93 protein-coding genes, 1 riboswitch and 1 other annotated feature are annotated in these 114,053 nt (G+C 27.1%); of the genes, 74 read left to right on the top strand and 19 right to left on the bottom strand.

The window, feature by feature from the left end; genetic code table 11:
• Positions 1 to 10 precede the first annotated feature (10 nt).
• The 5 genes from BN8917_RS12315 to panD all read left to right on the top strand — a co-directional run bounded on the left by BN8917_RS12315 (position 11) and on the right by panD (position 16,380).
• Complete coding sequence (locus tag BN8917_RS12315; protein ID WP_265327640.1) at positions 11 to 13,000, top strand: non-ribosomal peptide synthetase; 12,990 nt, start codon at positions 11 to 13, stop codon at positions 12,998 to 13,000.
• A gap of 166 nt (positions 13,001 to 13,166) precedes the next feature.
• Entirely contained in the window at positions 13,167 to 14,360 is a 1,194-nt protein-coding gene (locus BN8917_RS12310; RefSeq protein WP_066874815.1) for a hypothetical protein, read from the top strand.
• A 128-nt stretch (positions 14,361 to 14,488) separates the two neighbouring features.
• Positions 14,489 to 15,193, top strand: a complete 705-nt coding sequence (locus BN8917_RS14205) for a 4'-phosphopantetheinyl transferase family protein (RefSeq protein ID WP_066874814.1) — start codon at positions 14,489 to 14,491, stop codon at positions 15,191 to 15,193.
• A 9-nt stretch (positions 15,194 to 15,202) separates the two neighbouring features.
• Positions 15,203 to 15,895, top strand: coding sequence for a thioesterase II family protein (locus tag BN8917_RS14200; protein WP_066874813.1), 693 nt, complete (start codon positions 15,203 to 15,205; stop codon positions 15,893 to 15,895).
• A 98-nt stretch (positions 15,896 to 15,993) separates the two neighbouring features.
• Positions 15,994 to 16,380 carry an aspartate 1-decarboxylase gene (gene panD / locus BN8917_RS12295; protein ID WP_066874812.1) on the top strand — a complete coding sequence of 129 codons (387 nt, stop codon included), beginning with the start codon at positions 15,994 to 15,996 and terminating at the stop codon, positions 16,378 to 16,380.
• Positions 16,381 to 16,690: 310 nt separating this feature from the next.
• On the opposite strand, the gene BN8917_RS12290 is transcribed toward panD, so the two are convergent.
• On the bottom strand, positions 16,691 to 17,266 hold the full coding sequence (locus tag BN8917_RS12290) for a hypothetical protein (RefSeq protein WP_066874811.1): 576 nt from the start codon (positions 17,264 to 17,266) through the stop codon (positions 16,691 to 16,693).
• A 190-nt stretch (positions 17,267 to 17,456) separates the two neighbouring features.
• Between BN8917_RS12290 and BN8917_RS12285 the strand changes: the two genes are divergently transcribed.
• From BN8917_RS12285 to BN8917_RS12260, 6 genes are all read left to right on the top strand, one after another.
• Positions 17,457 to 18,008, top strand: coding sequence for a sigma-70 family RNA polymerase sigma factor (locus BN8917_RS12285; protein ID WP_235830010.1), 552 nt, complete (start codon positions 17,457 to 17,459; stop codon positions 18,006 to 18,008).
• Positions 18,001 to 19,023 (top strand): DUF4179 domain-containing protein, encoded by a 1,023-nt coding sequence (locus BN8917_RS12280; protein WP_066874809.1) that lies wholly within the window; start codon positions 18,001 to 18,003, stop codon positions 19,021 to 19,023. The genes BN8917_RS12285 and BN8917_RS12280 overlap by 8 nt, the downstream gene beginning before the upstream one ends.
• Before the next feature lie 156 nt (positions 19,024 to 19,179).
• On the top strand, positions 19,180 to 19,584 hold the full coding sequence (locus BN8917_RS12275; protein ID WP_066874806.1) for a hypothetical protein: 405 nt from the start codon (positions 19,180 to 19,182) through the stop codon (positions 19,582 to 19,584).
• 59 nt (positions 19,585 to 19,643) lie between these two features.
• Entirely contained in the window at positions 19,644 to 20,729 is a 1,086-nt protein-coding gene (locus BN8917_RS12270) for an ABC transporter permease (RefSeq protein ID WP_066874804.1), read from the top strand.
• 5 nt (positions 20,730 to 20,734) lie between these two features.
• Complete coding sequence (locus BN8917_RS12265) at positions 20,735 to 21,910, top strand: hypothetical protein (protein ID WP_066874801.1); 1,176 nt, start codon at positions 20,735 to 20,737, stop codon at positions 21,908 to 21,910.
• Positions 21,910 to 22,599, top strand: coding sequence for an ABC transporter ATP-binding protein (locus BN8917_RS12260; protein WP_066874797.1), 690 nt, complete (start codon positions 21,910 to 21,912; stop codon positions 22,597 to 22,599). Before BN8917_RS12265 ends, BN8917_RS12260 begins: the two co-directional genes overlap by 1 nt.
• A 95-nt stretch (positions 22,600 to 22,694) precedes the next feature.
• Here the strand turns inward: BN8917_RS12260 and BN8917_RS12255 are convergent, their stop codons facing one another.
• Positions 22,695 to 23,000, bottom strand: coding sequence for a hypothetical protein (locus BN8917_RS12255; protein WP_066874796.1), 306 nt, complete (start codon positions 22,998 to 23,000; stop codon positions 22,695 to 22,697).
• 469 nt (positions 23,001 to 23,469) lie between these two features.
• Between BN8917_RS12255 and BN8917_RS12250 the strand changes: the two genes are divergently transcribed.
• From BN8917_RS12250 to nadC, 5 genes are all read left to right on the top strand, one after another.
• Entirely contained in the window at positions 23,470 to 24,324 is an 855-nt protein-coding gene (locus BN8917_RS12250; protein ID WP_066874794.1) for a transporter substrate-binding domain-containing protein, read from the top strand.
• 79 nt (positions 24,325 to 24,403) lie between these two features.
• Positions 24,404 to 25,069 (top strand): amino acid ABC transporter permease, encoded by a 666-nt coding sequence (locus tag BN8917_RS12245; protein ID WP_066874792.1) that lies wholly within the window; start codon positions 24,404 to 24,406, stop codon positions 25,067 to 25,069.
• Positions 25,056 to 25,778 carry an amino acid ABC transporter ATP-binding protein gene (locus BN8917_RS12240; RefSeq protein ID WP_066874790.1) on the top strand — a complete coding sequence of 241 codons (723 nt, stop codon included), beginning with the start codon at positions 25,056 to 25,058 and terminating at the stop codon, positions 25,776 to 25,778. Before BN8917_RS12245 ends, BN8917_RS12240 begins: the two co-directional genes overlap by 14 nt.
• An 84-nt stretch (positions 25,779 to 25,862) precedes the next feature.
• On the top strand, positions 25,863 to 27,137 hold the full coding sequence (locus BN8917_RS12235; protein ID WP_066874789.1) for an L-aspartate oxidase: 1,275 nt from the start codon (positions 25,863 to 25,865) through the stop codon (positions 27,135 to 27,137).
• Positions 27,121 to 27,966: a carboxylating nicotinate-nucleotide diphosphorylase gene (nadC, locus tag BN8917_RS12230; RefSeq protein ID WP_066874787.1), complete on the top strand. Its 846-nt coding sequence runs from the start codon at positions 27,121 to 27,123 to the stop codon at positions 27,964 to 27,966. The genes BN8917_RS12235 and nadC overlap by 17 nt, the downstream gene beginning before the upstream one ends.
• Positions 27,967 to 28,028: 62 nt before the next feature.
• Here the strand turns inward: nadC and BN8917_RS12225 are convergent, their stop codons facing one another.
• Positions 28,029 to 29,207: a cation diffusion facilitator family transporter gene (locus tag BN8917_RS12225; protein WP_066874785.1), complete on the bottom strand. Its 1,179-nt coding sequence runs from the start codon at positions 29,205 to 29,207 to the stop codon at positions 28,029 to 28,031.
• Between the two features lie 218 nt (positions 29,208 to 29,425).
• Here BN8917_RS12225 and BN8917_RS12220 point away from each other — a divergent pair, with 218 nt between their 5' ends.
• The 3 genes from BN8917_RS12220 to BN8917_RS12210 all read left to right on the top strand — a co-directional run bounded on the left by BN8917_RS12220 (position 29,426) and on the right by BN8917_RS12210 (position 35,381).
• Complete coding sequence (locus tag BN8917_RS12220; protein ID WP_066874784.1) at positions 29,426 to 32,314, top strand: N-acetylmuramoyl-L-alanine amidase; 2,889 nt, start codon at positions 29,426 to 29,428, stop codon at positions 32,312 to 32,314.
• 19 nt (positions 32,315 to 32,333) lie between these two features.
• Positions 32,334 to 33,875, top strand: a complete 1,542-nt coding sequence (locus tag BN8917_RS12215) for an SH3 domain-containing protein (RefSeq protein ID WP_066874783.1) — start codon at positions 32,334 to 32,336, stop codon at positions 33,873 to 33,875.
• Between the two features lie 210 nt (positions 33,876 to 34,085).
• Positions 34,086 to 35,381: a M18 family aminopeptidase gene (locus BN8917_RS12210; RefSeq protein WP_066874781.1), complete on the top strand. Its 1,296-nt coding sequence runs from the start codon at positions 34,086 to 34,088 to the stop codon at positions 35,379 to 35,381.
• 59 nt (positions 35,382 to 35,440) lie between these two features.
• Here BN8917_RS12210 and BN8917_RS12205 read toward each other — a convergent pair whose 3' ends face one another.
• The gene (locus tag BN8917_RS12205; RefSeq protein WP_235830009.1) at positions 35,441 to 35,644 is read right to left on the bottom strand and encodes a hypothetical protein; all 204 of its coding nucleotides are present in this window, start codon (positions 35,642 to 35,644) and stop codon (positions 35,441 to 35,443) included.
• Positions 35,645 to 35,831: 187 nt separating this feature from the next.
• Between BN8917_RS12205 and BN8917_RS12200 the strand changes: the two genes are divergently transcribed.
• Positions 35,832 to 36,812 (top strand): LCP family protein, encoded by a 981-nt coding sequence (locus BN8917_RS12200; protein WP_321220964.1) that lies wholly within the window; start codon positions 35,832 to 35,834, stop codon positions 36,810 to 36,812.
• Between the two features lie 67 nt (positions 36,813 to 36,879).
• Positions 36,880 to 37,707 carry a Cof-type HAD-IIB family hydrolase gene (locus BN8917_RS12195; RefSeq protein ID WP_066874777.1) on the top strand — a complete coding sequence of 276 codons (828 nt, stop codon included), beginning with the start codon at positions 36,880 to 36,882 and terminating at the stop codon, positions 37,705 to 37,707.
• A 45-nt stretch (positions 37,708 to 37,752) separates the two neighbouring features.
• Here BN8917_RS12195 and BN8917_RS12190 read toward each other — a convergent pair whose 3' ends face one another.
• Complete coding sequence (locus BN8917_RS12190; RefSeq protein WP_066874775.1) at positions 37,753 to 39,345, bottom strand: peptide chain release factor 3; 1,593 nt, start codon at positions 39,343 to 39,345, stop codon at positions 37,753 to 37,755.
• A gap of 156 nt (positions 39,346 to 39,501) precedes the next feature.
• Positions 39,502 to 40,110 (bottom strand): AAA family ATPase, encoded by a 609-nt coding sequence (locus BN8917_RS12185; protein ID WP_066874773.1) that lies wholly within the window; start codon positions 40,108 to 40,110, stop codon positions 39,502 to 39,504.
• A gap of 381 nt (positions 40,111 to 40,491) precedes the next feature.
• Between BN8917_RS12185 and BN8917_RS12180 the strand changes: the two genes are divergently transcribed.
• From BN8917_RS12180 to yidA, 14 genes are all read left to right on the top strand, one after another.
• Entirely contained in the window at positions 40,492 to 41,148 is a 657-nt protein-coding gene (locus BN8917_RS12180) for a sugar transferase (RefSeq protein WP_066874771.1), read from the top strand.
• A gap of 9 nt (positions 41,149 to 41,157) precedes the next feature.
• Complete coding sequence (gene cps2T, locus BN8917_RS12175) at positions 41,158 to 42,312, top strand: beta 1-4 rhamnosyltransferase Cps2T (protein ID WP_066874769.1); 1,155 nt, start codon at positions 41,158 to 41,160, stop codon at positions 42,310 to 42,312.
• 10 nt (positions 42,313 to 42,322) lie between these two features.
• Entirely contained in the window at positions 42,323 to 43,699 is a 1,377-nt protein-coding gene (locus BN8917_RS12170) for a glycosyltransferase (RefSeq protein ID WP_066874767.1), read from the top strand.
• 8 nt (positions 43,700 to 43,707) lie between these two features.
• Positions 43,708 to 44,802: a glycosyltransferase family 4 protein gene (locus tag BN8917_RS12165; RefSeq protein ID WP_066874765.1), complete on the top strand. Its 1,095-nt coding sequence runs from the start codon at positions 43,708 to 43,710 to the stop codon at positions 44,800 to 44,802.
• 217 nt (positions 44,803 to 45,019) lie between these two features.
• The gene (locus BN8917_RS12160; protein ID WP_207644771.1) at positions 45,020 to 46,108 is read left to right on the top strand and encodes a hypothetical protein; all 1,089 of its coding nucleotides are present in this window, start codon (positions 45,020 to 45,022) and stop codon (positions 46,106 to 46,108) included.
• Positions 46,074 to 46,982: a glycosyltransferase family 2 protein gene (locus BN8917_RS12155; protein ID WP_066874761.1), complete on the top strand. Its 909-nt coding sequence runs from the start codon at positions 46,074 to 46,076 to the stop codon at positions 46,980 to 46,982. Before BN8917_RS12160 ends, BN8917_RS12155 begins: the two co-directional genes overlap by 35 nt.
• A 24-nt stretch (positions 46,983 to 47,006) precedes the next feature.
• A complete protein-coding gene (gene rfbA / locus BN8917_RS12150; RefSeq protein WP_066874758.1) occupies positions 47,007 to 47,900 on the top strand; it encodes a glucose-1-phosphate thymidylyltransferase RfbA in 894 nt (297 codons plus the stop codon).
• Positions 47,901 to 47,917: 17 nt separating this feature from the next.
• Positions 47,918 to 48,484 (top strand): dTDP-4-dehydrorhamnose 3,5-epimerase, encoded by a 567-nt coding sequence (rfbC, locus tag BN8917_RS12145; protein ID WP_066874757.1) that lies wholly within the window; start codon positions 47,918 to 47,920, stop codon positions 48,482 to 48,484.
• Positions 48,485 to 48,526: 42 nt separating this feature from the next.
• Entirely contained in the window at positions 48,527 to 49,411 is an 885-nt protein-coding gene (gene rfbD, locus BN8917_RS12140) for a dTDP-4-dehydrorhamnose reductase (RefSeq protein WP_066874755.1), read from the top strand.
• A 14-nt stretch (positions 49,412 to 49,425) separates the two neighbouring features.
• Positions 49,426 to 50,475: a dTDP-glucose 4,6-dehydratase gene (gene rfbB / locus BN8917_RS12135; RefSeq protein ID WP_066874753.1), complete on the top strand. Its 1,050-nt coding sequence runs from the start codon at positions 49,426 to 49,428 to the stop codon at positions 50,473 to 50,475.
• Positions 50,476 to 50,579: 104 nt separating this feature from the next.
• Positions 50,580 to 51,878, top strand: a complete 1,299-nt coding sequence (locus BN8917_RS12130) for a lipopolysaccharide biosynthesis protein (protein ID WP_066874752.1) — start codon at positions 50,580 to 50,582, stop codon at positions 51,876 to 51,878.
• A 57-nt stretch (positions 51,879 to 51,935) separates the two neighbouring features.
• Positions 51,936 to 54,683, top strand: coding sequence for an Ig-like domain-containing protein (locus BN8917_RS12125; RefSeq protein WP_066874747.1), 2,748 nt, complete (start codon positions 51,936 to 51,938; stop codon positions 54,681 to 54,683).
• 342 nt (positions 54,684 to 55,025) lie between these two features.
• A complete protein-coding gene (locus tag BN8917_RS12120; protein WP_066874744.1) occupies positions 55,026 to 55,859 on the top strand; it encodes a transglutaminase-like domain-containing protein in 834 nt (277 codons plus the stop codon).
• A 125-nt stretch (positions 55,860 to 55,984) separates the two neighbouring features.
• A complete protein-coding gene (gene yidA, locus BN8917_RS12115) occupies positions 55,985 to 56,791 on the top strand; it encodes a sugar-phosphatase (protein ID WP_066874742.1) in 807 nt (268 codons plus the stop codon).
• Between the two features lie 45 nt (positions 56,792 to 56,836).
• Here the strand turns inward: yidA and brnQ are convergent, their stop codons facing one another.
• On the bottom strand, positions 56,837 to 58,126 hold the full coding sequence (gene brnQ / locus BN8917_RS12110) for a branched-chain amino acid transport system II carrier protein (protein WP_066874741.1): 1,290 nt from the start codon (positions 58,124 to 58,126) through the stop codon (positions 56,837 to 56,839).
• Between the two features lie 356 nt (positions 58,127 to 58,482).
• Between brnQ and trpS the strand changes: the two genes are divergently transcribed.
• The 8 genes from trpS to pstB (BN8917_RS12070) all read left to right on the top strand — a co-directional run bounded on the left by trpS (position 58,483) and on the right by pstB (BN8917_RS12070) (position 66,192).
• Complete coding sequence (trpS, locus tag BN8917_RS12105; RefSeq protein ID WP_066874740.1) at positions 58,483 to 59,490, top strand: tryptophan--tRNA ligase; 1,008 nt, start codon at positions 58,483 to 58,485, stop codon at positions 59,488 to 59,490.
• A 147-nt stretch (positions 59,491 to 59,637) separates the two neighbouring features.
• Complete coding sequence (locus tag BN8917_RS12100; protein WP_066874739.1) at positions 59,638 to 60,333, top strand: response regulator transcription factor; 696 nt, start codon at positions 59,638 to 59,640, stop codon at positions 60,331 to 60,333.
• A gap of 95 nt (positions 60,334 to 60,428) precedes the next feature.
• Positions 60,429 to 60,522: riboswitch (TPP riboswitch) on the top strand.
• Positions 60,523 to 60,695: 173 nt separating this feature from the next.
• A complete protein-coding gene (gene thiT, locus BN8917_RS12095; protein ID WP_066874737.1) occupies positions 60,696 to 61,292 on the top strand; it encodes an energy-coupled thiamine transporter ThiT in 597 nt (198 codons plus the stop codon).
• Between the two features lie 267 nt (positions 61,293 to 61,559).
• On the top strand, positions 61,560 to 62,495 hold the full coding sequence (locus BN8917_RS12090) for a PstS family phosphate ABC transporter substrate-binding protein (RefSeq protein ID WP_066874735.1): 936 nt from the start codon (positions 61,560 to 61,562) through the stop codon (positions 62,493 to 62,495).
• Positions 62,496 to 62,833: 338 nt separating this feature from the next.
• Positions 62,834 to 63,706, top strand: a complete 873-nt coding sequence (pstC, locus tag BN8917_RS12085; RefSeq protein WP_066874733.1) for a phosphate ABC transporter permease subunit PstC — start codon at positions 62,834 to 62,836, stop codon at positions 63,704 to 63,706.
• 1 nt (position 63,707) lies between these two features.
• Positions 63,708 to 64,625, top strand: a complete 918-nt coding sequence (gene pstA / locus BN8917_RS12080) for a phosphate ABC transporter permease PstA (protein ID WP_084748638.1) — start codon at positions 63,708 to 63,710, stop codon at positions 64,623 to 64,625.
• A 12-nt stretch (positions 64,626 to 64,637) separates the two neighbouring features.
• Complete coding sequence (pstB, locus tag BN8917_RS12075; RefSeq protein WP_066874728.1) at positions 64,638 to 65,393, top strand: phosphate ABC transporter ATP-binding protein PstB; 756 nt, start codon at positions 64,638 to 64,640, stop codon at positions 65,391 to 65,393.
• A gap of 25 nt (positions 65,394 to 65,418) precedes the next feature.
• Entirely contained in the window at positions 65,419 to 66,192 is a 774-nt protein-coding gene (pstB, locus tag BN8917_RS12070; RefSeq protein ID WP_066874727.1) for a phosphate ABC transporter ATP-binding protein PstB, read from the top strand.
• Between the two features lie 84 nt (positions 66,193 to 66,276).
• Here the strand turns inward: pstB (BN8917_RS12070) and BN8917_RS12065 are convergent, their stop codons facing one another.
• The 6 genes from BN8917_RS12065 to BN8917_RS12040 all read right to left on the bottom strand — a co-directional run bounded on the left by BN8917_RS12065 (position 66,277) and on the right by BN8917_RS12040 (position 72,922).
• A complete protein-coding gene (locus BN8917_RS12065; RefSeq protein WP_066874726.1) occupies positions 66,277 to 66,693 on the bottom strand; it encodes a flavodoxin in 417 nt (138 codons plus the stop codon).
• 177 nt (positions 66,694 to 66,870) lie between these two features.
• A complete protein-coding gene (locus BN8917_RS12060; RefSeq protein WP_066874724.1) occupies positions 66,871 to 67,389 on the bottom strand; it encodes a DUF3284 domain-containing protein in 519 nt (172 codons plus the stop codon).
• A gap of 161 nt (positions 67,390 to 67,550) precedes the next feature.
• Entirely contained in the window at positions 67,551 to 68,981 is a 1,431-nt protein-coding gene (locus BN8917_RS12055; RefSeq protein WP_084748637.1) for a PTS sugar transporter subunit IIC, read from the bottom strand.
• A gap of 135 nt (positions 68,982 to 69,116) precedes the next feature.
• Positions 69,117 to 69,416, bottom strand: coding sequence for a PTS sugar transporter subunit IIB (locus BN8917_RS12050; RefSeq protein WP_066874720.1), 300 nt, complete (start codon positions 69,414 to 69,416; stop codon positions 69,117 to 69,119).
• A 121-nt stretch (positions 69,417 to 69,537) separates the two neighbouring features.
• Positions 69,538 to 69,873, bottom strand: coding sequence for a PTS sugar transporter subunit IIB (locus tag BN8917_RS12045; protein ID WP_084748635.1), 336 nt, complete (start codon positions 69,871 to 69,873; stop codon positions 69,538 to 69,540).
• Positions 69,874 to 70,195: 322 nt separating this feature from the next.
• The gene (locus BN8917_RS12040; RefSeq protein ID WP_066874719.1) at positions 70,196 to 72,922 is read right to left on the bottom strand and encodes a sigma-54-dependent transcriptional regulator; all 2,727 of its coding nucleotides are present in this window, start codon (positions 72,920 to 72,922) and stop codon (positions 70,196 to 70,198) included.
• Positions 72,923 to 73,338: 416 nt separating this feature from the next.
• On the opposite strand from BN8917_RS12040, the gene BN8917_RS12035 reads away from it, so the two are divergent.
• From BN8917_RS12035 to BN8917_RS12015, 5 genes are all read left to right on the top strand, one after another.
• Positions 73,339 to 73,644: a hypothetical protein gene (locus BN8917_RS12035; RefSeq protein ID WP_066874718.1), complete on the top strand. Its 306-nt coding sequence runs from the start codon at positions 73,339 to 73,341 to the stop codon at positions 73,642 to 73,644.
• Between the two features lie 81 nt (positions 73,645 to 73,725).
• The gene (locus tag BN8917_RS12030) at positions 73,726 to 74,010 is read left to right on the top strand and encodes a hypothetical protein (RefSeq protein ID WP_066874717.1); all 285 of its coding nucleotides are present in this window, start codon (positions 73,726 to 73,728) and stop codon (positions 74,008 to 74,010) included.
• A gap of 222 nt (positions 74,011 to 74,232) precedes the next feature.
• Positions 74,233 to 74,424: a spore coat associated protein CotJA gene (locus BN8917_RS12025; protein WP_066874715.1), complete on the top strand. Its 192-nt coding sequence runs from the start codon at positions 74,233 to 74,235 to the stop codon at positions 74,422 to 74,424.
• 15 nt (positions 74,425 to 74,439) lie between these two features.
• Complete coding sequence (locus tag BN8917_RS12020; RefSeq protein ID WP_066874714.1) at positions 74,440 to 74,688, top strand: spore coat protein CotJB; 249 nt, start codon at positions 74,440 to 74,442, stop codon at positions 74,686 to 74,688.
• A gap of 12 nt (positions 74,689 to 74,700) precedes the next feature.
• Positions 74,701 to 75,264 carry a manganese catalase family protein gene (locus BN8917_RS12015; protein WP_066874713.1) on the top strand — a complete coding sequence of 188 codons (564 nt, stop codon included), beginning with the start codon at positions 74,701 to 74,703 and terminating at the stop codon, positions 75,262 to 75,264.
• A gap of 47 nt (positions 75,265 to 75,311) precedes the next feature.
• Here BN8917_RS12015 and BN8917_RS12010 read toward each other — a convergent pair whose 3' ends face one another.
• Together BN8917_RS12010 and BN8917_RS12005 are read right to left on the bottom strand one after the other, a co-directional pair.
• Positions 75,312 to 76,967 carry a glutamine--tRNA ligase/YqeY domain fusion protein gene (locus BN8917_RS12010; RefSeq protein ID WP_066874712.1) on the bottom strand — a complete coding sequence of 552 codons (1,656 nt, stop codon included), beginning with the start codon at positions 76,965 to 76,967 and terminating at the stop codon, positions 75,312 to 75,314.
• Positions 76,968 to 77,081: 114 nt separating this feature from the next.
• Positions 77,082 to 78,176, bottom strand: coding sequence for a GerAB/ArcD/ProY family transporter (locus BN8917_RS12005; RefSeq protein ID WP_066874711.1), 1,095 nt, complete (start codon positions 78,174 to 78,176; stop codon positions 77,082 to 77,084).
• Between the two features lie 127 nt (positions 78,177 to 78,303).
• On the opposite strand from BN8917_RS12005, the gene BN8917_RS12000 reads away from it, so the two are divergent.
• From BN8917_RS12000 to BN8917_RS11960, 9 genes are all read left to right on the top strand, one after another.
• Positions 78,304 to 79,713 carry a spore germination protein gene (locus tag BN8917_RS12000; protein ID WP_066874710.1) on the top strand — a complete coding sequence of 470 codons (1,410 nt, stop codon included), beginning with the start codon at positions 78,304 to 78,306 and terminating at the stop codon, positions 79,711 to 79,713.
• On the top strand, positions 79,691 to 80,812 hold the full coding sequence (locus tag BN8917_RS11995) for a Ger(x)C family spore germination protein (protein WP_066874708.1): 1,122 nt from the start codon (positions 79,691 to 79,693) through the stop codon (positions 80,810 to 80,812). Before BN8917_RS12000 ends, BN8917_RS11995 begins: the two co-directional genes overlap by 23 nt.
• Positions 80,813 to 80,888: 76 nt before the next feature.
• Positions 80,889 to 81,977, top strand: coding sequence for a sensor domain-containing diguanylate cyclase (locus BN8917_RS11990; protein ID WP_066874707.1), 1,089 nt, complete (start codon positions 80,889 to 80,891; stop codon positions 81,975 to 81,977).
• Between the two features lie 406 nt (positions 81,978 to 82,383).
• The gene (locus BN8917_RS11985) at positions 82,384 to 82,800 is read left to right on the top strand and encodes a hypothetical protein (protein ID WP_066874706.1); all 417 of its coding nucleotides are present in this window, start codon (positions 82,384 to 82,386) and stop codon (positions 82,798 to 82,800) included.
• Between the two features lie 189 nt (positions 82,801 to 82,989).
• Complete coding sequence (tyrS, locus tag BN8917_RS11980; protein WP_066874705.1) at positions 82,990 to 84,210, top strand: tyrosine--tRNA ligase; 1,221 nt, start codon at positions 82,990 to 82,992, stop codon at positions 84,208 to 84,210.
• Positions 84,211 to 84,339: 129 nt separating this feature from the next.
• The gene (gene fliK / locus BN8917_RS11975; RefSeq protein ID WP_066874704.1) at positions 84,340 to 86,016 is read left to right on the top strand and encodes a flagellar hook-length control protein FliK; all 1,677 of its coding nucleotides are present in this window, start codon (positions 84,340 to 84,342) and stop codon (positions 86,014 to 86,016) included.
• A 9-nt stretch (positions 86,017 to 86,025) separates the two neighbouring features.
• Positions 86,026 to 86,283 carry an EscU/YscU/HrcU family type III secretion system export apparatus switch protein gene (locus BN8917_RS11970; protein WP_066874703.1) on the top strand — a complete coding sequence of 86 codons (258 nt, stop codon included), beginning with the start codon at positions 86,026 to 86,028 and terminating at the stop codon, positions 86,281 to 86,283.
• A gap of 19 nt (positions 86,284 to 86,302) precedes the next feature.
• Complete coding sequence (locus BN8917_RS11965) at positions 86,303 to 86,995, top strand: metallophosphoesterase (protein WP_066874702.1); 693 nt, start codon at positions 86,303 to 86,305, stop codon at positions 86,993 to 86,995.
• Positions 86,996 to 87,109: 114 nt separating this feature from the next.
• Complete coding sequence (locus tag BN8917_RS11960; protein WP_066874701.1) at positions 87,110 to 87,898, top strand: GTP diphosphokinase; 789 nt, start codon at positions 87,110 to 87,112, stop codon at positions 87,896 to 87,898.
• A 36-nt stretch (positions 87,899 to 87,934) separates the two neighbouring features.
• Here the strand turns inward: BN8917_RS11960 and BN8917_RS11955 are convergent, their stop codons facing one another.
• Positions 87,935 to 88,258: a HesB-like protein gene (locus tag BN8917_RS11955; protein ID WP_066874700.1), complete on the bottom strand. Its 324-nt coding sequence runs from the start codon at positions 88,256 to 88,258 to the stop codon at positions 87,935 to 87,937.
• 261 nt (positions 88,259 to 88,519) lie between these two features.
• Here BN8917_RS11955 and BN8917_RS11950 point away from each other — a divergent pair, with 261 nt between their 5' ends.
• The 3 genes from BN8917_RS11950 to BN8917_RS11940 all read left to right on the top strand — a co-directional run bounded on the left by BN8917_RS11950 (position 88,520) and on the right by BN8917_RS11940 (position 91,774).
• Positions 88,520 to 88,978 (top strand): hypothetical protein, encoded by a 459-nt coding sequence (locus BN8917_RS11950; protein ID WP_141668665.1) that lies wholly within the window; start codon positions 88,520 to 88,522, stop codon positions 88,976 to 88,978.
• A 138-nt stretch (positions 88,979 to 89,116) separates the two neighbouring features.
• Entirely contained in the window at positions 89,117 to 89,854 is a 738-nt protein-coding gene (locus BN8917_RS11945; RefSeq protein ID WP_066874697.1) for a hypothetical protein, read from the top strand.
• Between the two features lie 312 nt (positions 89,855 to 90,166).
• Positions 90,167 to 91,774 (top strand): SulP family inorganic anion transporter, encoded by a 1,608-nt coding sequence (locus BN8917_RS11940; protein WP_066874696.1) that lies wholly within the window; start codon positions 90,167 to 90,169, stop codon positions 91,772 to 91,774.
• 164 nt (positions 91,775 to 91,938) lie between these two features.
• On the opposite strand, the gene leuS is transcribed toward BN8917_RS11940, so the two are convergent.
• Positions 91,939 to 94,389: a leucine--tRNA ligase gene (gene leuS / locus BN8917_RS11935; RefSeq protein WP_066874695.1), complete on the bottom strand. Its 2,451-nt coding sequence runs from the start codon at positions 94,387 to 94,389 to the stop codon at positions 91,939 to 91,941.
• Positions 94,390 to 94,470: 81 nt separating this feature from the next.
• Positions 94,471 to 94,673: a binding site (T-box leader), on the bottom strand.
• A gap of 574 nt (positions 94,674 to 95,247) precedes the next feature.
• Here leuS and aroF point away from each other — a divergent pair.
• Genes aroF through BN8917_RS11885 form a run of 10 tightly spaced genes read left to right on the top strand, consistent with a single transcriptional unit; the run spans position 95,248 to position 104,411 of the window.
• Entirely contained in the window at positions 95,248 to 96,261 is a 1,014-nt protein-coding gene (gene aroF / locus BN8917_RS11930; protein WP_066874694.1) for a 3-deoxy-7-phosphoheptulonate synthase, read from the top strand.
• Positions 96,261 to 97,310: a 3-dehydroquinate synthase gene (gene aroB, locus BN8917_RS11925; protein ID WP_066874693.1), complete on the top strand. Its 1,050-nt coding sequence runs from the start codon at positions 96,261 to 96,263 to the stop codon at positions 97,308 to 97,310. The genes aroF and aroB overlap by 1 nt, the downstream gene beginning before the upstream one ends.
• 11 nt (positions 97,311 to 97,321) lie before the next feature.
• Positions 97,322 to 98,614, top strand: coding sequence for a 3-phosphoshikimate 1-carboxyvinyltransferase (gene aroA, locus BN8917_RS11920; RefSeq protein ID WP_066874692.1), 1,293 nt, complete (start codon positions 97,322 to 97,324; stop codon positions 98,612 to 98,614).
• Positions 98,592 to 99,671: a chorismate synthase gene (gene aroC / locus BN8917_RS11915; protein WP_066874691.1), complete on the top strand. Its 1,080-nt coding sequence runs from the start codon at positions 98,592 to 98,594 to the stop codon at positions 99,669 to 99,671. Before aroA ends, aroC begins: the two co-directional genes overlap by 23 nt.
• A 52-nt stretch (positions 99,672 to 99,723) precedes the next feature.
• Positions 99,724 to 100,839, top strand: a complete 1,116-nt coding sequence (pheA, locus tag BN8917_RS11910) for a prephenate dehydratase (RefSeq protein WP_066874689.1) — start codon at positions 99,724 to 99,726, stop codon at positions 100,837 to 100,839.
• A 20-nt stretch (positions 100,840 to 100,859) separates the two neighbouring features.
• Entirely contained in the window at positions 100,860 to 101,678 is an 819-nt protein-coding gene (aroE, locus tag BN8917_RS11905) for a shikimate dehydrogenase (RefSeq protein ID WP_066874687.1), read from the top strand.
• Positions 101,679 to 101,692: 14 nt separating this feature from the next.
• On the top strand, positions 101,693 to 102,193 hold the full coding sequence (locus tag BN8917_RS11900) for a shikimate kinase (RefSeq protein WP_066874685.1): 501 nt from the start codon (positions 101,693 to 101,695) through the stop codon (positions 102,191 to 102,193).
• 21 nt (positions 102,194 to 102,214) lie between these two features.
• Positions 102,215 to 102,655, top strand: a complete 441-nt coding sequence (aroQ, locus tag BN8917_RS11895) for a type II 3-dehydroquinate dehydratase (protein ID WP_066874683.1) — start codon at positions 102,215 to 102,217, stop codon at positions 102,653 to 102,655.
• A gap of 25 nt (positions 102,656 to 102,680) precedes the next feature.
• Positions 102,681 to 103,523, top strand: coding sequence for a prephenate dehydrogenase (locus tag BN8917_RS11890; protein ID WP_066874681.1), 843 nt, complete (start codon positions 102,681 to 102,683; stop codon positions 103,521 to 103,523).
• A gap of 33 nt (positions 103,524 to 103,556) precedes the next feature.
• Positions 103,557 to 104,411 (top strand): DegV family protein, encoded by an 855-nt coding sequence (locus tag BN8917_RS11885; protein WP_066874679.1) that lies wholly within the window; start codon positions 103,557 to 103,559, stop codon positions 104,409 to 104,411.
• A gap of 88 nt (positions 104,412 to 104,499) precedes the next feature.
• Here BN8917_RS11885 and BN8917_RS11880 read toward each other — a convergent pair whose 3' ends face one another.
• Positions 104,500 to 105,459 carry a ribonuclease Z gene (locus BN8917_RS11880; RefSeq protein ID WP_066874677.1) on the bottom strand — a complete coding sequence of 320 codons (960 nt, stop codon included), beginning with the start codon at positions 105,457 to 105,459 and terminating at the stop codon, positions 104,500 to 104,502.
• A gap of 116 nt (positions 105,460 to 105,575) precedes the next feature.
• Here BN8917_RS11880 and BN8917_RS11875 point away from each other — a divergent pair, with 116 nt between their 5' ends.
• Positions 105,576 to 105,995: a hypothetical protein gene (locus BN8917_RS11875; RefSeq protein WP_066874675.1), complete on the top strand. Its 420-nt coding sequence runs from the start codon at positions 105,576 to 105,578 to the stop codon at positions 105,993 to 105,995.
• Between the two features lie 67 nt (positions 105,996 to 106,062).
• Here BN8917_RS11875 and BN8917_RS11870 read toward each other — a convergent pair whose 3' ends face one another.
• A complete protein-coding gene (locus BN8917_RS11870; protein WP_066874673.1) occupies positions 106,063 to 106,626 on the bottom strand; it encodes a class IV adenylate cyclase in 564 nt (187 codons plus the stop codon).
• A gap of 271 nt (positions 106,627 to 106,897) precedes the next feature.
• Here BN8917_RS11870 and BN8917_RS11865 point away from each other — a divergent pair, with 271 nt between their 5' ends.
• The 3 genes from BN8917_RS11865 to BN8917_RS14425 form a co-directional block, all read left to right on the top strand.
• Complete coding sequence (locus tag BN8917_RS11865; RefSeq protein ID WP_066874671.1) at positions 106,898 to 107,560, top strand: NAD(P)H-dependent oxidoreductase; 663 nt, start codon at positions 106,898 to 106,900, stop codon at positions 107,558 to 107,560.
• Positions 107,561 to 107,599: 39 nt separating this feature from the next.
• Entirely contained in the window at positions 107,600 to 108,271 is a 672-nt protein-coding gene (locus tag BN8917_RS11860; RefSeq protein ID WP_066874670.1) for an NAD(P)H-dependent oxidoreductase, read from the top strand.
• 185 nt (positions 108,272 to 108,456) lie between these two features.
• Positions 108,457 to 114,053: hypothetical protein (locus BN8917_RS14425; protein ID WP_159426744.1), on the top strand; the 5,597-nt coding region annotated here is incomplete at its 3' end.

Below are 114,053 nucleotides of genomic sequence, written 5' to 3'. Positions count from 1 at the left end.
TAAAAATGAAATTAAAACAGTATTTTTACCAACAGCTTATTTTAAATTATTACAATCAGAAAGAAATTATATAGAAACTATTATTAAAAATACTAATCATATAGTGGTTGCAGGAGAGCAGTTAACTTTGACTTTAGAAACACAAAATCTTATAGCGGAAAATAAAGTGAAACTTCATAATCATTATGGTCCTTCTGAAACTCATGTTGTAACTACTTTAACTATAGACTCTAAGAATAATATAAAGGGAATTCCGACTATAGGAACTCCAATTGCTAATAATAAAATATTTATTTTAGATAAAATGATGAATAAAGTTCCAATTAATGTACAGGGAGAAATGTATATTTCAGGTGACTCTGTAGCAAGAGGATATTTAAATAGGGAGGAACTTACAAAGGAACGATTTATAGAAAATCCATTTGGAGAAGGAAAACTTTATAAAACTGGAGATTTAGCAAGATGGCTTTCAGATGGAAATATTGAATATTTAGGAAGAGCAGATCAACAAATTAAAATAAGAGGTTTTAGAATAGAGCTTGGAGAAATTACAAATGCAATTTGTAAAATTAATTATGTAAAAGATGCTGCCGTTATAAATAAGAAGGATAGAAATGGTGAAGAGGCTATTTATGCTTATATAGTTTCAGAAAAAACTGTAGATATTAAGGATATTAAAAAAGAACTTAAAAGAGAGCTTCCAGAATATATGGTTCCTGCTTATATGATGGAGATAGATAGTTTACCTCTTAATAGAAATGGAAAGTTAGATAAAAGAGCACTTCCAGATATAGTTGAGGATAATAATAGAGAATATATAGTTCCAAGAACAGAAATGGAAAAAATGGTTGTTTCAATTTTTGAAGAGATTATTGGAATAAAAGAAATAAGTGTAGATGCTAATTTCTTTGAAATAGGAGGACATTCATTAAGAGCTACAAGAGTTGTTAATAGAATCGAGGCTGAAACTTCAGTAAGAGTTCCTATTAAAGTGATTTTCTCAGAAAAAACAGCAGAAGGAATAGCTAAATATATAGAGAATATTGGTAGTGAACAGGGAGGCTATATAAATAGAGCAGAGAAAAAAGAATATTATTTAATGTCTTCTATACAAAAGAGAGTTTATTTAATTTGGAAGATGGATAAAGAAAGTACTGCGTATAATATGCCAATGGCCTATAAATTAGAGGGCAAGGTAAATGAAGCTGCAGTAAAAGAGGCGTTAGAAAAACTTATTAAACGTCATGAAATTTTAAGAACTTCCTTTGCTATGAAGGATGAAGAGTTTATACAAAAAGTTAATGAAAAAGTAGAAATTGATTATAGTTATGAGGAAAATGAAAATCAAATTTTAAAAGTTTTAGAGAGTTTTACAAAAGCATTTGATTTAGATAATGGAAACTTGTTAAGAATGAAACTTGTAAAAAATAAAGAGGATTATTATCTACTTATAGATATGCATCATATAGTCAGTGATGGTATGAGTATGGGGATTTTTATCAATGAGTTTTCAAAGCTTTATAATGGAGAAAATCTTCAAGAGCTTAAATTACAATATAAAGACTATAGTGAGTGGATGAATAAACGTGATTTAAATGAGCAAAAGGAATATTGGGTAAGTAAATTTGTAGAAGAGGTTCCTGTAATTAATTTACCTTATGATTATAATAGGCCATCAGAGCAAAGTTATGAAGGTGAAGTAGAAACTATAGTTCTATCAAAAGATATAAAAAAGGGAATAGAAGACTTATGTAAGCAAACAGGAGCAACTGAATATATGATTCTTTTAGCTTCATATATGATAACTTTAAATAAATATACAGCTCAAGAGGATATTGTAGTTGGAACTCCTATTTCAGGTAGAACAAATAGAGATATGGAATCTATGATGGGGATGTTTGTAAATACATTAGCCATGAGAGAAAAGCCAGAAGGAAATAAAAGGATTATTGATTTTATTTATGAATTGAAAGAAAGTTGTCTTAAGGCTTATGAAAATCAAGAATATCCTTTTGAAGAGTTAGTAGAAGCAGTAAAGGTTAGGAGAGACTTATCTAGAAATCCATTATTTGATGTAATGTTCAACCTACAAAATAACGAAGTGGTTAACCTTGATATGAATCAGCTAGAGATAAGTCAAGTATGGGGAAATCATAAGGTATCAAAATTTGATTTAAGTGTTATTGTTGAAAATAGTACAGATGTTTATTATGTAGGAGCAGAATATTGTAGAGCGTTATTCAAAAAGGAAACTATAGAAAGATTCTTAGTTCACTTTAAAGAGGTTATCTCTAATATAATAAGTAAACCAGAAGGTCTTATTGGTGAAATTAATATTTTAACTAATGAGGAGGAATTAACTTTAGATAAGTTTAATGATACTTTCTTAGATTTTGATAAAGAAAAAACCATAGTTGATATTTTTGAAGAAAAAGTTAAAGAGCAGGGAGATGGAATTGCAGTAAGTTTCAAAAATAATGAGTTAACTTATAAGGAACTTAATGAAAAAGCAAACTCTTTAGCTAGTATATTAAGAGAGAAAGCAGTAACAGTAGATTCTATTGTAGCTATAAAAGTAGACCGTTCTATAGAAATGATAATTTCTATAATAGCTATTTTAAAAGCAGGTGGAGCATATTTACCAATTGATGAAACATGGCCAAAGGGAAGAATAGAGTATATTTTAAAGAATAGTAATAGTAGGTTATTACTAACTAAAGGTGAAGAAAAAGAAGAGTTAGAATTTGATGGTGAGATTATAGATCTATCTGAAAATAGCTTATATAACAAAAAAATAGAAAATTTAGAGAAGATAAATAGGAAAGATGATTTAGCTTATGTTATTTATACGTCAGGAACAACAGGAAATCCTAAAGGGGTAATGGTTAAGCACTCAAATCTTCATAACTTTATAGCTTCATTAAGAGATATTTTCAACAGTGGTTTTGGAAGAGAAGATAAGGTTCTTTCATTAACAAACTATGTATTTGATGTAAGTGTTTGTGAGTTCTTTATAGCATTAACTTCAGGTGCTACCTTAGTAATCAATGACAAGCATAAAACCTTTGATGTAGTGGAGATAGCAAAATTAATAGTAGAGAAAGATATAACATTTACCTATATTCCACCATCATTGTTGAAATATGTTTATGAAGAACTAAAGAAAATTGAAAAAGATATTAGATTGAATAAAATGCTTGTAGGAGTTGAAGCTATAAGAGGAAAAATTTTATCAGACTTTTGTAGCTTAAATAGAAATTTAGAAATAGTAAATGGATATGGTCCTACTGAGGCAACGATTTGTTCAACTTTCTATAAGGTTACTGGTAAGGAAGATTATAATAAAGCAGTTCCAATAGGTAAAGGACTTAGAAATACTAAAATTTACATTTTAGATAAAAAGCTTAATAAGGTTCCAGTTGCTATAGTAGGAGAATTAGCTGTAAGTGGCGATTCTGTAGCTAGAGGCTATTTAAATAATCAGGAATTGACAAAGGAGAAATTTATAGAAAATCCATTTGAAAAGGGACAAGTTATTTATAAAACAGGAGATTTAGCAAGGTGGCTACCAGATGGAAATATAGAATTCTTAGGTAGAATAGATAATCAAGTTAAAATAAAAGGTTTTAGAATAGAACTTGGAGAAATTGAAAGTAATTTAATGAAGATAGAGGGAATAAAAGAAGCTAGAGTACTAGATGTAAATAAAGATAATATAAAATATTTAGTAGCTTATTATATAGGAGACATTAAATATAGTCAAAAAGAATTAAAGAAAAAACTTAAAGCATTCCTTCCAAGCTATATGATACCATCTTCATTCTTAGAGTTAGATAAAATTCCACTAACAGCAAATGGAAAGTTAGATAAAAATAAACTATCTGAAATTTCTTTAAAGTTAGATAGTGAAATAGAATATGAAAGACCTAGAACAGAAGTTGAAAAATCTTTAGTAAGTATATGGAAAAATGTTTTAGCTGTAGATAGAGTGGGTATCAATGATGATTTCTTTAGTTTAGGTGGAGATTCTATAAAATCGATTCAAGTAATTTCAAGAGCTAAGAACTATGGATATTATTTTGGAGTTAAAGATTTATTTAATAACCCAACAATTAAAGAATTAAGCAAAAATATAAAAGAAAAAGTTTTAAAAGTCAGTCAAGAGGAAGTAACAGGAGATGTAGAGTTAACACCTATACAAAAATGGTTCTTTGAAATGAATTTCAAAGAAAATTATCATTGGAATCAAGCAATGATGATATTTAGTAAAGAGGGATTTGAGAAAGAATTATTAGAGAAATCATTTGATAAAATAGTTAGCCATCATGATGCTTTAAGAATGAGTTATACTGTAATAAACGGAGAAATAAAACAGAAGAATAGAGCTATAGATGAAAATCTCTATGATTTAACTATCCATGATTATAGAAATGATAACTTTATTTGTGAAGAGAAAATTAAAGAAGCCTGCAATAAAATACAAGGTAGTATAAGCTTAGAAAAGGGTCCTCTTGTTAAATTAGGGTTATTTGAAACTAAAGATGGGGATCATCTTCTAATAGCAATTCATCATTTAGTAGTGGATGGAGTTTCTTGGAGAATAATATTTGAAGATTTACAAAATGCTTATTTAATGGCTAAAAATGGAGAAGAAATAGTTCTTCAGGAGAAAAGTACTTCCTTTAAAGAGTGGGCAAGCAAACAAAAAGAGTATGGGAATAGCTATAAGGTGAAAAAAGAAGTTAATTACTGGAATGAAATAGAAAAATCTAAGTTAAGAAAGTTACCTAAAGATAAAAAAGGACAAGATTCAAAGTTTTCTAGCCTAAAGAACGTTGCAATGGAGCTTTCTAAGGAAGAGACAGAAAATTTATTAAAGAAAGTAAATAAAGCATACAACACAGAAATTAATGATATATTACTAGCAGCGTTAGCCTTAACTATATATAAATGGACTGGAGAAGAGAATACTTTAATTAATTTAGAAGCGCATGGAAGAGAAGAGATAATAAAAAATGTAGATATAACAAGAACTGTAGGGTGGTTTACTTCTCAATATCCAGTGGTATTAAAGGCAAAAAAAGATTTAGCAGAGACAATAAAAAATACTAAAGATTTATTGAGAAGAATACCAGATAAGGGAATTAACTATGGAATAATTAGATATTTGGCTAATAATGAAACAAAGGATGGAAAAGAATTTAAATTAAAACCTGAAATATCATTTAATTATTTAGGACAATTTGATAGGGATATAAATAATACTATATTTACTGCTTCAACTATTAATTCAGGAGAATCTATTTCTTTAAATAATGAAATTTTACACCTATTAGATTTTTCAGCTATTTTAATGAATAACTGCTTAAACTTGAATATTATTTATAGTGATAATGACTATAATGAAGAAACTATAAAAGCATTATCAAAGAACTATAAAGCAAATCTTATTGAGATAATCAATCATTGTATATCTAAAGAGATTGCTGAAAAAACAGCAGCAGATATAACTGAGGAAAATATAAGTTTAGATGAATTAAAGCCTTATTTAAAGTGTTTTAATAATATAAAAGATATCTATCCTTTAAGTTCAATGCAGGAAGGGATGTTATATCATGCTTTATTAGATGAAGAATCAGAAGCGTATCATGAGGTTGTAGTTTTAACAGTAAAAGGTGAATTAGATATTAATATGATGGAGATATCATTTAATAAGTTAATAAAAAGACATGATATATTAAGAACTATTTTTGATAATAAAAATTTTAATAAAAATATGCAAGTTGTCTTTGAGGAAAGAAAAGCTAAGATTGATTATATTGATAAAAGTAATGAATTAATAGATGAACAAATTTATCTTCAAAGGTTAATTGCTGAAGATAAAAAGAATAAATTTAAATTAAATAAAGACATTCTTATAAGATTAAAGGTTGTTAGAACACAAAATGATATTTATAAGTTAATTTTAAGTAATCACCATATTATATTGGATGGTTGGTGTTTAAGTATATTAATATCAGAGCTATTTAAAATTTATAACCAATTAAAATTTGGGCAAGATGCAATGTTGAAAGAAGTAAGTTCTTATTCAAATTATATAAAATGGATTAAAAATAAAAATGAAGAAGAAGCTGAGAATTATTGGGAGAATTATTTATTAGATTATAACGAAGTAGCTAAAGTACCTTTTGAAAATGAAGATAAAAAAGATGGCTATAAAAATAGTGAAATTAACTATATCTTAGATGAATCGATAAGTAGTAAATTAGAAAAGATAGCTAGAGATAATAAAGTAACTATAAATAATATAATTCAAAGTTTATGGGCTATACTACTTCAAAAATATAATAATAGTAATGATATTGTATTTGGATATGTTGTATCAGGAAGAAATGCAGAGGTTACTGGTATTGAAAATATGCTAGGATTATTTATAAATACTATACCTTTAAGAGTTAAATTAGCGGATAACTTTACTTTTAAAGATTTATTAGAAAATATTAATAAATCATATAAAGAAAGTAATGAATATGATTATTATCCTTTGGGAAAAATCCAACAATTAAGTGAGGTAAAGGACAGATTAATTAATAATATAATGATTTTTGAAAATTACCCAATTGAGAATGAATCTAAATATGATAAAAAAGAAAAATTGGAAATTTTATCGTTAGATGGTTTTGAGGAAACTAATTATGATTTTAATATAATGGTTGCTTATAAGGGAGTAATAGGGCTTAAATTTCAATTTAATGAATTTATTTATTCAAAAGAAAATGTAGAAAAAATAAAGAATCACTTTATTAACTTAATAAATACTGTTATTCAAGATGAAAATATACTAATTCAAGATATTGAAGTTTTACAAGAAGAAGAGAGAAACAAAGTGTTAATAGATTTTAATAACAGTAAAGTAAATTATGAAAAAGATAAAACAATATCAGAACTTTTTGAAAGTAAGCTTTGGGAAAATGAAGATAATATAGCAGTAGTTTTTGAAAGAGAAAGTTTAAGTTATAAAGAATTAAATGAGAGAGTTAATAGTTTAGCTAGAAAGTTACGTAATCTAGGTATAAAGAGAAATGAGTATGTAGTAATTTCTACTGAAAGAAGTCTTGAGATGGTAATTGGAATTTTAGCTATAGTAAAAGCAGGAGCAGCTTATGTACCAGTAGATCCTAATTATCCTGAGGAAAGAATAAGTTATATTCTTTCAGACTGTAAACCAAAGGCTATATTAAGTTATAAATCTACTATTAGAAGTCAAGAAATAGAGATAATTGATTTAGCTAGTAAGGATATATATGAAGAGAATTCTTCAGTTTTAGAAAATATAAATAGTCCAGAAGATATTCTTTACTTAATATACACTTCAGGAACAACAGGAAAACCAAAAGGAGTAATGGTTAAGCATAGCAATATAGTTAACTATTCAGCAAACAATGAAAAGAGTATTTTAGCTACTGTATTTAAAAATGGTTTAACTAAAATGGGTTCAGTAACAAACATGACCTTTGATATTTTTGCTACAGAAATATGGCTTGTATTATTAAATGGAATGACTACATTTATTGCAAATAATGATGAGCAGGAAGATGTAGTTGAATTAAGTAATTTCATTGAAAGAAATTCAATTGAAATTCTTCAAACTACACCAAGTAGAATTAAGATACTTTTATCAAAACCAGAGAGATTAAAAGCTCTTAAATCATTAAAATATATTATGGTTGGTGGAGAAAAAGTAGATAGTGATATAGTTAAAAAACTTCATGAATACACAGAAGCGACAATAGAAAATGTATATGGTCCATCAGAAACAACAGTATGGTCAACGGCTAAGGAACTTTCAAGGGATAAGGATTATAAAAATGTTCCAATAGGAAAACCAATAGCCAATACAGAAGTTTATATTCTTCAAGGGTTAGCTCTTTGTTCAATTGGAATTGCTGGAGAATTATGTATTGCTGGTGATGGTGTAGCAAAGGGATATCTTAATAAACCAGAGCTTACAAAGGATAAGTTCATTGATAACCCTTATGGAAAAGGTAAGCTTTATAGAACTGGAGATTTAGCTAGATGGCTTCCAAATGGTGATTTAGAATATTTAGGTCGTATGGATGAGCAAGTTAAAATCAGAGGATTTAGAATAGAGCTTGGAGAAATTTCTAATGTATTAAGAGGTCTAGAAAATATTGAAGATGCAGTGGTAATAGTAAGAGAAAATAAAGTAGGGGAAAAGGATCTTTATGGTTATATAATTTCAAGTGAATCAGTTGATTTAGCTGAGATTAGAAAGAAAATACGTAAGGATTTACCAGAGTATATGATACCTTCATATATGATGCAGATAGATAAAATCCCTGTAAATAAAAGTGGAAAATTAGATAAAAAAGCTCTTCCTGAGATAGTTGAGAAAAGTAGAGTAGAATATATAGCAGCAAGAACTAAAATAGAAAAGATAATTGTAGAAATATTTGAAGAGGTTACAGGTTTAGAAAAAATAAGTGTAGATGAAAACTTCTTTGAAATAGGTGGACATTCTTTAAGAGCTACTAAAGTAGCAAATAGAATTGAAGCTGAAACAGGCGTAAGAATTCCACTTAAAGTTATTTTCACTGAAAAAACAGTAGAAGCTATAGCTAGATATGTAGAAAATACTGAGAATAATAGGGATGATATTATAGAAAAAGCAAAAGAGAAAAAGTTTTATCCAATGTCAGCAACAGAAAGAAGAATTTATTTATTATGGCAGATGGATAAACAGAGTACAGTTTACAATATGCCAATATGTTATGAATTAGATGGTGAAGTAAATGTTGAGAAAATAAAAGTAGTATTAGAAGAACTTATAAATCGTCATGAAATCTTAAGAACAGCTTTTGTAATAGAGGATGGAGAATTAGTTCAAAAAATCCTAAGTAAGGTAGAACTTGATTATTCCTATGAGGAAAAAGAAGAAGAGATAAAAGTAATTATTAAAAATTTTGTTAAAGCTTTTAATTTAGAAAATGGAGAGCTATTAAGAGCAAAAGTAATAAAAAAGAAAGGTAAATATTACTTGCTTTTAGATATTCATCATATAGTTAGTGATGGGATGAGTATGGGCATTTTCATTAGAGAATTTTCAAGCTTATATAATGGTAAAACACTTGAAAAACTTAAGTTACAATATAAAGACTATAGTGAGTGGATGAGAACTAGAAACTTAGAAAGTCAAAGGGAGTATTGGTTAAGCAAATTTGAAGAAGAAGTACCAGTAATAGATTTACCTTATGATTATAATAGACCTCTAGAACAAAGCTATGAAGGTGCATTGGTTAGTACTGAAATAGAAAAGGAAATAAAAGAAGGAATAGAAAAGTTATGTGCTAATACAGGAACAACTGAGTATATGGTTCTTTTAGCAGTATTTATGGTGACATTAAATAAATATAGTAATCAAGAGGATATAGTAGTTGGAACAGCTATATCTGGAAGAATAAATAAAGATATAGAATCTATGCTAGGAGTATTTATAAATACCTTAGCAATAAGAGAAAAAATAGAAACCAATAAGAGTTTTGAAGAGTTCTTAAGTAAGGTAAAGGAAAGTTGTCTTAAATCTTATGAGAATCAAGAATATCCTTTTGAAGATTTAGTAGAGGCTATAGATGTAAGAAGAGATTTTTCTAGAAATCCATTATTTGATGTAATGTTTAATTTTCAAAATAATGATGTTAGTGAATTATCAATGGAAAATGTTCAAATAAAACCAGTATGGGGAGAGCATAGGATATCAAAATTTGATCTTAGTTTAATTGTAGAAAACAATAAAGATACCTATTATTTATTAGCTGAGTATTCAACAGCTTTATTCAAAAAGGATAGTATAGATAGATTTTTAAGCCATTATAAAGAAATTCTTGTTAGGGTAATTGAAAATTCACAAATTTTAATCAGAGAAATTAGGACTATAACAAAAGAAGAAGAAGAAATATTAAATAACTTTAACAATAGCTTAGTAGAATATGATAGTAAGAAATCTGTCATTGAAATTTTTGAAAAGCAAGTAGAGAGTTTTGGGGAAAATAAGGCTATTGTATTTGAAAATGAAGAGTTAAGTTATGAAAGATTAAATGAAAAAGCTACTGCCTTAGCTATAAAGTTACGTAACTTAGGTATTAAAAGAAATGAGTATGTAGTAATTTCAGCTGAAAGAAGTCTTGAGATGGTAATTGGAATTTTAGCTATAGTAAAAGCAGGAGCAGCTTATGTACCAGTAGATCCTAATTATCCTGAGGAAAGAATAAATTATATTCTTTCAGACTGTAAACCAAAGGCTATATTAAGTTATAAATCTACTATTAGAAGTGAAGGAATAGAGATAATCGATTTAGCTAGTAAGGATATATATCATGAAGATTCTAGAAATTTAGAAAATATAAATAGTCCAGAAGATACTCTTTATTTAATATATACTTCAGGAACAACAGGAAAACCAAAAGGCGTAATGGTTAAACATAGTAATATAGTTAATTACTCGGCAAATAATGAAAAGAGTATTTTAGCTACTGTATTTAAAAATGGTTTAACTAAAATGGGCTCAGTAACAAATATGACTTTCGATATTTTTGCTACTGAAATATGGCTTGTGTTCTTAAATGGAATGACTACATTTATTGCAAATAGTGATGAACAGGAAGATGTAGTAGAATTAGGTAACTTTATTGAAAGAAATTCTATTGAAATACTTCAAAGTACACCAAGTAGAATAAAAATATTATTATCAGATCCAGAACGATTAAAAACTTTTAAATCATTAAGGCACATTATGGTTGGTGGAGAAAAGGTAGGGATGGATATTGTTAAGAAGTTACATCAATATACCAATGCAATAGTGCAAAATGTTTATGGGCCATCAGAAACAACAGTTTGGTCAACATCTAAAGAGCTTTCAAGAGAGGAGAGCTATCATAATGTTCCAATAGGTAGACCTATTGCTAACACTGAAGTTTATATTATTCAAGGCTTAAAGCTTTGTGGAATAGGGGTCCCAGGTGAGTTATGTATTGCTGGAGATGGGGTTACAAAAGGATATCTTAACAAAGAAGAGCTTACAGCTGAGAAGTTTATTGATAATCCTTATGGAAAAGGTAAGCTTTATAGGACTGGAGACTTAGCTAGATGGCTCCCAAATGGAGATTTAGAATATTTAGGACGTATGGATGAACAGGTTAAAATTAGAGGATTTAGAATAGAGCTTGGAGAGATTGCTAATGTATTAAGAAGTCTAGACAATATTGAAGATGCAGTGGTAATTGTAAGAGAAAATAAAGTAGGTGAAAAGAGTCTTTATAGTTATGTAATTTCGAATGAAACAGTTGATTTTACTGAAGTGATAAAAGAAATTCGTAAAGATTTACCAGAGTATATGATTCCTTCATATATGATGCAAATAGATAAAATACCCGTAAATAAAAGTGGAAAATTAGATAAAAATGCATTGCCTCAAATAGTTCAAGAGAGTAAAGAACTATATGTTCCACCTGAAACTGAAAAAGAAAAAATAATTTGTTCTATTTTTGAGGAAATTTTAGAAGTTTCAAAAGTTGGGCTTGAGGATAATTTCTTCAATCTTGGTGGAGATTCTATAAAGTTATTAAGATTAATTTCTAAGTTAAGAAAAGAAGGAATTAACGTAACATTTAATCATATAAAAAGAAGTAATACTATTAAAGCATTAATAGAGATTTTAAATGATACAGTAGATAGAGCTAATGAAAAGAATGAAAAAGAAGTAGAAGTTAATAGAATTCCACTTTTTAAAGAGGAGAAAGAAGACTTTAAAAAGTCAATAATTTATAAAGAGTTATCTCAATATAACAAAAATCAAAAAGAAGCAAAGAAGGATAGGTGTTATAGTCCATTAAAGGTTCAACAGGATTTCTTATATAGAGAGCTTCCTTTTATATCAGCCTTAGCAATAGAAATAAAAGGTGATGTAAGTAAAAATGAGTTGATAGAAACTATAACTAACATCATAATTGCGCAGGGAGCAATGCGCACGGTATATGATAATAAAAAAGATGTACTAGTAGAACTAACTAAAGAAAATTGGTATATACCTTATATTGAGAGAAAAAATTTTGATGAAGCTTATGAGTATGTTGGAGGAATATTTGATTCAACAGAATTATTTGATTTAAATGAATTATTATCAAAAGTTATGATTCTAGAAAAGGATGAAAATACTCATTTAGTATTTTTCTATGTAAATCATGCTCTTTGGGATTTTATGACATCTGAGATACTTTTAAATATGATTAAGGATAGTTTGATAAACTCTAAAAAGTCCTTTGAAGCAGATGAAAGCTATTATGACTATGTAAATAGAATTAAAAAAGCTTCAAAGTCAGTAGAACTTTATGACTCTATTGATAATATTAGGAATTTAGTAGAAAATTATAAAGATATTCTTAAAGCGAAGTATTCAAAAGTTTCGAAGGTTATGGTAACTAAAGAAATTAATAGTATTGAAAGAAAGAAAATAGTAGAAAATCCAATTGAATGGGCTCTGGAAAAATACTGTAAAATTATAGATTTAAATAATGTTAGAAAACTACCATTTACAATGGTACATCATGCTCGTAGCGGTAAGACATTAAATACTTTAGGATTATATGCAGATAGTATTCCTTGTTTATATGATTTAGATAAAAAAGAAATAAAAGGATGGAATAAGAGTAATGATAGAGATGATGGATTATACAAAGAAATAATACCTAGAGAATCAAATATATTTGAAGAACTAAGTATAAATATAACCATTGCTGATTCAAATAATGATAAATTTAGAAAGGATAAAATAACTATTTTAGAGAATAAAGAAATAAATGATATAGATGAAGAAATTTATATCCATTTAGATAAAGATTCCATAACAATGATTTGTCCATTCTATGATGCAAAAGGAAAAGATGAAATTATAAAAAAAGCAAAAGAAATTTTTAATCTAAAATAAATTTTATTGTTAGAGGCTTCGTCAAATTAAAGATATCAACTACTGTTAATTTAGTGATAAATTACAAAGAATGATAATTAGATATTTTTTAAATTTTGATGTAGTCTCTAGCTATAAATTAAAAGATAGACTATCTATATTATTAAAGAAAGATGGTAGATATTAAATGAAAATTATTATATATGGATTAGGTAAAAATGGGAAGTTTGTTTCAAGTAAAATAAAAGATAATCATGATATTGTAGGATATACTGAGAATAATTTAGATATAACAAGTTTTAATGGAGTAAATTTTTATAAATTAAATGAATTAAAACGGATAGATTATGATTATATAGTATTAGCTTTAGATAATTTAAAGGCTGCTGCTGTGGTAAAAAAATATTTATCCATAAAATTTTCAGTGGATATTTCTAAAATAGTGGATTTTTATCATATTTATCATAATGGAGTATCTAGTCAAAAGGTTGATAGAGTTATGGAAAACCCTGATAATAAAGAAGGCTATGAGGGAATTATTTTAGGGGTATCACATTCAGCTTTAGGAATTAATCCTAAGTATTTAGATAAAAATTTTTGTAATTTGGCTGTATCTAGTCAGGATATTTATTATAATTTAAAGACATTAGAATATATTATAGAAAATTATTATGATAAAATTAAAGGCTTAAAATATGCGATTTTAGATATTTTTGACTATAATTACCTTAATTATGATGTATCGTTAACATCAGATTTAATCAATTATTTATCCTGGGGAGGCTATAATTTAGATTATCACAATTATGAAAAAAATAAAAATTTTACAGCATCAGTGGAGGAAGAATTATTAAAAATAAATTGTAAAATTATAAAACCTTTATCTATTGAGGAAAAAAGAATAAGAGACTTACTTTTTAATAACCTTTATGATCAATCTAAAGCAAAAATGTTTAGAGATTTTGCAACAGAAAAGCAAAGAAATAAAGTTGTAGAAAAAGGACAAAATGATTATTGTATGCCAGATAATATGCCTAAATACGGAAGTTGCAGGTTTGATAAAACTATAGAGGAAAATAAGATTCATTTTGAAAATACATTGAAAATTTTATATAAATTGAATCCAAACATTAAAATATATACTGTAATAATTCCTAGATATGAAACTGTGGAAGAAGCTCATGTAACTAAATATGCTCATTGGAAAAAAGAATATGAAGAATTTATTTATAGTTTGAAAGATAAATATAAATTTAAATACTTAAATTTCAAAGATTGTAAAGAAATAACCTCAAATAATGAATATTTCCAGGATGTAGCACATTTGAATTATAATGGTGCAACAGCTTTTACTAAAATTTTAAATCAATATATTGATTAATAAATTTGTTTAAAGATAGTTTATCTATATTTAATTGAGTGTTAGATATTCAATTGAATAGACTGTTATGTAATAATATATTATAGGAATAAAATGTAAAAGAGTGAGGGGAAATATGGAGATAATTTATGGTTATATTTATTGTTAAAATTTTAGATATAGAAAAAAATAGATTAGAAAGATTAATACAATATCTTAGCTATAATAAGCAATTGAAAATTAATAAGTTTTTAAAAAAAAGTGATAAAATTCAGAGTTTAATTGGAGAAATAATAATTAGAACAGAATTGATGGAGAAATTTAATTTAAAAAATAAAGAAATTAATTTTATAGAGAATAAATATGGAAAACCAAGAATTATAGAATTAGAAGATTTTTATTTTAATTTATCTCACTCAGGAAGTTATATAGTTGCAGCAATTAGTGATAGTGAAGTGGGGATTGATATAGAAGAAATGCAGGAATTTCAAGATTTTAAGGAAATCGCTGAAAATTTTTTTTCTAAGGAAGAAGTAACTTATATTTTAGAAGGAACCAAGGAAGAAACTGTAGATAGATTTTATGAAATATGGACGTTAAAAGAAGCTTATGTTAAGTTTAAAGGTAAAGGGCTATCAATTCCTTTAGAATCATTTACTATCTTCTTTGATAGACATAATAATATTAAAGTGAAGAAATCAGGAGAAGAAAGTTATGAATTTTTAAAATTGATAGAAATTTTACCTAAATATAAATTAGCATTATGCTCTTTTAAAAATAACAATATTATTATCAAAGAATTAAAACAAGATAAATTAATAAATAACTTTTTAGGATTAATTGAAAGGAAGTAGGAATTTATTATGAGATTGATATGTTTGCCTTATGCAGGTGGCTCAGAAGCTATATATTTAAACTGGAAAGAATATTTAGATTCCAGGATAAAAATTTTACCTATAGCATTAAAGGGGCGAGGAAAAAGGTTTTATGAGGAACTTTATCAGAATTTAAATGAAGCAGTAGAAGATATAATTACAATCATAAAAGGAGATATAAAAGATGAAGAATATGCAATTTTTGGACATAGTATGGGAAGTCTTTTAGGCTATGAGCTTTATTATAAAATTAGAGAGATGGGACTTAGGGAACCAAGGCACATATTTTTTTCAGGTTATGCTGCACCAAGTGTAAGAGTCAAAAGAAGTGATATCCATAAATTACCGGATGGGGAGTTTATAAAAGAGGTTATAGAACTTGGGGGAACTCAGAAAGAAGTTTTTGAAAATGAAGAACTTTTAGAATTATTTGTTCCTATACTAAGAAGTGATTTTAGAATGATTAACCAATATAATTTTAAGGAACGAAAAAATAAAGTTAAATGTGATATTTCTGTTTTAAATGGAATGGATGATTCTATTACTATGGATGAGTTATTAGAGTGGAGAATGCTTATAGAAGGACAGTTTAATATATATCAATTTCAGGGAGGTCATTTTTTTATAAATAAGAATTATAAAGAAATAATAGATATTATAAATAAAACTTTATTAGAATAAGAATACTTTTCATAAGTTATTTTTTAAGTTAATTTTAATAGCTAAAGAACAAACATTTATAGGAAAATTAATTCATAATAAAGATGGGGGAAGATAAAATGAAGATAACAATGTTAAATGGAAAAATCCATAGAGCTACAATTACAGAGGCAAATTTAAGTTATGTTGGAAGTATAACTGTTGATGAGAACCTTTTAGAGGCAGCGGGAATATTAGAATATGAAAAGGTTCAAATAGTTGATATTGATAATGGAGCAAGATTAGAAACTTATACAATAGCAGGGGCAAGAGGTTCAGGTGTAATTTGTTTAAATGGTGCAGCTGCAAGACTTGTACAAGCAGGTGATAAGATAATAATTATGGCTTATGGAGAAATGACAAGAGATGAAGCCATGAATCATAAACCAAAAGTAGTTTTTGTGAATGAAAAAAATGAAGTTGATGTAGTAAGTCATTATGAAAAACATGGATATATACATGCTTAAAATAATTAAATTGTAGACTAATAATATAATAGGAAATGGAAGACCTTATCAAATTAAAGATATTTATACTATATATAGATATAAAATATTTTTATTTTAGTAAGGTCTTTTATTGTTATTTATAAATAATAAAGATCTGCAGTGCGAAATAAAGCAATTCGTCAAAGTTATTAAGTTTATTAATAGAATAAAATAAAAGATTGAAATAGTTTTTTGTAAAATATATATTGATGCAACTTTTATAATAATAAAAAAGAGGCTGTATCTAGATTAATTTATTAAATTAATTTGATACAGCACTATTTTCATATTAAAATTGCATTGTGTTTGGATCTCTATTAAGAATTTCTTCTATTTTATCATTCTTTTCTTCAAAAGATATTATAGACATTGAGTATTGTTGTTCAATATTTTTGATTTCATCAAAGTAAGTAATTTTATTTTGATGTGGAAGGATTTTTTTATTATATTCATCAGTAGTTATTACATTCATAGCAAGAGCATTATCTAACTTTTCCTTTTCCTTTAGGTAAGTTTCCATAGCTCTTTCTTTTTCATGAAGTATAAGCTGATCTTTTTTAGCTTTTTCGATTTCTATAATGGCATTTTTAATCTCAGTTTTCTTTGTCATTTTAACATCTAAAATATTTAGAGTATCTTTTATATCTATATTTGGCATCTCATTAGTTGCAAGTATATGTTCAACTAATTTTCTTCCTATTTCAGTATATGCTTTGTTAATCTCAGCATCTAGAATAGATACTTCTTTTTTCATAGAATTTATTTTTTGAGTTTCCTTTGCTGCTACAGCTACATTATCAGCTAAAACAGAAACATTTTTACTAACGTTATTTGTAAGAACCTTTATATTATCGAATAATCCCATTTTAAATCTTCTCCTTTAAAACATATATTAATAGTCTTAATATAATTATAGCAATATAGAGGTTTATTTACCTAAAAAAAGTTTAATTATAATAAATTGTTAATAAGTTTTATTTATTATATACTTTTGAGAACTTTTTTGTTATTAGTTATATCTAATAAGTAGTTAAAGAATTTAGGGGGAAGTTTTCTTGGAGTTATCAATAATAAACTTTATGCAAAAGTCCACAGTGCATCTCGCTAAGCAAGGAAATAAAGAGGCATTTTCTGAACTTATACATGAAAATAAGCTTTCTATGTATAAAGTTGCTAAAGCTATGCTTGGACGAGAATGTGATGTGGAAGATGCTATTCAAAATACAATAATTAATTCATATAAAAATATAAAAAATCTAAAAAAAGAAAAATTTTTTAAGACTTGGCTTATTAGAATTTTGATTAATGAATGTAATAAAATAATTAAAAATAATAAGAAATTTAATTTGCTTGATTATAATCAAGGAGTTAAAGAGGAAGGGTATTTAGATTCATATATAGATTTAGATGTTCATAATGCTATAAATAATTTAGATGAAGAGTTAAAAGAAACTGTTATATTATTTTATTTTGATGATTTTTCAATAAAAGATATAGCTAGGATTATGAATGTAAAAGAAGGGACAGTCAAGACAAGACTTTTAAGAGCTAGAAATAAACTTGAAGAAATTATTCTAAAAGGTGAGGAAGGTTGTTTTGATGAGTAGAGATATAGATAAAATTATAAAAGATAAATTAAAAAATAGAGAATCTAAAATACCAGATAGCTTGAATAAAAAAATAAACGTAACTTTAGATTCCTTAGATAAAATAGAAAAGGAAAAAAGTAAATTCAATTATAAGAGACTTGCTGTTTGTGCAGTATTAGCTTTGGTTATTTTTTCAACTATTAGAGTAGGGGCAATTAGTATGGCAAGTGGAAAAAGTGTAAAGGGAATTATATTTGAGGACTTTGGTATTAGTAAAAATTATGGGAATTATGCAGATGAAATAAATAAGACTAAGGAAGAGAACGGAATAAGATTTACTGTTATTAGTACATCTTATGATAATAATGATTTAACAATATTATATAAGATTGAATTAGATAAAAATATAATATCACAAGAAGAATTTGATAAATTAGAAGTAAATAAGTATTTATCACTTAAAGCAGATAATAAACATAGTTTTAGTGCATCTAGTGGAATTTATGATATCGGTAAAGATGGAGAAATGATTTGTAGTATAGTCTTTAGTGATTTAGATAAGTTAAAAGAGGATTCTGTTATTTTTAATATTATTTTTTCTAAAGGTTTCGATGAAATAGGAAAGTATAATGAGTTAGCTACTTTTCAATTTAATATATCAACTAATAATAAAATTATGAAAAAAAGAATGGATACTTATAAAATAAATAAAAAGATAGAAGGAAATATAAAATTAAAATCAGTTACTGTATCTCCAATGATGATTAAGTTAAAAGGAAGTGCTATAAATGAAAATTTTGATTCAAAATATAATTTCATTATAAAAGATGAAGAGGGTAAAGAAATTAGACAAATAGGTGGACATATTAGGGGGAGATTTAAATATTTTAGAGAATTTAGTTATTCATATGTTGTTGATAATGAAAAACCTAAAAAGTTAGAAATAATACCAGTTCTAGAGACGAAAAGTAAAGATGGTGATTTAGAATTAGTAAGAACTCAGGATAAAAGTATTTTTGTAGATTTAGAATAGCTATTTTATAGAATTTATTTTTATTAAGTTTCTTAGTTTGATAGCTATAAAAGTATAACTTATTCTACCCCAAAAAAACATATTTATTATTTTATTTACATAAAATGATAAATATGTTATTATTATGTTAAATTTATATTTAAAGGATGTGTTTTTATGAATTTCAAAAAAATTATTGTTATAGCCCTTACTTTTACAAGTTTAGGAGCTGTAACTGCCATGGCAAATACAGAAAATTCTAGATTGTCTCAAAGTTCAAATGGTTGGAAATCTTCACAATTCTTCTCTGGAGCTCACTCTGGAGGCCTTGATGCTGGATTTTCAAAGTGTAATTTAAATGCTGATCATAGTTCAACAGTTGGAAAGTCTTACACTAATTCTCATACTATAGGAGAAGCAAAATCTTCATCAGTTGTATCTACGGTATATCTTCAATCTGCAGTTAAAGTTAATGGCGCTACATCAATGGGGTATGTAGGTAACAAAAGTTCTTATGTAAAAAGTCCAACAATAAAAGGTAATCATACAGTTTATGAAGGGCATAATGGATATATAAAATAAAAAATCAAAATACAAAGAGATGAGGACTTATATCTTCATCTCTTTTTAGGAGAGATAATTTGAAAAAGATTTTTAGAAAAAGTTTTTTAGTTTGCTTAAGTATATTTAGTATTTCAATATTTTCAATATTTATGTTTTCTATTATAAGATCTGAATCAACAAATATTGCACAAATGAATAGCTTTTATACAACTAGTAGAGTTGATGTTAGTCTTAATTCTACAAAAATCACTAATGATTTGATTTTAGAATATATAAAAATATTAACTAAAGATAATGATGTAGTAGTTGATTTACCAGGTGGTAATGATACTCTGCTTAGCGTAGGCTTTTCAAAAGGTTTATATTTTACAAAAGACTTTGGTGAAGATTTTCCACTTCTAAGAGGAAGACTTTTAAATTCAGACGATATGAATAGTACAGAACCCTTAGCGCTTATAGGAAAAGAATTTGAAAAATTTATAATAAAAAAAGATAATTTAGAATATATAACATTAAAAAATATTGACTATAAAGTTGTAGGTATTCTTGGTGAAAAAAATATTAAAAATGATATAGACTCTATGATTTTTTATAATTTAAATTCACTTTTTTATAATTTAAATTCATTAAAACCAGTTAGTCTTTCTAACATAGTTTTAAATAGCGAAACACTTAGTAGTAGAGAAATCGTCAAAAAAATTGAAAATACTTTTCCTAAAGAAAGTATTACTTCAATTGAAGAAATAGGGGCTATATACCTTGAACCTTCTAAACTTTCAATAGCTTATCAAATTGAAAATATAATTCCATTCGTATTAGTAATTATAGCTTTTGTTTGTACTCTTATAAGAGGACTTATCTTCTGGGGAGAAAAACTAAGTTTAGAGTTAGGTGTAAGATTATCTTTAGGAGCTACTAAAAAAAGTATATTAGTATTAATACTTAAAAGATTTACTATCATATACTTCATGTCAAGTATATTAGCAACTATGATAGCTATTATTATTCAAAGAGCTGGTATTATAACAATATTTAGTATGAAAATAGATTCTAGTGTTATTGGATTTATTGCAATATTATATATCCTCCTATTAATAACAACAATATTAACTATCTGTTGGAAAGTTTTTAGATTAAATCCTAAAAATCTTATAAGGGGGTAATTCAAGTGGGGATTAAATATAGTTTTAGAAACTTTGGTAAAAATAAAATTTTTATTATTCTAATCATAATACAAATAGTAGTTGGACTTTACGCTATGTACACTGCTATTGATAATTTAGCCAAAGCTACTAATGAAAAAGAAAAAATTGAAAAGTACTTTGAGTCGGATAAAATTTTCACTTTAAACTTTACTGAGATATTAGAACCATCGGAAACAGAAAGTATAACTGAAATAGGCGAGAAGTTAAATAAAAAATTCTTAAAAGTTGAAAATATCAAAGGACTCAATATGTTTAATAATATTTTTCTTACTAATACAGTAAAAAGTAAAAAATATAATTATCAAATAGATGAAGCTGAAATTATGTACTTAAATGCTAATATTATTGAAAAATATAATATCACTCTGGAAGATGAAACCTTATTATCTAGAGAAAACTTTATAGGTACTAATATCTTTTTAGGGCAAAATTTCAAAAATTCATTTAAAATAGGAGACAAATTAGAACTCGATGGAAATGAATTTACCATTGCAGGATTTTTGAGTAACAATTTTGTTATTCCCTCAATGATTGATGCTTATCAAGTTGATTTTAGAAATTTAAATAGTGTATTTTTAACTTCAAGTAATAATTTAAGTGATGCAAAACTTGGAGTTAACAAATATATTTTAAACTATTTTTGGTTTGATGAAAATTTGGATAATGTTACTATTAAAGAAAATCTTGATTTGATAGAAAATGAATTTAATAAAATTGACTTTAATCCAAATATATTTGTAGTTAATAATGCCGTAAATAAACTTTTAGATGATCATAATAATAAATTTATACTTAATTTATTTGTTGGGGTTTTAGTATCAATAGCTGTGTTTATAACATTCATAGTTTCAATATTAGATTCCATTGAAAAAAGACTACAAGAGTTTGGAATTTATATTTTTTCAGGCTCTAGCATCAATAATATTATTAAAATAATTTTTGTTGAGGTAACGTCTATAGTATTTATAGCATTTAATCTCTTCATAATATTGATGTTTTTAAATTTTAAAACAATTAATTTTAATTATTTACTACTTTTAATTATAGGACTTACTATATTTATTGGTTTAACTATGATTATTCCGACTTTAAAAATTAAATCAACTGCTATTAAAGATATGATAAATGAGGTGTATTAATGACAATATTAAAAGTTAACAATCTATCTAAAACATTTTCTTCTAAAGAAAATGAAGTACAGGCTTTAAAATCAGTAAATTTAGAAATTAATCATGGTGATTTCATTGCTATCATAGGAACTTCTGGCTCTGGAAAATCTACACTTCTTAATATTTTAGGGCTTTTAGACACTCAAACATCTGGGGAGTATTTCATTGAAGGAATTAATACTAAAACCCTTAAAGATAAAGAACTTGCTACCCTTAGAAATAAAACTTTTGGGTTTATAGTTCAGCATTTTGCACTTATTAAAGATTTTTCAGTTTATGATAATATAGAGATTCCTTTAGAGTATGGGAAGGTTAAAAAAAAATTAAGAAAAGAAAAAATAGAGTTAGTTCTAAATAAAATTGGTCTTAAGGATAAAATAAATACGAAAAGTGGAAATTTATCAGGTGGACAATCTCAAAGAGTTGCTATTGCAAGAGCTTTAGTTAATGAACCAGCAGTTATTTTAGCAGATGAACCAACAGGTGCACTTGATAGTAATACAACAGAAGAAATTATGAGTATTTTTGAAAATTTAAATAAAGATGGACATACTATTGTGATTATAACTCATGATATGGATATTGCAAGTAGATGCCAAAGGATTATTTCAATCGAAGACGGTGTCCTTAAAGAAAATTCAAAACAAGTACTTTTATAGGGGTTTAATTATAACTTTTAGAAAAATATAAATAATAAGAAAAGGGATTATCTCATGATACCATAATTTAGAATCATGAGGCGGTTCCTTTTATTTTATAAGTAATTTAAACGACTTTTACTTACTATATTTCTATCTATTATAATTTCTCTATCTCTTTCTGTTAGTGGTATAAATCCTTTGTTTATTAACTCATTTATATGATATTTGTTATATGTAAATGAGAAGAATATTTGAGCTAATCCTCCAGTAATAGCTTCAGCTACAAATTGAATAAATGCCCATTTATAATCAGATCTAAATAAGGCTGGGAAGAATCCAAAAAATAGGGTTGTCCAGCTATATCCTACAGGAACTTCTCTTATTTCTCTAGTAATGTTATTTATTAAACTTATTTTCATTCTGTTCCTCCAATTGATTAATCTTTAGTTATAATGCATATTATAGCATAAATTAATAGTAATATTGTAAATTACTATATAAATTTATATAAAAGATCTATAAATATTTTAATTTGTTTAAAAATATCTATTAAATAAATTAAAGTATTTATTTTGATAAGTGGTTTAATTATTAGATTTTTATAAATATATTAGTATTAATTATGCATAAATATAAAATTAATATTTACTATTTTAGTGTATAAAATATATTTTTAAATTCATATAAATATTATCTTTAAAAATATTTATAAGACTAGAATGTAAGGGGATAAATAGAGTTTAGGTAATAATATTAAGATATAGAATACTTTTTGTCGAACTTTTTATTTAAAAAAATATTGAATTTTTAAAACTTAATAGTGTATAATTATACATATAATCAATGTATAAAAATGTATTTAATATAAAATATTGGGGGGTTAAATTTATGATGAGTGGAGTTATGAAAAAAATATTAGCAGTATCTGTACTTGTTGGAATGACTGTAGCGCTTATATCTTGTGGGGGAGCTGAAAAATCAGAGAAAGCAGGAGCTGCTGCAGAAAATAGACTTGAGAAGATAAAAGAAAGTGGAAAGATTGTTCTTGGAACATCAGCAGATTATCCACCTTATGAGTTTCATGCGACTATTGATGGAAAAGATACAATAGTTGGATTTGATATTGAAATAGGTAAGGAGATAGCGAAGGATTTAGGTGTTGAACTTGAAATAAAGGATATGAAATTTGATGGACTTACAGCTGCGTTACAAGCTGGAACTATCGATATGGCTATTTCAGGAATGAATCCAACGCCAGAAAGACAAAAGGCAGTTGATTTTTCAGAGATATATTATAAAGCAGAGCATGGAATTGTTATAAAGGAAGAAAATAAGGATAAGTTTAAGACTAAGGATGATTTTAGTGGTAAAAAAGTTGGAGTTCAAAAAGGAAGTATACAAGAAGAGCTTGCTTTAACTCAAATGAAAGGTGCTGAAGTTAAAGGGCTTGGAAAAGTTCCAGATTTAGTTATGGAACTTGTATCAGGTAATGCAGATGCAGTTGTGATGGAGATTCCAGTAGCAAAAGCGAATGCAAAAGCTAATAAAGGTCTTTATGTTATAGAAAATCCAAACTTTGAACTAGATGAATCAGAAAAAGGTTCTGCTGTTGCTATGCCAAAAGATTCAAAAGAATTAGTTGAAGCTATTAATAAAACTATAGATAGACTTGTTAAAGAAAATAAGATAGAAAAGTATATAGTTGATTCTAATGAACTTATGGAAAAAGAACAGGCAAAATAATTAATGAATATAAGCTCTTAGAGTTATTGCTAAGAGCTTTTTGATTAAGTTTAGGAATTTATTATAAGGGGGTAGTAATATGGAATTAGATTTTTCAGTTTTATCAAAGTATACTAATTATTTTATTGAAGGAACGAAATTTACTATAATCATAGCTCTTATAACAGTTTTAATTGGGACAATTATAGGTATGTTTTTAAGTATAATGAAACTTTCAAAATATAAGATTTTAAGAATTATATCTTCTATATACATAGAATGTTTTAGAGGTACACCAATTTTAGTACAGTTATATTTAGTTTATTTTGCAATACCAGTAACTGTGGGGATAAAGTTTGATCCCATGACAGCAGGTATTATTACCTTATCTTTAAATAGTGGCGCATATGTTGCTGAAATAATTAGGGCTGGTATTCTAGCTGTTGATAAAGGTCAAAAGGAAGCTGCAAGAAGTCTTGGAATGTCTGAATCAAAAGCTATGTATTTAGTTGTGTTACCACAAGCTATTAAAAATATTTTACCTGCTCTTGCAAACGAGTTTATAACTATTATAAAGGAATCATCAATTGCTTCAATTATAGGGGTAAATGAAATTATGTATAATACCGATACTATAAGAGGAAATACTTTTAAAGCCTTTGAACCTCTAATAGTAGCAGCAGCAATTTATTTTGTACTAACATTTAGTTTAAGTAAACTAGTTGCTTATTTTGAAAGGAGGATGGGAGATAGTGATTCACATTAATAATCTTCATAAGTATTTTGGGAAAAATGAAGTTTTAAAAGGGGTTAATGCTCATATTAAAAAAGGTGAAGTTGTAGTGGTTATAGGACCTTCAGGTTCTGGTAAATCAACTTTTTTAAGATGTCTTAATCTACTTGAAATACCTACAGATGGACAGATTAAATTTGAGAATATAGACATAACGTCTAAGAAAAATAATATAAATAAATTAAGAGAGAAAATGGGGATGGTTTTTCAACAATTTAACTTATTTCCCCATAAGACAGTTTTAGAAAATTTAACTATGGCACCTATTAAGGTGAAAGGACTTTCAAAAGAAGAAGCTGAAAAAATAGCTATAGAGTTACTAAAAAAAGTAGGCTTAGAAGAGAAAAAAAGTGCATATCCCTCATCTTTATCAGGTGGGCAAAAACAAAGAATAGCCATTGCTAGAGCTTTAGCTATGAAACCAGATGTTATGTTATTTGATGAACCAACATCTGCACTTGATCCAGAAATGGTTGGTGAGGTTCTTGCTGTTATGAAGGATTTAGCAGAAGAAGGAATGACAATGGTTGTTGTAACTCATGAAATGGGATTTGCAAGAGAGGTTGGAGATAGAATTTTATTTATGGATGGTGGAAATATTTTAGAAGAAGGAAAGCCAACAGAAATTTTTTCTAATCCAAAAGAAGAAAGAACTAAGGATTTTTTATCAAAAGTATTATAAAACTTTAGTATTAAAATATATAAATAATTATTATGGGTATCTCAAAAGAGATGCCCTAATTCATATATAAATGGGGGGAGTTATATGATAATTTATGATGTTATAGTAGTTGGATCTGGGGTAGCAGGTTTGTATACTTGTTTAAATATACATAATAATTTAAAGGTTTTATTAGTCACTAAAGAGAAATTAGATAAGTGTAATTCATATTTAGCACAAGGTGGAGTTTCAGTTTTAAAAGATAATGATGATTTTGATAATTATTTAGAGGATACTTTAAAGGCAGGACAATATAAAAATAATAGACAAGCAGTAGAACTTATGATTAAAAGTTCTAGAAAAGTTATAGATGATCTTATAAGTTATGGTGTTGATTTTGAGAATGAGGATGGAAAGCTTAAATATACTAAAGAAGGGGCTCATTGTATTGACAGAATAGTCTATCATAAGGATATTACAGGAAAAGAGATAGTTTTAAAGCTTATAGATGCTGTTAAATTAAAGGATAATGTAGAGATAAAAGAAGATACTCAAATGATTAATATCCTTAAGGATGATGATAAATGCATTGGAATAACAGTTAAGAAGGATGGAAAAATTAAAAATATTTATGCTAAAAAAGTAGTGTTAGCAACAGGTGGTATAGGTGGGCTTTTTAAAAATTCTACAAATTTTTCTCATATAAAGGGTGATGGAATAGCTATAGCTTTAAATAATGGAATAAAGACAAAGGATTTAGAGTATGTTCAAATACATCCAACTGCTCTATATACTAAGGGTAAAGGAAGAAGATTCTTAATTTCCGAATCATTAAGAGGGGAAGGAGCTTATCTTTTAAATAGTAAGGGTGAAAGATTTGTTGATGAGTTATTACCTAGAGATGTTGTTAGTAAAGCTATTTTTGATGAACTTAGAAAAACAGGAGATGAGTGTGTTTACTTATCATTTAATCATAAGGGAAAGGAATTTGTTAAAAATAGATTTCCTAATATTTTTGAGAAGTGTAAGGAACAAGGATATATACTTGGAGAAGAAAAAATACCAGTAACCCCAGCTCAACATTATTATATGGGGGGAATAAATATTGATGATTTAGGAAGGACAAGTCTTGAAAATCTCTATGCAGTTGGGGAAAGTGCTTGTCTAGGAATACATGGGGCAAATAGACTTGCTAGTAATTCTCTAATTGAAGCTTTAGTTTTCTCAAAAAGAGCGGCGCAAGATATAAATAAAAATATAAATGAAGATTTTAATGTAGCAGATAAAGATTTAGTATGTGAAGATAAGCTTGATAATATGAATTTAATTGAAAGTATAAAAAAGGGGAGTAATTTAATTAGTGATGAATGGTTTAGATAATTTTATTATTGATAAATATTTAAGAATGGAACTAGAAGAGGATGTAGTAAATGAAGATATAACTACTAATTCAATTGTTGATAAAAATAGTATGGCAACTTGTGAACTTATTTGTAAAGAAGAAGGGGTTCTTGCAGGTATAGAAGTTTTTAAAAGGGTTTTTGAAATTTTAGGAGATGTAAAAGTAAATTTAAATTTTGAGGATGGGGAGAAAATAAAAAATAAAGATGTAATAGCAGTTCTTGAAGGGAATACAAGAAATATATTAATTGGTGAAAGAACTGCTTTAAATTATCTTCAAAGAATGAGTGGTATTGCTAGTTTAACAAATAAGATGGTAAAAGAATTAGAAGGTAGTAAAACTAAACTTTTAGATACTAGAAAGACTACTCCTAATATGAAGGTTTTTGAGAAGTATGCAGTTAGAGTTGGTGGTGGATGTAATCATAGATTTAATTTATCAGATGGAATATTAATTAAAGATAATCATATAGGGGCAGCAGGTGGAATAAAGCAGGCAATAAGACTTGCAAAGGAATATGCACCTTTTGTTAGAAAAATAGAAGTTGAAGTTGAAACTATAGATGGAGTTTTAGAAGCATTAGAAGAAAAAGCAGATATTATTATGCTTGATAATATGGATAATGAAACTTTGAAAAAATCAGTTGAGCTTATAGGAGATAAAGCTTTAACAGAATGTTCTGGTAATATAACTAAGGAAAGACTTTCAGAGTTAAAGAAAATAGGTGTTAATTATATATCATCTGGTGCTTTAACACATTCAGCAAAAATATTAGACTTTTCTATGAAAAATTTAAAAATAAAATAAAAATTTTATTTTATATAATAAAAAGAAGTTATCAATTTAGATAACTTCTTTTTTTATTATATTTATTCATCAAAATTATGATCAATTGTTATTATGCATTTATAATTTGGATGCTTTGCTTCTATAGGATTTTTTATAGAAGCCATAATTTCTTCATCAGTCATTATATTTTTAGCTTTTTTAGCATGTATCACTACATCAAATCTAAGATCAATTCTATCTGGGCATTCAATTATTCTAAAATCGTGCATTGATTTCAAAATAGGATTATATTCAATAATTTTCTCTATTTCTTGTTTTACTAGAGCAGTTTCTCCAGTGGCAACATAAATAGGATCCATATGAATAGTTAAATACATATTATATTTTTCTGAAATTTCTCTTTCAGCTTTATCGATTACATTATGCATTTCTATAATATCTACATTAGCAGGAAATTCAATATGAACAGATGCTATAGTTTTTCCTACTCCATAGTTATGAATCATTAAATCATGTGTTCCACAGATATCTTTATATGAAAGTAAATCTTTTGTAAGATCTTCTACAAGGTTAGGATCAGGCGCTTCTCCTAAAAGTGGACTTATAGTTTCTCTAATTAAGCCAATACCTGAATAAAGTATTATAAGTGAAACAACAACTCCAACGTAAGCGTCAATTGGAAAGTCTGTAAATTTAGATACTAAAAGTGAGATAGCAACACAAGTTGAGGTGAAAATATCACCAAGTGCATCAAGTGCAGCAGCTTTTAGAGCAGCAGAACCTATTCTATCACCTATTTTTTTATTAAATAAACTAAGCCATATCTTTACGAATATAGTTAATATTAATAAGATAAATGGAATTAATTCAAACTTAACAGGTGATGGATTGAAAATTCTTACTATAGAGGATTTTGTGAATTCAATACCAACTATTATAACCATAAATGAAACTATAAGTGCAGCTATATATTCTACTCTACCATGTCCATACGGATGTTCTTTATCTGCTGGCATACTAGAAAGTTTAAATCCAACAATTGTTACTATAGAAGATAGTGCATCAGACAAGTTATTAAATGCATCGGCAGTTATAGCGATACTTGATGTAACAAGTCCAACAAATAGTTTTACTATGAATAGAAGTATATTAAATATTATTCCTACTATACCAGCTAGGTAACCATAAGAGTTTCTAACCTTAACATCATCAATATTATCATAATTTTTTATGAATTTTTTAATAAGTAAATTAATCATATTTAATAATCCTCCATACTTTACTAACGCTAAGATGAATTTAAATATAATGATATTATAACACAAAGCATTAAAAATATTTTGTCAAAAATTTAGGGAGTTATTTTTAATATTGAGAACAAAAATGAAAAATAGCTAAAAAATAGTCAAAAAAGCTTAATTAAATGGTATAATAAGTATAAAAAACCAATTATATAGATTATTAAGGGAGTAAAATTATGAATAATAATAAGCTGAAAATGATTATTTTATCATCATTATTAGTTACGGGTGCTTTGGCAGAAACAAATTCTACTATTGTTAAAGCAAATGATGATATGGGGGCTGATATGCTTAATAATAATGACAATATAGTTCATGATATTAATGAAAGATCAACTCCAGTTATAAATGGAATTAGGGTAAATAAGCAATTAATTGACATTAATTATAGTAAAGGACAAACTATATCTCCCAAGTATATAGTTATACATGATACTGATAATAGAAGAGCTGGAGCAGATGCTATGGCTAATAGAAATTATTTTGCTAATCATCCAAATGCTAATGCATCAGCTCATTACATAGTTGATGATTCAAATATTGTACAAGCTTTAGAAGATACATGGAAAGGTTGGCATATAGGAGATGGTGGAGCAAGTGCAAGTATAAATAATAATAATGCTATTGGAATAGAACTTGCAGTTAATAGTGATGGTAACTTTAGTAAGACTTATGAAACAGGTATAGCGCTTACAAGATATCTTATGAATAAATATAATATTCCAGCTCAAAATATTGTAATGCATAAACATGCATCAGGTAAGGATTGTTCAAGAATGATGATAATTGATAATCCAAATCTTTGGGCACAATTTAAGCAAAGAGCAGCAGCTGGTATGCCAGGGGAACAATATATAAATGATGGAATTACTGCATCGGCAAAAGGTAAACTTATTAATGTAAGTAGTTATTTACATGTAAGACAATCAGCAAGTAGTAGTTCAGCATCAATAGGTGTTATTTATCCAAATGCTATTGTTAATATTTATGGTGAAGAAAATGGCTATTATAAAATTGACTTTATGGGAACTAGGAAAACATACGGATATATCAGTAAAAACTATGTTCAAAAAATTAGTGGTGATGTAGGTAGTAATAATAATGGTTCAGTAGGAACAAATAAAATAGAAATTAATAAAGATGGTGTTGTAGCTAATCTTGGTTCAGTTTCAGCTTTAAATATAAGATCAGGCCCTGGAACATCTTATTCAGTACAGGATACTCTAGCTTTAAATACAAAAATAAGAGTAAATTATGAGCAAAATGGTTGGTATAACATAACTTATAGTAATGGGAAAGTTGGGTTTGCAAGTAAAACTTATGTTAATTTAGTGGAAGATGCTAATAGTGGATCAGGTTCAACAGATGCAAATACTCAAATTAATAAAGATGGAGTTGTAGTTAATCTTGGATCAGTATCAGCGTTAAATGTAAGAAAAGGACCAGGGACGTCATATTCAATCCAAGATACTTTAGCTTTAAATACAAAAGTAAAAGTAAACTATAAGACAAAAGAGGGTTGGTATAATATTAGTTATTCAAACGGAAAAACTGGATTTGTAAGCTCAGAATATATTAAATTAGTTGAAGATAGCAATAGTGGATCAGGTTCAATAGATACAAATACTCAAATTAATAAAGATGGGATTGTAGTTAATCTTGGATCAGTATCAGCATTAAATGTAAGAAAAGGTCCAGGAACGTCATATTCAATCCAAGATACTTTAGCTTTAAATACAAAAGTAAAAGTAAACTACAAAACAAAAGAGGGTTGGTATAATATTAGTTATTCAAACGGAAAAACTGGATTTGTAAGTTCAGAATATATTAAATTAGTTGAAGATAGTAATAGTGGATCAGGTTCAACAGATACAAATACTCAAATTAATAAAGATGGGGTTGTAGTTAATCTAGGCTCAGTATCAGCATTAAATGTAAGAAAAGGACCAGGAACATCATATTCAATCCAAGATACTTTAGCTTTAAATACAAAAGTAAAAGTAAACTATAAGACAAAAGAGGGTTGGTACAATATTAGTTATTCAAATGGAAAAACTGGATTTGTAAGTTCAGAATATATTAAATTAGTTGAAGATAGCAATAGTGGATCAGGCTCAACAAATACAAATACTCAAATCAATAAAGATGGAATAGTATCAAATCTTGGTTCAGTATCAGCATTAAATGTAAGAAAAGGACCAGGAACATCATATTCAATTCAAGATACTTTAGCTTTAAATACAAAAGTAAAAGTAAATTACAAGACTGAAGATGGTTGGTATAACATCACTTATTCAAATAATAAAGTAGGTTTTGTAAGTGGTATTTATATTAAGCTTGTAGAAAATAATACAGGAAGTGGAAACACAGGTTCAGATAAGGTTACCATAAATAAAAATGGTACAGTTACAGGGGTGAGCTCTTATTTAAATGTTAGAAGTGGTCCATCAACTTCATATAGTATGATTGATAGTATCAAGGGTGGTAAAACAGTAAAAGTAAATTATGAAACAAATGGATGGTATAACATAAGTTATGATGGAAAGATTGGTTATGTTAGCAAAAGCTATATAACTTTATCAACTGGAAGTAGTAATAGTGGAAGTGACAATAATAGTAATAGTGGTAGTAATGGTGGAAACAATATTGGTAGCACTATGACTGGAACAGTTTATAATGTTTCTTCAACATTAAATGTAAGAAATGGAGCAGGAACAAATAATTCAATTATTGATACTTTAAGAGTAAATGAAAAAGTAACTATAAATTACGAGACAAATGGTTGGTATAATATAACTTATGGAAGTGGAAAGAAAGGTTTTGTAAGTAAAGATTATATAAAGCTTGATAATCAATCACAATCTAAAGGGAAGGTTGTAAATGTTGAAACTAATTTAAATGTTAGATCAGGTAAAGGGACAAACTATTCAATTATTGGATATTTATTACCAAATTCAGAAGTAATAATATTAGAACAATCATCAGGTTGGTATAAAATAAAGTTTAATGCAAATGGTGGAGAAAAAATAGGGTATGTAAAGGATGATTATATAAAAAGAATATAGTTTTTAAGGAGAGAAATTTATGGGGAAAAAATTAATTAATGGTCTATTAATATCTACAATGGTTACAGGGGCTGTAGTTCAAGGTACTGGGATTAATGTAAATGCTACACCAAATGATGTAGAAGAGGCAAAGATAGAAACTAAAAAAAGTCATGGAGATATATTTCCTATAAAGCATAGTATTATGGGAAGATATGATATATCTAAGGAGGCTTTTAAAAGTTTTTTATTATCACAACAAAAGAAATATGGCTTTGAGTATAAACTTACTTGTTCTTTAGATGAATGGCTGAATGCTGCTTATGATGAAGCTGCAATTGAAGGGGTAAGAGCTGATATAGTTGTAGCTCAAGCAATTAAAGAAACTGGTTATTTTAAATTTGGTGGTTTATTAACTTATCAAGATAATAATTTTGCTGGAATTGGTGTTACTGGTAGACCAGGAGAAAAGCATAGTTTTTCAAGTGCTAGAATAGGTCTTAGAGCACAAGTTCAACATTTAAAAGCTTATGCTTCTACTGATTCATTAGTTCAAGGAGTTGTTGATCCAAGATTTAATCTTGTAACTAGAGGATCAGCTCCTTCACTTGAAGAGTTAGCTGGAAGATGGGCTTATCCAGGTTATAGTAAAAGTTCATATTCATCATTAGAAGAAGCTGCTGCTGCTAATGATAGTTATGGACAACAAATTTATAAGCTTATGGAGCAAGCAAGAGCATTTGAAGGTGGAAATAGTGAAAATGTAGGTGGAGACACTACTGAAAATGAGAACTCAAATAATAACAATAATAATAATAATAGACCAGAAACTCCAGCAATTATAGCAAAGGGACAAGTTGTTAATGTTACTAGTTCATTAAATGTAAGAAGTGGAGCTGGAACTGGATATAAAGTAGTTTCAACTTTTAAGCCAGGACAAAAGTTTAATATATATGGACAAGAAAATGGTTGGTATAAAGTAGATTATTCTGTAAATGGTTCAACTTATTATGGGTATATAAGTGGAAGCTATGTTAAAGTTATAGAAAATTATGAAAAGCCTTCAGTACCAGAAAAACCATCCACTCCAGATAATGGTGGAAATTCTAGTTCAAATAATAATGGACAAACAACTGTTACAAGACAAGGTCAAGTTGTAGGAATTTCAACAAGATTAAATGTAAGAAGTGGAGCTGGTACTAAATATAGTGTAATAACTACAGTTGCTAATGGAACTAAATTTACTATAAATTCAGAATCTAATGGTTGGTATAATATAACTTTAGCTGATGGAAGAAAAGGATATGTTAGCTCTAGTTATGTAAAAGTTATAACTAATTCTTCAAATAATAATAGTAATAATTCTGGAAATACAGAAACTATTTTAAAAAGAGGAAAAGTTTCTAATGTTTCTACTGTTTTAAATGTTAGATCAGGTCCTGGAACATCTTATAAAGCTGTAACTTATTTAAGAAATAATGAGCAGGTTGAAATTATAGGTGATCAAGGAAATTGGTATAAAATTAAATCAACAAAATCAAATAATGCTTATGTTTCTAAGGATTATATAAGAATAATATAAAAATTTAATTAGCTAGTTAAATAGAACTAAAGTATAGTTTAAAAATCTATTTAACTAGCTTTATTTTTAGAGTATTATATAATAAATTAAAGTATTAAGTGAATAATCAATAATATAAAGGGCTTATTAGAGTTTTTTTAAAGAAAAAATTATAAAAAAGAGTTATAATTGATTAAATAAATAATATGAACGAAAAGGGGATGGCTTTTAATGCAAAAAAAATTAGCAAATAATTTAATAGATTTTATATATAAAAGTCCAACAGCTTTTAATGCAGTTGAAACATTAAAAGAATGGCTAGACAAAGAAGGATTTAAGGAAATAAAATCAGAAGATAGATGGAATTTAGAAGTATCAGGTAAGTACTATGTAACTAAGAATCAAAGTGCTTTAGTTGCTTTTGAAATAGGAAAAGGTAATGTTGCAGAAAAAGGATTTAAATTAATAGGTGCACATACTGATTCACCAGGATTTAGAATAAAACCAATGGCTGATATGAAGGTTGAAAATAATTATATTAAATTAAATACAGAGGTTTATGGTGGACCAATTCTTAGTACTTGGTTTGATAGACCTTTAGGTATTGCTGGAAGAGTTAGTCTTGTTTCAGATAATCCATTAAAACCTATAAGCAAGATTGTTAATATTAATAAACCAGTTATGATAATACCTAACCTTGCTATTCATATGAATAGAGATGTTAATGAAGGAGTAAAAATTAATGCACAATTAAATACTTTACCATTATTAACACTTGTAAATGAAGAGCTTGAAAAAGATAATTACTTAGTAAATCTTCTAGCAGAAGAATTAAAAGTAGATGTTAAGGATATTTTAGATTTTGAACTTATGCCATATGAATATGAAAAAGGTTCAATAATAGGATTAAATGAAGAATTTATATCATCAGGTAGATTAGATGATTTAGCTATGATTCATGCTGGTATAACTGCTTTAGTTAATGCAGAAATTAAAGAAGGAGTCAATGTAATGTTCTGCTATGATAATGAAGAAGTTGGAAGCAGAACAAAACAAGGTGCTGATTCACCATTCTTCCCAGAAGTTCTTGAAAGAATAGTTCTTGCTTTAGGTGGAGATAGAGAAGATTTATTTAGAGCTATAGCGAATTCATTCTTAATTTCAGCAGATCTTGCTCATGCAGTTCATCCAAACTATACAGATAAGCATGACCCAGTTGTAAGACCTGTTTTAGGAAAAGGACCTGTTATAAAGATGGCAGCTTCACAAAGTTATGCAACAGATAGTGATGGATCAGCTATTTATGAAATGATTTGTAGAAAAGCTGGAGTAAATGTTCAAAAGTTTGTTAATAGATCAGATGTTAGAGGAGGCTCAACTATTGGACCAATATCTGCATCACATATAGCACTAAAGAGTGTTGATATGGGAACACCTATACTTGGAATGCATTCAGTAAGAGAACTTGGTGCAGTTAGTGACCATGTTGATTGCGTTAAATCATTTGAACAATTTTATAATCTATAATAAAAAGGGATGTCTATTTCTAGACATCCTTTTTTTGATGAGTATTTGGGTTAATAGCTCTAATGAGTAGTGTCCTCATCTACTAAGTTTTCTGTATAATCAAACTCAGAGGTAGCTATATTGTTGGAAACTATGGGATCAGCTCCGAGAGCGGGAATGTTTATGAAAGTTTTTTTATTATAGGATAATAACTTACTTTTATTAGCTTTTCCAAAACTTCTTACTTGGGGCAAATAAGGAATATTAGATTTGTAATTATTCAAGATATCATCCTCCTTCCACATTTATATTTTGTCACTATTTTTGTGAACTATGTATTAAAAGATAAAAAAATAATTGAAGTTGTAAAAAAATAGATATATAATTTTAGAGAATAACATACGTTAATTTAACAAAAATAAAATATAATGTAAAAAATAAATGAATTAAATTATTTTAGGGGGAAAAATAGTGAATAGAACAGATCAAAAAAGAACAACTAAAAGAAAAAATAAGAAAAATATAATCTTACTTAGTATTCTTGTAGTTATACTTGCTATTGTTGGAATTGTTGGGGGATATGCTTATGCTATGTTTAGTAAAGTAGAAAAAGTTAAGCTTGATAAATCTAATTTAGGAATTAATGATGAACTAAGTGGTAAATATGGACATATTACTAATATAGCTTTATTTGGGGTAGATAGTGCTGAAGAAGGCGAAAGTGGTAGAAGTGATTCTATGATGATAGCGACTGTTGATAAAAAGAATAAAAAATTAAAGGTTACTTCTTTAATGAGGGATTCTTATGTAGATATAAAAGGTCATGGTAAAAATAAATTAAATAGTGCTTATGCTTTTGGAAAAGAAGAATTAGCTATAAATACTATAAATGAAAACTTTGATTTAAATATAGAGAACTTTGTTACTGTTGATTTTTCAAGTTTACCTAAAATTATAGATAAAATAGGTGGAGTTGACATAGATGTTGATGCAGCTGAATTAAAGCATATAAATAATTACATAGATGATTTAAATAATAGAACAGGAACAAAATCCAGTTATGTTTCTGGAATAGGAATGAAAAAATTAAATGGAGTACAAGCGATGGCTTATTGTAGAATAAGATATACAGTAGGCGATGATTATAAGAGAACTGAAAGACAAAGAGAAGTAGTTGAAGATATGCTTAATAAAATATTAAAGATATCACCTACAAAATATTCAGGTTTATTAAATGAAATTTTACCTATGGTAAAAACAAGCCTTTCAGCAGGAGAAATATTATCTCTTTCAACTGATGTTGTTTCTATAGGAAATAATTTAGAACAAGATAGATTTCCAAGAGATAATAGTATTAAAGAAGAAACAATAAATGGAATGGCATGTTTAACTTTTGATAAAAATACAACACAAAAAGAAATGCACAATTGGTTATTTGAAGATATAAAATAGAATCTATACAAGTCTAGATTATTTTTGGCTTTAATGTTAAAACTAATCTAAGGGACGGTGATAATATATGAAATATAAATTAATTTGTATCGATATGGATGGTACACTTTTGAGTGATAAACATGAAGTACCAGAGTTAAATAAAGAAATGATAAAAGAGGCTACAAAGCAAGGTGTTAAGGTAGCTATTACTACTGGAAGAATATTCACTTCAGCAAAAAGATATTCTGATTTAATAGGAACTGATACTCCAATTATTGCATCAAATGGAGCTTATATAAGAGAGAAAGATAAAGATGAAGTTATATACGAGTCTAATTTATCAAAAGAACAGTTTTATAAAATACTTGAAGTAATAAAAAAATATAATTTAAATGTATACTTCAATACTTGTGATACTATGATAACTGAATCAGTTATACCAGATAATCATGCATATAAGACTATGGATGCAGAGCTTGCAGATGAATATAAAATTAAATTTAAAGAAAATGCAGACTTTGATAAAGTATTTGATGAGTTTAAAGGAAAAATACTTAAAGCAATTTGTATTGAAAATGAAAATAAAGAAACTTTAAATAAAGCAAAAGAAGAAATGCAAAAATATGATGATTTAGAAGTTGTTAGTTCATGGCATAATAATTTTGAGGTAATGCCTAAAGGCACATCAAAAGGAAATGCAGTAAAAATACTTGCTCAGATGCTTGGTATAGATAGAGAAGAGGTTATCTGTATAGGGGATAGTGAAAATGATCTTAGTATGATAAAGTATGCAGGACTTGGAGTAGCTATGGGAAATGCTTTAGATATAGTAAAAGAAAATGCAGATTATATAACTGATACAAATAGTGAAGCTGGAGTAGGTAAGGTAATACAAAAGTTTATTCTAGAATAAAAAAAGATGTCTTTTTTAGACATCTTTTTTATTTCCTGAAAAATATTAGTCATCAGACTTACCTATATCTGATAATACTACATTAGGATTGTGGTCTAGAGCCCAGCTAATTCCCCAGTCGTTTTGGAATATAAGAAGGTTTCTATCTCTCATATCCTTAACTTTCTTAGTATCTGATGTAAGATTTAATGTTTCAGGATCAACATCATTTTCTAACCATCTTACAAATCTATAGTCAAGTCTATCCATTTTAATATCAACATTATATTCATTCTTTAATCTGTATTCAAGAACTTCGAATTGAAGAACACCAACAACACCAACGATTATTTCTTCCATACCTATATGAAGTTCCTTAAATGCTTGGATTGCTCCTTCTTGTGCAATTTGAGTAACTCCCTTAATGAATTGTTTTCTCTTCATTGTATCAACAGGTCTAACTCTAGCAAAGTGTTCAGGAGCAAATACTGGGATTCCTTCAAATTTAAATTTATTTGATGATGAACATAAAGTATCACCTATTGAGAATATACCTGGGTCAAATACACCAATAATATCTCCAGCATAAGCTGTTTCAACAGTTTCTCTATCTTGAGCTAAGAATTGTTGAGGTTGTGCAAGCTTTATTTTTTTACCACCTTGAACATGGAATACATCCATTCCTTTTTTGAATTCTCCAGAACAAATTCTCATAAATGCAAGTCTATCTCTATGAGCTTTATTCATATTAGCTTGTATTTTAAATACAAAAGCAGAGAATGGTTCTTCAACAGGATCTATTTCACCTTTTGTTGAATTTCTTGATAATGGTCTTGATGTAAGTCTTAAGAAATCGCTTAAGAATGGAGCAACACCAAAGTTTGTAAGAGCAGATCCAAAGAATACTGGTGATAATTCACCTTTTTGAACAGCTTCTTTATCAAATTCATCTCCAGCAATATCAAGAAGTTCAATATCTTCCATAAGTTTATTATAAAGATGATCTCCTAAAAGTTCTTTAGCAGCAGGGTCATTTATAGAAAGTTTAGTTGTTTCAACTTCACTTTGTCCATGATTTCCACCTGAGAATGCTATAACAGTTTCAGTTCTTCTATCATAAACACCTTTAAAATCTTTTCCTGAACCTATAGGCCAGTTCATTGGATAAGTTTTAATTCCAAGTTCTCCTTCGATATCTTCTAATAATTCAAAAGGATCTTTAGTTTCTCTATCCATTTTATTTATAAATGTAAAAATAGGGATTTCTCTAAGTGATGCTACTTGGAATAGCTTTCTTGTTTGAGGCTCAACCCCTTTAGCTCCATCAACAACCATAACAGCTGAATCGGCAGCTATAAGTGTTCTATATGTATCCTCTGAGAAATCTTGGTGACCTGGAGTATCAAGAATATTTATACAGTAGCCATCATAATTAAATTGCATAACTGATGAGGTTACAGAAATACCTCTTTGTTTTTCTATTTCCATCCAGTCTGACACTGCATGAGTAGCAGCTTTTCTAGCTTTAACAGAACCAGCCATTCTAATAGCTCCTCCATATAAAAGGAACTTCTCAGTTAATGTTGTTTTACCAGCATCAGGGTGAGAGATAATAGCGAAGGTTCTTCTCTTTTCTATTTCATTTACTAAATTAGACAATTTATATCCTCCTTAATTTAATAGCTTAGAATAAAATCTAACTTTAAATTTCTAACAGTTTAACCTAAACATTATAACATAAAAATAAGTATAGGTATAAAATAAAACTAGATTAATCCTTAGAAAAACCTAGTTTTATTTTAATATTTTATTAAGTTATTTCTTTGCCTTTTTAGAACAAGCTTCCTCAATAGTAGGAACAATGTCAGTTTTATCAATACCAACTATTGAAAGAATTTTATCAGCTCTTTCTTTAGTAGAACCTGTTATTGTTGAATATTTAACATGTTCTGAATCTAAAAATTGTTTTATAGCTTCATCAACTGCTACAGCAGTATCTGCATCTTGCCATCTAACTCCATCTTTTTCATATCCAAATTCTCTTGGTACAAAGAAAATATGGTCATATTTTGCTAAATCTTTTAGAGCTAGTCCATATAAGTCGTTTAAGATAGCTATATCTTTTGCTGTTCTTTTCTTATTTCCAAGCATAAATCTTGTATATATGTATGGAACGAATGTTGCATAGTCTGTTAAAGCATAGTCAAAGTCATTTAGAGTTTCTTCTAATCTATATTGACCAAGATATATTCCATATTGTTCTGCAATATTTTCAATCATTCCTTTTTCTTTTAAGTATTCTGTGCTATATTCTGTTGCTGCACCAACATTAAGACCTCTTATTTTAAAATCTACATAAAGTTGTTGAATTAAAGTTGTCTTACCACATCTTGGTCCTCCAAGAATTGCTATTCTGATTGGCATTATATAAACCCCCATAGATTACAAATATTTATATTGATTTAAATAATTTTTAAATACATTTAATTATATCAATATAGCTATCAAATGTCATCCCATAATATAAATTAGTAAAAGTAATACTAAAGTTAAATAAAATAAATACCCTTAATTATTTACATAATAAGTAAATAAAATTAAATAAATTAATAATTTGATAAAAAAAATACATTGAATAAAAAGAAAAGATTAAATAATCGTAAAAAAAATAGCAAATTTATTTTTAATAATATAATTTATGATATAATAATCCATGATTTATAGTAAAAATTTATGTAAAAATAGAAAAAAATGTTTGTTAAAAGTTGGATTTGCACCAATATGTTAATTTAAGGGGGGATTAATATGTTAAATGAAGAGTTAGCTGATGATGACAAACTTATAAAAGTTAAACCTAATAAATTATATTTATATTCGAAAAGAGTTATGGATATAGTTGGATCATTAATAGGAATAATAGTTTTATCTCCTTTATATTTATTAATAGCAATTTTAATAAAGTTAGATTCAAAAGGCCCTATAATATTTTCACAAGAGAGAGTTGGACTTAATGGGCAAAAATTCAAAATGTATAAATTTCGTTCTATGGTTATTAATGCAGAAGAACTTAAAGAAAAATTAAAAAAAAGAAATGAAAGAAAAGGACCTATGTTTAAAATAAAGCAAGATCCTAGGGTAACTAAAATAGGAAGATTTATAAGAAGGACAAGCATAGATGAATTACCTCAACTTATCAATGTTTTAAAAGGGGAAATGAGTTTAGTAGGACCAAGGCCTAGTCTTCCAAAGGAAGTTATGCAGTTTGAATCTTGGATGTTAGAAAGATTAGATGTAAAACCAGGACTTACTTGTTATTGGCAGGTTCAAGGTAGAGATGATATTCCATTTGAAGAATGGATGGAGCTTGATATTAAATATGTAAGAGAAAGAAATATGTGGATTGATATAAAGCTAATTTTTAAAACCTTTACAGTATTAATAGGTGATAAGAATGCTAGTTAGGGGGAACTTATGAAAAATATATTTATAATAGGATCTAAAGGAATACCAGCAAATTATGGAGGATTTGAAACATTTGTTGATAAACTTACTGAAGGTCAGGTAAGTAAAGATTTAAAGTATCATGTATCTTGTTTATCAGACAATAATGAAGAATTTACCTATAATAATGCAAGATGTTTTAATATAAAAGTTCCTAATATTGGACCAGCTAAAGCAGTTTATTATGATTTATTAGCATTAAGAAAATCAATAGATTATATTAAGGAAAATAAGTTGGAAAATGCCATTATATATGTTTTAGCTTGTAGAATAGGACCTTTTATAGGAAGTTATAAAAAACAAATGAAAAAATTAGGGATTAAGTTGTTTGTTAATCCTGATGGACATGAGTGGAAAAGAGGAAAGTGGAATACTTTTATAAAGAAATATTGGAAAGTATCTGAAAGACTTATGGTTAAACATGCAGATTTATTAGTATGTGATTCTATAAATATTGAGAAATATATAGTTGAAGATTATAAAAAATATAATCCTAAAACAACATTTATTGCTTATGGAGCAGATAGTTCTAAATCAATTTTAAATAATGAAAGTGATAAAGTAGTTAAATGGTATAGGGAGAAGAGAATTAAAGAGAAAAATTACTATTTAGTAGTTGGTAGATTTGTACCCGAAAATAATTATGAAACTATGATAAAAGAGTTTATGAAATCAAAAACAGATAAGGATTTTGTTTTAATAACAAATGTTGAGAATAATAAATTCTATAATGAATTGAAAGATAGAACTAATTTTGATAAGGACAAGAGAATAAAATTTGTTGGAACAGTTTATGATCAAGAATTATTAAAATATATAAGAGAAAACGCATATTGCTACTTACATGGTCATGAAGTAGGAGGAACTAATCCATCATTATTAGAAGCGTTAGCAACAACAGAATTAAATTTACTTTTAGATGTTGGATTTAATAAAGAAGTTGGAATGGATGGTGCAATTTACTTTAATAAGAATAATGGTAATTTAGCAAATATAATTAATGATTTAGATAATTTTAAGGATAACTTTAGAGCAGAACTTTCTAATAAAGCTAAAAAGCGAATAGAGGAAAGTTATAGTTGGAGTTACATAATCAATAAATATGAAAGTTTATTTCTAAAGTAGGGGGAAAACTATGCGAATACTACATTATTCATTAGGATTACCTCCATATAGAAGTGGTGGTTTAACTAAATATTCTACAGATTTAATGAAACAACAAGTTAAGAATGGTGATGATGTTACTCTATTATTTCCAGGAAGAATTAATAAATATAAAACAAGTATAAAATATTATAAAAAATATTTTGGAATAAATGTTTATGAAATTATAAATCCATTACCCGTAGCTCTTTTAGGAGGAGTATGTAATCCTATTAGATTTATGGAAAAGATAGAACATGATATTTATTACAATTATCTTAAAGATATAAAACCAGATATAGTTCATATACATACAATTATGGGATTACATAAAGAATTTTTAGAATCATGTAAAGTGTTAAATATAAAGATAGCTTTTACTACACATGATTATTATGGAATATGTAATAGAGGTAATTTTATAGATAGAAAGCATAATATTTGTGAATCTTATGATGTAAGTAAATGTGCTAAATGTAATATTTTAAATAATAATAATAGTATTAAAAAAATAACTTTACTTCAATCTAGAGTCTATAGAGAAGTAAAAAATATAGGGGTTATAGATTACTTTAAAGATAAAATCATATTTAGAAATGGTTCTGTGAATAATCTGTTAGATGAAGGAGATATATCTAAAAATGAAATAGAAAATTATCAGAAGTTAGTTAATTATTATAGAGAGATGTATTTATTAATTGATATATTTTTATATAATAGCTCATTATCAAAGGAGATATATTCTAAGTATTTAAATAATCCTAGAGGATATATAGAAAATATAACACATTCTGATATTAAAGATTTTAGGATAAAGAAGTCTTTTAAAGAAGAAAGATTAAATGTTTTATATTTAGGTCCTAATAAACCCTATAAAGGATTTAATTTAATTTGTAATGTACTTGAAGAAATTGAAAAAAGAGGTTATGAGAATATAAGTTTAAGTGTTTATGGGAATTGCATAGGCAGTGATAAGTTTAATAATAAAAATTTAAGTATAAATGGAAAGTATAAGTATAAGGATTTACAAAATATATTCAAAAATACAGATATATTGATTATACCAAGTATTTGTATAGAGAGTTTCGGATTTACAGCATTAGAAGCTTTGAGTTATGGAGTTCCTATAATAGTAACTAAAAGTGTAGGTAGTAAAGATTTGATAAATATAAATAAGTCTAGGCCTATAGGATTTATAGTTGATTCCAATATAAATTCAATTGCAGATAAAATAGTACAAATAAGTAATAATAAAAGAATTCTTATAGAGTTAAATGAAAATATTATTAATATGAAGTTTGAATATGATATTCAAAAACATACAGAGAGGATAAAAAATATCTATAAATTAAATATAAAGGAGAAATAAAATAGGTAATGAGAATTGCAATATTATTATCTGATATTAATTCACAAGGTGGAGTAGCTAGAACTGTTACGAATTTAGCAAATGCATTTGATGAATTAACAGATTATTCTATAGACATAATTTCTTGTTTTAAATCTTGTGGACAAGAACAAAATTATAAAATAAATGAAAATATATCAGTAAAATATTTAAATATAGATATAAATATTAAAACAAATAAAATTTATAAACAAATTTATTTTATAAAGGAAATTAAAAAGAATTTAAGTTATAAAGACTATGATTTTATTATATCTACTAATGCTCATTTAAATATTTATTCTTATTTATCCTTAATAGGAAAGAAAAAGACCAAATTGATAGCATGTGAACATGGAGCTTATAATCACTTAGAAAAAGGATGGAGATTTATTACTAAATTAATATATAGGAAAGTTGATAAATTAATATTATTAACATCTAAAGAGATAGATTTGTATAAAAAATTTTGTAAAAGTATTGACGTTATACCTAATATTTTGAGTTTTGAAAGTGATTATATAAGTAAACAAAATAATAATAAGATAATTTCTGTAGGTAGAATAGATACAAATAAAAATTATATTGATTTAATAAGAGCATTTGCTGCTATAGAATCTAAATATTCTAATTGGTCTGTAGATATAATTGGTGATGGAACAGATGCGGAAGTATCGAAGTTAAAAAAAGAAATAGAGAAATTAAATTTAAAATCTAAAATAGTAATATTAAACTTCACTAAGAATATAAAAGAATTTTATTTGAATTCAGATATATATGTTATGACTTCAAAGAGCGAGGGTCTACCTATGGTATTGTTAGAAGCTATGAATTGTGGACTACCATGTATAAGTTATGATATAAAAACTGGACCATCAGATATTATTGAGGATAATAAAAATGGATTTTTAGTTGAGGAATTAAATATAGAGATGCTACAGAGTAAGTTATCAGATTTAATTCAGAATAAACAATTAAGAATTAATATGGGAAGTGCAGCAAGAGAGGCAAGTAAAAGATTTAAAAAGGAAAATATAGTATTAAAGTGGCAAGAGATATTTTCAGAAATTAATTTTAATAATTGATACTATTTAAGGGGGACAAGTAGTGAATTTAAGGTTGAAAAAATATTCAATTGAGCAATATAGCATTTTTTTTATAATAATATTTACCCTAGGTTTAATAATGTCCAAAACATTAATAATTGGTAATGTAGAAATATATATAGAGGCTTCTACAATATTTTTTATATTTTTTATATTATATAGAATTTTTAAATTTAAACGAGATAAAAGTTATTATATGGAATTCATAAGAGATAATAAGTTCTTAGTAATGATAATTTCTATATATTCACTTTTAAATATTATAAGATGTTTTTTTGTGAAAATAGGAGTAGCAGTATATTTGCTTACTAAGATAATACCATTTATAGGATTTATATTTATTGCAGTATATTTAAAAAATGAAAAGAAGGAAGTTATGAATAAGTACTTTAATGTAATAGCGTATACATTTATTCTTTCATTAATAATATCGTTAGTTATGTATATATTTGGTTATACAAATGCAGCTTTTAGTTTTGATAAAATTATTAATTTAGTTGATTTTAAGGAAAGTAGAAATTTATATGGAGAATTAAGGTTATCAGGTTTCTTATCTCATAAATCTAGATTTTCAGTTTATTGTATGCTATGTACTTTTATTATGTATAGAATTAAATCTATAAATATTAATTTAAGAAGAATAGCAATTATTTTATCTACAATTTGTGTTATATTATCAAATTCTATGATGGGAATTACAATATATTTTGTTGAAGTTATTTTTATTTTAAGTTTTCATTTTAATATATTTAATAAATTTATGAAATTAAAGAATAAAAAAAATATAATTATAACTCTAATAGCTATATTGTTAGTTATTTTTAGTTGTAGTATTAAGTTTCTTTCAGAAAAAAGAGATATTAGTACTTTAGGAAGTAGAACCTTTATATGGAAGGCTGGTATAGAAACTTTTGTTAAAGATATTAATGGAATTGATAAAATGCCAAATTCTTTATGGATTGAAGCAGAACATGAGGGGCAAAAAATTTATTTTACTAATTCACATAATGTATATATAAATGAGTTTATAGAAGGGGGAATTTTAAGAGGTATAACATATATATTGATAAGTTTAGCATTAATATTGAAGAGTTTAAGAAGTAAAGAAATTGTATTTAGCATTTTATTATTCGGTATTTTATTTGGATTTTATAACTTTGAACTAATGGATGGAAGAGAAATGAAGTATATTTTGATATTGATTTATTCTTTTATATTATGTTCTAAATTACCAAAGGAGAGAGGGATAAGTGAAAAAACTTACTATAATAATTTGTACGTATAATAGATCTAATATTTTAAAAGAGTGTATATTGAGTTTGTTAAATAATAATACTGATAATAATTATGAAATATTAGTAGTAGATAATAATTCTACTGATAATACAAAAGAAATTATTGAACAATTAAAATTAAAATTTAGTAATTTAAAGTATATTTTTGAAGAAAAACAAGGATTAAGCTGTGCTAGAAATAGAGGAATATTAGAATCAACTACAGAGTTAGTAGCTTTTATTGATGATGATGTGATAGTAGAGAAGGGGTATGTAAAGAGTATATTAGAATATTTTATTAATGATAATAATGTATGTGCTGGAGGTAAAATATATACTATATGGCATCAAGATAAACCAGCTTGGTTTAATGATGGATTCTTTTCAATAATAGGCGAAACAAAGTATGGAAATTCTAATAGAGTTCTTGTGAATGAAGAGTATCCATATGGAGGAAATATGTTCTTTAGAAAAAGTATTTTTGATAAAATTGGAGTATTTGATGAAAAATTAGGCTTAAATGGAGATGAGATAGTAATGGGGGAAGAAGTAGACCTTTGTTCTAGAATAAGAAATTTGAATTATGAAATATATTATTTAAATAATGCTGTTGTAGGTCATAGAGTACATTTTAATAAAGTTAATAAGCAATACATAGATAAAAGATGGATTGAAGAGGGAAAAGCAACAGCACAAATAATAAATAAGAAAGATAAATATTATAGATTAAAAGAGCTAATTAAAAGACTACTCATATTGGAACTAAGAGATTATCCATTTTTTATAATAACAAATTTAATAAAATCAAATAATAAATTTTATTGGTATGCAAAAAAAAATAGAAGTCTAGCTTTATTAAGGAATATTAAAATAAAAGGTGTATAGGCTGTATAAATAGGAGGCTATAAAATGAAAGGAATAGTTTTAGCAGGGGGCTCAGGAACAAGGCTCTATCCAGTTACAAAGGCAATGTCAAAACAGATGATAGCAATATATGATAAACCTATGATTTATTATCCTATGTCAGTTTTAATGCTTGCTGGTATAAGAGATATTTTAATAATATCTACAGAAAGAGATTTACCAAATTTTAAAGAATTGTTTGGTACTGGTGAAGATTTAGGCTTAAATATAGAATATAAAATTCAAGAAAAGCCAAATGGACTTGCAGAAGCTTTTATTATAGGGGAAGAGTTTATAGGAAATGATAATGTAGCATTAATACTTGGAGATAATATTTTCTATGGACAAAATTTTAGTAGTCATTTAAAAGAAGCAGCGAAGCTTGAAAAAGGGGCTATGGTATTTGGATATTATGTTCAGGATCCTAAATCATTTGGAGTAGTTGAATTTAATCAAAACGGACAAGTTATTTCTTTAGAAGAAAAACCGGAAAAACCAAAGTCAAAATATGCAGTTCCAGGATTATATTTCTATGATAATTCTGTTGTAGAAAAAGCTAAATCATTAAAACCTTCTGCTAGAGGAGAACTTGAAATAACAGATTTAAATAGATTGTATATGAATGAAGAAAAGTTGAAAGTAGATTTACTTGGAAGAGGGATGGCATGGCTTGATACAGGAACACATGCTTCAATGCTTCAGGCATCAAATTTTGTAGAGGCTGTTCAAAATACTCAAGGGACTTATATCGCATGCTTAGAAGAAATTGCTTATAGAAAAGGGTGGCTTTCAGCAAAAAAGGTTTTAGAACTTGCAAAACCACTTATGAAAACAGGTTATGGTAAATATTTAGTTGATATAGTTGAAGAAGTTGAAGCTAAAACTATAATTCAATTTTAAAATAAGGAGGAATTGTAGTGAGTAATTTTAAATTTATAGAGACTAAAATTAGAGATTTATATATTATAGAGCCAAAGGTATTTGGTGATGAAAGAGGATATTTTCTAGAGACTTATAATGAAAATAGCTTTAGAGAAGCTGGACTTAAGATGAAGTTTGTACAAGATAATGAATCTAGATCTAAAAAAGGTGTGTTAAGAGGGTTGCATTTTCAAACTCAAAATACACAAGGTAAACTTGTTAGAGTTACTGAAGGCAAAGTATTTGATGTTGCTGTTGATTTAAGAAAAGGTTCTCCTACTTATGGAAAGTGGGAAGGCGTTATTTTAAGTGCAGAAAATAAAAAGCAGTTCTATGTTCCTGAAGGGTTTGCACATGGATTTTTAGTTTTATCAGATTATGCAACTTTTAATTATAAGTGTACAGATTTTTATGCGCCACAGTATGATAGTGGACTTTTGTGGAATGATAAAGATGTAAATATAAAGTGGCCTTTAGATGGAATAGATGAAGTTATTTTATCAGATAAAGATAAAGTACAAAAAACTTTGAAAGAACTAGATATTCCATTTTTATATGAATAAATAGTTAAAGGTAAAATTAAATTAGTTTTTTAGGAGTTAATGATGAAAATATTAATAACTGGTTCAAATGGTCAGCTTGGAAATGAACTAAAAAAAATAGTAGAAACGGGACAAGCTGAAATAGCAGGTATTTCTTTAAAAATAAAAAATTCTGAAGTTATTGCTTTAGATATAAATGATTTAGATATAACAAACTTTTTGATGGTAAAAGAAAAACTAAAAAATATAAAGCCAGATGTAGTTATTAATTGTGCAGCAGCTACTAATGTTGATGGATGTGAGTCAAATGAAGATTTAGCTTTTAAGGTTAATTCATTAGGAGCAAAAAATTTAGCTATAGTTTGTGAAGAGATAGGAGCAAAAATAGTACAAGTATCTACTGATTATGTTTTTAGTGGAAAAGGAGATACACCTTTAACTGAATTTGATTTAGTTTCTCCATATAGTGTTTATGGAAAAACTAAATTATTAGGTGAAAATTATGTAAAAGATTTTTCTTCAAAATATTTTATAGTGAGAACAGCTTGGTTATATGGATATATAGGTCATAATTTTGTTTATACAATGCAAAGACTAGGAAGAGAAAAAGATTCATTAAAAGTAGTTAATGATCAAAGAGGAAATCCAACTCATGCTAATGATTTAGCTTATCATATCTTAAAATTAATAGAAACTGAAGAGTATGGAATTTATCATTGCACAGGTAAGGGAGAGTGCACTTGGTATGATTTTGCTAAAAAGATAATGGAATTATCAAATATTGAGTGTAGTGTAAATCCATGTAGTTCAGAAGAATATAAAACTCCAGCTAAAAGACCAGAGTATTCTTCATTAGATAATATGATGTTAAGGTGTACAGTTGGTGATGAAATGAGAGATTGGGAAGTAGCATTAGAAAGTTTTATAAGAAATAATTCAAATAAATAAAAGGGGGTATTATAATGAAAACTTATTTAGTAACAGGTGGAGCCGGATTTATAGGTTCAAATTTTGTTTTATATATGTTAGAGAAATATAAAGATATAAAAATAATAAATTTAGATAAATTAACTTATGCAGGAAATTTAGAAAATTTAAAATTATTAGAAAATGATAGTAGACATGTATTTGTTCAGGGAGATATCGGTGATAGAAGTTTAGTAAAAGATTTATTTGAAAATTATGCAATAAATTATGTAGTTAATTTTGCAGCAGAGTCTCATGTTGATAGAAGCATTGAGGACCCAGAAATATTTGTTAAGACAAATGTTTTAGGAACTTTAAATCTTTTAAATTGTTCAAAAGAAGCTTGGCAGATAAATGATGAATGGAAGGCTGGAGTTAAATTCCTTCATGTTTCAACTGATGAAGTATATGGTTCACTTGGAGAAGATGGATATTTTACTGAGTTAACACCGCTTGATCCTCATAGTCCATATTCAGCAAGTAAAACAAGCTCAGATTTAATGGTTAAGGCTTATTGTGATACATACAAAATGCCAGTTAACATAACAAGATGTTCAAATAATTATGGGCCATATCAGTTTCCAGAAAAATTAATACCATTATTAATAAACAATTGTTTAAATCATAAGGAACTACCTATTTACGGTGATGGATTAAATATAAGAGATTGGCTATATGTTGAGGATCATTGTAAAGCTATAGATATGGTTATTAATAGTGGAAAAATTGGTGAAGTTTACAATGTAGGTGGACATAATGAAAGAACAAATCTTCAAATAGTTAAAACAGTTATAGATTATTTAAATGAAAATGTAGATAAAAATATAACGGATAGTTTAATGAAATTTGTTGAAGATAGAAAAGGTCATGATAGAAGATATGGAATAGATCCAACAAAAATAAAAGAAGAATTAGGGTGGTATCCTGAGACTACTTTTGAAGTTGGAATAAAGAAAACTATTAAATGGTATTTAGATAATAAAGAATGGATGGATAATATAACTTCTGGAGAGTATCAAAATTACTATAAAAAAATGTATACATAATTAATTGGATATTTAGATACTAAATATATTTTTAATTTATTATGTTAGATTATAAAGTTAATTTTGTTATACTCTAATATTTATAATTTGTATTAGGAGATTATATGTATAAAAAGATAAAGGCAATTAAAGAAAATAAACTAGTAAAAAATTTTATTGTTCTTTTAACAGGAGAAGGAATAAGTTCAATATTAAGTATGTTATCTGTAATATTAATAGTTAAAGCTATAGGGCTTGAAGGTAATGGAATGATTTTATCAATACAGGCTTACTGTTTGTTATTAACTAGTATATTTGGATTTAAATCTTTTCAAGCATTAATTAAATATATTTCTAAGGAAATACAAAAAGAGAATTTTGAAAAAGTAAAAAATTATATAAAACAATCATATTTTTTAGATATTGTTGCAGCAGTTATAACTATGATTGTTAGTTTTATATTTGTGAATCTTTATTCTAAATTTATGGGATGGAATAATGAACTATTAAGGTATTCTTATATGTTTATAGTAGCAACAGTATTTCAGATACAGGGAACTCCAATAGGTATATTAAGAATATTTGATAAGTTTAATTATATAACTTATAACAATGTAATAGTATCAGTTTTAAGAGTTATATTTTACTTAATAGGTATTTTTATGGGATTAAAATTAAATTATTTTATGTATATAGAATTATTTTTATATGTATTACCCAATATAACTTTAAATTATTTATCATATAGGACTTTAAAAGAAAATAAGTTACAAGATTTCTATAAGGTTAAATTTAAAATAGATAAGAATTTCTTTAAATTCAATTTTTATAGTAATATATCATCTACAATTGATATACCTATTAGCCATTTAACAACTATAATGATAAATAAATATCTAGGTTATTCAGAAATATCTATATATAAAATATTTGAAAAAATAGGTTCCTTAATAGGTAAAATAGGATCTCCAATTGGTCAAATAATATATCCTGAATTAACAGAGAAGATTTCTAAAAAAGAGTATAAAAAGGCAAAAAATATGAGTGATAAATTAATGTACTATATTGGAGGGGCTGGAATTGTATTAACAATATTTGCTTACTTAACTCATAAATTATGGCTATGGATATTTATAACTGACTATGGAGATTATATTTATCCATTAATAATATATTTATTATTTACAGTATTTATTAATTGTACTGTGGGAGTACATAATTTATTTTTAGCTTTAAATTATATAAAATATACTATTCCGATATTAACTATTGTAAATTTAGTATATTTAATAATTATGTATATTCTAATAACACAAATAGGATTAAGTGGGGTAATTATATCATTATTTTTACAAGCAGTAATTATTGTAGCTTTAAAAATAATAATAATGAAAAAAAATTCTTATGAGGAAAATAAAAATTAAATTTGAGAATAAGTTATGAGTAAAAATTAAAATTGAATAAAAGGGGAGAGTAAATTGGTGAAGAGGTATAATAAAGCTATAAGTTTGATATTAAGTATAATTTTATTTGCTATTATGATACCAGGAAAAATGGTACAAGCAGATAATAATTTAAATATTATATCTGAAACAATAATAACAAAAGAAGATGCTAAAAGATGGGCTAGAGGGAAAAATGCTACCAATACATTTATAGAATTAGCTGATTTGTATTGGGAATATTATGATAAACATGGATATGTAAATCCTGCTATTGCATATATTCAATCAGGAATAGAAACTGGTTTTGGTAATTTTGGTGGTGTAATAGATGAAACATACTTTAATCCGTGTGGAATGAAAAATCCTGTTGGGGGTGAAGATATAGATCCTAATGCACATTATAAGTTTAATAATTGGCATGAAGGAGTAAAAGCTCATTTAGATCATTTAGCGTTATATGCAGGAGCAGATTCATATCCTAGAACAAATAATACATATGATCCTAGACATTTTAATTATTTATATGGATCAGCTAAGAATGTTAGTTCATTATCAGGTAAATGGGCAAATGATAGTGAATATGGAGATAAAATAATTAGAAATTATAATGAGATGAGAGCGTTATCTAAAAAGCCATCTAAAATGTGGATTGAATCTCCTAGTAATGGAACAGTTATAGATAATACTTTTAAAATAGTAGGTTGGGGAATTAATGATTCAGGAGTTCAAAAGGTTAATGTTTATGTAGATGGGAAATATTTTAGTGAACTTAGAAGTGGTATTATAAGATATGATGTTGATAGTGCATACCCAGGATATTTAGATGGATATAAGTCAGGTTTTGAGGGAATAATTGATTTATCTAATCATTCATCAGGTCAACATCATATTAAAGTAGAGGTTGTTGGGAAAGATGGTACGTCTCAATCACAGGAATTTAACATAGAAAGAAAGAAGAAGAAGTCATTAATGTGGATTGAAAAACCTAGTAATAATTCTACTTTTACAAAAGAGATAGAAATATCAGGTTGGGCATTAGATGATTCTGGTATTAGCGAAATTAAAGCATATGTAGATAATAAATATGTGGGGACTCTTACTAGTGGAATTGTTAGAGAAGATGTAGATAATGTATATCCTGGATATGTAGGAGGAAAGAATTCAGGGTTTAGTGGAAAAATAAGTTTAGATAAATATTCTAGTGGTAATCATGTTATTAGAATTGATGCTATAGGGAAAGATAAAAGTATTAATTCACAGTATGTAAATATAATAAGAAATAAGAAACAATCAATGACATGGATAGATTATCCTACTGATGGACAAAGCTTTGAACATACATTCAAAATTGTTGGATGGGGGATAAATGATTCTGGAGTAAAGGCTGTAAAAGCGTATATAGATGGAAAATATATAAAAGATTTAGGTATTGGTTTAATAAGAGAAGATGTTAATAATTTATACCCAGGATATACAACTGGAAAAAATTCAGGATTTGAAGGTGAAATAAATTTAAGAAATTATTCTGATGGTCAATATACATTAAGAGTTGATGTAATAGGTAATGATAATAGTATAGATACAGCATATAAAGTAATAAATAAGAAAAATAAAGAAGCTAAGATGTGGATAGAATCTCCAGCAAATGGACAATCAGTTAATGAATTATTAAATATATCAGGGTGGGCCATTAATAATTCTGGAGTGAAAGAAATAAAAGCTTATATAGATAATAGATATATTAAAAATTTAACAACTGGATTAATAAGAGAAGATGTAAATAATGCTTATCCAGGATATATAAATGGAAATAAATCTGGATTTGAAGGATATTTAGATTTAAGTAATTATTCAAGTGGTATGCATAATATTACTGTAAAGGTAGTAGGTAATGATAACAGTATTCAATCACAAGTTATCTCAATAAACTTAGTTAAAAAACAATCTAAGGTTTGGATTGATAAACCTTTAAATGGATATAATACTAATAAGGATAATATACAATTAGAGGGATGGGCTTTAAATAGTAGCGGTGTAAAAGATATTAATGTATATATAAATGATAGCTTTATAGGTAAGGCTACTAAAGGAATTGCTAGACCAGATGTAAATAATGCTTATCCAGGATATAAAGATGGTTACAATAGTGGATTTAAAATGAATATTGACTTAACTAAACAAAGTAGAGGAAATAAGATTATAAAGGTAGAGGTAGTAGGTAATGATGGAAGTAAAAATTACATAAGTACTTCAATATATTTAGATAAAGTAAATATAATTGATTTAGGATTAGAATTTGATTTTGGTGTAGAAGGACCTTTACCTAATGTGCCAGATAAATTAGTTTTACATCATGCAGCGGGTAATGCAACAGCTGCATCAGTTCATAACTTTCATAGGTTTACAAATGGATGGGCTGGAATAGGATATCATTTCTATATTCATAAGGATGGAAAGATATATAAAGGAAGAGAAGAAAATTGGAGAGGGGCTCATGCAGCGGAAGTTGGTCCAAGTGATGGTAACCTAGATAATGATACTAATGCTACATCTTTAGGTATAGCTGTAATGGGTGATTATTATAAAGAAACTATGCCGAAGGCACAAGAAGATGCAGTTGTAGAATTAGGAAAATATTTAGTTAGTAAATATGGAATGAAGCAAATATTTAGACATGGTGATCCTGGAATAGGACAAACATTATGTCCAGGTAAAAATTATCCGTTTGAAAGAATAAAAGCAAGAATCTTAAATAAACAAATATTTGTGTATAAACAAGATTAGTAATAAGAAAATATATTATCAATAAATTTATTAAAAGAGTAAGATTATATTAAATCTTACTCTTTTATTCATATAGAAATAACTAAGTATACATTTATTTAATAAATTAAGTTAACTGAAATAATATTATATTTATGGTAATATAAATACATATTACTGAAAGAATACTATTTTATTTAGGTAATATATATAGTTTGTTTTTGTGAAGATATTTTAAAATTTTATAGTAGATTAATTAAGTGTTGGCAATGAGTATTTATTTAAATATAAATACTCATGTTTTTATATCATATTTTATAATTTTTAGTTAGGAGTTATGAATTTGTTATAAGGAAGGTTTGGATGAGTATGAGAAAATTAATAAATGTTGTAGTTACATTATGTTTAATTTTTGGTGGGATAGGTATTTTAACTAAATATATAACTAGAAATAATAAGGTTGATCAATATATTTATTTAAAGGAAAAGGCTATAGGTAATTATATTGGTGATCCATCATTAATAAATGATAATTCTAAGCTTAAGCTACCTCAAGGTAACATTATTATTAATAATAAAACTATTATGCAAAATATAAAAGGTAATAAGGCTATTTATGATCAAACAATGAAAGTGATTAGTAACTGCACAACAGATTTAGAGAAGGCTGAGGCTATTTATGTGTGGGTAGCAGAAAATATAACATATAATTCAAAAGAAGCAGCATATGTTAGTGAAGGTAAGACTTTACTAGGCTATGGTGGAGCTATAGATACTTTTAAAACTAAAAGTGGAGTTTGTTTAGATTATGCTTCATTATATTTTGTAATGGCTAAAGATGCTGGTTTAGATGTTAGAATGATTGGTGGACAAGGCCTTGGAGGAAATCCAGATAGTCCTAGTTGGGCAGGACATGAATGGAATCAAGTGTATATTCCTTCATTAGGTAAATGGGTTAATGTAGATTGTACATTTGCTAATAGTTATGTAGCAGAAGTTAAAAGAATTGGAGAGCCTGTTATTTATAAAGGATTATTATCAGAACAACCAAGTTATAAGGTTGTAAAAGATATAAATAATAATGAGATAAGTATAGTAAAGATAAGTACAGCAGACTATTTTAATACAAGTAATTTTGATAAAACTCATAAAGATGGAGTAGTAACAGCTCAATGGGGTACACCTAAAGAATCTTAGAATTTAATAATTTATAAATTATAGTTGTATTATTTAAAAATGGTACAACTATAATTTTTTTAGTCTTACATTTATGTTATAATAATTTAAAATTCAGAAAACGACAATAAAAGGATGGGTAAGATATGTACAAGTTAATAGCATTAGATATGGATGGAACTTTATTAAGAGAAGATAAGACAGTATCAGATAAAACTAAAAAAGCTTTAAATGATGCAAGAGCTAAAGGGGTTAAAGTAGTTTTATCATCAGGAAGACCAATAGAAGGACTTTATAAATATTTAGAAGAATTAGATTTAATTAAAGATGGTGAATATGTTCTTAGCTATAATGGTTCACTTGTTCAAGAAGTTAAGAGTAAAAATATAATAGCAAGTAAAACTTTATTAGGAAAAGATTTAAAAGAACTTACTGAGCTTAGTGAAAAATTAGGTGTATTTATACATGCTTTTTCAAAGATAGAAGGACTTATAACTAATAAAATAAATGAGTACACACAGCTTGAAGCAGATTTAAATGGAATCAAGATTTTAGAAAGAAGTTTTGATGATATTGAAGATAATGAAGAAATGATAAAAATAATGATGATAGATTCTAAAGAAAATATAGATAAGGCTATTGAGAATTTACCAGAAAGTGTTAAAGAAAAGTATACAGTAGTAAGAAGTGCTCCAGTATTTTTAGAATTCTTAAATAAAGAAAGTAATAAGGGAACAGGTCTTGAAGCTCTAGTAAAACATATGGGAATTTCAAGAGATGAAGTTATAGCAGTAGGAGATGCTGGTAATGATCTTCATATGATTGAATATGCTGGTCTTGGAGTAGCTATGGGAAATGCTTTTGATGAAGTTAAGGAAATAGCTAACCATATAACTAAAACTAATGAAGAAGATGGTGTAGAAGCTGTTATAAGTAAATTTATTTTATCATAATAAAAAAGGAGCTAGTTTATAGCTCCTTTTTAATTTTGTATTTATTTAGCTTTCAGATGATATGCTTACTCTTTCACTTTGTCTGAAAAAGAAATTACCTATTATAAAAGCAATAACAAATGGTAATATCCATCCAAATCCTGATGAGTATAGTGGTAAGTAGCCAAGTATATCAGCAAGAGGCTTTGAGTATCCAGCAATAAATGTAAGAATACTTATTATAAGTGTTGTATAAACACAAAGTTGATATACAAATGTACTTCTAACAAATCTATCAAATAAATTAAGTAATATAAGAACTATTGTTATAGGATAGATTATTCCAAGAATGCTAGCTGAAAGTGAAATTATATTATCTAATCCAACACTAGCTATTCCAATACTTATAACTACCATTGCAAGTACATTATAAGTGTATTTTAATTTTCCATTTGAAATTCTTTCAAAGAATTCTCCACCTGATGATAGAAGTCCAATTGATGTTGTTAAACAAGCAAGTCCAAGAGCAACTCCTATTGTTATTGTTCCAATTTTACCAAGAATTGAGCTTGATAAGAATAATAATAATGTTGAGTTTGAAAGACCATTTGCAAGACTTCCTGTTCTTGAACCAAGGAAGATAAGACCACCATAAACAAGTCCTAGTCCAATGATAGCAACTATTGAAGCTTTTACAGTAACTTTTATTATTTGATTTTCCTTATATCCTTTTGATTTAACAGCTCCTATGATAAGTGAAGCAAAGATTATTGAAGCAAGAGCATCCATTGTTTGATATCCATCAATAAGTGATTTAGCTAATGGATTTGCTACATCAGTTGGTGAATATCCTGATACAGGATTAATTATTCCTTTAACTATTAATATTACTAGTATAAATAATAATATTGGAGTTAAATATTTTCCTATTGTTTCAATTATCTTTGATGGTCTTAATACAAATATTAAGTTTATAGCAAAGTATATTACTATAAATATGAATGTATTAAAATGTTCAAAGTTTGGTTGAATAGAAATTTCATAAGTTGTTGCTGCAGTTCTAGGAATTGCAAGCATAGGTCCTATTAATAAAAATAATGCTATTGAATATATTTTTGAAAAGTTTTTTCCAACTTTTAATGACAATTCTTCAAAATTACCATGATTTTTAGTAGCTGCAAGAAGACCAAGTAAAGGTAGTCCTACCCCTGTTATAGTAAAACCTATTATACCAAGCCAATAATGTTCACCAAGAGTTTGTCCTAAAAATGGAGGAAATATTAAATTTCCAGCACCAAAGAACATTGAGAATAATGCGAATCCTATTATTAAGTAATCTTTTGTTTTCTTATTCATATGAATATGTCCCCCTTCCTGGGATTTTTAATTTGTTATAAATAATCTCTAAAATTTATATATGAGTTAATAATATCAAATTTTATTTATTAATTCAATAAATTTATAGGTATTTAACTAATAAAAAAATAATATTAATCAATAAAATTGAATAAATTCAATAAAATGGTATAGATACAAGTATTAAATTATAAAATAAGTAATTTTTAGGTGCTTGATTTAAGTTTTGAATAAAATATATAAAATCTATTAATTTATGTTACTATATACGCTATAATGGTTATAGGTAATAATGGTAGTAGAAAAATTATTAACTAAAAAATACAACTATATTTAAGAGAAAGGAGAATATCTCTATGGAAAACGATAAAAAGGTTATATTTAGTGGAATTCAACCTTCAGGAAATTTAACACTTGGAAATTATTTAGGAGCTATAAAATCATGGGTAGAGCTTCAAAAAGAATATGAGTGTTACTATTGTGTTGTTGATCTTCATGCTATAACAGTAAGACAGTCACCAGCAGACCTTAGAAAGCGAACTTTAGAAATATTAGCTATATATATAGCTTCAGGAATAGATGTTGAAAATAATGCTCTATTTATTCAATCACATGTGCCAGCACATGCTGAATTAGCATGGCTTCTAACATGTAATTCATATATGGGAGAGCTTAGTAGAATGACTCAATATAAAGATAAGTCTCAAAAAGCTGTAGATGCAGGAGAATCAATAGGGGCAGGATTATTCACTTATCCAGTTCTTATGGCAGCAGATATTTTATTATATCAAACAGATTTAGTTCCAGTGGGTATAGACCAAAAACAACATTTAGAACTATCAAGAGATATTGCTACAAGATTTAATAATACTTATAGCCCTACATTTAAAATTCCAGAAGCATATCTACCAAAAGCAGGAGCAAAAATAATGGATCTTCAAGACCCAACAAAGAAAATGTCTAAGTCAGAAAGTAATCCAAATGCTTCAATTTTCCTTATGGATAAACCTGAAGATATTAGACGAAAAATAGTGAGAGCAGTTACTGATAGTATCGGAGTTGTAAATTATACAGATGAGCAACCAGGAGTTAAGAATCTTATTAATATCTTATCTACAATAGAAGGTGTAAGACCAGAAGATATAGTAAAGAGATATGAAGGTAAAGGATACGCAGAATTTAAGAAAGATGTAGCAGAAGCAATAGTTGCAGAGTTAGAACCAGTTCAAAATAAAGTTAGGGAACTTTTAGCTGATAAAAAACAATTAGAAGCTATCTATAAAGCTGGTGCAGAAAAAGCAAATTATGTAGCTACAAAAACTTTAAGAAAAGTTCAAAAGAAAATTGGATTAATACCAAGATAGTATATAATGAGGGTGCCTTAGTATAGGGTATCCTTATTATTATATTCAAAATACTTGTTATAAATAGCAAATGATTGATATAATTAACTAGTATTTTGTATGAAATACTAAAATGTACATATAATTAATAATATGGGGTGAAAGTTTGTGGAGAAAAGAATTTTAATAGTTGATGATGAGGCTCATATTAGGGAGCTTATAAAATTCAACTTAGAGAAAAATGGGTTTAGAACATTACAAGCAGCCGACGGAAAAGAAGCTTTAGAGCTTGCAAAAGAAAGAAAGGTAGATTTAATAATATTAGATCTTATGATTCCTATAATGGATGGGTTTGAAGTTTGTAAGGAAGTTAGAAAAGATAGTACTATAGGAAATACACCTATAATAATGTTAACCGCTAAGAGTGAAGAAATAGATAAAATACTTGGACTTGAACTTGGTGCTGATGATTATATGACAAAACCTTTTTCTGTAAGAGAGCTTGTAGCTAGAGTCAAAGCTCAACTTAGAAGAAATTCAACAAGAACAGAAGAAAATTTATTTAAATTTGGAGATGTTTCAGTAAATCTTCAAACTAGAGAAGTGAAAAAGTCTGAGGAGAGGATAGAACTTACGCTTAAAGAGTTTGAGATATTAAAACTTCTTATTAAGAATAAAGGTAATATCTTAACAAGAGAAATGCTACTTGATAAGATATGGGGATATGAATATATAGGAGAAACTAGAACTGTTGATGTTCATATAAGACATTTAAGACAAAAGATAGAGGATGATGATAAGAATCCTATGTTTATACAAACTATAAGAGGTGTTGGATATAAATTTATTTGTGATGGAGAATAGTGAATTTATATGCGATTTTTGTAGAATGAATTATGTTGACAAGCTTATATAAGAAATATAAACTTTAATTAAAGTCTTATTTATTTAAAATTTAATAGTTTAGCTAGGGGTGCCTTATGGCTGAGAGAATTATCAACCCTTGAACCTGATATGGTTAATACCAGCGTAGGAAAGCTACTTAATTTAAATCATTAAACTATTGATTAACTATAATTTGATATAGTTATTTTATTATACTAGTAATGATTTTATTTTTTGTATATACAGCAATATTTCCGAGCGAAATATTGCTTTTTTGTTTTCTCTAAACTTTAGATAATTATTTAAATAAAGATTTATCAAATAGAAAAGGTGGGAGAATCATGATTGTAGATTTATTAGTTTACGCAGTATCAATAGGATTTTTAATCTTATTTGTAATAGGATTTAGGAAAACTGATATGACTTTAAAAAAGATGATTGTAATATCTCTTTTTAGTGCAATAGCATTTATTTTATCATTTATTCAGTTTATATCATATCCACAAGGAGGAGGTATAAACCTTGTTCCTATGGTACCTATAATGTTAATTGGAATCTTATATGGAAATGCTGAAGGAATGACTTGTGGTTTAATATTTGGAATTTTAAGTCTTATTACTGGAGGACATATTGTTTCAATCGCTGAAGCTTTATTAGATTATATATTAGCATTTGTTGTTTTAGGTCTTTCAGGATTTGTAGGACGAGATAATAAATATAAAATATTAATATCATCTATAATAGTAGTTGCACTTAGTGTATTTTCTAATATTGTTTCAGGAGTATATTTTTATGGAGAATATGCACCTCAAGGAATGAATGTATGGAAATATTCAATAGTATATAATCTAACTAGTACAGGAGTAGTAGGTATTTTAAGTATTATAGTTATTATGCTATTACCATTAAATAAACTAAAAAAAGCTATTAAAGCATAATTTAGTTTAAATAAAAAATAGCCTCAATTCTTAAAAATTTATATAAAAGTAAAAGCTATAAACATTTTTTATGTTTATAGCTTTTATTATTTTAAGTAGAAAAGGTGTAAATATATTTTTCCTTGTGTTAAGAAAAGTTAACCTTGTCTTTTCATTTCTTAACTTAAAGATAATTTAGGCTTAATTAAGCTAGTTTAAGATTAGATTATAGGATGGACAAGATAATATTTAAAATGATAGTTTAATTAAATGTTTAGGGGGAAAATTATGAAATTAAAGAGTGTAAAGATTATAGCTGCATCAGTTGCTTTATTAGGAACAGTAGGTTTATTTGCTGGATGTGGGGGAAGTAGTGAGGCTACTTCTTTAAAAGGTGAGATTAAAGTAGATGGATCCTCAACAGTTGCACCTATAACAGAAGCAATGGCAGAAGAGTTTAATGCAGAACATAAAGATGTTAAAATTCCAGTTGGTATTTCAGGAACAGGTGGAGGATTTAAAAGATTTGTTACAGGTGATACAGATATACAGGATGCATCAAGACCTATAAAGACTGAGGAAGAAGAAAAAGCTAAGAAAAATGGAGTAGAATATACTCAATTAAATGTTGCTCTTGATGGAGTAGTTGTAGCTGTAAGCAAAGATAATGATTTTGTAGATTCATTATCAGTAGAAGAGCTTAAAAAAATGTGGGAACCAGGTAGTACAATTAAAACATGGAAAGATTTAAGAGCTGAATGGCCAGAAACACCAATTAAGTTTTATACACCAGGTCCAGATTCAGGGACTTTTGAATTCTTTACAGAAGCTATAGTTGGAAAATCTAAGGCAATGAGAAACGATGTAAATCCTAGTGAAGATGATAATGTATTAGTTCAAGGTGTTGCAGGAGATAAAAGTGCAGTAGGATTCTTTGGATTTGCGTATTATGAAGAAAATCAAGATAAGTTAAAAGCTGTTAAGATAACTAATGAGGGTAAAACAGTTGAGCCTACCTTTGATACTATAAAAGATGGAACATATAAACCACTTTCAAGACCAATATTTATTTATGTAAATAATGCAAGTTTAGAAAAAGCAGAAGTTAAGGCATTTGTTGATTTTTATTTAGAAAATGCTCAAGCTATAGTTCCAGAAGTAGGATATATACCTTTAGGGGATGAAGCTTATGCAAAGGAATTGGAAAAGATAAATAAAGAATAGCAATAGAAAAAGACCGGTAAGGGGACAGTTTTTCCTTACAGGTCTTTTCTGTATAGAATAAATTAAATAGTCCTTTAAGATACCAAAAAAATCTAGGCAATGAAAATTCTCCTAATAGATTATATAAAATATATAACCCAGGAAAAAGTCCATAGGACAACAATAGTTTAACATAGAGATAGATTATTGTAAATAATATCATTTTTTTTATCGTAAAGTTAAGAAAAATAATTAAAAACTTAACATTAGCTTAACTTTAACATTAACTTAGTTAACACAAGAAAATTATAATATAGTTAAGATAAGAAAAGGGGTAATTTTAAATTAGGAGGAAAAAGATGAAGACTAAGGGAGAAAGAATAATAGAAAAAGTATTAAAGGTTTTTGGAATCTTAACTATATTAATAACAGCACTTATTATTATTACTTTATTTGCAGAAGGAGTAAGTTTCTTTAAAGAAGTAAGTATTAAAGAATTCTTCCTAGGAACAGTATGGACACCACTTATACATCCTCAGGAATTCGGAGTATTACCTTTAGTTAATGGTACTTTATTAATTGCGATAGGATCAAGTATAGTAGCACTTCCAATAGGACTAGGGGCTGCTGTATATTTAAGTGAATATGCATCAAAGAAAACTAGAAATATTGTTAAACCAATATTAGAAATATTAGCTGGAATACCTTCAATAGTATATGGTTTTTTTGCTTTAACAGTTATAACACCATTTTTAAAGATATTTATAAAAGATATTCAGATATTTAATGTTCTAAGTGCTAGTATAGCAGTTGGAATAATGATAATTCCTTTAGTATCTTCTTTAAGTGAAGATGCTATGAGTTCTGTTCCAGACATTGTTAAGAATGGTGCCTATGGAATGGGAGCTACTAAATTTGAAGTTATAAGAAAAATAGTATTACCTGCATCAATTTCAGGAATAGTGTCATCATTTATTTTAGCTATATCAAGAGCTATAGGAGAAACAATGATAGTTGCTATTGCAGCTGGGGCTAAACCTCAGATAACATTAAATCCTTTAGAATCAATACAAACAATGACAGGATATATGGTATCAGTAGCAATGGGAGATGTTACTTTTGGATCAATAGAGTATAAAACAATATTTGTTGTAGGTGCTTTATTATTTATAATGACATTTGGATTAAATATTATAGCTAAGAGAATAGTTAAGAAAGGAAAGGTTTATTAGAATGCAAAATATAAGTAATTTTAATGATATAAAAGAAAAAAATCTTTTTAGAAAATATTCAAAAAATAATATTAAAAAAAGAAAAATGATAAACAATATTATGAAAGCACTTATGTTTGCTTGTACAGCATTTGGGATAGTAATGCTACTAATATTACTGGGTTCTATTTTAAAAGATGGACTTAAATATTTAAGTATAGATTTCTTAACAAATTCACCGTCAAGAATAGCTTCAAGAGCAGGTATATTACCAGCAATAGTTGGAAGCTTATTAGTTATATTACTAACAGCAGCAATTTCATTCCCAATAGGAATAGGTGCAGCAGTTTATATAGAAGAATATATGAAAAAGGGAAAATTAAAAAATTTTATAGAGCTTAATATATCAAATCTTGCAGGGGTACCAGCTATAGTTTATGGAATTGTTGGACTAGCATTTTTTGTACAGTTTATGAATCTTGGAAGAGGTATTTTAACAGCGGCCTTAACAATGGCTCTACTTATATTACCAACAATAGTTATTACAGCTCAAGAAGCCTTAAAACAAGTTCCTGATAGTTTAAGAGAAGGTTCATATGCTTTAGGAGTAACTAAGTGGCAAAGTATCACAGGAGTTATTTTACCATTTGCTATGCCAGGAATATTAACAGGAACAATATTATCAATATCAAGAGGACTTGGAGAATCATCACCACTTATTATGGTTGGAGCAGCAAGTTATGTTACTTTCCTACCAGAAGGATTATTCTCATCATATACAACATTACCACTTCAAATATATAACTGGACATCAAGACCACAGCAGCAATTTCAAGAGCTTGCAGCTTCAGGAATTATAGTTTTACTAGTTATATTATTAAGTATGAATGCTTTAGCAATAATTTTAAGAAATAAATATCAAAAGAAGATGGGAAATTAAAGGAGATTAGCTATGGAGACAATTATAAATGTAGAAAATTTAAATTTCTTTTATGGAAAAAAACAAGCACTTAAAAATATAAATATTAAGGTGCCAGAAAATAAAGTAGTAGCTTTAATTGGACCATCAGGATGTGGTAAATCAACATTTTTAAGATGTTTAAATAGAATGAATGATATGATAGAAGAAATAAAGTATGAGGGTAGGATAGAGATAGGTGGAAAAAATATAATTGAAAAAGATACAGATCTTATAAAACTTAGAAAAGAAGTAGGAATGGTATTTCAAAAAGCTAATCCATTTCCTAAGTCAATATATGAAAATATAATTTATGGACCTAAAAGACATGGGATAAAAAATAAAAAGGTTTTAAGTGAAATGGTTGATAAGAGTCTTAAAGATGTTGGACTTTATGAAGAAGTATATGATAGATTAAATTCTTCAGCTTTTGGATTATCAGGAGGGCAGCAGCAAAGACTTTGTATAGCAAGAACAATAGTTGCAAATCCTAATGTAATTTTAATGGACGAACCTACATCAGCCTTAGATCCTATTTCAACTATAAAGATAGAAGAACTTATAGGAGAACTTAAGAAAAAATATACAGTTGTAATAGTTACTCATAATATGGAGCAAGCAGCAAGGGTATCTGATTATACAGGATTTTTCTTAGATGGAGAGCTTGTAGAATTTGATGAAACAGAAGTTATTTTTACAAAGCCTAAAAGAAAAGAAACTGAGGACTATATTTCAGGAAGATTTGGTTAATGATTAATTAAAAGGAGACAGAGATATGTGTAATATAATGAGTGTTAAAGATTTAGAATTGTATTATGGAGAGGTTAAGGCTTTAAAAGGAATTAATATGGACATCAAAAAAAATAAGGTTACTGCATTAATTGGACCATCAGGATGTGGTAAATCAACATTTTTAAGATGTCTTAATAGAATGAATGATGTAATTGAGGGAGTTAAGATAACTGGAGATATAACTTATAATAATAGGGATATACATTGTAATTTTGATGTATTAGAGCTTAGAAAATATATAGGAATGGTATTTCAAAAACCTAATCCATTTCCAATGAGTATATATGAAAATGTTGCATTTGGACTTAGAATACATGGAATAAGTGATAAAAGAATAATAGATGAGATAGTTAGAAAGTCACTTATAAAGGTTGGGCTTTATGAAGAGGTTAAAGCAAGACTTGATAAATCAGCATTAAAACTTTCAGGAGGGCAACAACAAAGACTTTGTATAGCAAGAACTATAGCTATAGAACCAGATGTTATTTTAATGGATGAGCCTACATCAGCATTAGATCCTATATCTACAGCAAAGATAGAAGAGCTTATATCAGAATTAAAGAAAGAATATAGTGTTGTAATAGTAACTCATAATATGCAACAAGCTAGAAGAATTTCAGATTATACAGCTTATTTTTATCAGGGTGAAGTAATTGAATTTGATGAAACTGAAGAAATTTTTACAAATCCTAAAAATGAAGATACAAAAAATTACGTAATGGGAATTAAAAATATTAAGTCTCAAAAAGTGAGTTAATAATTATAAAAGAAAAAACAAGGCGGATGCCTTGTTTTTTTATATTCAACTTAAGTGAAACTAATTCTATTTTAATTCATAAAATTATAGAGATTTACCAGCTTCAATACACTTAGTGATATCTTCATCTTCTGGTGTCATGTTAACAATAAGTGTTCCGATTACATTTGCGTCATATTCTCTCATTGTGTTAGCCCAATTTTCGATGAATTCTCCATCACCCCAGTCATATGATCCGAATAGTAAAACAGGTTTACCAGCAAGCATTGAGCTGATTGATTCTACGAATGGTTCCATTTCATATTCATCTATGTTTTCACAACCCATTGCAGGTGAGCCAAGAACAAGTATATCAGCTTCTGTAGCATCTGATTCTGAAGCGTCACTTACATTAAGTAGTTTAACGTCATTTCCATTTTCTTTAGCACCTTGTGCTATTAAGTTAGCCATGGCTTCTGTGTTACCAGTACCTGACCAATATATTATTGATATTTTTTTCATTTTATTTCACCTCGCGTTATTAATATACCTAAACTAATTTTAAGTGTAATATAGATACACATAATAATCAATAAAAATCTATCAAATTTTATTTTAATTTATATTAAATAAAATGTGACTTTTATATATATATTTATCTTATGATATATAGTTATTAAAAATTACACTTTTTTATTATTAATTTTCTTCACTTGTAGCAATTTCTTCTCTTGAATCATTAATAAGTTCATTTTTAGCAGAACTTCCTGTATTATTCCTCATTTGTTGTATTTCATTTTCAAGTGCTTGTATCATGAAATTAAATCTCTTTTTAATTCTACCTTTGAAAAATATAGCTTGGATTATATGGTTAAATGTATCAAATGTTCCAGTACCAGCTTGTGATTCTTCTAATGTAAGGCGAGTAGTGTTCTCATCAATTTCTTCTAAAGTATATCTACTAATAAAGGTTATATTAGTTTTACTTGTTGTAGTTGTTACCTCATATATTTCATTTTCTATATAATCTGTAATTTCAATATAAGCTTTAGTAGATCTATTAGCATAGTATCCAATATTTTTAGTAGTAGAAGTTCCTTTAGCCTCTTTTGAATTAAATCTAGGAAAATCTTGTTTTGCTTGTTTTTTAAAAATCTTAAATATTTCTTTTCTAGAATATTTAAGCTCAGCTGTATTTTTAAAACTACTTGTTTTCATTTTAATATCCCCCTAAAATCTCATAAATTATATATATATTATACCGTAAAAATATATACAAAGAATGAATAATGAAAATATAATTAATAATTCTAGATAAAAAAATGATATGGGGAAGTCCCCATATCATTTAATTTTATATCAATCTTATTTTATTCTAATTATGCTTCTTGGTTAACATCAATTCTGTTTGAAGCAATAACAAATGGAGCATACATTAATATTGATAATAAGAATGTTCCTGCTGCAACAACAGCTGCTTGCCAGCTACCACCTGTAGCTAAGTAAGCTCCAAATATTGGAGGAGTTGTCCAAGGAGTTTCAGTCATAATCTTACCAGCAAACGGTATCCATTCCGTAAATACATAGGCTATGAATACACAGATTGGAGGTGTTAATACGAATGGTATAAACATAATTGGGTTTAATACCATTGGAAGACCAAATATAACTGGTTCATTGATATTGAATAATCCTGGAGCAAGAGCAAGTTTGAATAATTCTCTTTGTTCTTGTCTCTTTGAGAATAAGTAAATAGCAACTAATAATCCAAGAGTAGCTCCTGATCCACCGTGCATAGCATATACATCAAGGAAGTTTCTTGTTATTGTGTTAGGAATTTCTTGATTGTTTAAAGCAGCTTCCATATTTTCATATAGAGGTGGCTTATACATTGTGTTCATAGCAGGATCTGTCATGTTTGAACCATGAAGTCCGAAGAACCAAAGTAATTGAGCAAGTAATAACATAAAGATATAAGTAATAGGAGATTGTCCTAAACTTACTAATGGTTTTTGGATAACATCTTCTATGCAAGCCATTAATGGTTTGCCTACAAAGTTTGTAAAGATTATACCTATAATACTAAATACTAGTATTGATATACAAGCAGGTAAGATAGCTGAGAAAGCTCTTGATACAGCTGGAGGTACTTGTTCTGGCATTTTAATTGTCCAACCAGCTTTAGTTACTTTAACAAATAATTCTGTAGCAAGCATAGCAACGATAATACCTGTAAACATAGCTCCAGCACCAAGTTCTCCGAAAGCTCCCACATCAATAATACCCCAAAGATCTCCAGAAACTTGAGTCGCTCCATTTAATGCATCTGCAGCAACTTGTACTACTTTTCCATCAGCATCAAGGAATTGTCCTCCATCGAATGCGATACTACGAGTAAGTGTTTCACTAAAAACAGCAAAGAATGCTGCAGTTGATGATAATGCAGCAGCAAGTCCATCAACTTCGTATGATTTAGCAAGGCTATAAGAAATTGAAATAACTAAGAAAATAGTAATAATAGCTATTGTAGCCCACCAAACTCTTCCCATAACAGGAGTGAAATACTTATCGAAGATTGGTTGTACTGAATTTGCATAACCGTCAATTTTATTTAGCATTTTACCGAATACTGAATCAGGTTTAAATATAACGGCATTAAGTAGAGAAGCCATAGCACCAGCCATATTAACAGCAAGAGTAGCGATGAAACCATCTCTAAGTGAACTTAAGTGTCTTTGTGACCCAATAACTGAAGCAACTGGCATAACATGTCTTTCTAGCCAATCACCTAACTTTGTAATAAAGTTCATTATAATTCCCCCTAAAATATTAAATTTTAAAAATAACTGTATATAAATATTATTTTTAACTAATTAATTTGTAATAATTTTTTATATAATAAAAAATAAAGCTAAACTAATTTAATTATTGAATGATTGCTAAAATTATTTCATTAATTTAAGAGCTTGATCTAAAACAGCAGATCCATCTATTTTTCCATAAGCTCTCATATCGATAACTTCGATTGGCTTATTTGGAACAGCAGCTTGAACTTCTCTTAACATAAATCTAACTTGAGGTCCTAAAAGAACTACATCAGCTGTAGCAGCTGTATCTTTATAAGTACCTGAACCTGTAGCAGATATATCTAAATCTAAACCTCTTTCAGCAGCAGCCTTTTGCATTTTAGTAACTAGTAAAGATGTTGACATACCAGCAGAACAAACTAATAATATTTTTTTCATGGTTAAAAAACCCCCTTATAAATTTTGAAATATTTTATAATTTGAAATTAAAAACTAAGATTAAAGAGTATTTAAAATTTTAGTTAATACTATGTTTTAAAAAAACATAATATTAATTTCCTTAAACAGTACTCATGATAAGCTCTAATGAATCTTGTAATATGTTTTCTACTCTTAATAATCCATAGTCCATTCCTTTAACAACAGCAATTGGAATATGCTTATTTTTATTATTGAGTAGTTTTTTAAATTCTTTAAGCTTATAGCCTATTTGAGGAGCAAGTAATATAAGATCATAATCATTTACAACCTTTACATATTGGGCTAAAGGAATTGCTTCAATAGTAATATTTAAATTATTATTGTTTGAAGCATTAAACTCTCTTATATAATCCTCTAGTTTTTTTACTAGTAAGCTTGAAGACATACCAGCACAGCATATAAACAATATTTTCAAAGTTTTATCACCTCTATAATTTAAGGTTTTATTATTTTAAATTTCTCTTATGCCATTTAATATAGCAATAAGCATGCCAAAATTTAGAAAGAGCTTATTTATTTATCTTTTAGATTTTTAGTAAATTAGTGTATAGACAAAAAGATAATGTTTTCATTAAAAAAAATAATAAATATATACAGATTTATGAGAATGCTATACACATTAGTGTTAAAAATAGGAAAATATAATTAATATATTACTTAATTTTTAGATTTAAAAATATAAAATAAAAAAACTGTCTTTTATTAGACAGTTTTTTTAATAAATATTAGGTAATTAGTTAAATTTCTTTGATAGTTCTAAGAATAAAACAAATTTCATCTATATTAAATTTAATTTTAATTATATCTAAATATGATTTAAAGAAAGAATCTAATAGTATATATTCCGAATTATATAGAGATAAAAGTTTTTCTTTTACTTCGCAAATAGGGGATTCTTCTTTGTTATATAATCTTTCCATTGCACAGGCGATATGAATTATTAATCCTATAATTTTATTTTCATCTAAAGAAGAAAAATTATTTTCAACAAATTTTAAGAAGTCCAAAATAAAATGTTTATATATATTTTCATTTATAAAAGGTGTTATTTTATCTTTATGAGCATTTATTATACTAATATAGTTATTTTCTAGATTATTATTTAATAAAGATTTTAGTCTAGAAAGGCTTGTATCATTAAATATCTCTGAAATAGATATAAAAGGAATATCATATATTTCAGGATTAAAGGTACCAACTATTGCGACTATATTTTTGTTCTTTCCAAGACCGTTAACAGTAGAATAAAATTCTTGAATATTATCTATATTTAAAGGTATTATTTGAACATTACTATTTTTAGTATCTAATTTTTTTTGTATCATTTCTTTTAATATTATCGCACTACCTTCTCCAGTAGAACAAACAGTTATTATGATATTATCACTCTTAACTTTGAAATTTTCTTTAAGTGTTTTAACATTAGAGTCAAGGTAATTAAGATGGCTTTCTTGTACAGAATACCAAATATTATCTACATTTTTATCTATTATTGCTTTTCTAGCACATTCAAGCACTGTTAGAGTAGAAGCCATTTCTATAACATTAATTTTAATTCCAGTTTCTTCTTCTATTAATGTAGCAAACATTTTTAGTGACCCCATATCTACTAATAAAAGAACTCCTGCATTTTTATGATTTTCAAGTATTAAGTCCTTAAGTTCTGTATAGGCAACAGTAGCATTTTTATCTAAGCTCATATTATAAGCATAAATATTATGCGCATTTATTAATTTTTTTGCTACATCAACCATTGATGAGGCAGTAGAAGCACCATGCATAGCTACAACAACTATAGGATGATTTATCTCATCAAGGTCTGGATTCTTACCAAGTGTTAAAAACATAGCTATAAAACCAACTTCATCTAAAGGAAGTTTAATGGAAAATTTTTTTTCTATTCTACCTGCAAAACTTAAAGCTAAGGCATATTCATCTCTATGTTCTTCCATAATAGATTTAAGAGTGTTATTAATTATATTTTTACCAGAATTAAGTCTTTTAATAGTTGAATCTATATGAAGGCAAAGACCATAAAAAGTTTTACTAGGAAAAACACGTCCAAGAGTAGATACGGCTGTTTGAAGTAAATCTTCCACTATTTCTATAATATCTGAAGAAACTAGTTTTGCAATTTCATCTTTATTTATATCCTTATCAAAATCAGAAACAAGCTTTTTAAAGTAACTATTTATTTCACTAGAAAGAACTATACTTATATCTTCTTCATCTACACCACGTTCTTGAAAGTTTTGAACTTTATCAGCAATTGATTCATAAAAATTATTAGGAAGTTCACTCTTAACTATTTCTAATAATTCTTCGGAACCATTAGATTTAAAGGATAGTTTCTTATTATCTGGAACTATTTTATCGATCTCTTCCATATGATTTTTGTATAATATAAGTCCTTGTCTAACATGGGGAGCAAAGTCTGTATTATAAAGATTAATAGCTTTTTCACCTTTAGATATACATTTTAAGAATCCATTAGCACAACCAAGTTGTATATCACTTTTAAGTTGTCCTATATTTGAAGGACAGTTATATAATAAAAGACATCTTAAACTATTAGGAGATACTATAATTTCTCTACCAATTCTAGCAGCTTCTATTCTAAGAAATTCACAAATTAAATCAAATCTTTCTTGATAAGTCCTATCTCTAAGTGAAGGGAGTGTTATATTCATAGGCATTCTTCTTCTAAATGTTTGAAGAAGAGTAGTATCAGTATTTTCAGTAGTTGCACAAATAATTAAGACTTCACTTTTTTTAAAATTTTCAGTTTCTCCAAGTGGAGTAAACTCTCCTTTATCCATTAAATAAAAAAGCATTTCTTGTCCTTCTGGAGGTAATCTATGAACTTCATCTAAGAAGAGGATACCTTTATTAGCTCTTTCAACAAAACCAATTTGATCTTTATCTGCTCCCGTATAGGCTCCTTTTTTACATCCAAATAATCTAGCAAGAAGTAATTGTGGGTTATTAGCATAATCAGCACAGTTAAATGAAATGAAAGGTGCTTCAGGCGAATAAATGCTACTTTCAATTGCAAATCTATGCATAAGCTCTGCAAACATAGTTTTACCTACACCAGTTTCTCCAAGTAGCAATGTATTAAGACCATGAGGTGGATAAAGCATAGCTGCCTTAGCTTGTTGAACTGAATTTTTTAAGCTTTTATTACCGCCTATTATATTATCGATGTTTATACTAAAGGTAGTTTTTCTAGAGTTCGAGTTTAGATTTATTTTATATAGAACAGGTTTTCCTTTAATTTTAAGTACTTTTCCTTCGGTATAAAGTTCGTTTAAAATCTTACTTACGTTAGCTCTTTTTATGTCAAGATTATTTGCTATTTCATTTGTTTCACAACCAATTACTGAATCCTTATCTTTAAATTGTTTTTCCGAAGTATCCTTAATATACTTATATACTAATTCCTTATTGGTATAACGTTTCACTCAATCACCTCTCAAAATAAATATGTAATAAAAATATAAATAATCCTTTAGGATAAGAAAAATAAGTAAAAATATCTATAATAAGGTTTTACAGTATAAATGTGTTTAAACTTTGAATGAATTGTGTATAAAAATTTAATTTTAAATATAAACACTTTGAAAAATAATATTTCTAATATTAATATTTAAATACTATTAAGAATATGTATAGTTTAGGTATGGGAATGAAAGAGTCTTTTATTTTAAAATTGTATACAGATTGTATACAGACAAAATAGTTTTATAAATATATATATTAATTATTTTATATGATAAGCCTTTTTTAAATTTTTAGGAGAATATATGGCATGTAAATTGCTTCAATTTAAACATATAAGCAAATTAATAGAACATGTAATCTAAGGGGGATTTAAGAAATGAAAAAATATTTAGTTGTTAGTAAAGGACTTCCTCAGGCAAAAGCATTTGAAAGAGCTGCTAAAGAATATGTTGTGAAAAATAATATATCAGTAGAATGGATTTTTGCAAAGGAAGCAGATTATTTAGATTTAGTTAAAAGTGAAAATGTAGATGTAGTTGTAATTTCACCAGAAGTTATAATTAGTGAAAATAAAATTAAAGCTGAACTTGATATGATAAATGTTAACTATGTTTCAGTAAAACCATCTGATTTTGGACTAAGAAGACTTGATAAGATAATGCCTATTTTAGAGCAATTTTAGAGATAATTTTAATATATGTCACAATAATATTTAGTATTGTGGCATATATTTATTTTTTTTATTTTAGTGTGAGGTAGAGCTATGACAAAATGTCCTAATTGTAATTATAAAATTACACAATCATATGTATCAAAAAGTGAAAATCCAAGTAAAATAAAATGTCCTAAGTGTAGAAAAAAATTAAAGGTTACAGTATTATCAGCTATTATATTTTCATTAATAATGATAATCCCTGTAATAGCTATGAGTTTATTTTTAAAGGGGCTTATTTTAAGATTAATATTAATTTTATTATGGGTATCAATATCATTAAATGTTTTTAGACCTATGGTTTATACATTTAAATTAGAAGAGATTAAAAAATAATTTAAGATTTATAAATAGAAACATTAAATATAGAAATATATTTAATGTTTTTTATTTTCAGAAGTGTTGTTTTAATCATGTTCAATGTACTATAAAGTGATAATTAATAGTATAATTTATAATTCTATGATTTTAGATAAATAAATATTCCTTTTAAGTAACATATTTATTATTTAAAAAATATCATAGTAAGGAAGAAATAATTGAAGGGTGATAAAAGCTATGAATCCAAATGATTTTTATGAAATGTATGAAGATGATCGTAAGAAAATGAATAAAAAAGAATATGCCAGAGCATATATAAGACTTCAAAAATTCGAAAACTTATTTAAATGTGTAGATGGTTTTTATAAAGGAACAATATTTAAAGATTTATATCAACCATATAAATCAAAGGAAAAAAGAGAATTTTAATGAGGTGATTATATTATGTCAAGGAATGATTTATTAGAGAAATTTAGAATATATCAATTTGTATGTGTAGAATTAAATTTATTTTTAGATAACTTCCCTGAAGATGAAATAGCTGCGATGAAATATGATGAAGTTTCTAGAGAAGCAGATAAAGTTAGAAAAGAGTATGAGGAAAATTATGGACCTTTAACTAACTTTGGTTCAGCTTTTTTTGAATGCCCAGTTGCTTGGACTGATGAACCATGGCCATGGGAAAGTAGATAAGGAGGGGTAGTTATGTGGTATTATGTTAAAACATTAGAATATCCAGTGGATATAAAGAAGAAAGATTTAAAAATGGCTAAGTATTTAATATCTCAATATGGAGGACCAGATGGAGAGCTTTCAGCAGCTTTAAGATATTTAAATCAAAGATATACTATGCCAACAGGAAAGTCTAAGGGACTTTTAACAGACATAGGAACAGAAGAACTTGCTCATGTAGAAATGATAGCATCTATGATATACCAACTTGTGAAGGATGCAACAGTTGAAGAACTTGAAGAAGTAGGCCTCGGAGCAAGATACGTTGACCATGGTAGATCTTTATTTTATACAGATGCAGCAGGAGTTCCATGGACTGCGACATATATACAAGCAAAAGATGATCCAGTAGCAGATATACATGAGGATATGGCTGCTGAACAAAAAGCTCGTGCAACTTATGAACATTTAATAAATTTAACTGATGATAACGATGTTAAAGATGTATTAAAGTTTTTAAGAACTAGAGAAATTGTGCACTACCAAAGATTTGGTGAAGCTTTAATGGATATACAAGATAAACCTAAAAAGTGTTAATTGATAAAAAAGAGTAGTCAATTATAATTTGACTACTCTTTTTTATTTTATTTTAATTTGAATGAGCTCTTTAGAGGAACTATTCTATTGAATACTAATTTTTCAGGAGTTGTATCCTTAGGATCAACATTAAAGAAACCATTTCTTACTAATTGAACTTTATCTTGTTTATCAAATGTTTTAGCTGATAATTCGATAAATCCTTGTTTAACTTCTAATGAGTTAGGATTTATGTTTTCTAAGAAATCAGCACTTTCATTTTCTTCTGAATCAATTATTAGTGGCTCATATAATCTAAATTCAGCAGGTAAGCAGTTATTAGCATCTACCCAGTGGATAGTTCCTTTAACTTTTCTTCCTGTAAATCCTGATCCACTCTTTGTTTCAGGGTCATAAGTACAGTGAAGTTCTTTTATACTTCCGTCTTCATTTTTTATAACTTCGTTACATGTGATAAAGTATGCTCCGATAAGTCTTACTTCATTACCTGGATATAATCTGAAGTATTTTTTTACTGGTTCTTCCATGAAATCTTCAGCATCTATATATATTTCTCTTGAGAATGAGATAGTTCTCTTACCGTAATATTTGTTTTTAGGGTTGTTAGGCATAACAACTTCTTCGCTTTGACCTTCTGGGTAATTAGTAATAACTACTTTAATTGGGTCTATTACAGCCATAGTTCTAAGAACTTTATCATCTAAATCTTCTCTTATGAAGTAATCAAGCATTTGTGAATCTACAGTTGAAGTAGCTTTAGCAACACCAATTTCTTTACAGAACTTTCTTATAGATTCTGGAGTGAATCCTCTTCTTCTAAGCCCAGCAATTGTAGGCATTCTTGGATCATCCCAACCATCAACTATTTTATTATCAACTAATTGTTTAAGTTTTCTTTTACTCATAACAGTATTTGTAAGATTTAATCTTGCAAATTCTATTTGTCTAGGAGTTGATTCCATTTCACATTCTCTTACAAACCAATCATATAAAGGTCTATGATCTTCAAATTCAAGAGTACATATTGAATGTGTAATTCCTTCTATTGCATCTTCTAGTGGGTGAGCAAAATCATACATTGGGTAAACACACCATTTATCTCCTGTATTGTGGTGAGTTGCATGTGAAATTCTATACATTATAGGATCTCTAAAGTTTATATTTGGAGAAGCCATATCAATTTTAGCTCTTAATACTTTACTTCCATCTTCAAATTCACCATTTTTCATTCTTTCAAATAAATCAAGGTTTTCTTCAACACTTCTGTTTCTATAAGGACTTTCCTTACCAGGACTTGTTAATGTTCCTCTATATTCTTTGATTTGTTCAGGAGTTAATTCACAAACATAAGCTAAACCTTTTTTTATTAGAAGTACTGCTTTTTCATACATTATATCGAAGTAATTAGAAGCAAAGAATAAGTTATCCCATTCATAACCTAGCCATTTAACGTCTTCTTTAATTGATTCAACGTATTCTACTTCTTCTTTAGTAGGGTTTGTATCATCAAATCTTAAATTTGTTTTTCCGTTAAACTCATCTCCAAGTTCAAAATTTAAACAAATAGATTTTGCATGCCCTATGTGTAAATATCCATTTGGTTCTGGTGGAAAACGAGTAATTATTTCATCGTGTTTTTTGCTTTCAATGTCATCAATTATTATATTTCTAATAAAGTTTGATGATGTAGGCGTGTTTGACATTCTTATCATCCCTTTTCTAACAGTATTTATATAAATTTTAATATAACATAAATTTAAAAAACTATCTACAATATATCGGTTAAATTCTTGATTATTAAGACCTTCAAAGAAATTTTATTTATTTTTTAAATTTTTCTTTTTAATAGTTTTAAAATAAAAAACTACTAAAACACTAATAGGAACTATAAGTAAGGTAAATAAAAATATTATTTGGAAATATTTAAGTAAAACAAATAATGCATAAGTATTTCTAGCAGTAAAATAAGAGGCGATAAATACTATACTTGAGATAATAGCTGCGAATATTGTTTTATTTTGTATAACTTTCTTCCAAAGAATATATAAGGAACTAAAGGCTAATAAATATTTACCAATCCATACAAATGAAATATATACTATTGAAAAAAACTCACCATTTTCTCCTATACCTTCATAAAAGATTCTTTGAGCTAATATGTAGTTAGGATAATATAAATTGGAAGCTCTAAGTGGACCCACCCCTGTAATTATGCCAGTAAGAATCCAAACTATTAAGAAACAAGCAAATGCATATGATGACATTATAAGTTTATTAAAGCCTTTCTTATTTTTATTAACTACAATATGTAGTATAGAAAGTATAACAAGTGAGCTAGAAAGTGAACCAATAAACAGTAGACCACAAATAATATATTCAGTAATTGACTTATCCATTCTTATTGGAAATAGATAATAAAGTGTCTTATATCTAAGTGTAAGAATACTTAAAAATAAGTTTGAAGCTACTGCACATGGTGTTGCTATACAAATAGTTGTTATTATTGCAGAAAGACTCTTAGTAGAAATATAAAAAGTAGTCAGAGTAAATAAAATAAGACAATACCATACAGGAGTTTCTATAAATAAAATTGTATGTAATGAATTACTAGTAACTGATGCAGCTTCTATACAAGCTAAAAGTAAGCCAAGTGAAAATATAAATATAACAACCTTACTAGCTTTTGTACCTATAACATCTTTAGAAATATCAAGTACTCTATATCTTCCATCTTTTCTTAGCATTTTTAGTATAAATGATAGTAATATTCCAAATATGATAATTGATATAAGACATATTAACCAAGTATTTCTTCCACCAAATTTAATAAATACTGATGGATATGTTCCAATTGAAATAATGGTTGATGTAATTATTATGAATATAAGGTTTTTGGGTTTTGTACGTTCCATTATATAACCTCCACTATTTTTAAAGTAAAACCAAAAATATTAAAAATTTTAATTAATAAAGTTATTATTAGCAAAATAATGAATATTAATCAGGACTTAGATAAATACTGAATATTAGGTGATTGATATGAATAAAGATTTAGAATTTATAAAAGAGACTCTTAAGGATTCATTTGATATTAAGTATAGAGAAATTAACTCTATGTTAGGTAAAGCGACTATAGTATTTGCTGATGTACTTTGTTCAACAACATTTATAAGTGACTATATAGTTAAGCCATTAATTAAAGAAAAAAGAGATGATATAAATACACAAGAGGATATTATCTCTAAGGTTCTACAAATAAATATAGTTGATTTTGCTAAAGACAAGGATGATGCTGTATTTCATATAATATCTGGAGATGCAGTAATAGTATTTGAAGAATATGAAAAGATAATTTATTGTGAGACAAAAAGTTTTGCAAAAAGATCTATAGGAATCCCCCTAACAGAATCTGTTATTAAAGGTCCTAGAGAAGGGTTCTCAGAAGCATTTGTAGATAATGTAGCTCTAATTAGAAGAAGGATAAAAAATAAGGATTTAAAGTTTGAGGCAATGTTTTTAGGAGAGAATTCACAAACTGTTGTATGTTTAACATATATAGATGGATTAGCTCCTAAGAAATTAGTTAATCAAGTTAGAGAAAAAATAAAAAATTTAAATTATAGTTTTATTTTGGATACTAATTATATAGAAACAGAGCTTAGAGCTAAAAAAACACTTTTTGATACAGTTGGATATACAGAAAAAGCTGATGAATTATCATCAAAGGTTTTAGAAGGAAGAGTTGCTGTTCTAGTTGATGGAACTCCATTTGTAATAACAGTACCATATTTCTTTTTAGAAAACTTTCAAAATCCAGATGACTATTATTTAAATAGATATTTTGTTATGTTTTCAAGAACTTTAAGATATCTTGGATTTTTTATAGCTATGTTTTTACCAGGATTTTATGTAGCACTTATAACTTATCATTTTTCTATGATACCATCATTGTTTGTATTTAGACTTGCAGTTTCTAGGGCAGGAGTCCCATTTCCTGTATTTTTAGAAGTAATAATTATGATGATATTTTTTCAACTTATTAGAGAAGCAGGACTTAGATTACCACAGCCTATAGGCTCAGCAATGAGTATAGTTTCTGCCTTGATTTTAGGGGATGCAGCGGTTGGAGCTGGAGTAGCATCAAGAATAACAATATTAATAGTTGCTATAAGTTCTTTATGTTATTTTCTTATACCTAAGGCTTATAATGCAGTATCAGTATGGTCAATATTAATTGTTATAGCTTCAGCACTTTTAGGGCTTCCAGCATTTTTATTTATAACATTAGCTTTATTAGCTCATTTAGGAGATTTACGAAGTGTTGACTATCCATTTTTATTCCCTTTAGCTACTTTAAAAGATTACAGATTTAGAGATGTAATTTTTAGGGGAAAGTTAAATAGAATTTCTAAGAAGGTAATTGATAATGATGAAGAAAATAATAATTAGTATATTAGTAGTTATTTTATTTGGGGGAAATTTTATATCTTGTTATAACTATAGAGATATAAATAAAGTTACTTTTGTAACCTGTGCAGTTTTTGACTATAACGACTTAGGAGAAGTAGATATTTATGCAGATTGTGTAAAAGGTTATAGAAGTTCTAATGAAAGTTCTGAAAAGGGTAAAAGACTTATATATAAAGGTTCAGGAAAAACTGTATTAGAAGCTATTAGAAGTATAAATGTTGCTACAAGCTCTAAGCTTAATTTTACTCAATGTAAGGCCTTTGTATTTACTGAAAGATTAGCCTTAACTGGTATATCTAAATATGTAGATATCATGAATAAGGATCAGGAGTTTCTTATTAGACCATATATGTTTGTTTTAGCAGGAAGTCCAGAAGAGCTTCTTAAAGGTGTTGAAGGTGATGAAGAGTATATAGGGATTTTTATAAATGAATTAGTTGTAAAAACAGCAAAAGATTCTAAAGTTATAGCAATGAATGTAAATGATTATTTAAATAGAAGAGAAAATAAGGAATCAGTTAATATTTTAGGAGTTTTAAATATAAAACCAGATGTAAATGGAAATAGATTAGAACTTAAGGGTGGAGCAGCTATGAAAAATGATATTATGGTTGCTAGGATAGGTGAATCAGAAAGTATGAATTATAATTTATTAACTGATAAAATTGAAACAGGTAATTTAGAAGTTACTAATCCTGAAAACCCAGATTCATTTATTAGTTTAGAGCTTTTAAATAGTGGAGTAAAGTCAAAAATCTTATATGAAGATGGTAAGATAATTTTACATAAAAAGATAAAGGTTACTTGTTCTATAGATGAATCTCAAGAAAGGCTTATTGTGGATAATCAGCTTATTAATCATATAACTAAAATTGCCCAAAGTAATATATCAGAGTATAGTACTACAATGTTTAATTATTATAAAAAGCGTGGTGTAGATATTTTAAATGTAGCTGATTTATTTGAAAAAAAATATCCTAATGTAAATCTAGATAAGTCAGTTATTGAACTTGCAGAAGTTAAAGTAGATGTTGATTTAAATATTATAGGAGGAAGTGTAGGAAATAATACTTATTAACTTGATATTGATAATATAATATTGTAAAATAAATGATACAAATGAAAATATTGGATGGTTGAATTCTGGGGGACATATGAAAGATTATAAAGAGCTTTATGAGAAATTGAATAGTGAATTTCAAAGTTATCAAATATTTGCAGAAAATAGATTACAAAATTTAAATTGGGCTAACAGAGAGCTTGAAAGGAAGTTATCTATCTTTGTAAATATAGTTGAGGTGAATAAGTATATAAATTCGTATATATCTGATGCAAATTTACTTGCTATGATAAATGATATGATAGTTGGTATACTTGGAGTAACTTATTCGACAATACATTTAATGCAGCATGACTGTTTAGTAGCTAAGACAACTAATTTAGGAGATTTAGAAAATACAAAAATTCATTATTCATTAGAAGAGCTTAGTACTAGAAAATCATTTATTAAAAATGATAAAGAAGGAATATTTAAAAATAGTACAGATAGAAAAAATATTAATTCTTTAATGGCTGTTCCAATTTATATAAAGGAAACTATTATAGGATATATAATAGTTGAACATATTTATTATAGTTTCTTTAGGGATGAAGATATAAACTTTGTTAGTGCAATATCTAATCAAGTAGCTATAGCTATAGAAAATAGTATACTTTATAAAAAGATACAGAATTCTGCTGAAAGAGATAGTTTTTTAAATATCTATAATAGAAAACATTTTTATCATTTAGTAGATAATGAGGTATTAAATAATACAGATAATCTCTATTCCTTAGTTATGTGTGATATAGATAATTTTAAGCTAGTAAATGATACATATGGTCATCAGGTTGGGGACTTAGTTTTAAAAAATGTAGTAAAAATTATAGAATCTAATCTTGATAATCAAGATATTTTAGCTAGATATGGTGGAGAAGAAATAATTATTCTAATAAGAAGTTCTTATACTAAGAGTCTTGCTATAAAAAAAGTAGAAAAAATGAGAAAAGAAATCGAAACAAGTTATATTAATTTAGAGGGAAATCAAAAAGTTAATGTTACTACTAGTTTTGGAATGAGCTTTTCTGATGATTTAGATATTAAAGATAAGTCAGGGAAGATAGTTATAGATAAGATAATTAAAAAGGCTGATGATAACTTATACATAGTAAAGAGAACAGGAAAAAATAAAGTTAAATTTTAGCTGTAAGTAGTAAAAATAATTATAGTTTAAATAAAAGACGTACTATTTAAGTAATAGTACGTTTTTTTATAATTTTAAATCTATTTTTATAAATATAGTATGATTATTAATTTAGTTTAATATAATAATTTTACAAATAAAAAAGTGGAAAGAAATAAATTGAAAAAAATGTGATTTTTTATTTAGGTATAAGAATATAATAAAGTATGAGATACTAGTTAATAAAATATGCATTATACGTTTAATAATTGTATTGAGGTGATTCGAAAAGGTAGTTAAAAGAATAGAAAAATTTATAGATAATAAATAGATATAAACTATTTAATTAAATACATTAGTTTATTAAAATTGAATAATCTTAAATAACAAAATAATTCTCTAAAAAATGAAAAAGGGGTGTTTTTAGATGGTAAAAGTATTTTGTAATAAAAGAGGAAGTGGAAAGAGCAAAAACCTTACTGATTTAGCAAACTCTAATGTTAGTAAGCTAAGAGGAAATTCTGTTTTTATTGATAATAATAGTAAAAGAATTTTTACTATCAATCCAAGAATAAGATTTATATCAATGGATGAATTTCCAGTCAAATCCGCTTGCGAATTTTCAGCATTTCTTTATGGAATACTATCTAAGGACTATGATGTAGAAAATATTTATATAGATAATTTATGTAGTATTTTACAATGTAAATTTAATGTTAGTGATTTAAGTGAGTTTTTAAGTGATTTAAATAAATTGAGCAATAAATATAATGTAAACGTATTTATAAATATCCATAATGATGGAGAAAGACTACCAGAGGTTTTAAAACAATATACAGCCTAATTTATATTAAGGAGATATCTAGATTTTATGATATCTTCTTTGTTTTTGGAAATTAAAAATAAAAGAATTCTATATTTTAGAAATATTCTTGTGAATTAAGGTGATAAACTATATACTATAATTATGTCTTTAAAGAGATAGCAATTTTAAAATGAAATTTAAAAATAAGTTTTACAGGAGGTAGTAAGAATGGCAAATGTTTTAGACACTCTTATAGAGCGTGGATACATAAAACAATTTACTCATGAAGATGAGACAAGAGAACTTTTAGAAAAGGAAAAAGTAACATTCTATATAGGCTTTGATCCTACAGCTGATAGTTTACATGTTGGACATTTCATAGCAATGATGTTTATGGCACATATGCAAAGAGCTGGTCATAAACCAATAGCCCTAATTGGTGGTGGAACAGCTATGATTGGTGATCCAAGTGGTAAAACTGATATGAGAAAAATGATGACTAAAGAAACTATACAACACAACGTTGATTCAATAAAGAAGCAAATGGAAAGATTTATAGACTTTAGTGATGATAAGGCGATACTTGTAAATAATGCAGATTGGTTATTAAATCAAAATTATGTTGAATTTATAAGAGATATCGGAATTCATTTCTCAGTAAACAGAATGCTTACAGCAGAAGCTTTTAAACAAAGACTTGAAAGAGGACTTTCATTCTTAGAATTTAACTATATGTTAATGCAAGCATTTGATTTCTATGAATTAAATAGAAAGTATGATTGTAAGTTACAACTTGGTGGAGATGACCAATGGTCAAATATGATTGCTGGTGTTGAACTTATAAGAAGAAAATCACAAAAGAATGCTCAAGCAATGACATGTACATTACTTACAAATTCAGAAGGACAAAAAATGGGTAAAACAGTAAGTGGAGCTTTATGGCTTGACCCTGAAAAAACTACACCATATGATTTCTACCAATACTGGAGAAATGTTGCTGATGCAGACGTAGAAAAATGCTTAAAGCTTATAACATTTGTTCCTATGGATGAAGTAAGAAGACTTTCAGCTTTAGAAGGTTCAGCTATAAATGAAGCTAAAAAGGTTCTTGCATTTGAAGTAACAAAACTTGTTCACGGTGAAGAAGAAGCTAAGAAGGCTCAAGAAGCAGCAGAAAGCTTATTTGGAGCAGGTGGAAACATGGATAATGTTCCTACAATTGAAATATCAAAAGAAGATTTAGGAACAGAATTACTAGATGTTCTTACTAACAATGAAGTATTTAAGTCAAAAGGTGAAGGTAGAAGACTTATAATGCAAGGTGGAGTATCAGTAAATGATGTGAAACTTGAAGATCCTAAGAAACTTATAGAAGAATCAGATTTCAAAGATGATATGATTCTTGTTAAAAGAGGAAAGAAGAAATTCTATAAAATAATAATAGCATAATTAGTTTAAGAAGGACTGTCTATTTTAGGACAGTTCTTTTTAATTTATCGAAATATTATCTGCTATAAATTTTATATTTTAAATTTACGATATTAATTTATAAAGGATAAATTTAGTGGAGGAATATATATGAGAGATTTTATGAATGTTTTAGCTGTACCTAAAATTAATGAGCTTAGAAAAATTTCAGATTCTTTTGATTTTAAAAAAGGTGAGATTTTTAGAGGGAGAATAATAGATATATCTAATGATAAAAGTACTATCACTATAAAAACAGTAGATGGACTTGAAATCTTAGCTAATTTAGAGGGCGATTTAGAAGAGCTTTTAGATGAATTAGTAAAATTTGAAGTTATAGACTTTGATAATTCTAAATTGAATTTAAAGCTTATAAAAAGTGATGGTAACTTTAATAAACATTTAGTACAAAACCCTCTTGATGAAATCTTAAAGAAGCTTTTTCTAAGCTGTGATAAAAAAGAAATCTTAGAAAGTATGCTTAAGTTTAATATTCCTCTAACTAAAGAAAAAGTTGAAGAAGTTAATAATCTAATTGAGTTTAGAGATAAATCTATTAAAAGTGAAAAGTTTATAGATAATTTTATAGATAGATATTTAAATTCTAGGGATATTTCTAATGATAATATAAAAAAAGAATTTACCACATTAAAGCTTCAAAATTTCTTTGTAAAATTTAAAGAGCTTTCTAATGATGAAATATTAACATTTTTAGAAAACAATATAGAATTTAATGAAAATAATATAGATAGTTATAATAAGTTATTTAAAGATGATATGAAACTCTTTAAGAGTCTTTTAGAAATTGATAAAACCTTATCTAAAGAAGTTTTAGTAGAAAATAAAAGTACTGAGAAGCTTAATGGTGAAACTTCATTTAATAATATAAAATTAAATGAGGACATAAGTAAGTTTATTAATGAAATAGATATTGATGAATTAGATGTAGATATTAAAAATATTTTAGATAAACTTACAGTTACTTCATCTAAAGAAGAGATAGAAGGTTTATTGAATAATATTAAAGATTTATTTTCAGCTAAGACTGATTTATCAAATACAGATTTAAAGCTGTATAAGTTTATAGAAAAATTAGTTGGTGATTTAGATACAAAGGAGAACTTAAATATTAAGGACTATGAAAATATTAATTCTAAGCAAAGTTTTGATAGTGAAGTGTTAAAGTCAGTTAAAAGTGAAAAAGTTTTAAATGACGAATTTGTAGAAATCTTTAGAGATTTTAAGGAAATTAAATCATCTATTAATAATAGACAAGAACAGATGAAGGAGATAATAAGAAATTTATCAGAGAAGCTTATAGGAGAATCAAAATTAGCTGATAGTATTGTTTCTATTTTAAAACCGCATATTAATGATTTTAAGCTATTTAATGATATGGGCAAAGAATATTATTATTTAGATATTCCAGTAAAGCTAAGAGAGGATGAATATCCTTGTAAGCTTATAATAAAAGATGATAGAAAACAGGGAAGAAAAATAGATTCAAAAAACATAAAAATAGTCGTAAATGTTAAAACTATTAATTTAGGAGAGATAGATGCTCTTATTAGGGTTAGTAATAAAAATTTAACTGTTGATTTTAAGGTTGAGAATAAAGGTATTGATGTATTAAAGAAAAATAAAAAGAAGCTTGAGATTGCTCTTGAACAATTAGGATATATAGCTTATATTTTTGTTAGTGAAAAAATTGAAGAGGGCGATATTTTAACTAACTATAGAGAATTCTTTAATAATGAAAATACTTTAAAGCTTGATAGAAAGGTTTAGGGGGATTTTATGAATCAAAGAAGAAAGGCAGCAGCTTTAAAATATCAAGAAAGTTTTAATGCACCAGTTGTTTCTGCACAGGGGATGGGAAATATCGCTGATAAAATAATAGAAACTGCAAAAGAAAATGATGTTCCTATAGTCTATAATAAAGAACTTACAGATTTACTTTGTAATGTAGATGTTGGGGAAGCAATACCATATGAATTATATGATGCAGTTGCTGATATTATAGCTTATATAACAGATTTAGATAAAAGAGATTAAGAAAGGATTGATAATATATATGGCATTATATGCTATTTCAGATTTGCATCTTGCTTTAAACGTTGATAAGCCAATGGATATATTTGGTGAAAAATGGAATAAGCATCATGAAAAGATAAAAGAAAATTGGTTGAAAGTAATTAAGGAAGAGGATACTGTTTTAATAGCAGGGGATATCTCATGGTCTATGGCTAAAGAAGATAGTAAGTCAGATCTTGAGTGGATACATCAGCTGCCAGGTCAAAAAATGCTTATAAGAGGTAATCATGATTACTGGTGGAGCAGTATAACTAAATTAAATGCATTATATGATGATATGCATTTTATACAAAATAATTTTTTCAATTATGAAGATTGGGCAATCTGTGGAACAAGAGGTTGGAATATTGAAAGTTCTGAAAGAAAATTTACAGAACACGATAAAAAAATATTTGAAAGAGAAAAAATAAGATTAAGATTATCTTTAGATAAAGCTAAAAAAGCTGGATATGAAAAAATAATAGTCATGATTCATTATCCACCTACTAATGAAACTTTAAAAGATTCTGAAATTATAGATATCTTTAAAGAATATGGAGTTTCTAAAGTTATTTATGGACATTTGCATAATGCTAATCCTAAATGGGTTTTAAATACTGAAAGAGACGGGATAGAATATTTACTGACAAGTTGTGATTTTATAGATTTTAATCCTATAAAGATATTAGATTAATAAAGGCATATAGCAACTAATTTTAGTATAACATTATTTACTAAATTTAGTTTATAAAAGATTTTATTTTTGATATAATTATAAATTGGAAATATGTAAAAGAGGGTGCATGCGATGGCTATAAAGAATTGGAAGCAATTTTTAACTCCGTATGAACAAGCGGTAGATGAACTTAAAGTTAAGCTTAGGAGTATAAGAAAAGAATATAGAAGGCAGAATGAGTATTCACCCATAGAATTTGTAACTGGGAGAGTTAAGGAAGTTTCTAGCATTTTGGAGAAGGCTAATAAGTATGATATTCCTATAAACAGAGTACAAAATGAAATGGAAGACATAGCTGGTATAAGAATAATGTGCCAGTTTGTTGATGATATTGATAAAGTAATAGAAATAATAAGAGAAAGAAAAGATATGACAATTATCTATGAGAAGGATTATATCAGAAATGTTAAATCAAGTGGTTATAGAAGTTATCATGTTGTAATTAAATATCCTGTAAATATGGCAACAGGTGAAAAAATAATACTTGCAGAGTTTCAAATAAGAACTTTAGCTATGAACTTCTGGGCAACAATAGAACATTCATTAAATTATAAATATAAAAAAAATGTACCAGAACATATTAAGTTTAAGCTTAAGAAGGCTGCTGATGCTGCTTTTATGTTAGATGAAGAAATGCTTGAAATAAAAGATGAGATAATGGATGCTCAAAAGTTATTTGAAATTAAATCTGAAATAATAACAAGTGTTATAAATGGAATTTTAACACTTATTTCTCTTGGTAAGTTTGCAGAATCTTCAAGATATCAATCAAGATTAAATAAACTTATTGAAGGTGGAGAAGTTTGGGAGTTAAATAATTTACTTAAATCTATTCAAAGAGATATTGATAAATATAAATAGAAAAAAAGCAGAGACAAAAATCTCTGCTTTTTTATATTAGCAACCGCTACAGCTTCCACATCCACCTTCTGATTCAATAAAAGGTTTTAATGCAAGACCATTTAGACCACTTTCTTCTGTTGAAAGGATCTTAAATCCACCAAAATCATCTATTAAACTTTCTTCAATTATAAATGTTATATCATTTATTTTTTCTGTTATATCATTTTCTAATGCAGAATCTACACTTATATTAAATGCTGGACCACTACATCCATATCCAGCTAATTCTATTCTAATATTATAATCTGTTATTTCATTTTCATCTAAAAAAGCTTTGAACTCAGCATAAGCTTCTTCACTTATTATAACTTTTTCCATTTTAAACACCACCTTATTAAAATTTAGCTAATTTTATAATTAATTAGCTAAGGTAATTATAATTATATAACAATACGGGATAAATTCAATAGAATTTAATAAAAATATCATCTAAAATACTCTTAATAAATTTGTCAGTAAAATCATATCTAAAAATATTTAAATTTTATGTATAAACATAGTGAAAAATGAAGAAGAAAAATTCTTTTAAAATATGTAAAATAATGGTAAAATTAAGCTTGTAAATTACAAGGAGGCGATATGGTGAGTGCAAAAATAAATAATTTAAGAAGTTTTAAAAAAGAACACTTTGAAATAATAAAAGAACTAAGTCTTCTTGGTGCTCATATGCTAATGGAAACAAATAAAGAGCTTACTGAAAAACAGGAAGAAGCTTTATTTAGCTTAATCTCAAGATGTGGAAATGAAATAATAAATGATGATGGGGAACTAGATTATAATTATAATATAGATATAAAAATAATAGAGCAATATAATGAAATAGCTTTTTGGAGAGAACTTGCTAAAAAAATGGCCGCTAGAGATACATTAGAGGCATTAGGAGAAGAAATTAATGAAAATAACTTTAGTAAGTTTGAAGAATATAAAAATAAATGTGAAAGAAATTATATTGAGAAATTTAAGCTTTCAGAATCATATCTTAATTTAAAAAATAAAAAGTATGGTATTAATTTTGATAATAAATTTTTACCATATTAATTATTATATATTGGTGAAATAATGGGACTTTAATCGATAAATATAGTATAATGTAAAATAAATTGTTTCTACATAGAGAAATAATGTTATAATTATGTTTATGAATAAGTTATCGAACATAGAAGAGGAGCAAGAATTATGACACCATATAGTGCAGAATACTGCGAGAATAAGATAAGGGAATATAAGAATTACATAAAAGAACAAAGTTTTAAAGATATTTCTATATCATATGGCGAAGTAAAAAAGGTCACAGACGGGTACATCTACAAAAGAAGAAAGCAATTAAAAGAAAGCCCAATTGAATTAAAAATTAAAGATAAGCTTATAATGGAAATTTCAGTTAGAGAAGTGCAAGGGTGCTTTGAAGCAATTAAAAAAGCAAAGGGCAGATGTGGTGTATTAGGTTTAGGATTAGGTTTCTATGTTGAAGAAATATCTAAAAAAGAAGAAGTAACAGAGATTTTAGTTTATGAAAATAATAGAGATATTATAGAAATTTATAAGAATAATTTTAAGAATAACCCTAAAGTTAAAATAATTGAAGGGGATGGATTTAAGGCAGATAGAGAAAGTTTTGATTTCTTCTTTGCTGATATATATTCATATGAAATAAATGAAAATGTAGCTATTGATTATGGAAAATTAATAGAATTACATGATATAGATGAATATTCATTCTTTGGATTAGAGAAATTTTTATTAAGTTGTCCTATGGAAGAATTATTATGGGTATACTTACCAGATGAGTGGCTTGATATGAGTAAAGGTACATTTAATAATGTAGAAAAAATAAATCAAGTTAAAAACATAAGAAAAATTAAGAGAAATGAAGCATCTAGAGTTCTTGCAAAATTTAAGGAAATTCTAAATTAAATAAAATAAAAGGGCTATCTCACAATACCAAGCTGTGGTATTGTGAGATAGCCTTTTATGGTTATATCTATTTAAGAATATTTTATATTTTACTTTTAAAATAAAGCTTGATGTAAATTAGTAATAGGAAGAAGTTTGATAGAATTTTATGTAGAATATTAGTATAAGTTATATGTGAATGTAGATAAAGATTTAAAAAAGTTATACAATGATAACAAGAATTTATTTAAAGATTAATTGATATGATAATAATGAAATTTATAATAGAGTTTTAGATAAATTCAATTAAATCTATACGAAGGAGAAAGTAAAATGTTTAAACCAAGGTTAGTTTCTATGCTAAGGGGGGAACATGGTAATTTTACTAAGACACAATTAAAAAATGATTTAAAGGGTGGATTAAATGCAGCTATAATATCTTTACCAGTAGCTATAGCTTTAGGAATATCATCTGGTATTTCACCTAAAATGGGTATTTTTACAGCTATTATTGGTGGATTAATAGCAGCCATATTTGGAGGAAGTGGAGTTCAAATTACTGGAATAACAAGTGGATTTGTTCTTATATCCTTTAGTCTTATTAAACAATATGGAATTTCTGGTCTTGCTATTGCAACAATTATGGGAGGAATAATTTTAATTGTTTTAGGATTTTTAAAAATGGGTTCAATAATAAAATACATACCTTATCCTGTTACAGTGGGCTTTACAACAGGAATAGGAATACTTTTAATAACAACAGAAGTACCAAGCTTTTTAGGATTAAGAGTAAATAATCTTCCTGATGATATTATAGGAAAATGGATTGCATATATACAAAATATAAAAACTATAAATATAGCAGCATTAGCAATAGCTATATTAGCAGTATTAGTGGTACTTTTTTGGCCTAAAATAAATAAAACTATCCCAAGTTCTTTAATGGCTATATTAGTAACATCACCTATAGTTTTATTTTTACATTTAAATGTAAGTACCATAGGAAGTTCTTTTGGAAAAATATCATCTTCTATTCCAATGCCTATGATTCCACATATTACACTTCCTTTAATAGTTAAACTTATAGAACCAGCAATAACTATTGCTTTAATAGGATCAATAACATCTTTATTAGCAGCTTTAGTTGGTGATGGACTTTCAGGAGAGAAACATGATTCAAATACAGAGTTAATAGCTCAAGGTTTAGCATGTATAGGTACAGCTTTATTTGGTGGAACACCAGTTGCTGGAGTTGTGTCTAGAACTACAGCGAATTTTAAATATGGCTCAAGAACACCTTTTGGAGCAATATTTAATTCTATTTTCCTATTTTTAATAATGATTTTTCTAATGCCATTAGCAGAGTATATACCTTTATCAGCATTATCAGGAATAATTATGATTTTAGGATATAATATGCTGAAAATAAAAGTATTTAGAGATTTATTAAAAGGACCTAAAATAGATTTTATTTTAGCTATAACTACAGCTATTTTAATACCTCTTACAAGTATACCTATAGCAGTTGGAGTAGTAATGATTATTGCTATGGCTGATTTTATGAGAAGAATGTCTAAAGATTTAGAAATAAAAGAGATAAAGAGTGAACCATTAAAAAATTTAAATATCTCACAAGATATATTAGTTTATGAAATAAAGGGAACTTTATTTTTTGGAACTGTAGAAATAATGATGAATGCTTTAGATCAAATAGAAGAAAATGATATTAAGGTTTTAATTTTAAGATTAAAAAATATAAGCAATATAGATGCTACTGTTATAAATAAAATTGAAGTAATAAGAAATAGATGTAATAAAAAAGGAATAAAAGTTATTTTAAGCGGATTGAATGATTCTAATAAAAATATATTAGAAAATAAGGGCTTTTTAACAGCTACTGATGTAGCTGAAGCAGTGGAACTAGCAAATAAAATAAAATAATTTTAATAAAAATAAGATGTAGTTTAAAACTATATCTTATTTTTTATAAAAGAAGGACTATCTTAAAGTTGAATAAATTACTCTTTAGAGATAGTCCTTTTATCTTTAAATAGCATAATACTATTTAAATTTTTCTATGTCTTCTTATATAGAAGGTGATTTTATTATTTTACAACTATATTTACAAGTCTTCCCTTAATAACTATAACTTTAACTATAGTTTTTCCAGCTGTTGCTTCTTTGATTTTTGTATCTTCAAGAGCAGTAGTCTTGATTGCTTCTTCATCAAGTCCTGAAGCTACCATTATTTTATTTCTTATTTTTCCATTAACTTGTATAGCTATTTCAACTTCATCTTTAACAAGTAGAGCAGGATCGAATTTTGGCCATTCTGTGTTAAATACTGAGTATTCATTTCCAAGAAGGCTCCATTGTTCTTCAGCAAAGTGAGGAGCAAATGGTGCTATTAATTTAATGTAGTCTTCTACAGTAGCTTTTAATAACTCTAAGTTCATTTCCTTTTGTTGTGTATACTTTGATAAAGCATTAATGAATTCCATCATTCTAGCTATGGCAGTATTGAATTGAAGCTTATCTGCATCTATTCCAACTGACTTAATTGTATTGTGTCTCCAGAAGTTAAGTTCTTTTTCAGCAGCATCTATTGTTGTTTTATTATTTGAACCATTCTTTATAGCTTCTCTTGCTATATCAAGATTTCTTTCAATTTTTTCAACAAATCTATGAACTGACTTAATTCCTTCATCACTCCAAGCTCCACCTTCTGTGTAAGCAAAACCAAACATTAGGTACATTCTAAATACATCAGCACCATATTCATTTATATATTGGTCTGGAGAAATAGTATTTCCTTTTGATTTACTCATTTTAAGTCCATCTGGTCCAAGAATTAATCCTTGGTGAGTAAGTGACTTAAATGGTTCATCAAAGTTTAGGTACCCCATATCTCTTAAAGCTTTTGTTATAAATCTAGCATAAAGAAGGTGCATTGCTGCGTGTTCTGGACCACCAACATATTTATCAACAGGTAACATTTTATTGATTAATTCTGTATCAAATGGTTTATCAGCATTTTTGTTATCTGGATATCTTAAATAATACCATGATGAACAAACAAATGTATCAAGAGTATCTGTTTCTCTCTTAGCTGGTTTTCCGCAACAAGGACAAGTTGTATTTACAAATTCTTCTGACTTAGCAAGTGGTGATTTACCATCTGGTGCAAATTCAACATCATAAGGTAATTTAACAGGTAAATCTTTTTCAGGTACTGGAATAGTTCCACAATCATCACAGTAGATTATAGGAATAGGTGCTCCCCAATATCTTTGTCTTGATACAAGCCAATCTCTTAATCTATAATTTACTTTTTCTTCTCCAAGATTATCTTTTGCAAGTTTTTCAACTATTTTAACTTTAGCTTCAGCAGTTGTTAAGCCATCAAATTCTCCTGAATTTACAAGAACTCCATGTTCAAAGAATGGAACTTCTGTTTCTTCACCAGCTTTAGCAACTATAACTTGCTTTATTGGAAGATTGAACTTTGTAGCAAAAGCATAATCTCTTTCATCATGAGCTGGAACAGCCATAACAGCTCCTGTACCATAAGTTGCAAGAACATAATCTGCTATCCATATAGGAACTTCTGTACCTGTTATAGGATTTATAGCATATGATCCAGAGAATACTCCAGTTTTTTCTCTTGAAATTGATTGTCTTTCAATATCTGATTGTTTTTTAGCTTGTTCTTTGTAATCTTCAACAGCAGCTTTTTGTTCAGCAGTTGTGATACTATCGACTAATGGGTTTTCAGGTGCTAAAACAACATAGCTAACTCCACATAAAGTATCAGCTCTTGTTGTAAATACATTGAAGCTTAAATCTGAGTCTTTAACTTTAAATGTAACTTCAGCTCCAGTTGATTTACCTATCCAGTGTTTTTGGATTGCAACTGTTTTTTCTGGCCAATCAAGTCCATCAAGCTTTTCAATAAGTTCATCAGCATATTCAGTTATTTTAAAGAACCATTGAGTAAGGTCTTTTTTAGTAACTTCCGTGCTACATCTTTCACATAGACCATCATGAACTTGTTCATTTGCAAGAACAGTTTGACATGAAGGGCACCAGTTAACAGGAGCTTTCTTTCTATAAGCAAGATCTTTGTTTAATAATTGTAGGAATAACCATTGAGTCCACTTGTAGTAATCTTCAGAACAAGTAGTTAAAGTATTTTCCCAGTTAAACATAGCTCCCATAGCTTTAAGTTGAGCTGTCATTGTTTCAATATTTTTGTATGTTGAGTCTTTTGGGTGAATTCCTGTTTTAATGGCAAAGTTTTCAGCTGGAAGACCAAAAGCATCAAATCCCATTGGTTGGAATACATTGTATCCTTGCATTCTTTTTAATCTTGCCCATGAATCAACAGGTCCATAGTTAAACCAATGTCCTGCGTGTAATTGACTTCCTGAAGGGTAAGAGAACATTTCTAAAACATAAAGTTTTTCTTTATCACTATTTGTATCAAATTTATATAGACCAGTTTCTTCCCATTTATCTTGCCATTTCTTATCAATGGATGTATTGTAGTTTCCCATAAAAAAATCCTCCTATATATATATTTATTTTTTTATTTTATTAATAAAATAGTTAACAATAAAAAAAGCCCCTCATCTCAACTAAGAGACGAAGGGAATCGCGGTACCACTCTTATTAGAAAATAAAAAATATTTTCTCACTCAAATGCTATAAGGGTGCAACCCTATGTGTTTTGCACATAAGCTCATAGGTAAGTTCATATTTTTGTACCACTGTGTTACAGCAAACCACAGCTCTCTAAAGGCTACAAGTGAATACTACTACTCCTAATCAAAGCTTTTTTTATATTAATTATTGATATAGAAAATTATAATTAACTTAAATTAGAAAGTCAAGATATACATTTAGTTAAATTATGTTTGTGGGTAAGACTTTTTTATTAATTAAGTAAAGGAAATATATTTAACAAATTATGCTTAAAGTGAATATGATATTTTAACAAATAAAAAAAGCTTGACTTTAATTTGAACAAGAGTATAATAAAAACTAAAATTGGAATTAATTAGAAATTTAGGAGGCAATTATGTTTAATCAAATAGGTAAAAATTTTGTAGGATATTTTTATAGCTTTTATTATAGCCTAAGCTTTTACTTTAGCATGGCTCTATTTTGTTATAAAAAAATAAATAAATTTTACCTAATGAGGGGATAAATATAATTGACTCTATATTAATATTGGCAAAACGGGCATATTGTTTTAAAATAAGACTCATTAGAGAGAGTCTTATTTTTTTTACTTTATAATCAAAAATATAATATAAAATAAATATCGTATTAGTTTCAAATAATCAGTATCAGTTTTAAAAAATAAATATAAATTAAAAAATAAAGTGAAAGATTTAGGAGGATGATTAGTTATGATAGTAATTTTAAAACAAAAAACACCAGAACAAGAGGTAAAGAAATTAATAGATAAAATTCACAGTTTAGGAGTAGACGTACAAATGATAAATGGTCAAGAAAAAAATATATTAGGAATTATAGGAGATACAAGTAAAGTAGATCCATCAAAAATTGAAGCAAATAAAAATGTAGAAAAGATAATGAGCGTTCAAGAGCCTTATAAAAAGGCAAATAGATTATTCCACCCAGAAAACTCAATATTCAATATTAGTGGGAGAGAAATTGGTGGAAAGAAACTTGCTTTAATAGCTGGACCTTGCTCAGTTGAAAGTGCAGAACAAGTAACAGGAATAGCTAAAGCAGTAAAAGAAATAGGAGCTGGATTCTTAAGAGGTGGTGCATTTAAGCCAAGAACTTCACCTTATAGCTTCCAAGGACTTGAAGCAGAAGGTTTAGAACTTTTAAAGCTTGCAAGAAAAGAAACAGGACTTCCAATAGTTACTGAAATAATGTCAACAAGTATGATTGATAAGTTTGTTGATGATGTTGATGTTATCCAAGTTGGAGCAAGAAATATGCAAAACTTTGACTTATTAAAAGAGCTTGGAAAAACAGATAAGCCTATTTTATTAAAGAGAGGTTTATCAGCAACAATAGAAGAACTTTTAATGTCAGCTGAATATATAATGGCTGGAGGAAATGAAAGAGTTATACTTTGTGAAAGAGGAATTAGAACTTTTGAAACTTACACAAGAAATACTTTAGATTTAAGTGCTATTCCAGCAATTAAAAAGCTTAGTCACTTACCAGTAATAGTAGACCCAAGTCATGCTGCAGGTAAAGCATGGATGGTTGACCCATTATCAAAGGCTGCTGTAGCAGTAGGAGCTGATGGACTTATAATAGAAGTTCACAATGATCCAGCCAATGCTTTATGTGATGGACAACAATCAATAAAACCATCAGAATACGAAAAGCTTATTGAAGAACTTAGAGTAATAGCTAAAGCAGTAGGAAGAGAAATATAATGAGAAGTTTAAGAGTTTCTATACCAGGAAAGGAATATGATATTTTAATTAAGAAAAATCTTAGAAAAGATTTTTCAAAATATATAAAAGAAGTTTTTGCTGGAAATAGAATAGTTGTTATAACTGATACTAATATAGAAGCTATTTACTGCAATGAATTAAAGGAGCAATTAGAGCTTGCAAATTATGAAGTAAAATTTATTGCTATTAAGGCAGGGGAGAAAAGTAAAAACTTTTCTTCACTCCTTCCTATATATAATGAGCTTTTAGATTTTAGATTAACAAGAAGTGACTTGATTATAGCTTTTGGTGGTGGAGTTGTTGGAGACCTTGCTGGTTTTGTAGCATCAACATTTTTAAGAGGTATTGATTTTATTCAAATTCCAACATCACTTTTAGCACAAGTTGACTCAAGTGTAGGTGGAAAAGTTGCTGTAGATTTAGATAGAGGAAAAAATCTTGTTGGAAGTTTCTATCATCCAAAGAGAGTTTTAATAGATACTGATATTTTAAATACTCTTGAAGAGAAATATTTTAATGATGGATTAGGTGAAGTTATAAAATATGGACTTATTAAGGATAAAGATTTATTTAGTAAATTAGAATCCTTTAGAGATAAAAAAGAACTTAAAGAAAATATAGATGAAATTATATTTACTTGCTGTGATATAAAAAGACAGGTTGTAGAAAATGATGAAAAAGATAAAGGTGAAAGAATGCTTTTAAACTTTGGTCATACTTTAGGTCATGCTATTGAGAATTTCTATAATTATGAAACTTTTAGTCACGGTGAAGCAGTTGGGATAGGAATGTATCAAATATCTCTTATTAGTGAAAATATAGGACTTACTAATAAAGGAGTAGCTCTTAAAATAAAGAGTATTTTAGAAAAATATAATCTGCCAGTTAGTGCGGATGTTGAAAATAATAAGCTTATTGAAGCAATAAGACTTGATAAGAAGAATATTAATGATAATTTAAATGTAATTTTATTAAAAGATATAGGAGAAAGTTTTATATATAAGACTGATTATAAATTTTTTGAGTAGGAGGTATTATTATGACTAAGATAAAAATAAGTCCTAGAAAATTGAGCGGTGAAGTTATAGTTCCTCCATCAAAAAGTATGGCTCATAGAGCTGTGATATGTGCTGCCTTAGCAGATGGGGTAAGCACTATAGGAAATATAGATTTATCAGATGATATTATAGCTACAATGCAAGCTATGAAATCACTTGGGGCTAAGATAGAACAAAAAGATGATAAGAGCTTTATTATAGATGGAAGAGGAGTTTTTAAAGAAAATTCTAATGAGATTAAGACTATAGATTGTAATGAATCAGGTTCAACTCTTAGATTTTTAGTTCCAATATCTATTGCAAAGCAAAATAAAATAAAATTTATAGGTAGAGGTAATTTAGGAAAGAGACCTCTAGATATTTATTACAATATATTTGATAAGCAAGGAATAGAATATAAATATGAAGAGGGAGTTTTAAATTTAGAAATAGAAGGCAAGCTTAATGGTGACGAATTTACAATTCCAGGAAATATTAGTTCTCAATTTATTACAGGATTAATGTTTACATTACCTTTACTTGATACAGATTCAAAAATAATAATAAGTACAGAACTTGAATCAAAGGGATATATCGATTTAACTTTATCAATGCTAGAGAGATTTGGGATAGATATTATAAATCATAATTATAAAGAATTTGTAATTAAAGGTAATCAAAAGTATGAACCATTTGATTATGATGTTGAAGGAGATTATTCTCAAGGTGCATTTTATTTAGCAGCTTCAATACTTAAGAATGATGTTATATCAAAGAATCTAGACTTAGATTCACTACAAGGAGATAAGGAAGTTATAAAAATATTAGAAAATATGAACGGAAGATTATTTATTGAAAATAAGGGACTTACAGTGTTTAATTGTGGTCTTAAATCAACAGTAATAGATGGATCTTCTTGTCCAGATATAATACCAATACTTACAGTAGTTGCTTCAGTTGCAGAAGGTCAAACAAAAATTATTAATGCGGGAAGACTTAGAATTAAGGAATGTGATAGATTAAATGCTATTACAACAGAACTTAATAAACTTGGAGCTAATATAATAGAACTTGAAGATGGGCTTATTATAAATGGAGTTAAGAGCTTAAAAGGTGGAGAAGTATTTAGTCATGATGACCATAGGATAGCTATGAGTCTAGCTATTGCTTCAACAGTTTGTAAGGAAGAAGTTATTTTAAAGAATCCTGCATGTGTATCAAAATCATATCCAGGATTTTGGCAGGATTTTAAATCACTAGGAGGTGAATTTAATGAGTGGAACATGGGGGAATAATTTAGAAATATCTATTTTTGGTGAATCACATGGAAAAGCAATAGGCGTAGTTGTAAATGGGATAGAACCAGGCATAGAAATTGATATGCAAGCAATAGAAAAAGAAATGGAAAGAAGAGCACCAGGTAGAAACAGATTATCAACAACTAGAAAAGAAGCTGATAAACCTGTAATTCTTTCAGGAATATTTGAAGGAAAAACAACAGGAGCTCCTATATCAATGATGATAGAAAATGCGGATACACGTTCTAAAGATTATTCAAGAACTAAAGATTTAATGAGACCAGGACATTCAGATTATCCTGGCTTTGTTAAATATAAGGGATTTAATGATTATCGAGGTGGTGGACATTTTTCAGGAAGAATTACAGCACCTTTAGTATTTGTTGGAGCTATGGCAAAACAAATTCTTTTATCAAAAGGAATTAAAGTTGGAGCTCATATTAAAGCAATAGCTGATATAGAGGATGAATTTTTTGATGATATTTCAATAAATAAAGAAATTTTAGAATCTTTACTTGAAAAAGAACTACCAGTTTTAGATAATTCAAAGATTGAAGATATGAAAAATAAAATCTTAGAAGCAAAAAATAATTTAGATTCAGTTGGTGGAGTTATAGAAACTGCAATAATAGGACTTGAAGCAGGAGTTGGTGACCCATTTTTTGATTCATTAGAAAGTAGAATAGCAAGTCTTGCATTTTCAGTACCAGCAGTTAAGGGAATAGAGTTTGGAAAGGGCTTTAATATAACTAAGATGAAAGGTTCACAGGCTAATGATGAGTATTATATTGAGGATGGAAAGATAAAAACTTATTCAAATAATAATGGTGGAATAACAGGTGGAATAAGCAATGGAATGCCTATTATTCATAGAGTTGCTATAAAGCCAACAGCATCTATTAGTAGGGATCAAAGAACTGTAAATATAGAAACAATGCAAAATGAGATTATACAAATACATGGTAGACATGATCCTTGTATAGTTCAAAGAGCTTTAGTTGTAATAGAAACTATTTCAGCAATTGCAGTTTTAGATGCTTTAATGGAAAAATAAATTTGGCTACGAGGTTTAGGGGGTATAGAGTGTAAAAAGGAGATAGAGGTATATGAAAGATCTAGACTATTGTAGAAAAAGAATTGATGAGATAGATAAAAAGCTTATAGAACTTTTTGAAGAAAGAATGAATATAGTTTTAGATGTTGCAAGATATAAGAAAGTAAATAATTTACCTATATTTAATAAGCAAAGAGAAGATGAAGTTATTGAAAAAAATGTGGCAAGAGTAAAGACTCCAGAGTTAAAGGCATATACAGAAAAAATGCTTCATAGCCTTATGGATATAAGTAAGGAGTATCAAGCTGAAAATATAGGGCAAAGAGAGGCAGCTTTGGGAAAAGGAAAAGAAATAAAGGTTGCCTACCAAGGAGTACCTGGTTCATTTGGAGAAGAAGCTCTTATAAATTATTTTGGAGAAGATTATAAAAGACAAAATTATGATAAGTTTGAAGATGTTTTTCAAGCCTTAAAATTTAATGAAGTTGATTATGGAATTTTGCCTATAGAAAATTCTTCAACAGGCTCTATTACAGATGTTTATGATTTACTTAAAAAGTATAATTTTAATATTGTAGGTGAAACTTTAGTTAAAGTAGAACATAATCTAATTGGAGTAAGTGGAACAAAAATAGATGAAATAGAAGAAGTTTATTCACATATTCAAGGGTTCGAGCAAAGTAGTGAATATTTAAAATCTTTAAATAAGGCAAAAATGATACCATATTATAATACAGCTATAAGTGCTAGATATGTAAGTGAGGAAAATGATAGGACAAAAGCTGCAATAGCTAGTGAAAGAGCAGCTAAAATTTATGGATTAGATATTTTAAGAAAAAGCATAAATAATGAAAAAGAAAATTATACAAGATTTGTAATTATAGGAAAAAATCTTGAAACAACAGAACTTTGTAATAAGTTAACCTTTGCTTTTAATCTTGATAATAAAGCAGGAACTCTATGGAATGAGCTTAAAGCATTTTCAGATAATAATATAAATATGAGGAAGATAGAATCAAGACCTGTTGGAAATGGTTCATTTAATTATTATTTTTATATAGATGTTGATGGAAATATTGAAGATTTAGAAGTTAAAAAAGCTTTAGAACAGATAAATAAATCAAGTATAGAGTTTAGAATACTTGGTGCTTATAAAAGATACGAATAAGAAAGCTTAGGTGATTTAATATGGAGTTATTTGGACTTATAGGAGAAAAGCTAGGTCATAGCCTTTCTCCAGAAATACATGAGAGTTTATTTGAAAAAGTAAATATCGATGGGAAATATAATCTGTTTTCTATAAAAAGAGAAAATATAAAAAATGCTGTTGAGTCTTTAAAGACTTTAGGAATAAAGGGAGCTAATGTTACTATTCCATATAAGGAAGAGATTATTCCACAACTTGACTATATTTCTGATGAAGCAAAGAAAATAGGAGCTATAAATACTATTTTTATAAAAGATAATAAAAGTTATGGTTATAATACGGATTATTATGGTTTTAAGGAAATGCTTTTAAAGGATAATGTTGAAATTGAGGATAAAGTTTTTTATGTTTTAGGTTCAGGTGGAGCTTCAAAAGCTATAGTTTATTGTCTTTTAGATGCTAGGGCTAGTAAAGTAGTTTTAGTATCAAGAGATAAGGAGTTAGCTAAAGAAAAGTTTAATAATAATGATATAGATTTTATAAATTATGATGAGCTTGAAAATATAGAAAAAGCATATGCAGTTATAAATACAACTCCTTGTGGAATGTATCCAAGTATTGAAACAACAGCTATAGATAAAAGTATATTTGAAAATTTTGAAGTAGCTTGTGATATTGTATATAATCCTGAAGAAACTAGATTCTTAAGAGAAGCTAAGGAAAAAGGATTAAAAACAGTTACCGGCTTATATATGCTTGTTGCTCAAGCTATGAAAGCTGAAGAAATTTGGAATGACTTTAAAGTAGATAAAAAAATAGAAATTGATATTTATGAAAAATTAAGAGAAAAGTTTATTTAGATAAGAGAGGTTTTATGAAGAAAGGTATTGTTTTAATAGGAATGCCAGGAGCGGGAAAAACAACAATAGGAAGATATATTTCAGAAAAGCTAAATTTTAAATTTGTTGATATGGATGAATTTATAGAAAGAAGCTCTAAAAAAAGTATTAAAGAGATTTTTAATCAAGGTGAGGATTTATTTAGAGCTTTTGAAACAAAAACTTGTGAAGTATTATCAAGATTTGATAATGTTGTTATTTCAACTGGTGGAGGAGTAGTTAAAAAAGAAGAAAATATGGCTTATTATAAAGACTTTGTAGTAGTTTTTATAAATAGACCATTAGAACTTATTTTAGATGATATAGATGTAGATTCAAGACCTCTTTTAAAAGATGGAAAAGAAAGAGTAATTAATCTTTATAGAGAAAGAATAGATCTTTATAATAAATATCTTGATATTGAAGTAATTAATGATGGAAGTATTGAAGATGTTGCTAAGGATATAATACTCAAAACTAAAGAGTATTTAGCTTAAAAAAATTTTTAGGGTGATATAATGAAAATTAAACTTATAAATGGTCCTAATTTAAATCTTTTAGGAATTAGAGAAAAAAATATATATGGAAAAAAGAATTTTGATGATATTATTTCTAATATAATAGAAGAGGGAAAAAAATTATCTCATGAAATAGTAGCTTTTCAAAGTAATATAGAGGGTGAAATTATTAATGAAATTCATTCAGCTTATTTTGATGGATTTGATGGCATAATAATAAACCCAGGAGCTTTTACTCATTATAGTATAGCAATTTATGATGCTTTAAAAGGAGTAGAAATTCCAACTGTAGAAGTTCATTTAAGTAATATATATAAAAGAGAAGAATTTAGACATAAGTCGGTTACAGCACCAGCTTGTATAGGTCAGATTTCAGGCTTTGGTGATTTTGGGTATATTTTAGGTATAAGAGCGTTAGAAAATTATAAGAGTAATAATTAATAAGACTTTATGAGGGGATGTTTAGGTGAATATAACAATTGTGGGACTTGGAGTAATTGGTGGCTCTATAGGTCTTAGTTTAAGAGGAAAAATATATGGTGCTAAAATTAAGGGGATAGATATTAATAATAAGACTTTAGATAAAGCTAAGGAGCTTAATATTATAGAAGAGGGAGCTATAGATGGAAGTGAAGCTTCTACTGATATTATAGAAAACTCAGATATTATATTTTTAAGTATTTATCCAAAGGATATAAAAAATTTTATAGATAAATATAGAGATACTTTTAAATCTGGAGTAACTATAATAGATACATCTGGAATAAAAGGTAGTATAGTAAAAGAAATAGATATACCTAAAAATATTGACTTTATTTTAGTTCATCCAATGGCTGGTAGAGAAAAAAGAGGTATTGAATATGCATCTAGAAAAGTTTTTATAGGTGCTAACTTTATAATAACAACTAGGGATGAGAATAAAGTAAAGAATATAGAGGCGGTTAAATTCCTTGCAAAAAAAATGGGATTTACCAATATAGTTGAAACAAGTATAATGGAACATGATGAAATTATAGCATTTACTAGTCAATTACCACATGCTATAGCAGTAGCTTTAGTCAATAGTGATAATTTAGGGGTAGAAACAGGTTCCTTCATAGGTGACTCATACAAAGAGATAACAAGAATAGCAAATATAAATGAAGATTTATGGTCTGAACTTTTTATCAATAATAAAGAAAATTTAATTTCTAAAATGGAAAGTTTTGAGAAAGAATTTAATAAAATAAAAATAGGTATAAAAAATCAAGATGAAAAGGAACTTAAAAAAATATTTGTTAATTCTTCAGAGAAACGAAAGAAGCTTTAATTTGTGAGTTATTATAAAATTTAGGAGGTAATTATGTCAATTAAAGTAATTACAGATAGTACGAGTTACATTCCAGAAGAGTATATAAAGAAGTACGATATTAAAGTTATATCATTAAATGTAATATTTGATGGTGAGGCTGAAAGAGAAGTTGATGTAAATCAAGTAGATTTTTATAATAGATTAGCAAAATCTGATACTATTCCTACTTCATCACAGCCAACAGTTGAAGAATTTAAGTCAGCTTTTATAGATGCTGTTAAAGATGGACATGAAGTTTTAGGTATATTTTTATCATCTAAGCTTAGTGGAACATATTCAACATCACATCTTATAAAAGAAATGGTACTTAAAGAATATCCAGAAGCTAAGATAGAACTTGTTGATTCACTTAATACAACAATGAGCATGGGATTTGCTGTTGTAGAAGCTGCTAAAGCTGCAATTGAAGGTAAGAAAACTTTAAAAGAGCTGAAAGAAGATGCAGAAAATATGGTTAAAAGATCAGATATAATTTTTGTGCCTGGAACTTTAACTTATCTTAGAAAAGGTGGAAGAATAGGTGCAGCATCAGCTCTTATAGGTGGAATATTACAAATAACACCTCTTTTACATGTAAATGATGGAGAAGTTGAGCTTTTAGAAAAGGTTAGAACTCATAAAAAAGCTGTAACAAAGATGATAGAAAATATTGCAGAAAAAATGAATGAGAGAGGTCTTGGAGAAACTGTTGTTTATCATATATTAAATAGAGATGAAGGAGTTCAATTAAAAGAAAGACTTAAAAATGAACTAGGTTTAGACTCTCCTATAATGGATATAGGTCCAATAGTAGGACTTCATGTTGGGCCAGGAAGTGTTGGGATAGCTTATTATACAAAAAAATAAATAAAATCAAAAATAAGATGTATGATTTAATAGTAAAATACTTAAAAACATACATCTTATTTTTATTTTGAAATTAAATAATATTTTATTATTTAAATATTAATTTCTTTATAAGTTTTTCTTCACCAAGTGTTGTATTTGGAAAAACTTCTCTTGCATTATGAATAAATAGTCCAGGATTTGGCATAGCAGGACTAAAATGAGTTAGTAAAAGCTCATTAACTTTTGCTTTTTGGGCAATTGTAGCTGCTTCTCTAAATGTCATATGTTTATTTTTGATAGCCTTTTCTATATCAGCATCATCTCCATATGTTCCTTCGGAAATTAATAAATCACTTTCTGATACAAAATCAATTATTGATTCTAAGTATCTTGTATCTGTTATATAACTTAATTTTAATCCATCACGTTGTTCTCCAAGAACCATATCTGGAGTATATAAAATATTATTATCTAAAACTTCTTCACCTTTTTGAAGTACTCCCCATAAATTTTTAGGAACATTATTAGACATAGCTTTTTTTACATCAAATGCAGGTGTTCTAGGAACTTTAAAAGAATATCCAACACAATCAGCTGAATGATCTAGAACAATTGTATCTATATCTAATCTTTCATAATATGTTTTATTTTCAATATTATTATCTATATAATCTAACTCGCCATTCTTTAAAGTGAATCTTAAATGAGAATTATTAGTTTCTATTGTTTTTATTTCATAAGGAAGAAAAGGTGCGATAACTCTAAGACTATTAACTATATTAGTAATTCCTACAGGACCAATTATAGTTAAAGGCGAAGTTTTACCACTATTTCCTATAGTTGATAAAAGACCAGGGAGCCCTACAATATGGTCACCATGAGCATGAGTTATGCATATTATGTCTAGTGTTTTGAAGCCCCAACCAAGTTCTCTCATTGAAACTTGTGTGCCTTCGCCACAATCTATTAATATTTTTCTACCTTTGAAATTTAGTAGTGTAGATGATAAATATCTACCAGGTAAAGGCATTCCACCACCTACACCTAAAATAGCTAAATCAAGCATATTTTCACCTCTTTTTTGCGTTTTAATAAGTATAATTTAACTGTTGTATTTTTACCAGTTATTGATTATAATTATTTGTAATAATTAATATTTTTGAAAAGGAAGTGTATTATATAATGTCTGAACTCGGATATGGATCGCCCAAAGAGATTCCATCGGTATTTCAAAACCAAGGTAATAGTAGAATAGTTAGCTACTTAATAGGATCTTTTGTTGATCATAGAAAAACAAAATCATTTTTATATGATTTAATAAGTAGATTTAATTATTCACCTAAAAATTTCTTAGTTGCTTTTACTGATGAGAATATAGTTATAGGAGAACTTAATAAAGGAAATAACGCAGATGATAGCATTAGTATTTCATATGATGAAATAAAAAGCTTTATCTACTATAATAAATCAGGAGATCTAGAGATCATTACAGATACTAATTCTAAGTATGTAATTAAAGTTTCTAAACATGAATTGAATGATAGTTTAAAAAATCTTGATAGACATTTAGAACTTAAGTATCTCGACAAAAACTTCAATTAAAATTTAATAGTGATATAGAATATATAGCTCATGAAATCAAAGGTGATTTCTATGAGCTTTTTATATTTTATAAACCTTTTCCTTTTTCGTTAGGAGTAAAGCCCCTCTCATTTAAAATTTGATATATAGTTTTTGAAGTAGTATCTTCTAGTGTATATCCAAGTAGTTCAACGACTTCTTTTAATTCTTCCTCAGAAGTTGTTTCTAGTTCTATATATGGAAATGGACAAAAACTGGGATCATTTATATCAATTTCAATTAATGTGTTTTTATATCTATAGCTTTCTCTATATTTTTTTATAGATTCTTGAAGTTCAAGTCCAAGAGAGTAAAATATTTTTTTTCCCATTTCTCCATCTTCTATTATTGTTTCATTTTCTTCCATGACTTTAAATTTATCTTGAGATAGCATTTTTTTTGTAGTCATAAAATAAATAGTTTTATTATTTAATAAGTCCTCTACAGTTCTAATTCTAGCATATCCTTTTTTATCTAAGAGTCTTCTATCAGAGAAATCAAATATATCATTAACTTGATTTTCTTTTTTTACATTCTTAGCAGAGATTTTATTACAAATTTCTCTTATAGCATCTATATTTATATCCATAATTCTAGTTTCAAATTCTTGCATTATTTTTTCCTCCGAATTATTCAAATTTATCTATTCTTTTATTATAAAGTAGTAACTCAGGATTTAAAAGGAATAAAGATTATTTTATGTATTTTATTTAATTTTATCAAAAAAATTTTTTATTATTAAATATAAAAAGTTTAAAATAAATTTTAAATAGTATTTAAGTGAGTATAAACTTAGAATATAAAGAAAATTGTAAATTTAATTAGTTGACTAATCAAATAAAAAGAGTATAATTAATTTAAAAAGTATAAAAGGAGTATTTACTATGCATGAAATAATAAAAGACTCATTAGAATTTAGACATGCTTGTAAAGAGTTTGATAAAACTAAAAAGATTGATGAGAAAGATTTTAACCTAATTTTAGAATCAGGAAGACTTGCACCAAGTTCTTTAGGGCTTGAGCCATGGAAGTTTGTTGTTATAGAAAATGAAGAGTATAAAAATGAGATAGGAAATGCTTCATGGGGTGGAAGAAGACAAATTCCAACATGTAGTCATTTTGTAGTTATGTTAACTAGAACAAATAAATCATTGAGCAACGAAACTGGATACATAGATTATTTATTAAATGATGTTAAAAAAGTACCAGATGAAATAAAAGCTCAAATGAAGAATACAATTAATGAATTATTAAATGAACGTTTTGGAGAGTTCGAAAACAGAGATGATTTAGTTTATATGTATTCAAATACACAAACTCATATGGCACTTATGAATATGATGTATACAGCAGCACTTCTAAAAATTGATTCATGTGCGATAGGTGGATTTGATAGAGCAACTGTTGAAAAGATTTTATTAAAAGAAGGTATGTTAGATAAAGAAGAGTTTACTGTTGGAACAACAGTTGCTTTTGGTTATAGAAAAAATGAACCAAGACCAAAGACAAGACAAAGTTTTGAGGATGTAGTTTCATATATAAAATAATTTTATTTTAAGATTAATATATTAAGAGGAGAACAAAAGATGAAAAAGATAGATAGACAAGATATATTAGATATTTTTAATTTTAGATTTGCAGCAAAAGAATTTGATGGTAGAAAAGTACCACAAGAAGACATGGAAACAATAGTTGAAACAGCTAGATTATCACCAAGTTCATTTGGACTTGAACCATGGAAGTTCATGGTGATTGAAGATAGAGAACTTATGGATAAAATGGCAGAAGTGTCATGGGGTGTTCAAAGACAAATGCCAACAACTAGCCATGCTATTTTAGGTTTAACAAGAAAAACTGTAGATATGAGATATGATTCAGAATATATTAAAGATTTATGGTTAAATGTTAAAGGTGCTGGAGAAGAAGTTTACTCATATGTTAAGAATACTTTAGAAGGATATCAAAAGAATTTATTTGATTTAGATAATACAGATGAAAAAGTATTAGAATGGTCAAGAAGACAAACATACATAGCAATGGGAAATATGATGACAACAGCTGCAATGCTTGGTGTAGATTCATGTGCTATTGAAGGAATAGATGCTAAGAAGATAGAAGAAATGTTAGCTGAAAGAAATCTTATAGATACAGATCATTTTGAAGTTACTTATATGATAGTATTTGGATATAGAAAAGAAGAACCACATAGAGAAAAATCAAGAAGAGATGCAAAAGATATAATTAGTTGGATAAAATAAAGCAAATAAAAAGGTAATCTATATTTTATATAGATTACCTTTTTGTTTTAAATAATTTATATTTAGTCTAATGAATATACAAAAAAAGTAAGATTAATGAAAAAAGTGAAACGTTTTTGTAAATAATGCCTGTTTGGAATTTATATAATAAATTATATAACAATAAAAGATGGGAGAAGGAGTATATGAAGAGTAAAAAGATATTATCAATCATAGCTTTGGCTGGTGTTTCAGTTATGAATGTTCAGCCATTAGCACTTCATAATTATAAAAGAAATAATATCGTTTTATTAAGTCAAAATACAAATGATATACATAATGATAAAGATAGTATTAATCTTAATTCAAATATTAATGAACTTAATAAAAATAGTATAACTTTAATGGGAAATTGGAATGGTGGTAAATATAAAACAGATATTATATCATTTAATCCAGCGGATATGAAAATAAATATAAGTGGTTCTATGACAGCTTATTTTGGAAACTTTTGTGGAAAAGCATTTGAAGTTTCTCTATATTCTAATGATGGTAAATTAATAAAATCTAAGACATATAATGCCAACGATACAGCACAAAGCTTATATAATGATTTTAATAATTTAAGTTTTAATTATGGAGATATTATAAAGATTACTCCTATAGGTCCTGTTGAAACAAAGATAAGTAATTTTGATGGAAAAGCTGATTATTCAACAAATAAAGTTATTTCTATGGAAATAACTCAAAATGGATTAAAGCAATTAGATGGAACATTAAATGTAAATCCAGTTTATTATGTTTTAGGATCTAATAAATTAGATATAAGTGGGAAGACATTAGCTGATACAGAAGTTTATTTTTATATAGATAATAAAACATATAATGTTAAATCAAATGATAATGGAGATTTTAATTTAAATATAAATCTAGATAAAGAAGTCTCAGCATCAACTAATATAGAAGTTTTTATTAAGGGAGAACAACTAGAAAATATAGCTCCTACATTAAATCCTGAAGTATATAAAATTATAAAAAATAATATAACAATAATGGGAAACTGGAATGGAAGTAGATATAAGACAGATGTTATTTCCTTTAATCCAGCAGATATGAAAATAAATATAAGTGGTTCTATGACAGCTTTCTTTGGAAACTTTTCTGGAAATGCAGTTAATGTTTCTATGTATTCTAGTGAGGGTAAGTTAATAAAATCTAAAACATATAATGCATGGGATAGAGCAAGCGATTTATATAATGACTTTAATAATTTAAGTTTTAATTATGGAGATATTATAAAGATTACTCCTATAGGACCAGTTGAAACAGATATAAGTAATTTTGATGGACAAAGTAATTGTGTAATGACTAAATCAGTTCAATTATTAATAACACCAGAAGGACTAAAAGTTTCTAATATGCCTGAAATAGAAATTAATCCTTTTAGTGTTTTAGGGGAGGGAAAAGTAACATCAGGAGTTATTTCAGGAAAAATTAATAAACCTAATCAAGATGTAAATGTAATTGTAGATGGAAAAGCTTTCACTGGTAAATCTAATACTAATGGTGACTTTAAAATTAATATATCAGATACTAATGGATTCACAGATTCAACTAATATTTTAGTAGAAACAGTAGGTGAACTTGCAACAAGTATAAAACCAAGTGTAAATAAAAAGTTAGGAATATTAAACTCTAATATATTAATTCCTGGAGAGGATGGAGTAATTGCACAAAAATTAAGTTTTAATCCAGCTACAATGACTGTGGTTAATTCTGCACCTTGGGGAAACAATTTTGCAGCTCAACTTATAAGTGGAAAAACAGGGGCTGTTATAGCAAGTTGTGGTACATCTGATTTTAAGGCATATACTTCAAAAAACAATTTAAATGGTGCTCATTTTGAATATGGAGATATAATTTCTGTATATGAAACTAAACAAATAAAGCTAACAAATGGGTCATTATTATTACTTGATGGAAAGACAGGTATTAATTGTGTAAATTGTTTTAAGTCATTTAGAATAACACCAAATGGGTTAGTTCCAGTAGAAAATAAGAATTTAACAACTTCTCCAATATTATATACAGGTTCTAAAAATTTAAGTTTAACAGGTAAAACGTTACCTAATACTGATGTAACTATATCTTATGGGGATATAACTAAAGTAGTTAAATCAAATAATAACGGTGAATTCTCATTAGAAATACCATTTAGTGATACTCAAATAGGAGGGGAAGTTAGAGTTTTTGTTAATAACAATAATAATGAAAATTTAACAGTACAGTATGATTCTAAACTTATTAATATAAATACTAATAGAATACAAGTTTTAAATAATACAAATCTTCCTATTTTTAATGTAACATTTAATCCATCTAATAATAAATTAAATGCAGTACAATATCCTGGTGGAATGACATATACAGGTGTATTTTTTGAAAATGCTTTAAAAATAAAACTTATTAATCCTAAAAATGGGAATATAATATATTCATTTAATGGAGATAAATTAAATAATATTAATGACTTCGTAGCTAATATTAATAATAAGAGCTATAACGTAGGTGATATAATCGAAGTTTCATATAATCCAGATCTTGTAAAAGCTAATGTATATGATGGTAAAAAAATGATTGGAAATACGGATGGTTCTAATGAATATTTTGAAATAACAAATGAGGGACTTGTAAATTTAGATAATAAATTTATTAATGTAAAACCATTAGATATTTTAAGTAATATTAAAGTAACATCTACTAATATAGAAGGACAAGCAAAACCTAATACCTCTGTTGAAGTTTCTGTTGATGGAAATATATTTAAAGGAATGACTGATGCGGATGGTAATTTTAATATTGCTATAAGTGATAAAGATGGATTTACAAGTAATACAAATATAGTAGTATCATCAGAAGGATATATACCAACACATATTAATCCAACAATGGAATCAAATATAGCGTTACAAAATAGTTATATAAACTTTTATAACTCTAAAGGTAGTTATGGTCAAATATCATCAAGTATAGGATTTGATCCAGAAACTATGAAATTTGTTGTAAATAATTATACCGATAGTTTCGGTAATGGAAAATCTCATTACTTCAACTTTGATTTATATAATAGTAATGGAGAAAAGCTATTTAATACTTCAATAAATAACGGAGTAACATTAGATGTTACGGAAGCTATAAATGGTAAATCATTTAACTATGGAGATATAATAGGACTAAGTTATAATAATACAATTTCTAAACCAGCTATTTTAAATGGAAATACAATTTTAGGAAATATAAGTGGTGAAGAAGAATACTTTAAAATAACAAAAGAAGGTCTTGTAAGAGTTAACTTTGGACAAAATGCTTATACAAGTAATATTACATGGAATAATAATAATTTAGTTATAGATAGTAATTTAGCAGATGGACAAAGTGAAAGTATATTAAACGGTAATAAAAAATTAGTTATTTTAAATTCAAGCAATCAAGTTGTAGATTCAGTAAATACAAGTATGTCAGATAATAATTCTTTAAGTGTACAAGGTATAATACCAGAATCAGCTTTAGATAAATTAAATAAGGATGAAACTTATACATTTGCTTTAGATATAAATAATAAATTATTCCCAATACAAGTAGCATCAAATACTCCAAGTAATTCTAAGTATTTATTAGAGGCAAATACAAATAATACTTTATCAATAGCTAGAGCTACAGAGCCTGTAATTACTATAAATAATTCAGGTGATATAGCAAGTTATCTTAATACCTTAAATTCTGATATTCAATCACAAGTAAATTCTAATATAAATAGTAATACTATGAGTAATAGTAAATTAAATTATGAAATTACTACGAGAGAATTTATAACAAGAATTGGACTAAATAATTTAGAAACTTTCTTTAATAAGAGTGAAGCAAATAAAGAATTTATAAATTGGGTCTTAAATAATAATACTGCTATGCAAGAATATTTAGAAGGTATAAATCCAACAATAAATATAAATGGATTACAAATTTGGTCTGATATATGGAATAAGTATACTAATTCAAGATCAGGATTTAATTTAAAGTTAGCTGTAGCGACAGCTATAAGTAATGCAACTCCTATCATGGCTTGGCCAAGTACACATTATTATGGATATGGAGATACAGTAACTGTAGGAAGTCCTGTTGAAAGATATAATATATTTGAAACTTTAAATGCAGAAGGTGGAATGCTACCTATATTTAAGACTCTAGGTATTAGAGAGATAGAATATGTTGTAAATACTAATATATCTAACTCTCAGATAATGGAGTTAAGATCTATAATAATGCAAAATCATAATGCATTTATAAATTCAGGTGCAAATGGATTAAATAATATAGCATATACAATAGTTTATGAAGAAAATAACCCACATACAGGTCAAAGTGTTTTTGATAATTCAGATTTTTATGGTCCACATCCTAATCTAGCAGATGTCTGGTATGATGGAGGAGTTTGTTATTCAATATCTATTTTAGGAGCATCAGCCTGTCAGGTATTTGGTATTCCAGCTCAACATGTAATACAAGATGCAGGTCAACATGAAGTTTTTGTATTCTATAATAATGATCATAAATGGAATATAGGAAATAATATTTATGGATGGTCTAAAACATATGGTGGAGATATTAGTGGATGGTCTAAAGGAATATCCACAAATCCAAATACTGCAAATTATGATTTATTATATCAAAATATTAATCCTCAGCTTTTAAAGAAATCTAGTGAATATTTATGGCTTGCAAATTCTGATATATCATATCAAGATAAAATGAATGCAATAAATGAAGCTATAAAAATAGAACCTTTAAATGTAAGAGCATGGCTTGATAAAATTGCTTTAATGAAAACAAATCATAACTTAACAGCACAAGATTATATTGATCTTAGTGAGCAAATTATAAGTATATTCAAAGATTATCCAATGCCTATGTATGATGTATTATTACAAATTAAAAATATTATTTTAAATGATGGTACATCAGCACAGTATAATAAGTATGTTAACTCAATAAAGGAAGCTTTAACTAAGGTTACTAATGATAATCAAAAGCCGATAGCTCAAGATCTTATAAATTCAATGCCACAAGAAGAGCTTCAAGAAGGGGCTACACCTTTAAATAATTCTAAAATTACTATAAATAATTATTGGGGAAATGCATTAGGAACATTAGAATTTAACAGTGGAGACATGAAAATTAATGTTAAAGAGGGTTGGTCAAGGATTAGTGCATATGTTCATGGTGAAGCATTTGGTATAGGATTATATGATAAAAATAATAAGCCAATTAAGACTTTAATACTAGATGGTGGAGAATGGCCAAAAACTGAAATATATAATGCATTTAATAATTTAGGATTTAAATATGGAGATAAAATAGTTATAGATTATAAAACAAGTTCTAAAATAAGTGCTTCATATGTATATAAAGATGGAGTTTTACAAAATTCTTATGATGTAAATAAAACTAGTGTATTTGAATTAACTCCAAGAGGACTTGTATATTTAGGAGATAGTCTTGATAGTTCTTTAGAGAATACTACTCTTAATGTAAGTACAGTTTATTCAGATGGAAAAGCAGTTACAGGAGATAAATATAATTACACAGAAACAGGTAATATTGGTGATTCTATTAATAATGAAAGCATACCTACTTTAGAAAATTATCATATAGATTATGTAACAGTTAATGGAGTGAAAACTAATATTAATCAATTACCTAAGTATTATGTAGCTAATAATATGAATATTGTTTATCACATGGCTAG

It is taken from the genome of Clostridium mediterraneense, from assembly GCF_900091705.1.
Taxonomy (GTDB): domain Bacteria; phylum Bacillota; class Clostridia; order Clostridiales; family Clostridiaceae; genus Sarcina; species Sarcina mediterraneense.
The sequence above is the reverse complement of the archived record's forward strand: the minus strand, read 5'-3'. Positions and strand labels throughout refer to the sequence as shown.

Excerpts from the sequence above, each read along its gene's own strand:
- pstB (WP_066874728.1), top strand. The coding sequence starts at position 64,638 with ATGGAGACAATTATAAATGTAGAAAATTTAAATTTCTTTTATGGAAAA.
- trpS (WP_066874740.1), top strand. The coding sequence starts at position 58,483 with ATGGAAAACGATAAAAAGGTTATATTTAGTGGAATTCAACCTTCAGGA.
- BN8917_RS12065 (WP_066874726.1), bottom strand. The coding sequence starts at position 66,693 with ATGAAAAAAATATCAATAATATATTGGTCAGGTACTGGTAACACAGAA.
- aroA (WP_066874692.1), top strand. The coding sequence starts at position 97,322 with ATGACTAAGATAAAAATAAGTCCTAGAAAATTGAGCGGTGAAGTTATA.
- BN8917_RS12015 (WP_066874713.1), top strand. The coding sequence starts at position 74,701 with ATGTGGTATTATGTTAAAACATTAGAATATCCAGTGGATATAAAGAAG.
- BN8917_RS12000 (WP_066874710.1), top strand. The coding sequence starts at position 78,304 with ATGAATAAAGATTTAGAATTTATAAAAGAGACTCTTAAGGATTCATTT.
- BN8917_RS11985 (WP_066874706.1), top strand. The coding sequence starts at position 82,384 with ATGGTAAAAGTATTTTGTAATAAAAGAGGAAGTGGAAAGAGCAAAAAC.
- BN8917_RS11990 (WP_066874707.1), top strand. The coding sequence starts at position 80,889 with ATGAAAGATTATAAAGAGCTTTATGAGAAATTGAATAGTGAATTTCAA.
- BN8917_RS12220 (WP_066874784.1), top strand. The coding sequence starts at position 29,426 with ATGAATAATAATAAGCTGAAAATGATTATTTTATCATCATTATTAGTT.
- BN8917_RS11885 (WP_066874679.1), top strand. The coding sequence starts at position 103,557 with ATGTCAATTAAAGTAATTACAGATAGTACGAGTTACATTCCAGAAGAG.
- BN8917_RS11960 (WP_066874701.1), top strand. The coding sequence starts at position 87,110 with ATGGCTATAAAGAATTGGAAGCAATTTTTAACTCCGTATGAACAAGCG.
- BN8917_RS12020 (WP_066874714.1), top strand. The coding sequence starts at position 74,440 with ATGTCAAGGAATGATTTATTAGAGAAATTTAGAATATATCAATTTGTA.
- BN8917_RS12030 (WP_066874717.1), top strand. The coding sequence starts at position 73,726 with ATGACAAAATGTCCTAATTGTAATTATAAAATTACACAATCATATGTA.
- BN8917_RS12215 (WP_066874783.1), top strand. The coding sequence starts at position 32,334 with ATGGGGAAAAAATTAATTAATGGTCTATTAATATCTACAATGGTTACA.
- BN8917_RS11880 (WP_066874677.1), bottom strand. The coding sequence starts at position 105,459 with ATGCTTGATTTAGCTATTTTAGGTGTAGGTGGTGGAATGCCTTTACCT.
- pstA (WP_084748638.1), top strand. The coding sequence starts at position 63,708 with ATGCAAAATATAAGTAATTTTAATGATATAAAAGAAAAAAATCTTTTT.
- BN8917_RS12255 (WP_066874796.1), bottom strand. The coding sequence starts at position 23,000 with ATGAAAATAAGTTTAATAAATAACATTACTAGAGAAATAAGAGAAGTT.
- BN8917_RS12195 (WP_066874777.1), top strand. The coding sequence starts at position 36,880 with ATGAAATATAAATTAATTTGTATCGATATGGATGGTACACTTTTGAGT.
- BN8917_RS12165 (WP_066874765.1), top strand. The coding sequence starts at position 43,708 with ATGAGAATTGCAATATTATTATCTGATATTAATTCACAAGGTGGAGTA.
- rfbB (WP_066874753.1), top strand. The coding sequence starts at position 49,426 with ATGAAAACTTATTTAGTAACAGGTGGAGCCGGATTTATAGGTTCAAAT.
- BN8917_RS11860 (WP_066874670.1), top strand. The coding sequence starts at position 107,600 with ATGAAAAAGATAGATAGACAAGATATATTAGATATTTTTAATTTTAGA.
- BN8917_RS12250 (WP_066874794.1), top strand. The coding sequence starts at position 23,470 with ATGATGAGTGGAGTTATGAAAAAAATATTAGCAGTATCTGTACTTGTT.
- leuS (WP_066874695.1), bottom strand. The coding sequence starts at position 94,389 with ATGGGAAACTACAATACATCCATTGATAAGAAATGGCAAGATAAATGG.
- BN8917_RS12010 (WP_066874712.1), bottom strand. The coding sequence starts at position 76,967 with ATGTCAAACACGCCTACATCATCAAACTTTATTAGAAATATAATAATT.
- aroE (WP_066874687.1), top strand. The coding sequence starts at position 100,860 with ATGGAGTTATTTGGACTTATAGGAGAAAAGCTAGGTCATAGCCTTTCT.
- BN8917_RS12280 (WP_066874809.1), top strand. The coding sequence starts at position 18,001 with ATGAGTAGAGATATAGATAAAATTATAAAAGATAAATTAAAAAATAGA.
- BN8917_RS12210 (WP_066874781.1), top strand. The coding sequence starts at position 34,086 with ATGCAAAAAAAATTAGCAAATAATTTAATAGATTTTATATATAAAAGT.
- BN8917_RS12235 (WP_066874789.1), top strand. The coding sequence starts at position 25,863 with ATGATAATTTATGATGTTATAGTAGTTGGATCTGGGGTAGCAGGTTTG.
- thiT (WP_066874737.1), top strand. The coding sequence starts at position 60,696 with ATGATTGTAGATTTATTAGTTTACGCAGTATCAATAGGATTTTTAATC.
- BN8917_RS12260 (WP_066874797.1), top strand. The coding sequence starts at position 21,910 with ATGACAATATTAAAAGTTAACAATCTATCTAAAACATTTTCTTCTAAA.
- BN8917_RS11965 (WP_066874702.1), top strand. The coding sequence starts at position 86,303 with ATGGCATTATATGCTATTTCAGATTTGCATCTTGCTTTAAACGTTGAT.
- aroB (WP_066874693.1), top strand. The coding sequence starts at position 96,261 with ATGAGAAGTTTAAGAGTTTCTATACCAGGAAAGGAATATGATATTTTA.
- yidA (WP_066874742.1), top strand. The coding sequence starts at position 55,985 with ATGTACAAGTTAATAGCATTAGATATGGATGGAACTTTATTAAGAGAA.
- pheA (WP_066874689.1), top strand. The coding sequence starts at position 99,724 with ATGAAAGATCTAGACTATTGTAGAAAAAGAATTGATGAGATAGATAAA.
- BN8917_RS11995 (WP_066874708.1), top strand. The coding sequence starts at position 79,691 with ATGATGAAGAAAATAATAATTAGTATATTAGTAGTTATTTTATTTGGG.
- BN8917_RS12035 (WP_066874718.1), top strand. The coding sequence starts at position 73,339 with ATGAAAAAATATTTAGTTGTTAGTAAAGGACTTCCTCAGGCAAAAGCA.
- BN8917_RS12120 (WP_066874744.1), top strand. The coding sequence starts at position 55,026 with ATGAGTATGAGAAAATTAATAAATGTTGTAGTTACATTATGTTTAATT.
- BN8917_RS14200 (WP_066874813.1), top strand. The coding sequence starts at position 15,203 with ATGAGATTGATATGTTTGCCTTATGCAGGTGGCTCAGAAGCTATATAT.
- BN8917_RS12050 (WP_066874720.1), bottom strand. The coding sequence starts at position 69,416 with ATGAAAAAAATATTATTAGTTTGTTCTGCTGGTATGTCAACATCTTTA.
- BN8917_RS11945 (WP_066874697.1), top strand. The coding sequence starts at position 89,117 with ATGACACCATATAGTGCAGAATACTGCGAGAATAAGATAAGGGAATAT.
- BN8917_RS12290 (WP_066874811.1), bottom strand. The coding sequence starts at position 17,266 with ATGGGATTATTCGATAATATAAAGGTTCTTACAAATAACGTTAGTAAA.
- BN8917_RS12225 (WP_066874785.1), bottom strand. The coding sequence starts at position 29,207 with ATGATTAATTTACTTATTAAAAAATTCATAAAAAATTATGATAATATT.
- BN8917_RS11970 (WP_066874703.1), top strand. The coding sequence starts at position 86,026 with ATGAATCAAAGAAGAAAGGCAGCAGCTTTAAAATATCAAGAAAGTTTT.
- tyrS (WP_066874705.1), top strand. The coding sequence starts at position 82,990 with ATGGCAAATGTTTTAGACACTCTTATAGAGCGTGGATACATAAAACAA.
- BN8917_RS11865 (WP_066874671.1), top strand. The coding sequence starts at position 106,898 with ATGCATGAAATAATAAAAGACTCATTAGAATTTAGACATGCTTGTAAA.
- BN8917_RS12180 (WP_066874771.1), top strand. The coding sequence starts at position 40,492 with ATGTTAAATGAAGAGTTAGCTGATGATGACAAACTTATAAAAGTTAAA.
- cps2T (WP_066874769.1), top strand. The coding sequence starts at position 41,158 with ATGAAAAATATATTTATAATAGGATCTAAAGGAATACCAGCAAATTAT.
- brnQ (WP_066874741.1), bottom strand. The coding sequence starts at position 58,126 with ATGAATAAGAAAACAAAAGATTACTTAATAATAGGATTCGCATTATTC.
- BN8917_RS11870 (WP_066874673.1), bottom strand. The coding sequence starts at position 106,626 with ATGCAAGAATTTGAAACTAGAATTATGGATATAAATATAGATGCTATA.
- BN8917_RS12060 (WP_066874724.1), bottom strand. The coding sequence starts at position 67,389 with ATGAAAACAAGTAGTTTTAAAAATACAGCTGAGCTTAAATATTCTAGA.
- BN8917_RS12025 (WP_066874715.1), top strand. The coding sequence starts at position 74,233 with ATGAATCCAAATGATTTTTATGAAATGTATGAAGATGATCGTAAGAAA.
- pstC (WP_066874733.1), top strand. The coding sequence starts at position 62,834 with ATGAAGACTAAGGGAGAAAGAATAATAGAAAAAGTATTAAAGGTTTTT.
- BN8917_RS12090 (WP_066874735.1), top strand. The coding sequence starts at position 61,560 with ATGAAATTAAAGAGTGTAAAGATTATAGCTGCATCAGTTGCTTTATTA.
- fliK (WP_066874704.1), top strand. The coding sequence starts at position 84,340 with ATGAGAGATTTTATGAATGTTTTAGCTGTACCTAAAATTAATGAGCTT.
- rfbD (WP_066874755.1), top strand. The coding sequence starts at position 48,527 with ATGAAAATATTAATAACTGGTTCAAATGGTCAGCTTGGAAATGAACTA.
- BN8917_RS12185 (WP_066874773.1), bottom strand. The coding sequence starts at position 40,110 with ATGCCAATCAGAATAGCAATTCTTGGAGGACCAAGATGTGGTAAGACA.
- aroQ (WP_066874683.1), top strand. The coding sequence starts at position 102,215 with ATGAAAATTAAACTTATAAATGGTCCTAATTTAAATCTTTTAGGAATT.
- BN8917_RS11900 (WP_066874685.1), top strand. The coding sequence starts at position 101,693 with ATGAAGAAAGGTATTGTTTTAATAGGAATGCCAGGAGCGGGAAAAACA.
- panD (WP_066874812.1), top strand. The coding sequence starts at position 15,994 with ATGAAGATAACAATGTTAAATGGAAAAATCCATAGAGCTACAATTACA.
- BN8917_RS12130 (WP_066874752.1), top strand. The coding sequence starts at position 50,580 with ATGTATAAAAAGATAAAGGCAATTAAAGAAAATAAACTAGTAAAAAAT.
- BN8917_RS12160 (WP_207644771.1), top strand. The coding sequence starts at position 45,020 with ATGGAATTCATAAGAGATAATAAGTTCTTAGTAATGATAATTTCTATA.
- BN8917_RS11950 (WP_141668665.1), top strand. The coding sequence starts at position 88,520 with ATGGTGAGTGCAAAAATAAATAATTTAAGAAGTTTTAAAAAAGAACAC.
- aroC (WP_066874691.1), top strand. The coding sequence starts at position 98,592 with ATGAGTGGAACATGGGGGAATAATTTAGAAATATCTATTTTTGGTGAA.
- BN8917_RS12055 (WP_084748637.1), bottom strand. The coding sequence starts at position 68,981 with ATGAACTTTATTACAAAGTTAGGTGATTGGCTAGAAAGACATGTTATG.
- BN8917_RS11955 (WP_066874700.1), bottom strand. The coding sequence starts at position 88,258 with ATGGAAAAAGTTATAATAAGTGAAGAAGCTTATGCTGAGTTCAAAGCT.
- BN8917_RS12245 (WP_066874792.1), top strand. The coding sequence starts at position 24,404 with ATGGAATTAGATTTTTCAGTTTTATCAAAGTATACTAATTATTTTATT.
- rfbA (WP_066874758.1), top strand. The coding sequence starts at position 47,007 with ATGAAAGGAATAGTTTTAGCAGGGGGCTCAGGAACAAGGCTCTATCCA.
- nadC (WP_066874787.1), top strand. The coding sequence starts at position 27,121 with ATGAATGGTTTAGATAATTTTATTATTGATAAATATTTAAGAATGGAA.
- BN8917_RS12170 (WP_066874767.1), top strand. The coding sequence starts at position 42,323 with ATGCGAATACTACATTATTCATTAGGATTACCTCCATATAGAAGTGGT.
- BN8917_RS12275 (WP_066874806.1), top strand. The coding sequence starts at position 19,180 with ATGAATTTCAAAAAAATTATTGTTATAGCCCTTACTTTTACAAGTTTA.
- BN8917_RS11940 (WP_066874696.1), top strand. The coding sequence starts at position 90,167 with ATGTTTAAACCAAGGTTAGTTTCTATGCTAAGGGGGGAACATGGTAAT.
- aroF (WP_066874694.1), top strand. The coding sequence starts at position 95,248 with ATGATAGTAATTTTAAAACAAAAAACACCAGAACAAGAGGTAAAGAAA.
- BN8917_RS12005 (WP_066874711.1), bottom strand. The coding sequence starts at position 78,176 with ATGGAACGTACAAAACCCAAAAACCTTATATTCATAATAATTACATCA.
- pstB (WP_066874727.1), top strand. The coding sequence starts at position 65,419 with ATGTGTAATATAATGAGTGTTAAAGATTTAGAATTGTATTATGGAGAG.
- BN8917_RS12310 (WP_066874815.1), top strand. The coding sequence starts at position 13,167 with ATGAAAATTATTATATATGGATTAGGTAAAAATGGGAAGTTTGTTTCA.
- BN8917_RS14205 (WP_066874814.1), top strand. The coding sequence starts at position 14,489 with ATGGTTATATTTATTGTTAAAATTTTAGATATAGAAAAAAATAGATTA.
- BN8917_RS11875 (WP_066874675.1), top strand. The coding sequence starts at position 105,576 with ATGTCTGAACTCGGATATGGATCGCCCAAAGAGATTCCATCGGTATTT.